This is a genomic window from Rhizobium sp. BK176 (genome assembly GCF_024808055.1).
Map to the genome: position 1 here is coordinate 54,180 of NZ_JANUBV010000007.1, position 111,583 is coordinate 165,762.

Genomic DNA, 111,583 nt, shown 5'->3' on the forward strand with positions numbered 1-111,583 from the left:
TTCCACCATGCTAAGCGCTGTCGCATTCGGCATATGGGTATGAAAGGCAGCGCCCACCCGCGGTGACATCTTGTGCAGTCGCGCATGAATGTAGAAGGCGGTCGCCTCCGGCACACCATCGCCTGCGACCACATTGCCTTGGAAGTCGCAGATCAGCAGTGATGAAGCGGTAGCCTCCTGAAATGCCCAGCCGAGGCGGTTGACGATGAAGAGGTCGGGGTGCCCGGGCACAACAGCCGAGAAATGATTGCAGATTCCCTCTTCAAGGCCCAGGCGAGCAGCCATGCGAAGGCAAGCGGCGAGGTCGATCCTGGCTTGCCAAATCTCCTCACCATCGAGCGGGAGATTGTGACGAGGAGTGTGGCTCGCCTTCTTGATATTCAGCTCATGCGCCATCCGTGTCTCCTCAGGGTTACATCCAGCCCGCCGCGGCAAGGATCGCAGGTACCTTGTCGAGCGTCGGGGCAATTGCATTCGGGTGGTAATCAGAAAGCGGTTTGCGGCCCGTGCCACGGTCGATCCAAACCGTGCGAAATCCAAGCTCGCGCGCCGCAGCGAGATCAAGATGCGGACTGGCGCAAATGTGCACCAGATCGTCCATACCAATGCCGAGGGTTTGCCAGGCGAAACGGAAGGTCTGGCCGGAGGGCTTGTAGGCACCCGCTTGCTCAGCCGTGATGACGCGGTCGATTGAACTGCCAAGCTGGGCAACATTTCCAGCGATGATGGCGTCGTCCGTATTCGAGATGATGGCGAGGCGGAAACCCGCAGCCTTCAGCTTTTCCAGTGTTGCCACGACCTCCGGAAACGGCGGCATCTTGCCAATGGATGACGTCAGGATCTCGGCATCAGCGATGTCAAACGGAAGACCGAATTCGACCATCGCCCTTTCCAGAGCAAGGGCGCTCACTTCGGCAAAGGTTCGGTGAGGACGCTCCTCTTCCAGTGCATGTTCATGACGGTCATAGACTGCGATGAAGGTTTGCTGATCGATATCGCCGTCCTTTGTAGACAGTATCCTGTCCATCGCCGCTATCAGCCCTTCGTCCCACTGGATCAGGGTTCCGTAGCAATCGAAGGTCAACCATGTTGGTCTGGCTCCATGCAGTGTCATGTCTTGTCTCCTTATTCAGCCCGATATTGACAAACACATTAAACATTGGAAAATTAAATATCGTCATACAGCTAATCGAGAAATCAAATGAGCTTCGGCTTCGATCTGGACCTTCTGAAAACATTTGCCGCCGTCATCGACTGCGGCGGCTTCACCAAGGCGGCCGAGCGGGTGCACCTGACGCAATCGACGGTGAGCCAGCAGATCAAGAAGCTTGAGCTCAACATTGGTTCTGTGCTGCTGCGTCGGGACAAATCGTCCGGAACGGTCGAGACGACTGAGGCCGGGGAATTACTGCTGAGCTATGCCCGCAGGATACTCGCGACTGCCGCGGAAGCCGCCGAAGTCATGCGGAAACCTTTGGCACCCCGAACCGTGCGCCTTGGGGTGCCGGAGGATTTTGCCGGGCGGCGCCTGATCGATCTCCTGTCGGGATTTTCTGCGGCATCGCCCCATATCAGACTCGACACTGTCAGCGGCTGGAGCACAGAGCTTCGACGTCAATTGGACGCGGGCGAAATTGACCTCGCACTGATCAAGCGCGAGCCCGGTAATGGGCAATGTCTCGCCAGTTGGAAGGAAAAACTGGTTTGGGTACAATGCGCCACGCGCTCCCTTGATGCCGATCCCGTGCCGCTTGCGGTGTTTCCGCTGGGATGCATCTATCGCGATCGGGCCATCCGGGCTATCGAGCAAAGCGGTCGCCGTTGGAGGATCGCCTATACGAGTCAAGGCTTGATGGGCGTACAGGCAGCGGTCGCTTCGGGCCTTGGGATCAGTCTGTTGCCATCCGATGCGGTGCTTTCCGAACATCGTCAACTGGGCCCCGAGGATGGCTTCGACGATCAGCCGGCGTCTGAGATAGCACTGGTGAAAGGTCGGGTAAGTTTGACTAACGAGGCAAAATCGCTCGGACGTTTTCTGGCGGATAATTTGGGGTAGTCGCTCTCCGAATCGAGCGCACATATCCGATGCACTAATCTATCAAATATCGAGTGAGCTGAAATTCGCCATATCGCCGTTGCATCGTTTGTGCTTGTTCACCAACAAACTGAGTAAGGGCTCGTAGCCGCGGTAGTCGTCGAAGATCCTGGTGATATCCCAGCCAGGTGTCCCTTCCCGGAGGAGGATTCGGCACTTCAACCCGTTTCAAGACGTCCATCGAGTCACCCAACGGCCTGGGAAGAACCGCCATCCCTGCACCACTCGCGCATAGCCTTGCCTGAACGTCCCGATTGTTGCTTCGCATAGATATCTTCGCATCCGGGAACCGGTCCTTGAGCCAGGCGACGTCGGGCATGCCACCAAAAGCCTCGTCCATAATGATCATACTGAATCCTTCTCCAGTGCCAGGCGAAGGGTCGTCCGATCCTTTGGCTACATACAGGCCATAGGGAATGTGAAACAACTTACGTGAGATGACTTCCGGCTCCGTGAAGGGCTTGATGCGGAAGACCAGATCCGCTTCGCGACGCGCAAGGTTCAGAAGCCTGGAATCCGTGAGAATCTCGACGATTACGTTGGTATGCACACGTTTGAAATCTGCAAGGATGGGGGCGAGAATATGAACGCCGAACCAGTCAGAGCACGAGATCCGCAAGGATCCGGACAACGTGTTCTCGGTGCCCGCAAGCTGGCGCTGGAGTGCCAGCGCCTCCTCCTCCATCCGTTCCGCGTGCCCCATCACGACGGTGCCCTCATCTGTCAGGACAAACCCGTCCGGTGTGCGCTGGAACAGTGAGTGGCCGACCGCGGCCTCAAGAGTCTTTAGTCGTCTTCCCATTGTTGGCTGCGTCAGGCCCAACTTCCTCGCGGCCGCACCTGACCTTGCCCCCAAGTTTTATCCAGTTTTGAGTTCGCTCCAGCGGTTTTGGGTTGCTGTATTCGGGGCGGTAGCGGCGGGTTGCGGTGCGGAGCCATTTCGGCTGCGCAGCACCGCATCACGTCGCGGGTTGATTGAATGAGCGAACTCGGCAGGTGTCATCCAGCCGAGTCCAGAGTGCGGTCGATGATCATTGTAATCGCTGCGCCAGTTTGAAAGCGCTAATCGAGCTTGGGTCAGTGACGAGAAGAGAGTTTCATTCAAGAATTCGTCTCGCAGCCGTCCATTGAAGCTTTCAATGAAAGCGTTCTGGATGGGTTTTCCAGGCGCGATGTAGTGCCAATCCACCTTGGTCCGATCCGTCCATTGCAGGATCGCGTTGCTGGTGAATTCGCTGCCATTGTCACTGACGATCATCCTGGGTTTGCCGCGTTCCTCGATGATCCGGTCAAGCTCGCGGGCAACGCGCAGGCCGGAAAGCGAAGTATCGGCGACGAGTGCCAGGCACTCCCTCGTGCAATCATCGACGACCGTCAGAATCCGGAACCTGCGCCCATCGGTGAGTTGATCCGACACGAAGTCCAGCGACCAACGATCATTGGCTGCCATCGGGATCAGCATCGGTGCGCGTGTGCCTATCGCTCGCTTCCGGCCGCCGCGTTTGCGCACCGTCAGCTTCTCCTCCCGATAGAGTCGGAAGAGCCTTTTGTGGTTCACAAGGTGTCCTTCCCGTCTGAGCAGCACATGGATGCGTCGATAGCCGAAGCGGCGGCGCTCATGTGCTAATGCCTTCATTCGCTCGCGAAGGTCATGGTCGTCGATACGGCTGCTTTCGTAACGAACCGTCATCCGGCAAACGCCGATGGCTTTACACGCCCGCCGTTCGCTCATCCGATGTTGGTTCATCAGGTGCGCGACAGCGTTCCGCTGGGCTGCGGGCGTCACCACTTCTTTCCCAAAAGGTCCTTCAAAGCAGCATTGTCGAGCATCGCGTCCGCCAGGAGCCGCTTCAGCTTCGTGTTCTCGTCCTCCAGCGTCTTCAGCCGCTTGGCCTCGGACACGTCCATGCCGCCGAACTTGGCCTTCCATTTATAGATGCTGGCATCGCTGACGCCGTGCTTGCGGCAAAGCTCCGAGACCGGCGTGCCCGCCTCGTGCTCCTTCAGAATGCCGATAATCTGTTCGTCTGTGAAACGGTTGCGCTTCATTCCCTGGTCCTCTCAATGGGCCAGAGCTTACTTCAAAATGGATTATTTCAACGGGGCAAGGTCACACCCAACGTTCCCTCCCTCGCGATCGCAAGAAAAAGACGGATGTCGCTCCATTCCATCATGACGGATAACCCATTCAAAAATGCATGATCAACATACAATCTATATGATTTTCATGCGGAAAATTCCATATCAAAGTGCGGACATCAACTGAAAGGGATTGATCCTATGACCACGATGAAAGCATTAGTTCTCGAAAATCACGGCACCGAATTCCGAGTCGCGCAGATCGCACGACCAACTGCGGCCGAAGGTCGGGTACTCGTCCGCGTGAAGGCGAGCGGCGTGAATCCCCTGGACACGAAAATCCGGGCAGGAGCAGCCGCTCATGCCCGGCACCCTCTCCCCGCTATCCTCGGTATCGACCTGGCTGGGGTCGTCGAGGAAGTCGGCGCAGGCGTGACCGGATTTCGCCGCGGTGACGAGGTCTACGGCATGACAGGCGGAGTGGGTGGCGTACAAGGTTCCCTGGCAGAATTTGCGGCCGTCGATGCACGGTTGCTGGCCATCAAGCCATCTCACCTTTCCATGCGTGAGGCGGCCGCTCTACCCCTCATCTTCATCACTGCGTGGGAAGGCCTTGTGGATCGCGTCGGCATCCGGGCTGGCCAGAAGGTGCTCGTTCTCGGTGGCGGTGGCGGGGTCGGACACGTAGCAGTCCAGATTGCCAAATCGTTTGGCGCGGATGTCTATGCTGTCGATGGCGCGCGCAAGGCTTACTACATCAAGAGCCTCGATGCGACGCCGATCGATTACGCCACGGAGACCGTCGAGGATTATGTCGCCAAATACACGCAGGGACGAGGTTTCGACGTCGTCTACGACACCATTGGCGGCGCTGGCCTGGACACCGCGTTCAAGGCGGTCGCCCGCTTCGGGCACGTCGTGAGCTGCCTCGGCTGGGGCACGCACGCTCTCGCCCCGCTCTCATTCAAGGCCGCGACATACTCCGGAGTATTCACGCTGATACCGCTCCTCACTGGCGAAGGCCGCGAACATCACGGGGATATCATGAGGGAAGCGACGCGCCTTGCGGAAAATGGTCAGTTGATGCCGCGTCTCGATGGCCGGTCCTTCACCCTCGAGAATGTGATGTCGGCTCACGAGTTGATTGAAGGTGGCAAGGTTGACGGAAAGCTCGTCGTCGACATCGCGTAATAGCCAGGGTCCCGCGCGTTCATGCGCGGGACCCGCTTCACTGAAGCCCGTCCTTTCCGCATGGCCAGACGCGAGGATTGCGGCAAGTAGAAACGACGCCACATTTGTCACCCTTGATCAGTCAATCCGAAAATTTCGATCGACTAGCTCGCATCAGATCACGCACTCCTCGGTGAAAAGGAAGATACGATGAAGGACCTTACCCACTGTGTCGTTACACCAACCATTAAAACCGACGGCTTCGTACCGCTGGGGATCGGAGTGCACCGCGCGTCGACGATCGTCTTCCAGACGGCGGAGGACTACGCCGACCGAGGAAGACGGGGACCTGACGGCTACAGCTACGGTCTCTATGGGACGCCGACAACCAGAACACTCGAGACAAAACTGACAGCTCTCGAGAAGGGCGCCAGAACTTTCCTTGTACCCTCTGGCCAGGCGGCCAACACGATTGCGATGCTTCCATTTCTCAAGGCGGGGGACAGGATCCTCATCGCAGATTCCGTGTACCCTCCGGTGCGCGATTTCGCCAACATGGAACTGGTGCGCTTCGGCATTGAGGTTGCCTACTACGATCCTGTCGACCCATCCGATCTCGAGGCCAAAATCAACGCCAGAACCAAGATCGTCTGGTGCGAATCTCCAGGTTCTACGACAATGGAAATCCAGGACCTGCCCGCTATCACGGACATAGCCCATCGGCATGGAGCACTGGTTGGCTGCGACAACACCTGGGCGACACCGCTGAACTACAAGCCTCTGACGCTTGGAGCAGACATCGTCACAGAGGGCCTAACCAAATACATCTCGGGTCATTCCGACGTACTTCTGGGATCGTTGACGGTCCGCGATGAGAAACTAACGGCTCCAATACGATCAACGCTTGGGCGGATGGGTATCTCAGTGTCTCCGGACGACGCCTCGCTGGTACTGAGAGGATTCGAAACACTGGGCGTCCGCATGAATCATGCAAGTCAAGGCGCGCTTCAGTTGATCGAGAGAATACAGGCAGCGGATATCGTGGAACGCGTAATCCATCCAGCGCTGCCGACCGATCCTGGACACTCCGTTTGGAAGAGGGACTTTCATGGGGCATCAGGTGTCTTTGGCGTCGTTTTCAAACAAGGCCTGTCCGATCGGGTCTCGCCTGCTCTCAATGTGCTCAAGACCTTTGCGATAGGAGCATCTTGGGGCGGGACACGCAGTCTCGTCGCACCAATGCCCGTCAAGGCCTACCGGACGGTGCGGAGATGGGATGCAGACGATCTCGTCTTGCGCATAAGCGTCGGCCTTGAGGATCATCAAGACCTTGTCGATGATATCGAAGCGCTTCTGGCAGAGATCTCCAGATAGCTCAGCTCCCCACCTGGCAACGTGAGCGCCCTGCTCGCTCGGGACGTCCGCTTGGGCGCGATCTATCCCGGCGGGTCCGGATAGAGTTCCTCTTGGCGGAGGGCGATGGTGGAGTTCCTGCGTTCGAGAGTCCGATCATCGGGAAGAAGCGGCTCATCGTCGTTGGTTCCGATCGCGCAGGAACGAAACGAAGGCCCGCATGGAGGCACTGAGATGACGGTGTCTTGGGTAATAGAGATGGAGGCCTGGATAAGGCGGCGTCCATTCTCCAAGCAGTTCGACCAAGGCGCCAGCTTCAAGAGCGGCGGAGGCCATCCACTTCGTCAAGTAAGCCAGGCCGTAACCGTGGACTGCCGCCGCCAGAATGAGCCTTGAATTGTCTAGGACGAGGCCGCCAGTCGTCTCGACGACGAGTGCCTCTCCCCGCCTTTCGAACTCCCAGCGGTACAGGCTGCCTCCCGGCATACGAAGCTGGATGCAACGATGGCCCCTCAACTCGGCCGGCGATCGCAAGGGAGGACGGCCTGCAACATACGACGGTGCGGCGACGACGATATGCTGCTGCATCGGCCCGACCGGGATTGCCACCATGTCCTCCGAGATAATCTCGCTGGAGCGGATGCCGCAATCGAACCCGTTTTCGGCGATGTCCACGAGACGGCGCTCGCTGACGATTTCGACGCGCACGTCGGGAAACGCGGCCATGAATTCGAGCACCAATGGTGCCAGCACCTGCTCCGCCGCAGTCGCATCCGCGTTGATCCGCAACGTCCCGGAGGGCTTGGAAGTGAATTCGCCCAGCTCGTCCGCGGCATCGGCGATCTCAACAAGTGCCGGGCGAAGTCTGGCGAAGAACTGCCGACCTGCGTCGGTGAGCGATACGTTGCGGGTAGAGCGATGGAAGAGCTGCACATTGAGGCGGCTCTCCAAGCTCGCGACACTGTGGCTGAGGGCCGAAGGACTGAGGCCGCTGCGTCGAGCGGCCGCGCGGAATCCGCCATACTCGGCAACCGCTGCGAAGGCCGCCAGCTCCGCTGGAGACAGCGCACCGACCGTTCGAATTCTCTCAGCATGCCGTTCTGTGTTGTCCATCTAATCAGCACAATGAAGAACTGCTACTTCAAACACAACCCACTAGGAAAGGAAACTACGATGTCCCAGCAAATCCCCTTCGGCTTTACCTCGACCGCATCGGAGGTTCTCGCCGGTGTCGACCTATCCGGCAAGACCATGATCGTAACCGGCGGGGCCAGCGGCATCGGCATCGAAACGGTAAAGAGTCTGGCCGCCGCAGGTGCGTCCGTAACAATTGCTGCGAGGCGCGTCGACGCCGCGGAAGAGGTCGCAAAGGGCTTGAGGGCGGAGACCGGAAATTCGAAGATTGAAGTCCGCCCACTCGATGTCGCTGACTTGAATTCTGTACAGAAGTTCGCCGACGACTGGGACAAACCGATCCACGCCCTTGTCAACAATGCTGGCATCATGATGGTGCCGGAGCTGGAACGAACCGCAGAAGGCTGCGAGCTGCAGTTCGGCACGAACTTCCTCGGCCACTTCGCGTTGACGATGGGGCTGCGTCGCCAGCTTGCCGCCGCCAATGGAGCACGCGTCGTATCCGTCAGTTCGACCGGCAGCCTCTTCGGCCCGGTCATTTGGGATGATCCCCATTTTCATTTCACCCAGTACAACCCGCTTCTGGGTTATGCCCAGTCGAAGACTGCCTGCATACTGCTGTCGGTTGGCATCAAGGAGCGCTGGGCATCTGACGGCATCGTCTCGAATGCCCTCAACCCCGGGGCCATCGCGACAAACCTCCAGCGACACACGGGCGGGCTCAAGACGCCCGAGCATCTTCGCAAGAACCCTCAGCAAGGGGCCGCGACATCCGTCCTGCTAGCCGCCTCGCCGCTTGTCGAGGGCGTCAACGGTCGATATTTCGACAACTGCCAGGAAGCGCCGCTGATCGCGCGCCGACCGGAGGGAAGGCTCGAAGGTGTTGCGCCTTACGCGCTCGACAGCGCCAATGCGGACCGGCTTTGGGAGATGGCATTGCGGATTGTGGGAGAGCCAAAATGAGCGACCCCCTTCGCGTAGGATTCATCGGCCTCGGCGACCAGGGTGCGCCGATGGCTGCTGCGATCGCTGCCAAGTTCGATTTACACGTCTGGGCAAGACGCGCAGTCTCGTTCGAGGCTCTTGGCAACGCTCGGCACGTAAGAGAGAAAGACCCTGTCGAACTTGCTGCAAACGTCGACCTGCTGTGCCTCTGCCTGCGTGGCGATAGCGATTTGCATGACCTCTTAACTGACCGTTCGTTGCTCCAGGCGTTGGGCAAAGGGGCGACCATCATAAATCATGCAACCGGCGATCCCGCTGAAGCCGAGAACTTTGAACGTATCACCGAGGAGCTCGGCGTGCACTTTCTCGATGCGCCCGTCAGCGGTGGGCGACCTGGTGCGGAAGCGCGGTCTCTAACCTGCTTTGTCGGAGGCCGCGCTGAGGCACTTGACGCAAGCCGACCTGTTATCGAGTGCCATAGCACTCATATCGTCTCAATGGGGCCTGTCGGTTCAGGCCAAATGGCGAAGCTCTGTAACAACGCTCTCACAGTCTCGAACCTGCGTAACATCGTCGAGGTTTTCGCGATGGCCGAGAAGCTGGGCGTCTCCCTCGCGGGGCTCCGAGACGCGTTCGATCACAGCAGCGGCGGAAGCTTCATCCTGCAGGCTCTGGGTACCAAGGTGACGGTGGGCAACGCAGCACATATCGCCGAGCTGAACCGCACGGACGTCGACGAATTCGCGGCAGCGATGCGCCGGAAAGGCGTTGATCCGACGGCGGTCCAGGAATGGGCGATCAAAGGCCCCGACGGACTGGAGGCGCTGGTCCAGCGTCTGCAGCCCGTCGGGGCCGGAAAGCGGCGGACATCCGTCCGTTTCGCTTGAGAGCCCATCGCGGTCCGATGCCGTGGTCTGCCGGACCGGGCCCCCGCAATTCACATCGATGCACATCTTCATCGTGGCCGGAGGCCGCAAGGCGGCCTCCGCCGTTCCTAAGCTTGGACAGTGTCCCTAATCCAACTGCATTTCCTGGCGACCTTCGATGTACCGCCAGCGTTCATGAAGTCTTTGATTTGACAGCATCCATCACCCGCGTGGAATAAACGAGTCCTGCCCCAGCGTTGACACCAATCGCCGTCCCGAGCGCCTCGGCGATCTCTTCACGTGTGGCGCCCGCCTTGAGCGCGGCCTCGGTGTGCACAACGATGCAGCCATCGCAGCGCAACGAGACCGCAGCCGCCAGAGCGATCAGTTCGTTGACCTTGGTACCCAGCAGATTGGTTTTGCGCGCGGCGCCGCCGATAGCCTGATACCCCCTGATCACATCCGGACTCAGTGCGGCTAGTTCGGCTACTCCCGCAAGCACCTGCTGGTGATAAGAATTCCAATCGATCATAGACATCACATATCCTCACGATTTTAGGATCTTAGACTCGGTAGTAAAATGCAGGCCCCGCGTACTCAAGCAACCGAAGGGCATTACCCCAGCTTGAACCCTCTCGGTCGATCGTCAGCAGCCTCTGGTATCGACTTGGTGCAGGGCCGACGTCTTCCGAACGAGGGAATTAAATTTTCAACACAACTCGCCCCAAGGTTTCCCCGGCCTCCAGTGCCCTCTGGGCTTCGCCCACCCCCTCGAACGAGACAACCCGGTCGATATGGGCACGAAGCGTGCCTTGGTCGGCCCTTTCGGATATCTCGTCGAGAACGCGGACTTGTCTCAGTCTCCGCTGATGGTCGCGGGCGATCTGCGGCAGGCCGATATTGACGAACGAGATGTCCAGGTTTCGCCATTCCGCGAATCCGTTTCCGCCGCTCGGCCAATCGGAGACCACGGTGTTCACCAGGCGGCCATATGGCGCAACGTGGCCGAAGCTTCGCGCGAAGTTGTCATGTCCGACAAAGTCGAACACGACATCGGCGCCCTCCTTGCCACTCCAGGACTTCAATGCCGAGCCGACGTCTTCCGTCCGATAAAGGATTGCCAGATCAGCACCCAGCTTCAGCGCGAGGGCTGCTTTTGCCTCACTTGAAACAGTAGTAGCCGTCCGCGCCCCGATGGCCGAAAGGTACTGTATGGCGATGTGGCCAAGGCCGCCCGCTCCACCGTGCACCAGCACGTGATCGCCCGGATTGACCCTCCCCTTGTCGAAGACGGCTTCCCACGCGGTCAGGCCGACCACAGGGAGCGCGGCAGCCTGGACGAAATCGAGGTTCTTCGGCTTTCGCGAAACGTAGCCACCATGGATCACCTTGTACTCCGCGTAGCTGCCCGGGTTGCCGGGATAGCCACCATCGATGTACCAGACTTCGTCCCCGATCGCGAGGTTCTCGACAGCGTCGCCGATATCCTCAACAACGCCAACGCCATCGATGCCTAGGATTGTCGGCGATCCCGCGTCTGCATCGGGATCCGGCCTCTGTCCACTCTTTCGGTTCTGCCAATCGGCCGGATTAATCCCGGCTGCGGCCACCCTGATGAGAACATCCTGTGGTCTCTCGATTCTCGGCTTGGGTATGTCCCGCACCTGCAGGACTTCAGGCCCGCCTGGGGTGTCCAGGACCAACGCACGCATCTTCTCAGACATCGCGCCACCCCCCTTCGCTCTGTTCGACCGCGTCTATCAGACGATGCAGCTTCACCGCGCTGTCGAACGTCGGAGCTTCGCGCGCGCCGGACAGTTTGTCGGAGGCAAAGAGTTCGTAGAGCTTCTTGACGTTGCCGATCAGGACATTCTCATCCGGCCCAAAGTCGCCTGGAATGGGTATTGGATGAAGGCTCTCGCCCGCTTGCGCGCCAGAGAGGCTGAACCCTCCAACGCCCACGTAGCCGACGGGGCTGGTCAGGAGCAGGTCTCCCTTGCTTCCGTTGATCTCCATATGGAAATTCGTCGCGCGCGACAGACCGCCGCGGAAATGGCTTGTCACAAGAGCGCCCGATCCGAGCCTGCCGTTAAAGGCGACCTGGTCTGCGACAGTGAGCGGAACAGCCTCGCCGCTCTCCACCAATCTGATCGTGGGCCGCCGGGTTGCGAGCGTCCCTGAAACGCTGAGGAACTCAGAGCTCAGCGCGAACCCGAGGGCGTCCATTGTGTGCGCGAACGGCACGTGCAGCATGCTCGCCCCGTTGGATGGGTTCAGCGTGTACCGGAAGGCTTCCTCGAGTTCTTCCCCCCATGTGATTCCTGAACCGATAACCGAGGCCGACAGGACCTCGCCAACATACCCCTCGCCGATGAGCTTCCGGATGTGCCTGATGGCCGGGTTGGCTCGGGTCTGGAGGCCGATCATCGTCGAGACGCCCTTGGCCGCGGCAAGGTCTCTCATGGCTTCCGCATCCCGGAGGTTCATGCCGAGAGGCCATTCGGAGAACACCGATTTTCCAGCCTCCAGGGCGGCGGTCACGAGCTGGAGGTGCTCCGGGACTCTGACTGTAACGACGACGAGGTCCACGTCGGGATGGTTCACGAGCTCCTCGGTTGATGAGACAGCGTGGTCGAACCCGAACTTCTGGGCCGCTGTCTGTGCGACATCAATCCGGCTGTGGCTTAGCACCGAAAGCCGGAACTGCGGCAGTTCCTGAAGTGCGGGGACATGGGCGGTAGATGCCCAGCCACGGTCGGGGTGCACCCCGATGATGCCAACTCTGATCGGTTCTTGGGTCATTGGACGCGCTCCTTGGGCTTGATTTCGAGGATGGTGCGATGGAGGGCGAGCTTCGCAATACGCCACTGTCCATCCGCCAGCTCCCACGTTTCGTGGTAGTGTCCGTAGCCGTGCATGCTGGCCGGACGCGTTTCGTCGTCCGCCGGGAAGACTAAGTAATCCTCCATGGACCAGATCGCCGTGACCTGGTGGGCAGACATTCGTTCCAGCTCGGCGTTGTGGACCTGGTGGATCGTACGGGCGCCCTCAAGGTAGCGCGCGGTCACCGCGACGAAATCGGCGACAGAATTGAACGCGCCGACTATGTTTCCTTCAGGATCCATGAAACGCACTTCTGGTTCGGCCGAGAACAGCTTCCCGAACTCGTCCCAGCGCTTGGTATCGATGTATCGGCAGTACCGGGCCTTCTGGAACCCGATCGCTTCGAATGCTTCTATGTCGCTCTGCATTTGAAATCTCCGTTAGGGTGCCTACATAAGTCGCCCGTTCCGGACGTTTGAGATCTGCTAGTCTCGAATTGTTGTCGGATCGTCCAACTCCGGCGAGGCGACATGGACGCGCTTTCAAAAATCTTCACGGCCCCCCGCATTAGAGACGCGAAGTTCACCCGCCTGGAGGCCAGCGCTCCCTGGGGAATAGTCTCTCCCGGCGAGCCAGTGGTGAAGTTCGTGCATGTCGTAAGCGGCTCAGCCGTATTGACCACGCCCGACCAGGCCGCGCCCACACGGTTGGAAGCCGGTGACGTCTTCATCCTGCTGGCCGATGCCGCGTATAGGATTTTCGACGACGAACGTTCCGTGCTCATCGACTGCGTCGACGTCGAGCGCGCTCGCGTGGGCAACGGTATCAAGTTCGGCGGCGGCGGTGCCACGACGACATTCATCAGCGGATCCTTCGAGATGGAACCACTCGGGCGCAACTACGTCTGCGATGTGCTTCCGCCGTTCCTGCATCTTACGAAAGGCGCTGGCCGGACAGAGGGCTTCGCGACCATCCTGAACATGCTTGCACTTGAGACCTCCGTTTCCGGTCTGGGCGCGGACGCAGCGGTGATCCGGCTGTTCGAACTTCTGTTTATCCATGCGCTCAGAGCCTACGTTGGTGACGACAGGCACCAGAAGCGCGGTTGGTTGGCCGCCGCATCGGATAGCCGTCTGAAATCCGCTCTGGAGGCAATCCATGAGGATCCCGGGAAGGACTGGACCATCGGTTCCCTTGCCAGAATGGCGGGCATGTCTCGGTCCGCTTTCGCGGCTCGTTTCAAAGATGTTCTTGGCCAGACTCCGCTGGAATACATGACCTCCTGGCGTGTCTACTGCGCTTCGACGCTTCTTCTTACATCCCAGGCGCCGATATCGGAGATCGCCCACAAGGCGGGATATTCATCCGATGCGGCATTCAACAAGGTGTTCAAGCGAGTGACCGGACAAACGCCAGGCATGTTCAAGCGAGTGAACGAACCCGCGAGCCGCGCTGAATAGCGACCGCAGCGGGGTCGCCGGGGCGGCTGGATTGCCGTCGTTTCCGTTCCCTTTCCGCTTGCGCTGCTGGTCACGATCAGTGTCCTTCCATGGAGATCAACGCCCTTCGGGACCGCTGGGGCCGTCGAGTGACACCTAGATGGCACTCGACGCTCGACACTCTTCTTTAACATCCGGCTCTCCGCAGGACTTGGAGCCGGAGGGTCACTCGGTGATCTTGACGAATCCTTGCTGGACGAGCTGAATCGTACGCGCCATCGCGTCGAGATTGATCTTGATGCGGGGTAGAAGATCCGCGTTGCCCCATCCGTTCACCTTGGCAGTCGCTCCGCAAAGCTCGACCTTGACGCCTATGTCGATGAGGTCCGCGACCAGCTTTTTGTATGGGTTGCCAGTGGCAATGTTCCGCGACGCATTGTAGGCCTCATCGCCGAGCGTGACGTGACCTGCGTTGGTGTGGAACACCACGATCACTTCAGAGGCCGCCTTCCAGTTCGCGATGTCCGTCGTGAGCAACTGAAGATGGAATAGAGCCGCAGGCAAGTCACCCTCGAACACCAACCCTCCGATGCTGTGGACTGACTTCACTTCCCGCAGCTCGACAGGGATATCGATTACGAGCTCGCTTTTTTCACCCGGCATGTTCGTCTCCTTCGAGTTGTTACGAATGGATCCGGGACGCCAAAGCGGCGCCCCGGCGGCGCGCGGGGGAGCGGTGGGAGGAGCGCGCCGAAAGGTTTTGTCAGATCGGTGCGCCTAGACGCCGGCGTAGACGAGCCTCGTGAAGAAGGCCGGATCAATCACGAACTGGCCCCACTTCCCGTCGAACGCGGCGGTGGGCTTTGCTTCAACCGTCTCATCGAGGGAACGGCCCTGACGTTTGAGCTTGGCCACGTTCTCGCGTATGGCGACCAGCATGTCGCGGAACTCACGCAACTCGGCGCGATTGCTGACCGGGTTTCCATGTCCGGGAATGATGATGGTCTTGTCGTTGGACGCGGCGAGGTTCGCTTCAGCGGCAGCGATCATTCCGTCGATGCTTCCGCCTGTCGAGTGATCGATGAACGGATAGATGCCGTTCCAGTATGTGTCGCCCGCATGCAGGACGTCCGCCTCGCCGAACATCACGTAGATGTCTCCATCCGTGTGGGCCGGGCCGTAATATTTCAGATCAAGTGTGTTACCGTTGAGCTTGAGCGTATGCTCCTTCGAGAACACATGCTGGGGGACGCCGCTGCGCGCCAGCGGTAGGAAATTGTAGTCCCAGTCCTCCACCCGTTGGACCTGCGAAAGGTGCTTGCGGGTGTTTTCATGGGCGATGATCTTCGCACCGTCGGAGCCGATCCAGGGGTTTCCATCCGCGTGGTCGAAATGCCAATGGGTGTTGATGAGGTGGGACACGGGATCCGGCGAGATGTCGGATAGCACCTTGGCCATCTGCTTCTGTGAGACACTAATTCCGGCATCCACCATGACGAGGCCGTCCTTACCGCCCAACACCGCGATGTTGCCACCCGAACCTTCAAGGATGGTGATGCCGTTCCTCAGCTTGTGGGTGGTGATGGCCGACTTTGCGGCACTGTCCTTTATGAGGCTGACCAGGCCCCGAGCCTCCGCATAGGCCTCACGGGGGCTCAGCCACCCTCCCGTGGCGGCAAATCCAGCCGCACCGATGCAGCAGAGGCAAAATCCACGGCGCGAGAGCATGTGTTCGTTTTTCATGGCATACCTTTCCGCAGCCGGATCAGATGAGCCGACGGCTTTCGAACTGGAGTTGGAGAGGTCGGGCGGGCCTTGCGGCCCCGCCCTGCGTCAAGCCTTGATGAAGGCCAAGAGATCGGCGTTGATCACGTCGGCGTTCGTCGCGAACATCCCATGCGGGTAGCCATCGTAGACCTTTAGCGTCCCGTTCTTGAGAAGCTTCACCGACAGCTCCGCGGAGTCCGCGATGGGGACCACCTGGTCGTCGCTGCCGTGCATCACGAGCACGGGTACGTCGATGACCTTGAGATCCTCGGTGAAGTCGGTCTCCGAGAAGACCTTGATGCATTCGTAGTGTGCATTCGCGCCGCCCATCATTCCCTGCCGCCACCAGTTGCGGATTGTCCCTTCCGAAATGGTCGCCCCGGGGCGGTTGAAGCCGTAGAACGGCCCGCTTGCGATATCGAGGTAGAGCTGCGCGCGGTTGGCGGCCAACGCCGCCCGGTAGCCGTCGAACACCTCGATCGGCAGCCCGCCCGGGTTCTTGTCGGACTTGACCATGACCGGGGGGATCGCGGCAATCAGAACCGCCTTTGCGACCCTGCCCTTGCCATGTTTGGCCACATACCTGGTGACTTCGCCGCCACCGGTCGAATGGCCGATGTGAATGGCATCTCGAAGGTCGAGCGCCTCCGCGAGGGCCGCGACGTCGGCCGCGTACGTGTCCATGTCGTTGCCACCGGATGTCTGGCTCGAGCGGCCATGACCCCGACGGTCATGCGCGATGACACGAAATCCCTTGCTCAGGAAAAACAGCATCTGGTTGTCCCAGTCGTCGGCACTGAGAGGCCAGCCGTGGTGGAATACGATCGGCTGACCGGAACCCCAGTCCTTGTAGAAAATCTGCGCGCCGTCTTTCGTCGTGATGCTGCTCATGATCTCACTCCCGGTTTCGATGTTTGCATTGGATGGGTTCGAAGCTGCGCTGGCCGCGAGCGCCTTCAGTGGCAGCGCGGCGACTGCCGTGGCGGCGGTCCCTATCAGTACCTCCCGCCTTGTCGCGGCAGGCATCGGAAAACTTTCTCTGGATGTCATAGTCCTGTCCCTTCTTTGGCTGGATGGCTTCGCAGGCGCGGAAGCTTTGCGTCGGCCTCTGGTGTCGCCCCTGTTCAGGTTGCGATAGCGTCAGCCGAGGACGGGCGCGGCCTCGGACCACTCCTTGCGTGTCGTCGGATGGCCGTCGATGGTCTCAACGATGTCCTTCGATTTCGAAAGCGTGGTCATCAAGGACTTCGGCCCCTCGAACGGTCGGCCGCCGATGTGCCAGCCATCCGTGTGCAGTTCCTCAATCAAGACCCAGACGACTTCGCGGAAGGCTTCAGAGCCTTCGAACTTGACCATGACATCGGTCAGCGCCTTGGCCATGGCGTGCTTTTCCTCTGGCGTGAAAACGCCGTCGACCAGCTTCACGTTCACGAATGGCATTGTCTTCTCCTTGGCTCTGGTGACAGGATCCGCTTACTCGGCGACGTCGATGACGATCTTTCCGCTGGCGGTCCGATTTTCGACCTCGGCATAGGCTGCCGAGACAGTCTCGAAGCTGAACCGACGCGGGTCCAGAAGTGGTGTGATTTTTCCGGCTTCGACCAGCCGCTTCGCCTCCCGCAGGATTTCCCCGTGATGAAGTCGGCCTTCGCCGGTCAGCATCGGCAGGAGCGTGAAGACACCCGAGTAGCTTGCAGCGCGGAAGGACAGCGGTCCGAGCGAATGGGTTCCCCATCCGAGACAACTGACGACATGACCGAACCTTCTGACGGCGTTGAACGCCGCGTCTATCCCGGCCCCGCCGACAGTGTCATAGACCACGTCGAAGCCGCGTCCGCCCGTATGATCCTTGACGTATTCCTCGACGGTGGTCTGATGGCGGTCGATCGCCGTCGCGCACAATTCTTCGATCTGCCTGTGCTTCGACGCCTTGTCCACGGCGAAGACCTGAGCTCCGAAGGCGCGTGCGATTTGGATTGCCACATGACCCACACCGCCAGCACCGATTACGAGCACCTTTTGCCGTGCCTGGATTTGAGCGCGATCGACCAGCCCTTCCCAGGCCGTGATGAACACCAGCGGCAGTGCAGCGGCCTCGCGCATGGTGAGGTTGGTCGGCTTGGGCGCCAGCAGATCGGCATCGACAGAAACCAGGGTCGCCAGTGAGCCTTGCAGGCCGCCAACGCCCCCGGTCAACCCGAAGACCTCGTCCTGCGGTCTGAAGGACGTAACGCCCGGGCCGACTGCTTCGACGACTCCGGCCAGATCCATTCCGAGTACTGCGGGCAACGGATGGCGGGCGTGCGGGGCCTGTCCACTCTTGATCTTGAGGTCGAGCGGGTTGACGCTGCTCGCCTTGACGCGGACAAGAACCTCTCCCGCCGCAGGAGCCGGACACGTCATGCGGGAACGGACAAAGTCAGAGTTCGTCTCGGTGAGGACGAGTGCATCCATGTCGGTAGGCGTATTGTTCGTCATCGGTCTGCCCTTCATGCGCTGCCGACTATCCGGCGATGGGCACAAGATGGCAGAGCACCACTGTCACGAGCCAGTGAATCGCGGTGAATTCTTGTGTGACGGTCAAGCGCGGTCGCTGACCGTCAACTCCGGATCAGGAAAGTTCGGCCAGAAACGCCTTCGCTACGCGGAGATCTGCGGTATCGAGACCTTCACTGAAACGTCCATACACGGTGGCGAGCAGCTCGCGTGCTCCAGCTCGGTCGCCGCGCCCCGCGACCGATTGAGAAAGGCTCATCGCCGATCTCAATTCCAAGGAAAGTGCGTCCTGCTGCCGAGCCAGTTCCAGCGAATGGAGATAGCACTGCTCCGCTTCGTCGCCCTGTTCGCATTGAGCAAGGATCTCACCTTTCAAACGATAGAGCTCTGTGATGTACCATAGCTCGCCCTTATCCTCGCTAGCGGCAATGGCTGCCTCCACCAGGGACTTTGCTTCCGCGTGCTTGCGGAGAGACGCGAGACCCTCGGCCAGAAAGCACACAAATCTCACGTTGTAGAGGTTGAAGAGCTTGACCTGCCGCAGTTCCTCCAACCCGTTGCTGAGGAGCGGCACTCCCCTTTCCGGAAGGCCCCGCTGGATCAGCAGGGCCGCTTTCCAACAACGGCCGAATACCTCCCACGGACCGAGGCCGTTCAGTCTGGCCAGATCGAGCAGCTCCGTTACAGCGGAATCGGCCGCTTCAAGGTCCCCGACATGAACCAGGATTGGACATGACCATCGGGCCAACGCTTCGCACAGCGAAATGGCGTGGCCGGAGCTGCGTGCCGCCTCCCGAGCGGCATCGGCTGCGCGCACGGCCTGATCCGGAAAGCCCTGCATCCACAGGAGTTGAGCGGGCTGTATTCGGGCCGATACGGACTGACCAAATTTGAACCGGACAAACCCGCCAGGGGGAAGCTCGGTCGAGACGTCGTGCTCCAGCATGCGATCCGCGTGGCGACGCGCGCCCCGGAGATCTCCCATGCAGAAGAGCGTCATGCTCAGCATTCGGTCGCCGATGAACCTGTCGAGGCTGCTGCGAGCGAGGCTGACAAAGCGGTCTGCATTCTCCCGCGATGCCCGGTATTCGCCCATACCCACCTGCGCGATCCACAATCCCCACAGGGCTTCCGCCTGCGCGTCGGCGTCGCCCAGCTCTTCGGCAATCTCCAGTGCCTTTGCGAACGCCGCGGGAGCCTGTGGTGCGAACCCGACCTTGAAGGCCTGCGAGAGACCGAGCGCTCTATAAAGCTGCATGACCTGACGGGCGCGCCCATCCCGCTTTTCCCCTGGGTCGATCGCGTTCAACGCGCGGTGAACGCACGTCAGGCACTCGTCGACCAGCGACAGTTGATACCAGAGCGGAATGGCTGAAACAGTTACCGCAACCCCCAGCTCGGAGTCGCCGTTGTCGGAGAACGCCCAGTCGAGGACGTAGCGGACGTCGTTGATCTGCGACCCGTACTTGAGCAGCCATTCCTGGCTTGAGAGGGTTTCCACCTCCTCCACCGAATGCCCAAGGGTCTCGCACAAATATCTCGCCAGGCGCTCGACGACGAGGCTAGCCTCCCCTGCTTCGTGCAACTTGCTTGAAGCGAAGGCTCGCGTCGTATCGAGCAATCGGTATCGTGCCGCCTTGCCGCGCGTATCAGCAGTTAAGAGAGACTTCGCCACAAGTTGCGCAAGTTGCCCCGGCACATCGCGCTCGTTTGCTTGTGCATCGAAAGCAACAGCTTCCGCTGCCTCGCGCCCGAATTCACCAGCGAACACGGAAAGGCCCCGCAGTACTGCCTGCTCCTCGCGCGAAAGTGCACCGTAGCTCCAGTCGATCATGGCAGCCAGCGTCTGGTGACGTGGAAGCGCGGTGCGCCTGCCACCCGTAAGAAGTCGTAAACGGTCGTTCAAAAGCTCCGCTATTCCTCGAGTGCCGAACGCCTCCACCCGACCGGCAGCCAGCTCGATTGCCAAGGCGATTCCGTCGAGCTGGCGGCATATGTGGGTGACGATCGGAGCTTCGTCGTCATCGAACGTGAACTCACCTCCGGACGAAGTTGCGCGGTCCACAAAAAGCCGGATGGCGGGAAACCTCAACGCATCGACCGCTGTTAGGCCCGAGCCAAGCGGGGGCATATCGAGGGCGGGAAGCCTGTAGACGCTCTCCCCCTCTACCCGCAATGCCTCTCGGCTGGTAGCTAGAATGCCGACACCCGGAGCCTCCCGGAGCAGAATCTCCGCCAGTGCTGCAGCGGCGTCGAGAACGAGCTCGCAACTGTCGAACACCAGAAGCATCCGCTTGTCGCGCAGGTGCGCGGTCAGCAGGGACACGGTGTCGCCCGTAATCTCCGGGAGCCGAAGTTCTGACGCCAGGACGGACGGAAGCGACGAAGGATCCCTGAGCGGGGCCAGATCCAGAAAGCACACGCCATGCTCATACGACGAATATAGCTCTTCGGCCACACGGATGCCGACCGTTGTCTTTCCGATGCCGCCGGGACCGACAATAGACACGAGACGAGACCTTTGAGCCCGTCCTGCAAGGATTTCGATCGCCTCCTCTCGTCCGATCGGTCGCGTCAGTTGCCTCGGAAGATTATTCGACGCTGCATCCGCGGCAGCCCCGTTCGTGAGTTCCGAGCGGGAAAGTGGCGCGATGAACCGATAGCCCCGCGAAGGAACGGCGGCGATATAGCTTGCAGCGGCTTGATCCTCGCCAAGCGCCTTGCGAAGCACCGCGATCTGCGCCCTGAGGTTTGATTCCTCGACGATCGAATTGGGCCAGGCGCGCGCAATCAGTTCGTCTTTCGTCACGAGCTCGCCAGGCCGCTCGGTCAGCGCGATGAGAATGTCCAGTGCTCGAGACCCGATTGCGATCGTCTCCTGGCCTTTGACAAGGAGGTGTCGGGCCGGATAAAGCCGGAATTCGCCGAAGAATGTCACCACATCCGACGCGGCGGATGCGCTAGGCAATGCGTGTCGTTCCATCCTGACGTAACCTGCCAACGGGAATGCGGCGTATCATAGCCGATCCTGCCGGGTCGGAGAATGACGCTCAATATACGATCCCGGCTCGATAATGTATGGGATCAGTATGTGCCGTGCCGTCGTCGCAAGGCACCGTTAGAGAACACTCTGCGTCAAGCTAATGCAATGTCCAAACCCGTCAAAATCGCGCTCATTTGCCACAAACTTTCGGCCTTCTCTGCGTCGATCGCATAAGGGCGCACTCCATAGGGCCTTTCGGTCTCGACAGAAGCAACATCGCAGTTCTCGCAGTAGATGCCACCTAGCGAATTCAGTGTCGGGGAAGTTGCGCACCAGACCGTTGTAGCCGCCCCCTGCCCGGGTGTTTTCTTGTCCGCGGCCGGGTCTATCACGGGAGTCCCGTCCGGCTCGAGCGCCCCGACAGCGTCGAACTCGGATTGAGATAGATGCCGGATTCCTGGTGTGACGATCAGCCCGGGATGGACAGAAAATGCACGGACTCCATTTGCTCGGCCGCGCCTGTCAAGCGCCACCGCGAAAAGAGCGTTGGCAGTCTTCGATTGAGCGTAGGCGATCCACTTGTCATAGGGACGTCGAACGAAATCAAAATCCTCGAAATCAACGTCGGATATCTGATGTGCCCGGGATGACAGGACGGCCACTCGCGATGTCCGGGCTGCCAGCAATGCTGGCCACAGCAGCGCAGTGAGCTGATAGTGTCCCAGGAAGTTGATCGAGAAATGGCCCTCATGGCCACGCATATCACGGAAAAGCGGCTGAGCCATTATGCCAGCGTTGAGAACGAGAATGTCGATCCGACCATGACGGTCGAGGAAAGTGTTCGCGAAAGCTTTAACTGATGTCTCGTCCGCAAGATCAATGGGCCACACATCGACCTTGTCGATTCCTCTCAGAGCCGCGCGGGCAGCGACAGGGTCGAGAGCGGCAACATGTACGCTTGCCCCGGATAATGCGAGCGCGCGGACCGTCTCAAGCCCGAGACCCGACGAACCGCCAGTCACTACCGCAACACGCCCCGTCAGGTCCGCGTCGCGCGCTACCTCCATAGCCGACATAGCAGGACCGAACCCGGTCAGCAGTGGTTTCTGAAATACGCTCAATATGCCTCCAAGAGTAGGAACGCCGGCCAATTTCCTTACTCAAGGTTCATACATTCTTTCCTGTCTGCTGTCGCTGCAGCTCCCGCCTGCGAAGATCGGTGGGTGATGCTCCGGGAGACAGTCTTCGTATCGCTCTCGACCATTGAGGCGAATGCGGCCTGATAGATGAACGAGCACGAGCTGCTGTTCATGATGTGCATCCGGGCAATAAAAAAGGCCGGGGCGAAATCGCACCGACCTTCCTGATCATCGTCCTATCACCAGTGCCAGTACATCCGTGGTCAAAAGCTATGAACGATGCGGCATCGCGAGCGGCGAAATCATCTCAGCGCTCGTCAGCGATGCCGATGAAGAGGTTTTATCTGACGAATGTGTTCGCAACATGGTCGGTGCGGCTATGCACCAGGCCAGTCGTTCGCAGGCTCTTCGATCGCTCCTGGATCTTCGGCCGGATCAGGATCCTGCTCATAGGCCAACTTCATGTTCCCAAGCTCACGCAGCATGATCTCGATGACCTCGGGAGCCTTGCCGCCGCTGACTACGAAGCGGTCAACGAACTGCTCGAGCTGCAGCCTGATTTCGCCGGAGCGTTCCTCTCCCATGGCCGCCTCAGTGCTTCGAGTGATGGTCGCCGCGGTCGCCTTCGCCCGGCTTCGCGTCATGCTTCGCCTTGTGGCGCTTGTCTGCCGACAACGAGCGGCCGACGTCGACACTCTCTTTGAACTGGCCTTTTTCATCTCGGCGTACGTAACGCTTGTCTGTTCCAGTATCGATGAGCTCTCGCTTGGACATGCATGCCTCCTTCGGTTGGTACTGGACGGAAGAACGCATGAGATTCCAAAAAGATGCCTGCCTGCGGAAAACGTCACGCGGAGCGAGGTGGTCCGCGCTGACCGCGTGTCCGGAATCGATTTCCGAAGAAGATTCTCTAAGTCATTGAAAAATGATTCGTTTCGAGTCGGAACGAATCACCCGCGCAGGCCTTGAGTCGCCATCTAGTGATTCGGAGTAGGCGTCATGGCGAGTGGGCATCGAGCGCAGTGGAAAGGCTTTCTGAAGTTCGGCGAGGTGAGCTGCGGCGTCGCGCTCTACACGGCCGCGAGCACATCGGAACGCCTCACGTTCAATACGATCAACAAGACGACTGGCAACCGCGTCAACCGCGTCTTCATCGACGGCGAAACCGAGGATCCCGTCCCTAAGGAGATGCAGACCAAGGGTTTCGAGATCGAAAATGGCCAGTACATCATCATCGATCCGGAGGAGATCGCCGCTGCAGTTCCGGAAAGCAACAAGACGCTGGAGATAGAGGCCTTCATCCCCTGCTCCGAAGTCGACGACGTCTATTTCGACAAGCCCTACTACCTGACCCCCGACAAGATGGGCGGCGATGCGTTCATCGCCCTTCGCGACGGCATGAAGAAGTCCAAGGTCGCGGCCATCGCTCGAACGGTGCTTTTCCGCCGGATGCGGACTGTTCTCATCCGTCCGCATGGGAAGGGACTGATCGCGACGACCCTGAACTTCGACTACGAGGTGCGATCCTCGAACAAGGCCTTCGAGGAGATGCCAAAGCTGAAGATCGAGGGAGAGATGCTCGATCTTGCAAAGCACATCATCAGCACGAAGAAGGGCGAGTTCGATCCGGCAACCTTCGATGACCGCTACGAAGCCGCTCTCGCCGAGTTGGTGAAGGCAAAGATCGAAGGCAAGTCACTGCCGAAGCCGAAGAAGGTCGAGGTCTCGAAGCCGAACGATCTGCTTGCTGCGCTGAGGGAGAGCGCCGGACTGCTCAAGGCAGGAGCCGCGGAGGATACCAAACCCAAACGCACCGCCGCCAATGCCAACAAAGGCAGTGGTCGGCAGCGCGCCGCACGCGGAGTGGCCTCGAAGGCCGCCTCCTCCGGAGCCGCTCCGCGTCGTAAGGCTGGTTGAGGAGGATAGTCCATGGCACCGCGCTACTACTGGAAAGGCTACCTGAAGCTGTCCCTGGTCACGTGCCCCGTGGCCATGACCCCAGCGACATCGGAATCGGAGAAGGTCCGCTTCCATACGCTGAACAAGGAGACCGGGAACCGTGTCGTCTCCCAGTACATCGACAGCGTCACCGGAAAGCCCGTGAAGGACGAGAACGAGGCCAAAGGCTATGCCCGCGGCGAGAATGACTACGTGATCCTCACAGACGATGATCTCGACCGAGTGGCGCTCGACACGGTGAAGACCATCGACATCGAAAAGTTCGTGACGGCCGACAGCATCGAGTGGGTGTACCTGGAGAAGCCGCACTATCTGATGCCGGACGACCCCGTCGGTAACGAAGCCTTCGCCGTGATCAGAGACGCGATGAAGTCGGACGGTGTCGTCGGCGTGTCGAAGCTCGTCATGGGTCGCCGCGAGCGCGCGGTGGTCCTTGAACCCCGTGACGACGGAATCGTCTTGTGGTCGCTTCGCTTCGGCGACGAGGTCCGGCCGGAGGAGAGCTACTTCGAGGACATCGAGGACGAAGCCGATCCCGACATAATTCCGCTGGTTCAGAAGCTCATCAAACAGAAGTCCGCGCACTGGTCGCCGGACATGGTCAGCGATCCGATCCAGACGAGCCTGCTCAAACTCATCGAGGAGAAAAAGAAGGCGTTGAAGCCAAGGAAGGCGGCAAAGGGTGGGAAGGCGGAGCCTCCACCGAGGAACAATGTCGTCAATATCATGGATGCTCTTAGGAAGAGCGTTGAAGCCGATCTCAAAGGTCGGAAGGCAGGATGATGCGATGCATTTGACGGAAACCAAGGTAGCTCAAGAGGAGCAAGGCTGGCGCGTCGACTTCGTCGGTGACGACGGCGATGCAGTGACTGTACGCGTCGCCGACGGCGCCTATGTCGACAAAGCGACCGCAGTGCAACGGGCGAGAGCGATCATGGTCCAGCTCACCGCCTTCCGTACGCGCGGTGGCGGCCGGAGCATCAATTCCTATGACGCGGCCAGCAACGGCAATTTCGATGGTTCTGAAACGGAGTTAGATACCAGACACTGACAGCCACGCACGATTCGCCCTAGATCATAGCGTGTTTGTGCTTCTGAAGCGCCGAGCTGACTTTCGACACCCTGATAGTCGATTTCGCTGGAAGCTGACGTCCTCCTGCCCTATCTTTGATCGCGATGGCGTGTGCTGCGTGCGCCACGGGATTGCCCGAAATCGACGGAGACTACGATCAACCCTCCACAAGGGAGCGCTGACCCATGTCGCCGCCTATCTCCGCTGGCCGTATCCGGTCCACCCTCCGCCACTTCCTCGACAACGAGGCTTCCGGCGGTCTCGTACTCATGGCCGTCGCGCTCGCAGCCATCGTGGTGGCCAATTCTCCCCTCGCCGAAGGGTATTTCCACGCTCTTCATGTGTACGTCGGCCCGCTGAGCCTTCAGCATTGGATAAACGACGCGCTGATGGCGCTCTTCTTCTTGTTGGTGGGCCTTGAGATCAAGCGCGAGATGCTGGATGGGCAGCTATCGTCCTGGAGCCGCAGGATCCTGCCTGGCGCCGCGGCGCTGGGAGGCATGGTATTTCCGGCCTTGTTCTACGTTGGGTTCAACTGGGAGAACCCGGCTGCCCTTCGCGGGTGGGCGATCCCTACCGCGACCGATATCGCTTTCGCTCTCGGAGTGATCTCGCTCTTCGGCTCTCGCGTGCCAGCTTCGCTGAAGATCTTCCTTGCCGCACTCGCCATTATCGATGACCTCGGTGCCGTTGTGGTGATCGCGCTCTTCTACACCAGTGACCTCAATCTCATCGCGCTGGCCGGGGCGGCCATTGTCCTCGCCACCCTTTACGGCATGAACAGATCGAAGGTCATGGCGCTGTGGCCCTACCTCGTTCTCGGTGCCGCCCTATGGCTTCTGGTCTTCCTTTCGGGCATCCACGCGACCCTGGCTGGCGTCCTTCTCGCGCTGACAATCCCGCTCAAGCTGACGCCTGGAACACCGGAAGCCACGCACCAGGAATCTCCGCTTCATCATCTTGAGCACCTGCTGCACAAGCCAGTCGCCTTCGTCGTCGTCCCGATCTTCGGCTTTTCGAACGCAGGCGTTTCCTTCGCCGGAGCGTCTATCTCCATCTTTTGGGAGCCTCTGACGATGGGAGTGGCGTCAGGCCTTCTACTCGGCAAGCTCGTCGGAGTGCTCGGCACGGTCGCCCTTCTGGTTAAGCTCGGCTTTGCCGACATTCCTGCGAAAGCCAGTTGGGGTCAGATGACGGGGGTCGCGGCGCTTTGCGGGATCGGCTTTACGATGAGCCTCTTCATTGGGCTTCTCGCGTTCGACGACCCAACGGTTCAGGACCATGTGAAGATGGGAATCCTGCTTGGTTCTGTGGCCTCCGGCATCATCGGTGCAATCATCCTTGGAACCTTCAGGAGGCGTGCCTGACGAACCGGGACCATGATGCCTGGGGATGCGGTCCGCGTTCCCCACAAAAGAGGCGACACGAATAAAGCTTTTTTGCCATCTTCGTCGGAGTCGCGACCCCGCGTGAACTTGAGAGAAAGGCAGCCCATTGTCTCATAAAGAACTGCGCTTAGAAGATCCGGAAGTTTCCTCGACATAGCGCTCGTAGCGTGACTGTTTCGGCTGCGCTGCTGCTGCCGCTCCTTCAGCCATATTCACCCCCGCGTCATATCTCGTAAATTGTGTTGAGATGACACTGCACGCCGACGTTTCGCAACTGCTGGCCTCGAATCTTTCAGCAATCCAAGCTGCACTCGTGACATCGACCAGGAGACATTAGCTGATCAAGGGGCAAGCTTGGCTCGAACCAAACTCGACCAGTTCTTTTCTGCCGATGGAGGCCGAGATCGACGGCCTGGAGGCTGACATCGGTTTGGTGAAGACGGACGTCGCCGAGATCAAAAGCCAGCGCAGGCGTTGCAGTTGCTCGCCGATCAGCACGTCCGGGAGCGGGAAAGGATTCACGATGCACTTTCGAAGCTGCCTGATGATCGCGTGCGGCACGAGCTGTCACGCTGGGTTGGCCACGACGGCTGACTGGTGCGCGTCACACAGGCCAATCTGTCCAACGACGGCGGACATCGAAACGATGTCGTCGGGGACTGAGCGGCAGCTCCTCGAGCATAATCGTACTGGGCAGCAGGCATGCGGTTGGAAGCCGTAAGAGGCCGGGATCACTCCCCGTCCTCTTCCCTCTTCATTTTTTCTTCGATCCTTCGCAGGCGCTTCCTAAAGCGGTCGCCCGGATATTTGTACTCCGGCTCCTCGAATTCCGGCTCGTCCTGGAGAAGGCCTTGCTCTCGGAGCCGAGCCTGGGCGAGCTTGGGGACAAAATGGCTCTTTCGCGGTCTCTCAGTCACGAGAACATCTCCCGCTGTCCCGCGTTCTCACGTGCCTCGATCTCGCTGATGGAGCCTTCGCGATGCCAACCTGGACCCGCCTGTCGCTCTATGGCGACCTCAGTGACGAGACAATCCCGCTCGCGATCCCAGCTATGCTTAACCCAGCGAAGGCCGTTGAGGATGTCAAGCGCAGCCCCGTTTGCCTCCGCGTCCTCCTTGGCTTCGATGTCCCTGACTCTCTCCATCTCGGCGTCATCGACCGATTGGATCGAATAGATGATCGCGTGACGGTCCACGTCATGCACCGGACGAGTTGAGCCTACGGACCATGCCTTGACGACCGCCGACCAGTGATTGTAGCTGTCTTCGACCCACGAGATTCCACAGGCTTGGAACAGCTTATTGGCCGTCGCCGCGACGGTTGCGTCTCTCATCACGCGCGCCATCAGAAATCCTCCAGATTTGCCATAGCCTTCGCAACTGCGCTTTCCCAAGGCTGAATCTCGTCACCGCGCTCGATATAGTCGACAGCGGCCTCTAGGCGCTCGACCTGTGACGTCGTGACTTGCGTCAGCCAGGGCCGATACTCCGTCGATAGCGTCCATAGCGAATAGCGGCAGCAGTCGGCGAGCTCGCAGAGCACGGCATCGGCGTCGTCGCGGCCAAGCAATTTGAACTGACCTCGAAGCTGCCAAACTCCGACCCGCCATCTGCTCCGCAGGGCTGCGGCCGCATCGAGAGGCGGCACTGATACAGACGGATGGATCGCCCAAGTCACCTGCACATGACCGCCGATCTTGTCAGCGACCTCGCGCATGTAGAGCGGATGAGGATGCCGTCCGCACACAAGTCCGATGTCGTCGTGTGCCGTGTAAACTGGCATCAGATGCGCTCGCTCCTCGCCGCCGATTTCGCACCGATACGGCCACGCGGCGGCTGTCCAGTAAGAATCGATCGCGAGATCGCGGATGCGGTCGAGTGTTGCCGCTGGAATCGTGCGGTGCGCGGCTGTGCCATATCCGCGGCCGTATGCTGTCAGTGTCGTCGGTGAGAGGCCGATAGCGACTGCCGCCTGTTCGTGGCTAATCCCGTGCGATTCAATGACGGCCATGACATCCCGGTAGTGCGTCGTGATCTCGCCGATCGTGAGGTGATAGGTCGGTTGCGGGGCAGTCGGCAGCTCGACGTCGATTTGTAGGTCCATAGGATTCTCCCTTTTGATTTTTGTGTTCCCTGTGGTGGTGTTTAGATTTTTGGCTACCGCGACCCCCGGATGGAGGTTTCGGCTCCGACCAAGGAGCCAAGGGAGCTACGGCTCCCGTTCGTCAGGCGGCGGCGGTGGATCGCTTGTAGATCTCAAGCAGATCGCGGGGATCGTAGGGGATGTCCCGGAACTCTCCATGCGTCCGCGTGATGTAGACCGTGCCGTTGAGGATGTTCTCCTCTTCGTACTCTCCGGCGATGCTTAGGAAAGGCACGATGAAGCCGATCATCGTGTAGGCCGTGGCCGACTTCAGCGACACGAAGGACCTGTCCTCGATGATCCCGGTCTTGTTCTCGTTGATCCAGTAGACTTGGTACCTGTCGATCAGCGGCGCGTAGTCCCCCTCGAAGAAGCGGAGCATCATCGTCTTCGCCGCGAAAGAGCCGGCGATCACACTGCCTTGGTCTGCGAAGTCAACGTCGATCCTTGTTGTGTATCCGTTGCCGCGGAGCCATTCCTTCATGTCCTCCCTGACGGCGACAGCGTCGTCCTCGTCGAGATCATGGCGAAGGTTGGTGTCGCTGAAGCCGACGAGACCCACGGAGACCTCGATTACTCCATCGGATGGGATGCTCGTCGTCGTGACCTCGATCCATTCCACGTTGCCGTGGCGGTCGATCAGGACGATATCGTCGTTCAGCGTGTCGAAGTGGTAGTTCATTGTCTTGCTCCTCGCCATCGGCGGCTCAATTGCCGTGTGCCGATGTACAAATGCTGTATCCGTCGGCTGATACATGCAAGACCAATAATCGAAAAAATTCATTGTCAACAATTGCTTAGACTAACGATTGTCGGATTCTTGTGCCATCGTCCACGGATTTATCCATGATATTTTCGGCCACTTGTCGATTTCAGCCGCCGGCGGAATCCTGGGTCATCTGACAAAGGAGGGCGAAATGGAAAAGAGAAAAAAATCGATGTGGAGCGTTCTGAATCCTCTGGAATGGATCAACGCCGCCTTCCAGCTCCTCGCAGCCATCTTTGGGCCGCTACTTCGCTGGCTCGGCATGCTCGCGCCGCCGTCGACGGAAGGATTCGAAAATCTCACAACAGCCGATGTCGATGATGCCGCTGAGCTGGCGCGGAAACAGGAAGCCGCCGTCGATGCGATCACCCGGGAGATGTCGCCTGCCGAGGTGGTCCGCGCGTACGCCAAGGCCGACGCCGCCGGCCGCGCGGAGATGAATCTTTCCGTGCTCGATGCTGCCGGACAGGATTGGCTCCTGCGGCTATCGGAAGAAGACCTCGAGAAGCTTGGGATGTCGACCACATCGGCGTGCGCGCGGAGCCTGGAAGCGAGGAAAGTGCTGCCGACCTACGCAAAGGCGAAGCCGGAAACAGAAGCGCCCGAGATCCTGTCGACCCCGAGCGCGGAAGAGATTGAAGAAATGAAACGGGAATTTGTAGCGGCGAGGTACCGCGAGCTATTCCATGCGCCCGGAGTTCCCAACCCGGATCCGCGTTTCATTCCCGCGACCGTTTATTGACATCTTGAGGCCGCTCTTTGCAGGGCGGCTTTCGATTTCGAAGCGGCGCAACGCCTCGTACAGTTCAGGAAGCTCATGGATGAGGTCGCCGAACTGCGACACCAGGCCTTCGTCTGACATGTCGTGGACAATGCTCATGCTGTACCTCGGTGACGGTCGATGAATGCTTGCCGCTGCTGGAGAGCGACACGGAGACGACGCACCTCGGCTTCCAACGATGCGACATGGCGCACCGCACGCATCGCAACGCGGCCGAGATCGTCAGCTCGGCCTCGGGCCTCGGCAAGTTCACATGCATACTGATAGGCAGCCCGACGCTCCATGCGCTCTTCGGCAGCCTGGCGACCTGCCGCGTGCGCGTCGGCGAGCGATCCTACGATGCCTGCAGTGAGGAGACCAAGTTCGAGGCCGGCACGGCCTGCAGGATCCCTAGAGTCGAAAATCGTCATGCCCATACGCGATACCTCCTGATGAACTACGACGATATCGGTACAGGGACCCGGAGCCGCTGTGAGCCCCAAATCTGCCGGCAGAGTAAATGGATTACGATCGGCATCATGGACTGATCCATGATGTTATCTCGGCAGCTTTCGCAACGACGTCGAGTTGCTCTTCCGCTCTTTACATACTGTACACCGGAGACACCGTTCTACGCAGGCCAGGACAGCCGTGATACCCAGAACGCGACGAATGTCACGGGGCTCGACCTGTCCATATCGACGGCAGCGCGGACACCAGCCAACGATGACATACCATTCCGGCAGGCAGTCGAGCATCTCGCACATCGACAGCGGCTCGCTTCGGCGGCTACCTTCGCCCACCGTGTAGCCGACCTTGTCCGCCCCAGCGGGTCGATGCTGCGACGGTGCTTCATCCGAGCCGCTCGTACAGAGGCCTCCATCCGCGGCCGATCCCCTTCGACATCAGATTGCTAGCGATCCAGATCTGGTGCCTGAGAAAATCGGCGTCGGCGAGCAGACTCCGGATTGCGACGAGCGGATCCCCACCTGCCGCGTTGAGTACCGAGACGGCGAGATCGATCTCATTCATCGACCGGGTGTCAGTTTTCTGCGCCGGGGATATCGAGGGCGAGCTGCTGTGACATGGGAAGCCTGCTAGAATGTTATTCGCGTCAACGAATTTGCTCCTATCTTGTTCTCATTCTACTGGATTCAAGCGAAGTGTTGCGCACGGTCATGGGGTGATGCAGGATCCCGGCAACGGTAGGGGTATGTCACACATGCAAAGTTCTGACGGAAAGATCCGAAGGTTTACGAATCTCGCTGCTGCGATCCACATTCTCCAAAAGCGAGAGATCACGCTACTTCCTCCGGACTCCTGGGATGATCGGAATGATCGCCATTTTATGGACGTCTACAAGAAAAAGAAAAAGCTCAAGACGCTCACCGCGATCTGCCTCTCAAAGGCACCAGAGACCTATCACCACTGGCGCGTGTTCTCGCCCAACGCCGACGGTGTCTGTCTCCTTTTGGATCCAGTGAAGTTACTGAAGGCATTCGATGGACAGCAGGGTGTTCGCCATCGCGCCGTCAACTATGAGGAGATCGAGCAGTTGCCACATCTTAAGCCGCCGATCGACGACCTCCCGTTCATCAAGCGATACCCATATGAGCCGGAAAGCGAGTACCGGATCCTCTATGAGGATGCCGACCGGAAAGCCGAGTTCCGAAGCTTTCCTCTGCTTCCAGGCACGATCGAAGCGGTGATCCTAAGCCCGTGGATGCCGAGCGCGCTCGTCGGCTCCGTCAGGGGACTTTTAAAGAAGATTGATGGCGCAGCCCGGATCCCGATGTACGCCAGCACGCTTATCTCGAACCAAGCCTGGCAGAAGGTGGCAGATAGGGCGCAGTAGAAGTCTCGAATATTGCAGGGCAACAAGGCAGGCTGACAGAGACGGCAGCATGCTCTAATCAGGCCAGAGACGTCGCTGTTGTGTCGGTCGACGGTTGGTCCGAATCAGCCCCGCGTTCATAAGTTCCTCCGTTTTGTACTGAGGCGCGGCGAGCTACATCTATACGTTGTCTGCCGAGATTCAAGTTATCCACAAGTCTGTTGACTTGGAACGAAAATAGAACGGAAAACAGATACTTACCTCGCGTGATCTAATCGTGACCTAGCGGGGCGTCCGTGTTCTACATGATGATAGAATAATTCAGCGTAACCTATTGATCCCATTAGAGAAAAATGGTGGGTGATGTAGGGCTCGAACCTACGACCCGCTGATTAAGAGTCAGCTGCTCTACCAACTGAGCTAATCACCCGTAACCGCCGTGTTGCGCGGTGTGAGGGGGCGTATAAACATGATCGTTTGGCTTGTCTAGCGCCTGCCTGAAATTTCTTTGGTTAAATGCGAAGATTTTTGCGCATGGCTGAAATGCAATGAAATCAAAGGTCCAGTGTTCCGCTCGCCATCCGCACTGCCTGCCCGCCAATCCGGGCATTCGAGATTGCCCCGCCTTCGACATCCATGTGCAGGTGAATAAAGGACGGCCGACCCATTTCTACACCCTGCTCAATCGTCAGATCGTGGTGGCCATCCGTCTGGCGGTCAAAATGGTGGATAGCGCCGGAAAGCGCCGCGGCCGCCGACCCCGTGGCCGGATCTTCGACAATCCCCATGCCGCTCGCAAACATCCGCGCGTGGAACTTCGCGATATGGTTCACACCGCCGCGACAATAAACATAGGCCGAGGCGAGCGCCCCATCGACAAAAGGAACGGTCGCTTCCCAAAGCTGTGGGTCGAAATCCATGCGTTGCGCAGCACCAAGGTCGTGCACGGGTACCATCAGGAACGGTACACCGGCGCTCCACAACGACGGAACGTGATTTTCAAAGCCGATTTCCGTGGTGTTCAGCGACAGAGCATTGGCAATTCCGAGCTTGTCGAGGGGCATGGTGATCTGCTGCGATTTCCGCGGCAGATCGAATTCGGCAAAACTCGCCTCGCCTTCTCGCAGTCGAACCGCGCACCGTACGGGCCCGACATTTTCCTCCAGCACCGAAACGAGATCGATAGTTGCGTTGCGATGCGCTTGCTCGGCGAGAGCGATGGCCGTTCCGACGGTCGGGTGTCCGGCAAAAGGCAGCTCGCGACCGGGGGTAAAGATACGGATTCGCGCCGTGTAGGCGGGGTTACCCGAAGCCTGCACAAAGACTGTCTCTGAAAGGTTCATTTCCTTCGCTATCGCCTGCATGGCGTCGTCGCTCAGGTCATCCCCATCAAAGATGACGGCGAGCGGGTTTCCGGCGAGTTTGCGGTCGGTAAACACGTCGTAGACACTGTAGCTTCGCGCCACATGGGCCTCCCTGGTCTCGGTCCTCGTTTCGCCAACCTGCCCGACCGGACGACCGAGCGCAAGGCGTTAAGAGCGGGGCTTCTCTCCAAAGTACCAATCGATGACGGGAAGCATCGCGATATTGTAGGGGTGCGCTTTCGGGTCAGCGGAAAGGATCGCAACCGCGCCGGCAATTTCCTTGTCGTCGGCAACCAACATGTGTGCGTGGATCTTCGCAATCATTTGATCGGCAGTCAGGTCGAAGCGGAAGAGACGCAGCACCGTCACCGTACGCCTGACATGGCTCGCATAGTAGTGATCGCCAGCGTCGGCATCGGAAAGATCAAGCCCGGTCTCTTCGAACACCTCGCGACGCATGTTGCCATCCACGTCGCAGCGGTTTCCGGAGATGTCTTCAGGTTCCAGCGAACCGGCGGCAAAATATACCTGACCCGGATTGGCCGTATGGTTTCCCATGCGGATTGCCACCAAGGCGCCGTCGGAGGTCTCAAGAACCGGATAGGCGAACAGATGGATGCCGCCCTGCCGATCCGGCTGTCGGCGCCACCACATGAATGTCGAGAATGGGATGACGTGGCCCTCGGCCGCCAGGCCACTTTCGGTGAGCGCCAGCCGTTTTTGGAAGACCATGCGGCCATCGAAGAGCGCCGGGTTGGCCGCAGTTTCTCGTTCCCAGTTCTCGCGGATCGCCTCGCGCTCAGCGACATAGAAGGGATGGTCTCCGGCGAGGACGCGAAGGTCCAGCCCAGCAATCGGAAATACCGTCTGCTCCGGCGGCCAGCCGGCAAAATCCTCAGAAAAATGCAGGTTCATATCAAATCCAATGTCATGACAACGGGGCAATGGTCAGAGGCCTTCGGCCGGTCCCAGCCGGTGCGGGGATAACGCTCGATCTCCTGGCCAGGTGGGAAGACGGTGCGATAGGGCTGCCCGTGCCGAACGATTTCCGGCAAGCGACCAGCATTCGTTCTGGCGAGGGCCGCCGAGATCCAGATGTAGTCGAGCTGACACAGCCACTGCTCTTGAGGTCCGCGGGCATGGTAGAGCGTCCAGCGATCGAGCGGATCACGGCGACGGACGACGTTCTCGGCAAAACCATCGTGACTGAAGACGTCGAGTGCACTGATGTTCTCGTCCTGATGCTCGAAGCGGTATCCCGTGCGGCGACGCCCGATGACGTCGACGCGCTCCTGATAATCGTTCATGTCACCACATATAACGAAGCGCTTGTCATCGGTATGAGCGTTGAAACGGTCCTCGATGATACGGCGCACGGCGAGTGCTTCGGCCCGGCGCACCGGCATGGTACCGAGCCTGCTATCGACGCCGTTCGTGCGGGGGCCGTCCATCGACTTGAAGTGAACCACGTAGAGTGACAGCGGAACACCGCCGATCTCGAGGTCGAGTTCCAGGCAGTCGCGCTTGAAGATCTTGTCGTCGATGCGGTTGGTCAGCGCCAGCTGGTCGTTGAAAAGTTCAAGATCGCGATAGGTGAGCATCGCGTGGCTCTTGATCTGCTTGAGTTCGATCTTCTGCCCTTCGCGCGTCTCTTCCCGCATGAGCACCGCGACGTCGATCCCGCGGCTGTCATTGCCCTCGACGAGATATTTTTGCCGATAGCCGTTGCCGACCATCCTGAAGAGATAGCCGTATTCGAAAGCTTGCAGCGCCTCCATGTTGTCGACTTCCTGCAGGCAGAGAATGTCGGCGTCGGCGTCTGCAATCGCCAGCGCCGTCATCTGTCGGGTATCGTCTGTGGAAGCGATTACCCGCGCCTGCTCGAGCTGCTGATAGACGCCCTCGCTGCGCACTTCGAAAAGTTTGATGACCCGGTCCTGGCGCAGTTGGTTGCGAAAGCCGGTAAAGTCGAAACGCGTCATGAGGTTTTCAACGTTGAAGGTAGCAATGCGAAGCGACATCGAACATTTCCAATTGGCTCTATGCCATTAGTAGTGGCTAAGCCCCGCTTCGGAAAGACGTTTCGAGATCAGAGACGCCAGGCGGCGCGCGCAATGACGCGCACACTTTCGCCGACCTGCAAGCGCTCCCGGTTGAACGCGCGAAGCACCTGTCCGTCGTCAAGCAGCAACTTCAGAGCATAGCGTTCACCTTCGTAGAGGATGGACTCGACGCGTGCCGGAACACCCTCACCCGCGATCAAGACATCCTCCTGGCGCACCAGAACGTCCACCTTTGGCCCATTTTCCTCGCCCGAAAACATGGGCGCGAGGGCGCTCCAATCGAAAATCCGGGTGTCACTAGCCGGAGACGACAGCGACAGGATCGCACCGCGACCGATCAGCCCGCCAACCAGCCGGCCCTCGGGCCGCGCATAGATTTCCGCGGGCGACGCAGCCTGCAGGAGGCGGCCCTCGGACATGACCGCAACGTCGGTAGCAAGGGCCATCGCCTCGCTCTGATCGTGCGTGACATAGACCATCGTCGCTCCAGAGCGCTGGTGGAACTCACGAAACGTTTCCTCCATCTCCTGTTTCAGGTGCCGGTCGAGATTGGCAAGCGGCTCATCGAGCAGCACGACGTCGGGTGACGAAACCAGGCAGCGCGCCAAGGCCACGCGCTGTCGCTGGCCGCCGGAGAGATCGGCGGGGCGCCGCTCGGCATGGTCGGCGAGCCTCACCGTTGCCAGTGCTTCACGAACCCTCCGCCTGTACGTCTCACCGGAGACGCTGCGCACCTTCAGGGGATAGCCGACATTGTCTGCGACGCTCATATGCGGCCACAATGCGTAGGATTGAAACACCATCGCCATGTTGCGCCGTTCCGGTGGCAACGACCGCGACGCGTCTGCGAGCAGCCGCTCGCCAAGATGGATAGAGCCGTCGGTTGGCGCCTCGAAGCCGGCGATCATGCGCAGCACCGTTGTCTTGCCGCAGCCCGAGGGCCCGAGCAGTGCCAGGAAGCCGCCGTGGCGGACCTTCAGGGAAAAATCGGCGACCGCCGCGCGCCCGGTACCGAAGTCCTTGGCAAGATGGTTGAGGATCAGCTCCGCCACGGTACGACTCCTCTCGGCAGGCGTTTTGCCATCAATTCCAGGAGAAGCATCATGAAGACGACCATAAGGACGACGAGCACGGCGAGTGCCGAAGCGAGATCGGAGCTGCCGCTGTCATCGAGATTGTAGATGGCAACGCCAAGCGTCTGCGTCCCGGCAGACCACAAAAGCGCGGAAATGGTAAGCTCATTGCAGGCGATCAGGAACACCAGGATCACCGATGCGCCGGTTGCCGGAGCGATCAAAGGCACAATGATATCGGCGAGCCGTCGAAAGAAGCCAGCCCCCGAGAGCCTTGCGGCCTCCTCCAGGGCCGGATCGAGCTGATGAAACGCACTGACGACGGGCTTCAGGCTAACGGCAAAGAAACTGGAGAGATAGGCGATCAGAATGATCCAGATTGTTCCGTACAGCGTCATGTGCAGGATCGGAAGCGGTGCGGCAAACACCAGGATGAAGCACACGGCAATGACGATGCCGGGCAGCGAATATGGAATCTCGATCAGGCTGGAAACGATCCGGCCAAGTAGGTCTTTCCGTCGCGTCAACGCGTAAGCGGTCAGCACGGTCACCAGAAGGAGACATAGTGCCGTTCCGGCCGCGAGGGAGAGCGAGTTTACGAACGCCGTGCGCGTGACCGCTTGCCGGAAGAGAATTTCGTAGAAAGCGCTTGCCGACATCGTCTTGAAGGTCAGCGGCACACCATAGGCCGGCACGAGTGCGCCGGCGAGGAGCGCGAAGAATGGCGCTACCAGCATGACGAAGATGCAGAGCCAGAGCAGTGGCTGCAAAAGGAACTTCCAGGGCCCCAACTCAAAGGCAGCGGTCGCGCCTGAAAGGCCGAGGACGCGGTAATCGCGTCCGCGCAAAGCGCGATCCTGAATGGCAAGCCCGGCAACGGAAATGATTGCGATGATTGCCGAAAGCACCGCGACATCGCCGAATGTCCGGCTGGTGAAGGCGGAAAACTTGGTGAAGATCAGTGTCGGAAGCGTGTAGATCGAAGCCGGTATGCCGAGAATAGCCGGTATGCCGAAGTTGCCGGTGCAGGAAACAAAGGAGATCGCAGCTCCGGCAATGATGCCGGGCAGCGAAAGCGGCAGGATGATGTCGCGGAAAACCCGAAGACTCCCGGCTCCAGCGAGACGCGCCGCCTCGACACCATCGCGCGGCAACGCCATCAGGCCGGCCCGGAGAGCGAGATAGACGAGCGGCGCGTGCTGCACTCCGTAGAGCAGCGAAATACCACCGACCGAATAGAGCGGCTGCGGCGATCCAAGCGGAGGCGCAATGTGCAGAGCCTTCAACAGTGGGCTTGAGGGCCCGGACATCTGCACCCAGGCAAGCGCCGTCACCTGCGGCGGGATCATCATCGGCAGGACGAACAGGAAGCTCAACGCTCCCTTGCCGCTGATATCCGTCAGCGTCAGCAGGAACGCGAAGGCGCAGCCTATGGCCAGTGAAATCAGTGTGCCAAGAATGGCCGTGACGAGCGTGTAGTAGGTCGCCGACCAAAGCGCGGGATCGCTGAGCACCGCGCCGACGCCGCCATTTGCAAGTGACGCAATACCTGTTACCGCGAGCCGCGCCAGCGGCAGCACGCTCAGGACCAGGACAACGATAACGACAAGAGGAAACAGCCAAGCGGGCTGGCTGTTTCCGGGACGAACATATTCGCGCATCTGCGTTCTGGCGACGATCAGTTCGAGCCGTAGATGCCGGAGAAGGTCTTGAGGTCCCGATCGGTGTCTTTCAGCGCCTCGGCGGCATTGATCGGCAGCAGCATGATGCTCTCACGAGCCGGAAAACCCTCCGGCAGCTTCATACCGTTGCGAGCCGGGATGTAGCCGAGCTTGAGGAACCCTTCCTGCCCCTTTTCGGAAAGAACGTAGTCAACGAATTTCTTCGCCGCATCGGCATTCTTCGAGCTTGCGAGAATACCCACCGGCTCCGTTACCGCGGAGACGCCTTCCGTCGGGAAGACGAACTCGACCGGCGCGCCCTTGGCCTTTTCGCGGATCGGCATGTAGTCGACGATCATACCGAAGGCCTTTTCGCCCGCGGCGACCGACTTGAGCACCGCACCGTTGCCACCGGCCGCCGTCGCGCCATTGGCGGCGAGATCCTTGTAGAAGTCCCAGCCGAGGCCGTCGACACCGGCCAGCGTCTGTGCGTGAATCAGGGCCGCGCCCGACGTCAGCGGGCTCGGCATAGTCACGAGGCCCTTGGCTTCGGCCTTCGTCAGATCCTTCCAGCTCGTCGGCTTGAACGCGGCAGAAGTGTTGTAGACGATGCCGGTGGTGATCAGCTTGGTCGAATAGTAGTAGCCGTCAGCGTCATAGAGTGCGGCGTCGTAGCTGGCAGCTTCCGGCGACTTATAGGCCAGTAGCTTGCCGGCTTCCTTCAGGCGCTCGAGCGTGACCGTGTCTGCGATCAGCAACACGTCAGCAACCGGATTGCCGGCCTCGATTTCAGCCTGCAGCTTTGCCATGATCTTCGGCGTGCCGTCACGCACCCAGTCTACCTTGACGTCGGGATTGGCCGCCATGAAGCCGTCGACAGTCGCTTGCGCATCTTCATTCGGCTGGCTGGTGTAGAGAACGAGATTTGCGGCTGATGCCGGAATTGCAAGCAAGGTCGCTGCGAGCAGCGCGGCGGCGGAAACGATCGTCTTCATGGTGGATCCTCGGTGATGGGAGAGCCGATCCTTAGCCATCTCGGATAACATGATTGTGACAGTCTGCTTCGCGACGCTGACGTGCAATCTGGCCCTTGACCCGCCTGCCCCGCACCTATCTTCTAACGCACGTTTTGGCTCAAGCCTTTGGGAGGGGGACGCATATGGAATACCGGCTTCTCGGCCGCTCCGGCCTCAAGATTTCGACCGTGACAATGGGCACGATGACGTTCGGCGGCCAAGGTTGGGCGAAGATGGTTGGTGATCTCGGAGTCGCCGAAGCGCGCAGGCTTGTCGACCTATGTCTCGACGCCGGCGTCAACCTCATCGATACGGCCGACGTCTACTCGCAGGGCGTTTGCGAGGAAATTCTCGGCGAGATCATCGGAGGGCCGCGCAAGAACGGCGTGCTGATCGCGACCAAGGCACGCTTTCGCATGGGAGACGGGCCGAACGATACGGGCTCGTCGCGCTATCATCTCATCAGCGCCTGCGAAGCGAGCCTCCGGCGCATGAAGACCGACGTGATTGACCTGTACCAGCTTCACGAATGGGACGGACAGACGCCTCTCGAAGAAACCATGGAAGCGCTCGACACGCTCGTCCGCCAAGGCAAGGTCCGCTATGTCGGCTGCTCGAATTTCTCAGGCTGGCACATCATGAAAGCGCTTGGTGTCAGCGAAAGGGAAAAGCGGGAGCGGTTCGTCAGCCAGCAGATCCACTACACCCTCGAAGCACGCGACGCGGAATACGAACTGCTTCCAATCAGCGTCGACCAGGGGCTCGGCGTGCTCGTCTGGAGCCCGCTCGCTGCCGGGTTGCTCTCCGGCAAGCATCGCCGCAACCAGACCGCCCCTGAAGGGTCGCGTCAATTCGCCGGGTGGACCGAGCCGCCGATTCGCGACGAAAACCGCCTCTGGAATATCGTCGAAACGCTGGTGGCGATCGCCGAAGAACGTGGCGCCTCGGCAGCCCAAGTGGCGCTTGCCTGGCTGATCGGTCGCAAGGCGGTGACCTCGGTGATCATCGGTGGTCGCACCGAAGCCCAGTTCAAGGACAATCTGGCCGCCGCTGAACTGAAGCTGACTGAAGACGAGCGCAAGCGCCTCGATGCCGTCAGCCTGCCGCCTGTGCTCTATCCATATTGGCACCAGCTCAATACGGCAAGCGACAGGCTGAGTGAGGCCGATCTGGAATTGTTTGGCCCGCACCTAAATCGGTAGTTGGTTCCGAAAGTCGGCGGCCAATCAGCCGCCGATCTCCGCGGTGACGAGCGCCCCGAGGCGGCTGATTCCCTCCTCGATCATCTGATCGTTGGCGCAGGAGAAGCTGACGCGGAAGGTGTTTGCTCCCGAGCCGTCGGCGAAGAATGCCTTGCCGGGGACGAACGCGACCTTGGCTGTTTCCAGCGACTTGGCGAGCAGCTTCGCGCCATCCATGCCATCAGGTAGCGTTACCCAGATGAACATGCCGCCTTCCGGCTTGGTCCAGCTCGTGCCGGCCGGCATGTATTTCTCCAGCGCCGCCAGCATGACATTGCGGCGGTGGCTATAAACGGACCTGATCTTCGCGACCTGCGCATCGAAACCGCGTTCCGCGACGTGGGCGATCGCCATCTGATTGATCGTCGAGGAGTGCAGGTCAGCCGCCTGCTTCATCAGCACCAGCTTGCGGATGACGGAAGCGTTGGCAACGATGAAGCCGACGCGAAGACCGGGAGCCAGCGTCTTCGAGAAGCTGCCGCAATAGATCGTGCGGGTATTGTTGATGTGTCCCCTCTTCGCGATCTCGGTCGCCAGGATCGGCGCGACCGGCGTGCCGTCGTAACGGAGCGACTGGTAGGCCGCGTCTTCGATAACGGCGATATCGAGTTCTTCAGCCAGCGCGAGAACCTTCTCTCGTCCAGCCTGATCGACGGTTTCACCCGTCGGGTTGGCAAAATCGGCGGAGAGATAGGCGAACTTCACCTTGCCGCCCGCCGCAGCGGCCTGCGCCTTATAGGAATCGGGCGTCCGGTTGCCGTTCGGCGTCAGCTGGTCGTAGGTCGGTTCGTAGGCACTGAAGGCCTGGAGTGCGCCGAGATAGGTCGGCCAAGTAACCAGTGCCGTGTCATCAGGCGAGAGGAAAAGCTTGCCGAGATAATCCAGGCCCTGCTGCGAGCCGGACACGATGAAGACGTTCTCAAGCTCGCATGGAATGTTAAGCGCGGCCATCTGCTTGACCAGCCACTCGCGAAGCGGCTTGTAACCTTCGCTGACCGAATACTGCAGCGCCGAGTTCACGGCCGAGCTGCTGAAGATATCGGCGTAGGCCGCCTTGAACTCCTGATCGGGAAAGAGCGCCGGATCCGGGATACCACCGGCAAAGGAAATGATCTCAGGGCGGTCAAGGAGCTTCAGGAGCTCGCGAATCTCCGATGCGCGCATCCGTGAAGAACGCGTCGCGAACATGCCTTCCCAATTCAACATCGGTATTTCCTCGCAATTTTTTGTCTTTAGGCCAGAGAACCACGCAATAAAAAATAAGTCAACATTACTGACCTATTTCTTTGCCACCATGACAATTTCGGGAAGCGGAGGTCACTTCTGTAAACAGAAGCCAGAACCGACCAGAATCGATCTTTTCAAGACCCACCCCGTGGCGGTAGTGTCGCCGCCACTATCCAACATGCTATGAAGGTGCCAGCAATGTCCGCGTCGTCGAATACTCCTGAAATCAAGATCGAATTCCACGCGTCGCCGGTCTCGGAAGCCGATCGAACTCAGGCTCTGGAGACACCCGGCTTTGGAAAGGTCTTCACGGATCATATGGTTCTGGCCCGGTGGACTCCCGACAAAGGCTGGCACGATGCGAAGGTCACGCCGCGGCGGCCTTTGGAGCTCGATCCCGCCAGCGCAGTACTGCACTACGCCCAGGAAATCTTCGAAGGTATGAAAGCCTACAAGGCGGACGATGGTCGCATACTGCTCTTCCGGCCGGAAGAGAACGCCCGTCGTTTCGCGCAGTCGGCGGCCAGGATGGCGATGCCTGCCGTGCCGGAAGAACTTTTCCTGAAGGCGGTCGAGGAGCTTGTCCGCGTCGACAAGGCATGGATTCCATCAGGCGACGGCAGCCTCTATCTGCGCCCGTTCATGTTCGCCAACGAGGCGTTCCTCGGCGTCCGCCCCGCTCAGGAATATATCTTCTGCATAATCGCCTCCCCGGTGGGTGCATACTTCAAAGGCGGAGCAAAGGCGGTTTCGCTCTGGGTCGAGACTGAGTACACCCGAGCAGCAGCCGGCGGCACCGGTGCTGCCAAATGCGGCGGAAACTACGCGGCCAGCCTCGTCGCACAGGCCGAGGCGGCGAAGAAGGAGTGCGATCAGGTCGTTTTCCTTGATGCAGCGGAACATCGCTGGGTCGAGGAACTCGGCGGGATGAACGTATTCTTCGTGATGAACGACGGATCTGTAGTAACCCCACCTCTCGGCGGCACGATCTTGCCGGGCATCACGCGCGCCTCGGTAATAGTTCTCGCAGAAGAAAAGGGCTTGCGCGTCGAGCAGCGCCCCTACTCATTCGCGGAATGGCAGGCGGATGCGGCCAGCGGCAAGCTCGTGGAAGCATTCGCTTGCGGCACTGCAGCAGTCCTCGCGGGCATCGGCCTCGTGCGACACGCCGGCGGCGAGTTCCGTATCGGAGACGGACAGACCGGCAAGCTGACCAGCGAGTTGCGTCAGGAGCTCGTCGGCCTGCAGAAGGGCGTCACAAACGATGAACGTGGCTGGACACGCCGTATCCTCGCCTGAGGTCATCAGCGGCGCGCGAGCAGTCGGCCGCCAGTAGTTCAGAGACTTCGGAAACCGGGCGACGCCCGGTTTTTTGTGGTTTGCGCCGAGAGGCGTGAAGCTTCAGCCGCTGGCAAAATCAAGGAGTTTCGGGCGGCATAGGAAAAGCCTTCGTTCCCCGCTTCCGTTTGGGGAAGCGGGGGAGTCTTTGCGACTGCAGCTCGACCGTCCCGCGCTCAGGAATGGAACAGGGCGGCGATCTGCTCTTGTGTCGGCAATTGGCCTCGCGGCGTCAGCTTGTCGACCACTCCAGGCAGAACGGTCGACAATTGGTTCAGCAGCTCCTGCTCGCTGATTCCCGCCTGACGTGCGAGATCGCTGATCGTCTGGGACCCGAGCGCACTATTGAGACTGCCCGGTGCGATCGGTTTATTCTGCCCGGGTTGGACCCAGGAATCCACCGTATCGCCCTGCCCGGCTTCCGTCAGCTTGCCGAGAAGACCGCCAAGGCCACCGAGACCCCCAAGCCCGCCGAGAAGGCCGCCGTCACCGGCCTGCGGGCTGGCTTGCGGATTGGCCTGCTGGCCAGCCGGATCCGTCTGGCTGCCGCCGCCACCGAGGAGTTTGCCCACCAGCAACGCGCCGAGAGCAATCATGATCGGCTTTGATATATTTCCGCCTGGAACGGCGTCGTCAAAGATACCCATGCCATCCTCCTTTTTGGTTTCTTCATTTCACTGAACAACAACTGTAGAATGAAAGCATAAGGCTCTCACGAACCTTGAATTCCCCGGCGAGCTATTTAGCTAAACGGGAAGATGGTCTGAATATTCAACCAATCAAGGAGGGACACGGCGGATGTCAGTAATCAGTTGGATTATCCTTGGACTGATCGCGGGATTCATCGGCAGCAAGATCGTCAACAAGTCGGGCGCGGGGATGTTGATGGACATCGTCCTCGGCATCGTTGGAGCGATCGTCGGCGGCGTCATCTTCAGCTTCTTCGGCGCATCGGGCGTAACGGGCATCAATATCTACAGCCTCGTCGTCGCGGTCATCGGTGCTGTCGTTGTTCTCTGGCTGTACCACGCCGTCAGCGGGCGCCGGTCCGTTTAGCTCGCCATTTCTATGTCGACGGGATGAGCGCTGCCTCAAAGGCGGCGACTTTGTGCGTGTAACTCCGGCCTTGGCGCATCGGGCAAACGATCATGGCAGACGAGAGTACATCTTCATTCTACGACGACAACGCGGCAACCTATGCCTCGCGGCAACGCAAGCTGCCGGTACGGCGGCTCGATGCCTTTCTGTCGTTGCTCCCGCCCGGTGCGGCGATCCTCGATCTGGGTTGCGGTGGAGGACAGGACAGCGAGTATATGCTGTCGAAGGGCTTCGCCGTAATGCCGACAGACGGATCACCGGAAATAGCCAGGCAGGCCGAAAGCCTCCTCGGTCACTCCGTCGCGGTCCTGCGCTTCGAGGATCTGGACGAGGAAGAAGCATTCGATGGCGTTTGGGCAGAGGCAAGCTTGGTGCACGTCCCGCGAGCCACCCTTCCCGAGGTGCTGGAACGGATCCGCACTGCGTTGCGGCCCGGCGGCACCTTCCACGCCACTTTCAAGGCGGGCGAGGCCGAAGGGCACGATGCGTTCGGTCGCTACTACAACTATCCGTCGGCGGAGCTACTCTCGGAAATGCTGAGCAATGGAGGCTGGCATAACATAGTCATCAGTGAAGGCGACGGCACCGGCTATGATGGAAAGCCTACCCGCTGGCTTGCTGTACGGACGCAAAAATAAAGGCCGGAACTTTCGTCCCGGCCTTCGTGATCCAGCACTTTGAAGCCGCTTAGTTGACGGACTTGTCGACCAGCTTGTTCTTGCCGATCCAAGGCATCATGCCGCGGAGCTTCGCGCCGACTTCTTCGATCTGGTGGCTGTCGTTCATGCGGCGGATGCCCTTGAAGCGCGAGCCGCCAGCCTTGTATTCCTGCATCCAGTCGGACGTGAACTTGCCGGTCTGGATGTCGTGCAGGACGCGCTTCATTTCAGCCTTGGTTTCAGCCGTGATGATGCGCGGGCCGGTGACGTATTCGCCCCACTCCGCCGTGTTCGAGATCGAGTAGTTCATGTTGGCGATACCGCCTTCATAGATCAGGTCGACGATCAGCTTCACTTCGTGCAGGCACTCGAAGTATGCCATTTCAGGCGCGTAGCCTGCTTCAACCAGCGTTTCGAAGCCGGCGCGGATCAGCTCGACGAGACCGCCGCAGAGAACGACCTGTTCGCCGAAGAGGTCGGTTTCGCATTCTTCGCGGAAGTTGGTTTCGATGATGCCCGAACGACCGCCGCCGACGCCGCAAGCGTAGGAGAGAGCGAGTTCAAGAGCGTTGCCCGAAGCGTTCTGGTGAACAGCAACGAGGCAGGGAACGCCGCCGCCCTTCTGGTATTCGCCGCGAACCGTGTGGCCCGGGCCCTTCGGCGCGATCATGACGACGTCGAGCGAAGCCTTCGGCTCGATCAGGCCGAAGTGAACGTTAAGGCCGTGTGCGAAGGCGATAGCCGCGCCGTCACGAATGTTGCCGGCGATGTCGGCCTTGTAGATGTCGGCCTGCAGTTCGTCAGGCGTTGCCATCATGATCAGGTCGCCCCACTTGGCGGCATCGGCAACGGTCATGACCTTGAAGCCGTCAGCTTCTGCCTTCTTGATGGTTGCCGAACCGGCCTTGAGAGCGATCGCCACGTTGGCATGGCCGCTGTCCTTCAGGTTCAGGGCGTGTGCGCGACCCTGGGAACCGTAGCCGACGATGACGACGTTCTTCGACTTGATGAGGTTGAGGTCTGCATCACGATCGTAATAGACGCGCATTTGAATGTCCTTCCCTTTGCTTGTCCTGTGACTGTTGTAAGTGGGATCAGCCGACCAGCGGCATCTCCGCCAAAACCTTTTCCGTGCCGTAGAGGCGCAGAAAGGCGGAAACCGCCCTCTCCGCCTGACGCGCGGTATCCTTGAGACCCGGCTCGCCGAGCAGCATGCGAACATGCAGATCGGAAACGATCAGGCCGTAGAGCGTGTGATATGCCTCATCGGCATCATGGAAGCGCAAAAGCCCGGCGCGCTTGCCCGCGTCGATCAGGCCCATGGCGCGGCGATCAATCTGGCGGCGGCCCCGCTCAAGGAGCAGCTTGCCGAGCTTGGAGCCGTCGCGATGCGACTGGCCGATGGCCAGACGGTTGAGCGCCAGCGAAACATCACCGGCGAGAACCTCAAGCAGGTCCTTTGCGAAGATGACAAGGTGATCGTGCAGGCTGGCTGATGTCAGCCGCTCGCCATTGCGCTCGAAGGTGCGCACCTTGCTGGCCTGATAGGCGATCATGGCGGACAGCAGTCCGTCGCGATCGCCGAACCACTTATAGAGGCTTTCCTTGGAGCAGTTTGCGGCACGGGCAACGCCCGACGTCGTCAACGCCTTTTCGCCGCCATCGACGAGCAGCCGCAATGCCTGCTCTAGAACTGCGTTTTGGCGCGGCGAAAACTCGCTGGGCTCCAAATTATCGACGGCCACGGCCTCACTCCCAATAAGTACCGTACGGTACGGTTCGCGGGCTTTATGCTGCAATCCACCATGCGCGTCAAGCGGCCTGTGGGGAAAATCTCATACTGCAACACACTCAAAAATCTCGGCCGTTCACGTCCCGCTCGAGATCAACCACGCACGCTCAAGTGCGCTCGACCGGTTCGCGCGCAGCCTCCATGTCTCGCGCGGGTGACAAACCGTAGATCCGGCTGTATTCGCGACTGAACTGCGACGGGCTCTGGTAGCCGACCCGATGCCCCGCCGTTCCGGCATCCAGGCGTTCGACTAGCATTAGACGGCGAGCCTCATGCAGCCTCAACTGCTTCTGATATTGCACCGGCGTCATCGCCGTGATCGACTTGAAATGATGATGGAAAGACGAGACGCTCATATTGACCTGCTCGGCGAGATCCTCGATCCGCAGCGAGCTTGCGAAATGCTGCCGCAGCCAGGCAATGGCTCGCGCGATGCGGTTGCCGTGACTATCGGCGACTGCGATGTTGATCAGCCGACCGCCATCAGGCCCAGTGAGCACACGGTAGAGGATCTCCTGCTCGATCAACGGCGCCATCGCTGCGATATCCTTTGGACGATCGAGCAAACGCAGCAGCCGAACGGCCGCATCCAGAAACTCCGGCGTCGCAACATTCACCGCAATGCCGCGGCCCGGCCCCTGCGCTATCGGCCGTGGAATATCGGCTCGACTCAGCAATTCGAGAACCTTTTCGCTATTGATGCCGAGCGTCAGACAAAAATGAGGAATCTCGGCGCTCGCCTCGACCACGCGCCAGATGACAGGCAGATCGAGCGACGTCAGAAGATAATCGCCTGCCCCATAGTTGATGACGTCGGTTCCGAGACGGAGGCTCTTGGCCCCTTGGATAACAATGGCAATGCAGGGCCGGTAGCTGCCGTGACAGGGTGCGCTCGGCGTATGCCGGCGGCTGATCCCAAGGCTCTCGATGGCGGTGCGGAACTCACCCTCGGCGCCGGCATGTCGAGCGGCAATCGAAGCAATTTCCTGGTAGGGATTGAACGGCAATGTCATGCGAGGAAACCTTCATCTGCGGCGCCGGGATGCGCAGTATCTAGGATAGGTTCGCGCGCCCGAGAATAGCCCGTCCCTTCAATTTTGCAGGATCGTGCAAAAACCGCGGAGGATTGCTCTACCGCATGGAACTCGATCCGTTGCATCTTCGGCCATCCTCCCAGCAACCCGAAAGGAAGTCTCGGATGCCTATCGCAAAAGGCTATGCTGCCACTGACGCGTCGAAACCACTTACCCCCTTTACGTTCGAACGACGCGACCCCAATCCGGATGACGTTGTGATCGACATCAAGTTTGCCGGCATCTGCCATTCGGATATCCATACCGTCCGCAACGAATGGAAGAACGCCGTTTACCCGATCGTGCCGGGCCATGAGATTGCCGGCATCGTCTCCGCCGTCGGCTCGGCGGTGACCAAGTTCAAGGTCGGCGACCGCGTCGGCGTTGGCTGCTTCGTCGACAGCTGCGTCGGCTGTGCGACCCGCGACGTCGACCGCGAGCAGTACATGCCGGGTCTCGTCGGCACCTACAACGAATTCGAAGCCGACGGCAAGACGCGCACTCAGGGCGGTTACTCCGACTCGATCGTCGTCAAGGAAGGCTACGTGATGAACATCCCGGACAACCTTCCGCTCGATGCTTCCGCCCCGTTGCTCTGCGCCGGCATCACGCTCTATTCGCCGCTGCGTCACTGGAATGCCGGTCCCGGCAAGAAGATCGCAATCGTCGGCATGGGTGGCCTCGGGCACATGGGCGTCAAGCTCGGCGCGGCCATGGGGGCTGAGATTACCGTTCTGTCGCAAACCCTCTCCAAGAAGGAAGACGGTCTCAAGCTCGGCGCCAAGGAATATTACGCTACCAACGACCCGGCGACATTCCAAAAGCTCGCCGGTGCCTTCGATCTGGTGATCTGCACGGTCAGCGCTGAAATTGACTGGAATGCCTATCTCGGTCTGGTCAAGGTCGACGGCGCCTTCGTCGTGGTCGGCGCACCGGAAAACCCGATCCCGGTCCACGCTTTCTCGCTGATCCCAGGCCGCAAGAGCATTTCCGGCTCGATGATCGGCTCGATCAAGGAAACCCAGGAAATGCTGGATTTCTGTGGCGAGCACAACATCGTCTCCGAGATCGAGACGATCAACATTCAGCAGGTCAACGAAGCTTACGAACGCGTTCTGAAGAGCGACGTTCGCTACCGCTTCGTCATCGATATCGCCTCGCTGGCTGCCTGACAAAGACGCAAAGGGCGGCCTTGAGCCGCCCTTTTTCTATTTCCGATCGTCGTCGCGCATCGTTTCTTTCTGCGTAATCAGCCGCGCGCTATGCTGGCCACTCAGATAGATCCACAGCCAACTCCAGGCCACCGCGAAACGCGAACGCGTCCCGATCAGGAAGTAGATATGGGCAATCCCCCATATCCACCAGGCAATCCAGCCTTTCAGTTTGATGCGGCCGAAATCGATGATGGCGGCACTTTGACCGATCGTCGCAAGGCTGCCCTGATGGCGGTAGCGGAACGGCGGAGGCGCCGGCTTCGCCGCGAGGCGCGCCCGGATCACCTTGGCGACATAAGCGCCCTGCTGCTTCGCAGCCGGTGCGATTCCAGGCACGGGAGCACCGCCTTCCTGGATAACCGACGCCGTGTCCCCGACGACAAAGACATCCGGAAGTCCTGGTGCCGTCAAATCCTTCCCAACGATGACGCGCCCCGCCCGATCTGCCGGAACATCGAGCCACTTGGCCGCGGGCGATGCCTGCACGCCTGCAGCCCAGACAATCGTGCGGCTGGCGATGAACCCCTCACTTGTCGAGACACCTTCTGCTGTGCATTCCATAACCCGTTCGCCGATATGCAACTCGACGCCCAGTTCAGTGAGAGCCTTGCTGGCATAGGTAGAAAGCTCCTCGGCGAAGGTCGGAAGCACTCTTGGCCCAGCCTCGACAAGGACGACCCGCGTCTTTCGCGTATCGATACTGCGAAACTCGCGCGGCAGGGTCTTGCGTGCGAGTTCGGCGATGATTCCGGCAAGTTCGACACCGGTCGGCCCAGCGCCGACGATCGTAAAAGTCAGAAGCGCATCGCGAACGGCAGGATCGGCTTCAGTCTCGGCCCGTTCGAAGGCCAGCAGCACGCGCCGACGAATTGTCGTCGCATCCTCCAATGTCTTGAGCCCAGGCGCCACCGGCTCCCAATCGTCGCGCCCAAAGTAAGCGTGGGTCGCGCCTGTGGCGAGAACGAGGGTGTCATAACGCAGCGTCATGCCGCTACGTAAGGAAACTTCCTTTACGGCGGTATCGACGCCAACGACTTCACCAAGCAACGTCGTCACATCCTGCCGGTCGCTATAGAGATGCCGGATGGGCCACGCGATTTCGGATGTGGAAAGGATCGTTGTCGCCACCTGGTACAGCAGAGGCTGGAAGAGATGATGATTGCGTCGGTCGACGAGCGTGATCCGAAGCCCTGCGCCCTTGAGATCGTTGACCAGTTGCAATCCACCGAAGCCACCGCCGATAACGACAACATGTTGCTCGCTCATGACCTGCCTTCCGTGTCATTTCGCCAAAGCCAATGTCGTTGATCCAACGCAGCTTTCAAGCTTCCTTTCCGCATAGCTCGCCTGCTCACGGCGATGGTCGAGAAGTATCGACGGCGGTCAGTCCGCGTAGGCCACGGGGATCGATGTTCCGCTTTTCAGCAACTCCATCGATATGGACGCGGAGACGTCGAAGAGTTCGATCTTGCGAACGATTTGCTTGTAGATCACGTCGTAGTGCTCGACGCGCGGGAGTACGATTTTCAGAATGTAATCGTAGTTCCCGGTAAGGCGGTGCGCCTCGACGATCTCGGGAACGGCGCTGATTGCCCGGCGAAATGTCTCGATCCATTCGTCCGTGTGGTGTGCCGTCTTGATCAACGCAAACACCGTTGTCGGGACGCCCATCTTCGCGCGGTCGAGCACCACGATCCGCCGTGCAATGTGACCGCTCTCCTCCAGCCGCTGGATGCGCCGTGAACAGGCCGAGACCGACAAAGCGACCTTCTCCGCAAGATCCGTCACCGAAATGCCGGCATCAGCCTGCAATAATTCAAGGATTCGGCGGTCGCGATCATCCAGCATTGAGCCCTCCAGGAGTGGCGAGTTAATTTTGCACAATATTGCCATCTTGTGCAAAACTACAGCGCAAATGGGGAGTTCGGATCAAAGAAAGCAAACCATTTGCGCGATGATTGATGCATGATTTCGCCAATAGGAAATTCCAGACGGGGAGCATAACCAGAATGCAAACAATCGGACTGATCGGCGGAATGAGCTTCGAAAGCTCGGCGGTTTATTATCGCATGATCAATGAGATGGTGCGCGAGCGCCTCGGTGGACTGTCTTCGGCGGAGTTGTTGATGCACTCCGTCAATTTCGACGAGATTGTTTCGATGCAGAAAGCCGGTGACTGGGACGCCGCCGCAAACCGGCTCGGCGACGTTGCCCTGCATCTGCAAATTGCCGGCGCGCGTTGCGTGCTGATCTGCACGAACACCATGCACCTGATCGCCGATCAGGTTGCCTCACGCATCTCCGTGCCGCTGATTCACATCATCGACGAGACCGCTGAATCACTGAAGGCAGCCGGATGCAAGCGCCCGCTGCTGCTTGCGACCCGATACACAATGGAGCATGGCTTCTATGCCGATCGCATGAAGAGGCTCGGCGTCGACATCGTGGTTCCCGAAGCCGCCGACCGGACATCCGTTCACGACATCATCTTCAACGAGCTTTGCGCCGGCAAGGTGCTAGACAGCTCGCGTGAGAAACTGATGCAGATCATCGAACGGGAGCGTACCAAGGGTGCAGATGGAATCATTCTCGGTTGCACGGAAATCTGCCTCATCCTCGACCCGAACCGGCTGCCGCTACCCGGCTTCGACACGACTGAGATCCATGCAAGGGCGGCTGTCGAGTTCGCGCTCGCTGACGAAGCAGTTGACGAGACGGTCGCCGCCTAATGTGAATTTAATTGACTCAGTCAAATAAAAGCAGGACAAAATCTCCTAATCGGAGGTTTTGTCCATGGCTGATTCAGGTTTGATCGACGCTGCCCGCGACTTCAATCGCTTCTACACAAACTTCTTGGGGGTCTTGAACAAGGCCTATCTCGATACCGAGTTCACGCTGACTGACGCGCGTGTGCTCTTCGAGATCGGCTCCAGCAAGGGCGTCAGCGCCGTCGCGTTGGCGCGCGATCTGCATCTCGACCCCGCCTATCTCAGCCGCATCCTCAAGCGCTTTCGTGCCGCCGGACTGATTGATACGGCGCCTGATCCCAGTGACCTTCGCAGCCAGATCATCACAGTCACCACCAAGGGACACGATCAGTTCGAGGAACTTGGCCGACGCTCCAACGCTCAGATCGCAGAGCGTTTTGCAACGCTGGTCGATGGCGAACCCCAAAGCATCGTGACTGCAATGACGGCCATCCGTTCACTGCTGGATTCCGACGCGTCGCCACCTCCGTTAATCGTCCGAGCGCATCAGCCTGGGGATATCGGCTGGATCGTTCAGAGCCAGGGAAAAGCCTATACCGAGGAGTACGGCTGGGACATGCGCTTCGAGGGTCTTGTCGCCGAGGTCGCCGGCAAGTTCCTGGCAAATTTCGATCCTTCAATGGAGTATTGTTGGATCGCAGAACGTGCAGGCATCAACGTCGGCTCTATCCTCGTCACCAACGGCGGCGACGGCATCGCCAAGCTTCGCTTGCTCTACGTGGACAAGGCGGCGCGCGGTCTCGGACTCGGCAAGATGCTGGTGGACGAGTGCATTCGGTTCGCGAGGGCGAAGAAATACCGTCAGGTATCGCTCTGGACGAACGACGTTCTGCACGCGGCGCGCGGCATCTATGTGAAGGCGGGCTTTCGCCTTGTCTCCGAAGAGCGACACCGAATGTTTGGTCCGGAGGAGAATGGCCAAACCTGGGTTCTTGACCTCTGATTTGCTGCGTCCCAAAAGTTTCGCTTGATTTGGAAACGATCATTTCCTAATTATTCCGCCATGACCATGGCGACCTTCACTGAGACGACCCGGACACGCGGTAGACCACGCGAATTCGATCGCGACGCAGCGCTCGACAAAGCGCTGCAGGTCTTTTCCGAGCGCGGCTATCAGGCCGCGTCGATCAGTGAGCTTACCGAAGCCATGGGCCTTGCTTCAGGCAGCATCTACAAGGCTTTCAAGGACAAGCGCGGCGTGTTCCTCGCTGCTTTCGACCGATATCGGACCATTCGTCGCGCGTTGCTGGACGAACGCATGGCGAAAGCCGAAACCGGCCGCGACAAGATCCGCGAGGTCCTGACACACTACGCGCTCTCCTCGCACGGCGCCGCCGGTCTGCGTGGCTGCCTGGTCGTCGGCAGTGCGAACGATCTCGCCCTCTTCGACGAGAAGGCCGCCGAACATGTCGCTGCTGCCTTTGCCAGCAACGAGGCCCTGATCGCCGATCTCCTCCGACTCGGCCAAAGCGATGGCTCAATCTCAGGCGACATCGACATTGCCGCCACCGCCCGCTCGCTCCTTTGCTTGACCATGGGAATGCGCGTAGTGGGCAAAACGGGACCCAGCGAAGACGAGATGGCCGCGGTCGCTGCAACTGCAATGAAACTTCTGGCGTGAAACGGGTTGAATAAGACCCGCTTCAGCGCGCAACCTTTTTTGACATCCGATAGCCCCACCGGAGCCTACTATGAGCCTTTCGACCAACACGCGAAAACCCGTCGCGCCACAGACGATCTCGCCGTTGATGACATTTCTTTTCGCCGCCGCGTGCGGACTTGTCGCGGCGAATCTCTATTATGGTCAGCCGCTCGCCGGCCCGATCAGCGCGTCTCTCGGCTTCACGCCAGCGGCAACAGGCCTGATCGTTACGCTGACCCAGATCGGTTACGGTCTGGGCCTCCTATTGATCGTTCCGCTCGGCGATCTTCTGGAAAACCGCAGGCTCGTGCTGACGCTTATTGCGGTCTCCGCCGTTGCCTTGGTGGGTGCAGGTCTGTCATCGACTCCCGCAATGTTTCTTTTGGCCTCATTGAGCATCGGTCTCGCCTCGGTTGCCGTCCAGGTACTCGTCCCCTTTGCTGCTCATATGGCGCCGGACGCAATCCGGGGGCGCGTCGTCGGTAACGTCATGAGCGGGCTACTCTGCGGCATCATGCTGGCACGCCCGTTCGCCAGCTTCGTTGCGGAGGCGACGTCCTGGCACATGGTTTACTTCCTGACTGCCGCCGCCATGGTCGTGCTCGTCGTCATTCTAAGAGCCAAGCTTCCGGTCCGTGTCCCCCACACGCGACTGAGCTACGGCAAGCTGCTTGCTTCGATGGCAGACCTCGCCCTCCACTCCCGCGTTCTCCAGCGTCGCGCGCTTTATCAGGCGGGCATGTTCGGTGCCTTCAGTCTCTTCTGGACTACCACGCCGCTACTCCTTGCTGGCCCTCAATTTGGGCTGACGCAGAACGGTATCGCACTATTCGCGCTCGCTGGCGCGGCTGGCGCTGTGGCCTCGCCGATCGCCGGACGGCTCGCCGACCGCGGGCTCACGAGAGCGGCTTCCACACTGGCGATGCTGCTTGGAATGTCGGCGTTTCTCATCAGTCAATTCGCGACGGACAGCTCCCTAACGGCCCTGCTTTTGCTGACTGCGGCGGCTATCCTGCTCGATTTCGGAGTGACCACCAACCTTGTCTGTGGCCAGCGCGCCGTCTACGCGATCAGCGCCGAGCATCGCAGTCGCCTGAACGGCCTCTACATGGCGACGTTCTTTACCGGTGGCGCGATCGGATCGGCGGTGGGCGGCTGGGCTTACGCGACTGGCGGCTGGACGATGACTGCATGGATCGGTTTTTGCTTTCCAGCCCTCGCCTTCCTTCTCTTCCTTACGGAAGGCTTCGGCAGGCAGACAGTTTCAGACGTCGGCTGAATCGAATCTGAGCCGGGCGGCGCGAACCAAATCATGGTTTTCTTCCGCCCAGTTCAGCAGTAGCGCCAGAGTGCCGTAGAGCGAGCGGCCAAGATCGGTCATGCGATACTCGACGCTCGGCGGCTTGGTCGGAAAAACCTCCCGCTCGATGTAACCGTCACGCTGCAGGTCTCTCAATGTCTGCGTCAGCATACGCTGCGAGATGTCTGGGATCATCCGCCGTAGCTCTCCAAATCGATACGGACGCTTGGAGAGCGCCTCGAGCATCAGCGTCGACCACTTGCCGCCGATTTGCTGCATCATGTCCCGAACCGGGCAATTGTCGAAGTCGAGGTTGCTGAGGTCGACGTCGCGACGAACGCCGGAAGCCTTGTTCTTCAGGTTGAGGACGGCGCCGCTCATGCATGGTTCCCTTTTGGTAACGTAGAGCGAAAAAACTGCCCTCTTTACAGCTCGCAGTCAATTCCTAATCTAGAGCTAGTCTCTTTTTGAGACCTTTATCGAACCTAGAGGAAAGACATGAGCGAGACCATTCTCATCACCGGTGCTGCCGGCCAGCTCGGCCAGCGGATCATTCACCATCTGCTCGAGACCGAAACGGTTCCTGCTGCAAACATCATCGCCGCAACGCGCGACACCGCCAAGCTCGGAGACCTTGCCGCCAAGGGTGTCGCCACCCGCAGGGCCGACTTCGACGACGCCGCCTCGCTCGAAGCTGCCTTCAAAGGCGTCGATCGGCTGCTGATCATCAGCACTGACGCGCTCGCCGTCCCCGGTCAACGCCTCAAGCAGCACAAGGCAGCGGTTGATGCAGCCGCCAAGGCAGGCGTAAAGCACATCGCCTACACGTCAATGCCATCGCCGGACAAATCGCTGGTAACCTTCGCGCCTGACCATCTCGGCACGGAGAACGCGATCAAGGCGACGGGCATCCCCTACACGATCATTCGCAATGCCTGGTACATGGAGAACTATCTCCATGGGATGCCGCACAATCTCCACTCCGGCACTTGGTACACGGCCACCGGCGAAGGCAAGATTTCAAACATTTCTCGCGAAGACTGCGCGCGTGCGATCGCCGCATCTCTTGCCTCCAACACCAGCCAAAGCGCGACCTATACGCTGACTGGAACAGAATCCCTGGACGCTGACAAGATTGCCGCCGTCTTGGCCGATGCAGTCGGAAAACCATTGAAGGTCGTCAGCGTCACGGACGAGCAACTCGGCCAAGGCATGCGCGGCGCCGGACTGCCTGATTTCGTCGCCGACATGCTCGTCTCCGCCGATGCGAACATCCGCGCCGGCAACTTTGATCTCGTAACGGCTGACTATGAGAAGCTGACCGGCGGGAAGCCCGAAATGCTCAAGGACTTCTTCGTCGCACACAAGACCGCGCTCATCGCTTGAGCCAGTCGACAAGGCCCGCTTTTGCACCGCGGAGCGGGCTTTCGCCCAATTCCCAGTCTAGATCTTCTGGCCGCACGCCCGGCAGAACCGCCGCACCGTTTCCGCCATGCCGAACTCAAGCGCATCTGCCGTCAATCCGTGGCCAATGGATACCTCGGCCAGCTTCGGAATTCGCTTTACCAGCGGCGGCAGATTCGCCACCGTCAAATCGTGCCCGGCATTGACGCCCAAGCCGATCGCCAATGCGGCGTCCGCAGTCTTGCCCAGTGCCTCGAGGATTGGTCCGGCCCGCTCCGGTGCGTCGAAACACCCGCCATAGGGACCCGTATAAAGCTCGATTCGGTCGGCGCCTACGACCTTGGCAACCCCAACAGCCTCGGCATCACCGTCGCCGTCGGCAAACAGCGATACACGCGTTCCCATCTTCTTGAGCCGCCCGATCACGTCAGCCAAGAAGTCCCGATGCTTGCGGAAATCCCAGCCATGATCCGACGTCGCTTGCGTCGGATCATCAGGAACCAGCGTCACCTGCTCCGGCGCAACGCTGGCGCAGAGCTCCAGAAATTCGTCAGTCGGGTAACCTTCGATATTGAACTCGGCATCCGGAAACTCATCGTCGATCAAGTTGCGGATAACCGGCAGGTCGGAGAAGCGGATGTGCCGCTGGTCGGGGCGCGGATGCACGGTCAAACCGCTTGCGCCGGATTGCAGCGCGATCCGCCCGAGTCCTTCTATGCTTGGCCACGGTAGATCGCGGCGGTTTCGGAGCATCGCGACGGCATTGAGATTGACGGAAAGCGTAGTCGGCATAGCGGGTTCCACTGAAACGAAGGACAAGTGTTTCTAAGCCAATGAGTCGTCAGGGACCAACGAGATTCGTACATGAATGCATGCAAATCCGTGATGGCGCGAGCGTTTCGTCCGTTAGCGGAACGGCTGCAAGTAGATTTGGTTCGGCCTTCGCGCATTAAACGGCCAAATGTTTCGCCAGGGCCCCTTTCGCCGCGAATCAACGTCGCTTCGTGAAGCTTTCAAGGCGGATTGCCCTGTAAATTAAAAGTCACTAATTTTGATACTAACAAAATACGTCAATCACGGGTAACGTAAGCTTGCGATATCGAAGAAGACACCGCCAAGTCCTTCGATAACTGGACAGGAACGCTAAGAGGAAACCCCACTCAACCGCACCCTTTGCAATGCAGTCGCATAATGAACACAACGGGAGGGACCATGGCAGAAGGTTACAATCAAGGGTTCACCTCAGACCACGTGACGCAAACTCGCCCGAGGCACCGTTTCCTCCCTTCAGCGGCATTGCCCGCCGACCTGCCCCGCGGAAGAGTGCCTATAGCCGATATGGCCAATGCCTTCGGCGTTACCCATCGCACCCTGCACTTCTACGAGGAGAAAGGCCTGATCTCCGCCGGCCGAATCGGCCTGATGCGCGTCTACGAGCCGGGCGACGTCAGGCGCATGGCGGTCATCAACGCTTGCCGCGAGGCCGGAATGGCCGTTGCGGTGATACAAGACCTGATGAATGACCTGATTGAGGCTGAGACGCAGGAAGCTGCGGAAACCTTGTTTCGCGACGCGCTTAACACCCGCAAGCGCGAACTCAGCGCTGAAATGTCCACGCTACACCGGCAGATGCAGCAGGTGAGTAACCTGCTCGAGCGCGAGACAAGCGATGATCAGCCGCTGAACGACAACCAGGGTGGATCGGCACTCACGGATCAGGAGTCGCGATGCCTGGCTCTGATGGCGGCAGGTCTTTCAACGCAGCGCATTGCACGCACCCTCGACCTTCGGAACGAGGAAGCACACTCTCTGGAAACCGGCATCATTCAAAAGTTCCGCGCCAACAACCGTTTCCAGGCGATAGCCAAGGCCGTCATGTTGGGTGTAGTCCAGATCTGACCGGGAGAAGCACCTAGCGCACGATCGTCAACGTTTCGGCCGCGCGCGTGATGGCGGTGTAGAGCCAGCGTTCGCGGGTATCACGGAAGGCCCAGCTTTCATCGAACAGCACGACATTGTTCCACTGCGAGCCCTGTGCCTTGTGGACCGTTAGCGCATAGCCGTAGTCGAACTCGTCGTAGCGCTTGCGCGTGTTCCAGGGAATCTCGCCCTCGCCATCCTCGAACGCCTGCTTCAGCAGCTTGATCTTGGCCGCGCCGCGATCCATGTCATCGTCCTCTGGGCGGATCAGCAGGTTGATCCCCGGCTTCGTCGTCTCCTTGGACGACGTCATCACCTGCCAGAGCGAGCCGTTGAGCAGCCCTTTTGCCGGATCGTTGCGCAGGCAAACGAGCTTGTCGCCCGTTTGCGGATACTCGGTCGTGAAGCCCTTCAGCTCGCGAAGACGCTGATTGTATCTGCGCCGCGTCCGATTGGTTCCGACGAGAACCTGATCAGCATCCAACACCAGAGACTGGTTCACCTCGCCTTTCGAGATAACCTGCGCTGTCCCGTAGTCGCCATAGCCGACTTCGTTGCCTTCTCGCACCTGCATCGCGAGCTGGATAATCGGATTGTCGCGAGCCTGGCGGTGAATATCCGTCAGCAGATAGTCCGGCTCCTGATTGGTGAAGAAGCCGCCGCCAGAAACCGGAGGAAGCTGACCTGGATCGCCGAGCACCAGGATCGGGGTTCCGAAGCTCATCAAGTCCCGGCCGAGGGCCTCATCCACCATCGAACACTCGTCGACCACAATAAGGGCGGCTTTGGCAACCGGGCTCTGCCGGTTGATGGAAAACATCGGGGCGATGGAGGTCTTGCCTGTCTCTTCGTCCTCGACAGCCTCTTCGCCCCGCGGGCGATAGATCAGCGAGTGGATCGTCTTTGCGTTGCTGGCGCCGCGCGACCGCAAGACCTGGGCCGCCTTACCGGTAAAGGCGGCAAACAGCACGTCACCGTCCACATGCTCCGCGAAATGGCGCGCAAGCGTCGTCTTACCCGTGCCGGCATAACCGAACAGGCGGAAAAGCGGAGACCGCCCCTCCTTCAGCCATGTGGAAACGGCCTTGAGGGCTTCGTCTTGTTGCGGAGCAAATTGCATCGTGGATCGACTTGGCAGGATTCGCCCGACATAGGCAACCCTGAAAATCCGGGCGCACGACTCTATGGGAGTTCGGTGTCTCGGCACGCTTCCCAGTCTTCCGACGCCGCCGCAAAAATAAGGGCGCCACGGACAGGCGATAGGGGAATAAAACCGGGACCGATGGTGTCTCATGTCAGGCAAGGCAATCAAGCCTGCCCAAGATGTGAGGAGAGAGCCCATGAAATCCGCAAAGATGCTAGTTGCATTTGCCGTCGCTTCCGCTGCCGCAACGGCTGCCTTTGCCGCCCCGCCCGTCGAGACCGTCGACACCGCCAAGGGCAAGGTCCTGGCCGGCGAAAAAGGCATGACCCTTTACACCTTCAAGAAAGACCATAAAGGCATGTCGAATTGCTATGAGGATTGCGCCAAGAACTGGCCGCCACTCATGGCCGCTAGCGGTGCGAAGCCGGAAGGTGCATATTCGATCGTCGAACGGAAGGACGGCACCAAGCAGTGGGCGAAAGACGGCATGCCGCTGTATTATTGGGTCAAAGACAAGAAGATGGGCGATATCACCGGTGACGGCGTCGGCGGCAACTGGGATCTCGTCAAGCCGTGAGCGAACGGACTTGAAGACACCGGGTCATGATACGTTCGAGGGCCAAATCCTGGCCCTCCTTCCCTCGCTGAGGCGCTACTCCCGTAGCCTCACTCGCTCCGATGCGGATGGCGAGGATTTGCTGCAGGATTGCGTCGAGAAGGTGCTCACCCGTCGCGGACAATGGCGCGGGTTGAACCTGCGCGGCTGGGTCCTGACGATCATGACGAACCTCTATCGCAACAGTCGGCGCCAGACCGGCCGCGCCCCGTTCGTGGAACTCGATAGCGCCGAAGAGATCGTGTCGGTGGATCCGGCTCCCGATCCGCTCGAACGTTCGCGGCTGGAGGACGCGCTGAACAGTCTTTCGGAAGAAAACCGCTCGGTGCTGATGCTGGTCGTCATCGAAGGCTATACCTACCAAGAGGTTGCGATCGCGCTCGACATCCCCATCGGTACCGTCATGTCGCGCCTGTCGCGCGCACGCCAGCGCATAGGAGAGCGGATGAAGGCCGACAATGTCATTACGCTTCGGAGACCGAAATGAAAGATATCAACCAGACCGTGACCGAAGCGGATCTTCATGCCTACGCCGACGGGCAGCTTCCAGACGAGGGACGCGCGCGCATCGAGGCATGGCTCGATGACAATCCGGATGATGCCGCCAGAGTGGCGGAATGGACTGTGCAAAATGCCCAGATCCGATCACTCTTTGCTGGCTATGAGAAGTCCACGGACGCGGACGTACAGCTTGTCACAGGTCGGAGCCGGCCTGCCAATTGGCCGAAGCGACTGGCGATGACAGCCGCGATCGCCGTGGTTTTTGGTCTTGGAGCGCTGAGCGGCCATTACGGACCGGCACTGATCGAGAAGCCGGATCTGCAGTTGACGGAACTCGAAACTCTTCCCAACGAAGCGCGCAACGCTTTCCTGGTCTACGCCGGAGAAGTGCGCCATCCCGTGGAGGTCTTTGCAAACGAGGAAGCGCATCTTGCGACCTGGCTGGGCAAGCGGCTTGCTGTGCAGAACCTCAAGGTTCCCAACCTGCAGGAACTCGGCTTCAAGTTGGTCGGCGGCCGCTTGTTGCCCGTCGATGGCAGCCCTGGCGCGATGTTCATGTACGAGGATCAGGCAGGCGAACGCCTGACAGTGCTCGTTGGGCGCAACGCGGATAACAAATCGACCAGTTTCCGCTTCGCCTCATCAGGCGATGTCGAAACCTTCTATTGGATCGATGGGGAACTCGGCTATGCCGTTACCGGCGAAGTCTCGCGCGATCTGCTGAGGAAGGTCGCGGAGGAATGTTACAGGCAGTTTCCGTCCTGAGCCTCAGCGCAGCGGATCGTTGGCAAGTTCGATCGGCTTGCCGTGCGGTGTCGCCTCGGCCGCCCGCTGCCAACTCCGCTGTAGATCGATGATGGTGTCGGCGTCGGCCACGCCGAGTTTGACGAGTAGCGCCGAAAGCGCTGCCACCCAGCAATCGAAGTAGTCGCTACCGTCTTCGGCCCGGCCGGGCTCATGTAACTCCCGGGATAGGGCGTCCGCCCATTCGCTCCAGGTAAACAGTCCCCGCTCATGCAAATGGACTGTCATCGCAAACGCCTCAGCGGCCCAGGGCTCCGGAAAAACCGGCTCGCCGTCAGCCGATCTTGGCAATTGCGGCGATCGCGCCAGCAGCGAGCGTGTATCACACTGGCTCAAGGTAGCTCTCCCAGGCATCGATCGAAACGCGGAGTGTCGGATCGGCACCCTCGCCCCAGATCTCGCCGCCATCGAACACAACGGTATACACCCATTGCGGGTTTTCACCCCTTCCGTGGGCATTGTCGTCCGGAAAGACGAACGAGCCCTGAACCGCTTCCACCACGCCCGATTTCGCGCGCGCATAACGTGGTAACCGCGTATGGGTGGTCGGATTGAAATTTCTGGTTCGAACCTTGTCACCGGCAGCGAACCGGGGCGCCGTTGTCACAGACCGGTCACAGGGGCCGCCTTTGGCGAGCACACCCGCCACCATATCGGCTTTAAGTACCCGCTTCGGCATCGCGCCATCCGATTGCTTGCGGCCGGCATCGATCTCCGCAGCCGTGACGAAGCCATGTCGCTGCAACAGCACCTCCAGTGCCCGCGTCCAGATCTCGTAGTAGCTCGCGCCAAGGTAATCGGCTGGCGGGATGCTTTCGCGTGTATGGCGGCTCTCATCGATGTTCCAGGCGCCAAGCGCGCCGCTGGACAGCGTAAGTCCAAGTGCCCGCTTCTCCCACTCGGCATGGAAATACGGCTCGTTCTTTTCCGGCGCGACTGGGCCAAAGCCCATCTGGCCACCAAGGTCATGCGGGCCGTTCATCGTGCATTCTCCGGAACAGCTGCCAGACCTGTTCCAATCATCGCGTCACGGCTGACGAGATCGGCAAGTCGTTCCTCGCTCCAACCGTCCGTGCCGTTCGGCCGCTCCGGAACAACGAGATACCGCAACTCGGCCGTAGAATCCCAGACGCGGATCTTCTTGCTCTCCGGCAATGTAACGCCGAACTCTGCCAGTACGCCGCGCGGGTCGATGACTGCCCGCGAGCGATAGGCCGGTGCCTTGTACCACACCGGCGGCAAGCCAAGCACAGACCAGGGGTAACAGGAGCAGAGCGTGCAGACGACGAGGTTGTGGGTGTCGTCGGTGTTGAACACCGCACGCATATGCTCGCCCTGGCGCCCCGCATATCCGAGACTCGCGATCGCAGCTGTCGCATCTTGTCGCAACCAGTCCGCAAATTCGAGATCGCTCCAGGCCTTCGCGACGACACGCGCTCCGTTGCGGGGACCGACCTTTGTTTCGTAGGTCTCAACAATCACGTCTATCGCTGCCGGATCAATCAGCCCCTTCTCTGTCAGGACAGTCTCCAGCGCCCTCACCCGCGCCTGCATGTCCGTGTAGCGGTTGTCGTGATGGTGATGATGGTCGTGATCGTCGTCGTGCAAGGGACATCCTCCGCCAATGCGTGACGCATCTTAGGCGGTTGAAATCCAGCCGCCAAGCTCACCGCCTGCCGGTATCTACTTTAACAACGGCCACAGGCTTAGCACCAACAGTACGGCCATGGTGATGTTGAACCATTTGAGCCGTGTCGGCTCTGACAGCCAATCGCGCAGCGCCGAACCAAAGCCCGCCCAAGTCGACACGCTTGGCACGTTGACCACTGCAAACGCGCCGCCGACGATCAGAACGCTCGCCAGATAGATGTCGGGGATCGTATAGGTCGCCATTGCTGTGACGGCCATGACCCAGGCCTTCGGATTGACCCACTGGAAGGCGGCCGCAGACAGAAAGGACATCGGCCTCGCGCCGCTCTTGCCTTCGCCGATAGAACGCGACGTCGCAATCTTCCACGCGATCCAGGCAAGATAGGCGCCACCGGCAAACTTCAGCGTCATGTAGAGCGCCGGCACCGTATGCAGGAGTGCCCCGAGCCCGAATCCGACGCCGATCAGCAGTGAAAAGAACCCTGCCCCGATACCCAGCATATGCGGAACGGTACGGCGGAAACCGAAATTCACGCCGGATGCGAACAGCATCATATTGTTCGGCCCCGGCGTTATGGATGTTGCAAATGCAAAGAGCACCAGGGCAAGAAATGTGTCCAGCGGCATGGAACCTCCCGAAGCCCGCGTCCGGTACGGCGAGGCCTTTGAATTTAGGTCAGTGTACGTGACCTAAATTCGTCTTTCCACACGGCCATTGTCATGGTGACAGGATTGGTTGAAAGATCATCGATCTGTCCAATCTTCTCCTAAACCGGGAACGACATCATGCAAGGCGACGCCATCCCAACGATCCGCTTTCCGAACGGTGCGGAGGTCCCCGCCCTTGGCCAGGGCACCTGGAACATGGGCGAGAGATCCTCGGAGGCAAAGCGGGAAATCGAGAGCCTGCGGGCAGGCCTGGATCTCGGCATGACGCTGATCGATACGGCGGAAATGTACGCCGATGGCGGTGCTGAGAAGATCGTCGGCGAGGCAATCCGTGGGCGCCGAGAAGAGGTCTTTGTCGTCAGCAAGGTGTATCCCTGGAACGCCAGCCGGCAGGGCACGATCGACGCCTGTGAAGGCAGCCTGTCGCGTCTCGGGACGGATCGGATCGACCTCTATCTGTTGCATTGGCGCGGCGACCACCCTTTGTCGGAAACCGTCGAAGCGTTCGAGGGGCTCAAGGCATCGGGCAAGATCGGAGCTTGGGGTGTTTCCAACTTCGACAAGAGCGATATGGAGGAACTGTTTGATGTACCTCATGGCCGCAACGTCGCCGCCAATCAGGTCCTCTACAATCTGTCGCGCCGCGGCGTCGAATATGATCTGCTTCCATTTTGTCAGGAGCGGCAGATCCCTGTCATGGCCTATTCGCCGATCGAACAGGGTCGCATCCTGCATCATCCGGAACTGATCCGCATTGCCAAGGCATACCAGGCGACGCCTGCGCAGGTGGCGCTTGCCTTCCTGCTGGAGCGCGATGGTGTAATCGTTATCCCGAAGACATCGAGCGCTGCCCGCGCCACCGAAAACCGCGACGCCGTTTCGCTCGATATTACCGACGAGGACTGGGCGGCACTCGACACTGCCTTCCCGCCTCCAGCAAGAAAAAAGCCGCTGGAGATGCTGTGACATCCAGCGGCTTTCTATGACGTCGCGTCGCGATTTCCTGGAAATCGCTGGTCGGCGCCGCGACTAGGCAGCCTTTGCCTCAGTGCCACCCGCGTATACCGGGTAGTCAGTGTATCCCTCGGCGCCGCCGCCGTAGTAGGTGTCACGGTTGGGCGTCGCCAAAGGCAGATCCCCCTGCAGACGTTCTACCAGATCCGGATTTGCGATGAACGGCTGACCAAAGGCGGCAAGATCAATCAAGCCGTCCCGCAGAAACTCTTCGGCGCGACCCTTGTCGAGGGAACCAGCAAGAATCAGCGTACCGGAGTAGCTCTGGCGGAACTTGCGCAGGAAATCTCTCGAAAGAGCCGGAGCACTGGCCGGACCCTGGTCCTTCAAGTGCACATAGGCAAGGTTGCGTTCAGCGAGCGCAGCAGCAAGGTGCAGGTAGGTTTCCTCGATCAACAGATGATGCGGCATGTCGAACAGCTTGCCGAATGGTGAAAGCCTGATGCCGACCTTCTCCGCGCCAATCCGCGCTACCACCGCATCGACGATCTCGAGCACGAAGCGCGTCCTGTCCTCGACGTTGCCCGCTCCATACCGATCGGCGCGGTCGTTGATTTCAGGATTGAGAAACTGCTCAAGCAGATAGCCGTTTGCGCCGTGGATTTCGACGCCGTCAAATCCGGCCGCAATGGCATTTGTCGCGGCATTCGCAAAGTCGTCTACAACCCTCGCAACCTCGTCGGTCCCGAGCGGCCGCGGTACGCTCGCTTCGACGAAGCCGGCAACGCCGTCCTCATTGAACGCATACGCCGTGCTCTTATCGTCGCGCGCAGGCTTGGCGCTGGAGCTGACAGGCTGTCCGCCGGCCGGCTGAAGAGAGGTGTGCGACATGCGACCGACGTGCCAGATCTGCGCAAAAATCTTCCCGCCCTCCTCGTGCACGGCCTTCGTCACGCCCTGCCAGCCACGGACCTGATCGTCCGACCATATGCCAGGGATGAAGGCAAAGCCTGTTCCCTCTTGCGAGATCGGCGTTCCTTCCGAGACGATCAGACCGGCGCCGGCGCGCTGGCGGTAATACTGGGCGGTCTGCTGGTCGGCGATACCGTCCTTCGCCCGGGCGCGGGTCATCGGAGCCATGACGACGCGGTTGCGAAGCTTCTGGCCGCGAAGATCGTAGACTTCAAAGAGAGACTTCATGAGCGTTATTCCTTAATTGGGTTGATTATCATCGACCAAACAGATATCTCTGGCACAGTCATAAATCCAACAGATGGAAATCATGATGTCGATCGATCACGCTCATATCTTGAAGTTCGACCTGAATCTGCTGGTTGCGTTTGACGCCCTGATGAGCGAGCGCAACGTCACGCGGGCGGCACAGCGCATCGGCACGTCCCAATCCGCCTTGAGCCACAACCTTGGGCGCCTGCGAGCGCTTCTGTCCGACGAGCTGTTTGTTCGCTCGGCGCGCGGAATCGAACCGACGCCACGGGCGCAGGAACTCGCCGAAACCGTGAGCGGCATCCTGTGCACGATCCAATCCCGCCTGATCGAGCCGGAGCAATTCGACCCGGCAACGGATGAGCGAACCTTCACGCTCGGAATGACTGACTATCTGGAAAGCCTGTTGATGCCGCCGCTGCTCGCTTCCGTTCACGAGCAGGCGCCACATGTCAATTTCGTGATACGGTCGATCGACCAGGATTATCCCGCGGATCTCCTGGACAGCGGCGAGATAGACCTCGCGATCGGCAAGGTGGAGACAGGCAACGAACTTCATAAACGTCGCAAGCTCTGGTCCGAGCGCTATGTCATCCTCAGCAACCCCGAGACAACCGGTGGTTCCGGCGCCATCGACCTCGAGACGTTTCTTGCGACCCCGCAGGCCGTGATCGTCAGCAAGGACGGCCGCTGCCGGCTCGTGGACGAAGTGCTGGCTGAGCGCGGATTGAAACGACGCGCAGCGGTGACCACGCCACACCTCTTCACGCTGCCGATCTTGGTTCGTGATACGCACGTGATCGCTGCCGTGCCGGCAAGCTTCGCGCGAGCCTGGGCGCCGGTGTTCGGCCTCGCCATCAGCCCCGGACCGGTGGACATCCCGCCCTACGACATCTCGCTTGGATGGCATACCTCGTCCGACCGCAACGCCGGCCACGTATGGCTGCGCCAACAGGTCCTTGCGGCGCTAGAGCCTGTGCGTGCCAAGGTTTTGGAGGCGAATGCAGGATCCGATATCGTCTTGATCGCTGCCGAATAGCTTGACGCCCAGATCCATGGGCGCGCGGCATAAGGAAGAAGGAAGTGCCGGACGCCACGTTGTCCGGCACGTCTGTTTTCTTACATGCCCTGCTGGCCGCGATTCATGGCGGCAATGCCGGTGCGGCAGACTTCGATCAGGCCAAGGGGCTTCATGATCGAAACGAACTGGTCGATCTTCGAAGACTTTCCAGTGATCTCGAGAATGAAGTGATCGACGGTCGCGTCCACCACCTTCGCATGGAAGGCGTCAGCGAGCCGGAGCGTTTCGGCGCGCGTCTCGCCCGTGCCGACCACCTTGACGAGCGCCACTTCACGCTCGATCGGACGCTCCTGGCCGAGCTCGCGGGCGCGGACCGTGAGATCGACAACCCGATGAACGGGGACGATGCGTTCAAGCTGCGCCTTGATCTGTTCGAGCACGTGCGGTGTACCGCGCGTCACGATGGTAATGCGCGACAGGTGTGCCTGGTGCTCGGTCTCGGAGACGGTCAGGCTCTCGATGTTGTAGCCCCGGCCGGAAAACAGGCCGATGACGCGGGCAAGGACGCCGGGCTCGTTGTCGACGAGGACCGAAAGCGTGTGGCTTTCGGCCGCCGCCGTCTCCGGCGAAATGAAGTAGGCAGAGCCCGTCGGCTGAAGATGTGCGTTCATGATCGTGGGTTTCCTCTACCTTGATATCAAACGAGCTGACGGCCCTTGGCGTCGATCGCGTTGGCGACCGCCTCGTCCGTGGCTTCGTCCGGCAACAGCATTTCGTTATGGGCCTTGCCCGACGGGATCATCGGGAAGCAGTTGGCGAGATTGGCGACACGGCAATCGAAAATGACCGGCTTCTTCACGTCGATCATTTCCTGGATGGCGCCGTCCAGATCATCGGGCTTGTCGCAACGCAGACCAACGGCACCATAGGCTTCGGCGAGCTTGACGAAGTCAGGCATCGCTTCCGTGTAGGAGTTGGACAGACGGTTGCCGTGCAGCAGCTGCTGCCACTGGCGGACCATGCCCATGTACTGGTTGTTCATGATGAAGATCTTGATCGGCGCCTCGTACTGGATCGCCGTCGACATCTCCTGAATGCACATCTGGATCGAGGCGTCGCCGGCGATATCGATGACGAGGCTTTCCGGATGGGCAATCTGCACGCCGAGCGCTGCCGGCAGGCCGTACCCCATGGTGCCGAGGCCGCCCGAGGTCATCCAGCGGTTCGGCTTCTCGAAGCCATAGAACTGTGCTGCCCACATCTGGTGCTGACCAACTTCGGTCGTGATGTAGGTGTCGCGATCCTTGGTCAGCGCATAGAGGCGCTCCAGCGCGTATTGCGGCATGATCACGTCGTTATTCTTGGTGTAGGCGAAGGAATTACGCGCGCGCCAACGAGCGATATCAGCCCACCAATCGGCGATCTGGCTCTTTTCCGGCTTCTTCGGCAATGCGCGCCACAGGCGAACCATATCTTCCAGAACGCTTCCGACATCGCCGCGGATCCCAAGATCGACGCGAACGTTCTTGTTGATCGAGGACGGGTCGATGTCGATGTGGATCTTCTTCGAGTTCGGCGAGAAGGCATTGATGCGGCCGGTGATACGGTCGTCGAAGCGGGCGCCGATGCAGACCATCACGTCGCAATCATGCATCGCCATGTTCGCCTCGTAGGAGCCGTGCATGCCGAGCATCTTCAGCCAGTTCTTGCCCGATGCGGGATAGGCGCCGAGGCCCATCAGCGTCGAGGTGATCGGGAAATCCGTCAGTTCGACCAACTCGCGCATCAGTTTGGTCGCTTCGGGGCCGGAATTGACAACGCCGCCACCGCTATAGATGACCGGACGCTTTGCGCTTGCCATCAGTTCAATGGCAGCCTGGATCTGGCTGAGATCACCCTGAACCTTCGGCTGGTAGCTCTTCTGGATCGCATGGGCTGACGGCGGCGTGTAGGTGCCAGTCGCAAACTGAACGTCCTTCGGGATATCGACGACAACAGGACCCGGACGGCCGGACTGGGCGATGCGGAAGGCTTCGTGGATGATCGCGGCCAGATCGTTGACGTCCTTGACCAGCCAGTTGTGCTTGGTGCAGGGGCGCGTGATGCCAACAGTATCGCATTCCTGGAAGGCATCCGAACCGATCAGCGAGGTCGGAACCTGACCGGTCAGGCAAACGAGCGGGATCGAGTCCATCAAGGCGTCCTGCAGCGGCGTGACGGCATTTGTCGCACCCGGACCCGAGGTCACGAGCATGACACCGACCTTGCCTGTGGAGCGGGCATAGCCTTCGGCGGCGTGGCCGGCGCCCTGCTCATGGCGGACGAGAATGTGCTTGATATCGTCCTGCTGGAAGATCTCGTCGTAGATCGGCAGCACTGCGCCACCCGGATAGCCGAAGATGTGCTCGACGCCATTGTCCCTCAGCGCCTGGAGGACGATCTCCGCTCCCGTCATCCGATTGCCTGCTGCCTGATTGTCCGTGCCCGTCATGTTTCTTTTCCGTTTTGACTGCTGGGATTTGAGTTTTGTGGTCCGGAAGCCCGATTTTCGGACATAAAAAAAGGCCCCTGTGGGAGCCTTCGTCTAGCGCATGGGTGGCTATCGCCGGATGGTTATACCATCCTGCCCATGCGCCTTCCCACCACGATAAGAGCTACTGCGATTTTCATGGGGCGAATTGATAGACAGAAAATTTCGCATCGTCAACGCATGCCGCAATAAAAAATCGAATGCAATCGTCCCGGTCAGACGTGCGCGGGACTGGCGCGCCTGTCGCAAAAAGACTTTCTTAAACGTTCGCTCATATCCTCCTTTGCTACCGCAGGGAGTAGCCCTTTGCTGAACAAGGACTTGCACACGGCAGGCAAGGCAGGCGAGCATGACCGCCGCGACGACCAGACCCCGGGTAACCGGTTTCTTGGCCGCGTTGTTGCGTGTAGCGGGTCTCGCGCCACGATCGCTGCCGTCGCAGAAGCTGGCGGCACAGAGCTGGCCGAACTGTGGTCGGTCGGAAGGCTCATTTCGATCAGCGTCGGTCGAAACCGGGTGGTCGCCCTCGTCTACTCCATGAACACCGGCGGTCACAGCTGGGGCGAAGGAGAAGACAACTACTTTCAAATCGAAACCGAATTGCTTGGCGAAGTTCGCGTTGACGAGGATGGCCGCGAGCAATTCTCGACCGGCATTTCACGCTATCCCTATCTCGGCGCCATCGCTCACCGCATCCGCTCGACGGACTTGATGCGCATCTATGACGCCGGCAGCGGAACAACAGCCGTGATTGGCAAGCTCACGCAAGACGAGAGCATCGATGCCGCCATCCATATTCCCTCGATGCTGTCCAAGCATTTCGCAATCGTTGGCTCGACCGGCGTCGGCAAGTCGACAGCCGTGTCTCTGCTCTTGCACAAGGCGATCGAGGCTGACCCGAAGCTGCGCGTACTGATCCTCGACCCGCACAACGAGTTTGCTGCCGCCTTCCCGAAGCACTCGGTTGTCATCGATACGGACACGCTCGACCTGCCGTTCTGGCTGATGAAACTGGAAGAGTTCGCGGAAGTGGTCTTCAGAGGCCGAACACCGATTCCGGAAGAAGTCGACATCCTGCGGGATTTGCTGCCGGAGGCAAAGCGCGCCTTCCGCGGCAGCGACAATTCGCTCGTCAGGCGCACAACGGAAAAGAGCTCGATTACGGCGGATACGCCGGTTCCCTATCGCATGGCCGATCTGCTGGCGCTGATCGACGAACGCATCGGCAGGCTCGAGGGACGCAGCGAAAAGCCTCTGCTCCGGTCGCTGAAGATGCGCGTTCTCGCTGCCATCAACGATCCGCGCTACCACTTCATGTTCTCCAGCAACACCATCAGCGACACAATCATGGAGACGGTGGCGGAAATCTTCCGCATCCCTGGCGACAATAGGCCGATCTGCACCTTCCAGCTATCCGGCATCCCCTCCGAGGTCGTGAACTCAGTCGCTTCGGTTCTTTGCCGCATGGCTTTTGAAATCGCATTGTGGAGCGACGGTGCCATCCACATGCTCGTCGTCTGCGAAGAAGCGCACCGCTACATTCCGTCGGATCCGAATCTCGGCTTCTTCCCGACACGGCAGGCAATCGCCCGCATCGCCAAGGAAGGCCGCAAATACGGCGTGTCGCTGGGGATCATCACCCAGCGTCCAGGCGAACTCGATCAGACGATCTTGTCGCAGTGCTCGACGCTGTTTGCCATGCGCCTTGCCAATGATCGCGACCAGGAAATCATTCGTTCGGCGATTCCCAACTCGTCGATCTCGACGACCAGCTTCATTTCCTCGATCGGCAACGGCGAGGCGATTGCCTTCGGTGAAGCGATCAGCGTTCCAATGCGAATGCGCTTCTCGCGCGTCGAGGAACGCTACTTGCCGAAGGCCAACGGTGCCAACGTGAAGGTCAGCGACGAGGATCCTGACAACGTCGATCTGCGCAAGATCGTAACCCGCATGCGCGCCACCAGCGGCCCGGATATTTCGGCGTTCCAGCAAAGCTACTCCGCTGCAATGCCACCAAGCGGTCCTTATGAGGACGAAGAGGACTATGACAACGACTACGACGGCCCGGTAGCACCTTCCTCTTATCCGTCAGCGCCATTGCCGGGTCATTCTCTGGCGGCTCCACCACTCGCGCCGATCGAACCATATCGTCGCGACATGTTGCCGGGATCAGGCACCCCGCGAGAGCCATTTGCCGCTCCTCAGCGCGCGCCTCTTGCAGCGCCGGAAACGTCTATCGATGGCCGCCTGGAAGCCCTACGACGTGAAATGCGCGGAGAACCGCCACCCAGGACCGGCGACGGCCCAGCTGTCGCAGGAAGCATTCGCCGTGAACCCGGTATGTCCCTCCGTGACAGCATCCTGAAAAAGCCGCTCAGCAGCCTAAATAACAAGGACTAGCCGGTACCACGCTACCGCAAGCGCTCCCAGCTTTCGTCCATCTGGTTGCGAAACCAGGTCATCTGTCGCTTGGCATATTGCCGCGTCGCCGCAGCGCCCCGCTCCAGAACCTCGTCGCGCGTAAGCTCGCCATTCAACATCGCCGCAATCTGCGAAACGCCAATGGCTTTCATCACAGGCATGTCAGGCGACAATGAAAGCGAGAGCAGCGCTTTCACTTCACCCTCAGCCCCCTGCTCCAGCATCTTTTCAAATCGCCCGTTGATCCGCTGGTGAAGGACGGCACGCTCCGGTTCGACCACGATCTTGCGAGCCGCCGAGGGGTCGATCATCACCGGTCCCGCTTGCGCCTGAAAATCGATGATCGAGCGGCCGGTTGCTTCGATGACCTCGAGCGCCCTCACGATCCGCTGTCCATCCTGCGGACGAAGACTGCCGGCGACCGCAGGGTCGCGCTCTTGCAGTTGCCGATAGAGTTCGTCGGGTCCCTCATCCTGTAGGCGTGAGCGAAGGCTGTTGCGCACGTCCTCCGGTATCGCAGGCATATCGGAAAGGCCGCCGGTCAACGCTTTGAAATAGAGGCCCGTTCCGCCTACAAAAATCGGTTTGCGTCCATCGGCACGAAGACGCTGCAGCAGATCCGTAACGTCCCGCAGCCACGCCCCTGTAGAATAGGCACGACTCGCGGGGACGTGACCGTAGAGGTAATGGGGAATACCCTGTATATCGTCTTCAGATGGCCGCGCGGTCAACACGCGCAGCGTGTCGTAGACCTGCATGCTGTCGGCATTGACGACTGCCCCACTGTGCTCTTTTGCCAATTCGACGGCGAGCGCGGACTTGCCGCTGGCGGTCGGCCCGGTTATCAGGATCGCGTTCATTGCGCTCAGAAGGTTTTCCATCATGGCCCTCGTTGCCACGCTTGTTGCCAATCCGTCAAATCCTGTTCTCACGCAGTCGATTGCCGAGCAGGCGACCGATGCAGTGAAAGCTTCCGGCCTCTACTGGCTGGCTGACGGAATTGCCTGCGATATCGCACTGAGGGATGGAGCCGACGTCGAAGCCGCTCGAGCCGGCATTCTCGCCGCCATCGGCAGCGCTGCCATCGACCTCGTCATCCAGGATGCCGAGACACGCCGCAAGAGACTTCTGATCGCCGATATGGACTCAACCATGATTGGCCAGGAATGCATCGACGAACTCGCTGCCGAAGTGGGGCTAAAGGAGAAGGTCGCCGCGATCACGGCTCGCGCCATGAACGGCGAGATCGCTTTCGAACCAGCCCTCCGTGAGCGCGTTGCGCTCTTGAAAGGGCTACCGATCTCGGTCGTCGACGACGTTATTTCCAGACGCATCACGCTCACTCCAGGTGGCCCAGAATTGATCGCCACCATGAAGTCGAAGGGACATTATACAGCGCTGGTCTCCGGCGGCTTTACCGTCTTCACCGGCCCCATCGCAAAGACGCTCGGCTTCGATGAGAACCGCGCGAATGTTCTGCTGGAAGAGGCTGGTGTTCTTTCCGGCTTCGTCTCTGAACCTATCCTCGGCAAGCAAGCCAAGGTCGATGCGCTGAACGACATTTCCGAAAGGCTCGGCATTTCTCCCGACGACGCCATTGCCGTTGGCGACGGCGCCAACGACCTCGGCATGCTTCAATTGGCTGGATCCGGCGTCGCTTTGCACGCTAAACCAACCGTCGCAGCCCAGGCGAAGATACAGATCAATCACGGCGATCTCAGCGCCCTGCTCTATATCCAGGGCTACCGCAAGACCGATTTCGTAGTGCCATGACGGTAATCCTAGAGACCGATCGCCTGCTTTTGCGCAACTGGACCGACGGTGATCGGCCGCTGTTCCACGAGATCAACTCCGATCCTGAGGTGATGGAATTCTTCGCCTTCCGTCGCGACCGCGCTGAAGCGGATTCGATGCTCGACACGATCCGCGACAGTATCGCCGAGACCGGCCTCGGCTTCTATGCGATAGCCCTGAAGGAAACCAATGAGCCGATCGGTTTCTGCGGTCTCTGGAGACCCAAGCTCGAACCGTTTCTGCCAGCGGGCACGATCGAAGTCGGCTGGCGTCTCGCGAAAAGGCACTGGGGCAGCGGATATGCGACAGAAGCGGGAATGGCCGCACTGCGCCATGGCTTCACCGAGTTCGACCCCAGCGAAATCGTTTCGTTTGCTGTAACCGACAACCATCGTTCGACCGCTGTCATGCAGCGGCTTGGCTTGCATCATGAACCTGATCGCGATTTCGACCACCCCAGCATTCCGGACACGCATCCGCATCTGAAACGCCACGTTCTTTACACGATCAGCCGTCAGCAATGGGAATGCGGGATCCGCTAACGCCAATTGCCGGCGCACGGCACCATAAGAAGTTGGTGCCGCTTGCCTTCGTCGCCGCACGGACTTCCGACGACGAAGCCATTTGACGCTTATTGAGGGATGAGCGAGCCCTCGTCTCGCTACTCCATCGGCACAGCTACGAAGCGCAAGTCGCCGTTTGCCGACGCGATCATCATCTGCGCGTTCCGCCGGCCTTCCTGCTTTAGCGACTGCACCTTCGCGGCGACGGCCTCGGGCGAGCGCATAAACTCCTGCGCCACCTCAACGATCACGTCACCAGGCTTCAAGCCCTTTTCCGCCGCCAAAGAGCCGGCTGCGACCTCAGCGACAAGCACGCCATCGACACTTTCAGCGATACCGAAGGTTTTCCGGGTCTCCGCGCTTAGCTCAGACAGCGACAGGCCGAGTACATTCTTCGGATTCGTTGCATCGGGTGCAGCCTGATCCGTCTTGCCCTTGCCATCCGGCATGGGTTGGGTCTGCTGGTCATCGGGCTCATCCATATCCTGGTTTTCATCAGGATCCGGATTGATGACACCGCCCTTGTTGTTGGCGTCGGCATCGTTCGAGGCGGCCTGATCGCTATCCTCCAGGCGGCCGAGCTTCACCTTCACGGTCTGCTCCTTGCCGTCACGAAGCACGACAACGTCGACTTCCTTGCCGACGGGGCTTTCCGCCACCACGCGCGGCAAATCACGCATTTCGTTGACCGGCTTGCCGTCGAACTTGAGGATGACGTCGCCAGCCTTGATCGAACCGTCATCAACGGGACCACCCTTGATGACGCCCGCCACCAGCGCACCCTTGGCGCTCGATAGGCCGAGGCTGTCAGCAACATCGTCGGTAACCGGCTGAATGCGGACACCGAGCCACCCGCGGCGCGTCTCGCCGAACTCGCGCAACTGTTCGACGACGCCTGCAGCCAACTCCGACGGCACCGAGAAACCGATACCGATCGATCCGCCGCTCGGCGAAATGATCGCCGTGTTGATGCCTATAACCTCACCCTTCATGTTGAAGAGCGGGCCGCCGGAATTGCCCTTGTTGATGGCCGCATCCGTCTGGATGAAGTTGTCGTAGGGTCCGGCGTTGATGTTGCGACCGCGTCCCGAAATGATGCCGACAGTCACCGACCCGCCGAAGCCGAACGGATTGCCGATCGCCATGACCCAGTCACCGATGCGCATTCCGCTGGAATCGCCGAATTTCACGGCCGTCAGCGGCGCCTTTGGCTCAACCTTCAGCACCGAAAGATCGGTCTTGGTATCGGTGCCGATCAGCTTCGCCTTCAGCTTAGTGCCATCCGCGAAATTGACCTCGATATCGTCGGCGCCTTCAATCACGTGGTTGTTCGTGACGATGTAGCCCTGAGGGTCGATCACAAAGCCCGATCCCAGCGAATTGACGTTGTGGTTGCCGCCCTTGTTACCCTTCTGCTTGTTGAAAAAGTCGTTGAAGAATTCCTGGAAGGGAGAACCGTCGGGCGCGCGCGGGGCCGGGCCAACACCCTCGTCATCCTTGACATTCTGCGAAGTCGAAATGTTTACAACGGCATTGAGGAGGCCTTCTGCGAGATCGGCAACGGATGCCGGGCCGTTCATCGGCGGCGTGCCCTGCGCTTGCACCGAGCCGGTGAAACCAACATTTGCCAGAAGTGCGGCGCCGGCCAGGAGAGCGAGCGATCGTCTGAAGGTCGGGCGGGTCGTCGGGGCCATCAAGCATCCTCATTTCAAATAAAACGCACTCTGAGCACCAGCATAAGGCGGAATGATGGAGGGTGAAATCACCTTTTCGCGAAATCCCGTGCAATCCTGTTCACCGCGCTCGCAGCCCTCGTGCCGCCACGCAAAAAGGCCGGCAGATTAGCCGGCCTTCGCATTTTTTTGTCAGGCGTCGCAACGCGGCGATCAGTTGGTCGGTGCTGTCGGCATCGCCGGCGCTGCGTTTCGAGGCGCGCCGCTTGCATCGTTGAAGAAACGGAAGAACTGCGAGTTCGGCGAGATCACCAACGTCGTGTCTTGCGAGGTCAGAGCCGTCGAATAAGCGGCCATCGAACGGTAGAACTCGAAGAACGCAGGATCCTTGCTGAATGCATCCGCAAACAAGCGGTTGCGCTCGGCGTCGCCCTGACCGCGCAGGACTTCAGAATCGCGTTGCGCTTCGGCGGTGATTTCGACCACCTGCCTGTCTGCGATAGCCCGGCGACGCTGACCCTCTTCCGTACCCTGCGCACGCAGGAGTTCAGCTTCGGCAAGACGCTCGGCGCGCATCCGGTCATAGGTCTTCGGCGCGACTTCGCGCGTCAGATCCGTACGACGGATGCGGACGTCCTGAATGTTGAGACCAAGATCTTCAGCATCGCGATGCAAGTCGTCGCGAACCTCAAGCATCATTGCCACACGCTCTTCAGACAGTGCAGCATCGAAGTCGCGCAGACCGTAGACACGTCGAAGCGAAGAATCGAGTTGCGTGCGAAGGCGTGCCTCCGCGGCCTCGCGATCGCCCGAGACGGTTTCGCGGAACTTGCGGACATCCCTGATGTCGTAGACCACGAAGGCATCAACATCGAAGGTCGCGCCGCCACGAACCTGAACACGAATGTTGTCGAGGTCGAAGCGCAGTGCCTGCCGTTCCACGATCTGGACGCGGTCGGCATCCATGAAGGCAAACGGCAACTTGAAGTAGATACCCGGCTCGGTCTTCACCGACTGGATCTGACCGAAGCGGACAACAATCGCCTGCTCACGCGCATTCACGACGAAGACCGACGAGTAGAGCGCAATCAAGACGACGGCGAGAAGGCCGAGAATGAGGGGAAGCCTGTTCGATGTCATGGCTCAACCTCCCTGCTGCGCCGGTTTGCCGATCTCATTAAGCGGCAAGTAAGGCACAACCCCTTGCTTCTCGTCGATCACGACCTTCTTGGAATTCTTCAGAACCTGCTCCATCGTTTCAAGGAAGAGACGTGTACGAGTGACCTCGGGCGCCTTCGCATATTGTTCGTTGATGAACGAGAAGCGCTGAGCCTCACCTTCGGCTTCCTTGACCACGCGGTTCTTGTAGGCCGCTGCCGCTTCGCGGATCTGGGCGGCGTCACCGCGCGCCTGACCGAGCTTCTGGTTGGCGTACTGATTGGCCTCTTCGACCAGTCGCTGCTTGTCCTGGTCGGCTCGCTGCACTTCTTCGAAGGCATCGGCGACTTCACGTGGCGGAGCCACGTCCTGAATCGTCACGGCGCCGATGGAAATACCAGCCCTGTAGCGATCCATGGTTCCTTGGACGATGTTGGCGACTTCCGTTTCAATCGGCTGACGATTGTCGCGGAAGGCATCCTGGGCCGGACGGCGACCGACAACTTCGCGCATGGCGCTTTCGGCGACCTGCTGCAGCGTCTCAGCCGGGTTCTCCACGTTGAAAAGATAGGCCTTGGGATCGCTGACCGTGAAGAAGACTGAAAACTGAACGTTCAGGATGTTCTGGTCACCGGAAAGCATCAGCCCGCTCGACGAGGATGTCGACGTCGATGCCGCACCGATATTCTGCTGCTGCATCGTCACCTTGACGATCTCGACGGTTTCCATCGGCCACAGGTGGAAATGCAGGCCCGGGGTCGAAACCTCTTCCTTGGGATTGCCGAAACGCAGTTCGACGCCGCGCTCGTCCGGCTGGACGATATAGATGCACTGGAAGAGCCAGAACACCACCAAAATCGCCGCAACGATGACAAGCACGCCGCCGTTGAACCCGCCAGGCACAATGTTGCGCAGCTGGTCCTGACCGCGCCGGATAATATCCTCAAGATCAGGCGGCCCACCCTTGCCGCCACCGCGCGGGCGATTGGGCCCTTGCCCCCATGGTCCCTGATTGTTACCGCCGCCGCCGCCCCAAGGGCCGCCGCCGCCATTCTGATTGCTCCAGGGCATCAAAACCTCTTATTCGTTGAACTCCGATCGCCTAACCCACGGGGGCGGCGGATAGCTGCGATCGTGACCGTTATAGGTATCGCCGCATCTGCTTTCAACGCAGCATGAGGAACTTGACGATATTTATTGGAAAATAGTTGGTTTTCAGCGGTTAGCGCCGGTCATAGACCACGAATTTCGTGGGATAGCTATCCTTGTCGCCTGCAGGCACGTCGATCGTCTCCGTCGCCCTCCAGAGCGCTGGGTCAATCGCCGGAAATGACGTATCGCCTTCGACCGCGGTTTCGACATGCGTCACGCACAGCCGATCGGCGAGATCGATGGCCTGCTCATAGATCTGCCCACCACCGATGATGCAGATTTCGCTCCCACCATTTTGCTTGGCAAGGTCCTCTGCAAGGCTGATGGCCTCGGTCAGCGAACGAGCCATATGCACGTCCGGATTCGCTACCGCGGCAGACTGCCGGGAAATCGCAATGTTTGGTCGCCCGGGCAGCGGCTTACCAAGGGAGTCATAGGTCTTCCGCCCCATGACAACAGGCTTGCCCAGTGTCAGCGCCTTGAAGCGCTTGAGATCGGTGGAGAGCCGCCATGGCATGTCACCATCCCGCCCGATGATGCCGTTCTCGGAAACGGCGACCACGATCGTCTTGCGAATGTCAGACATCGACCTCTCCAATCAGACCGCGATCGGGGCCTTGATGCTGGCGTCGGCTTCGTAGCCGACCAACTCGAAATCCTCGAACTTGAAGCCGAAGATATCCTTCACATCGGGGTTGATCCGCATGAACGGCAACGGCTTCGGCGTGCGGGTCAGTTGCAGCTTCGCCTGCTCGAAATGGTTGTGATAGAGATGCGCATCCCCAAGCGTATGCACAAAATCACCGAGTTTCAGACCGGCAACCTGCGCCACCATCATCGTCAGCAAAGCGTACGAGGCAATGTTGAATGGCACCCCGAGAAAGATATCAGCGGAGCGCTGATAAAGCTGGCAGGAAAGCTTGCCGTCGGCGACGTAGAACTGGAACAGGCAATGGCATGGCGGAAGCGCCATGTCATCGACCTCGGCAGGATTCCACGCAGAAACGATATGGCGGCGCGAGTTCGAATTCTTGACGATGCCGGCAACAAGTTTGGCGATCTGATCTATATGGCCGCCATCCGGCGAAGGCCACGAGCGCCACTGCGCGCCATAGACCGGCCCCAGATCGCCATTCTCGTCCGCCCATTCATCCCAAATCGAAACGCCATTGTCCTTGAGGTAGCGGATATTGGTGTCGCCACGTAGGAACCAGAGCAGCTCGTGGATGATGGACCGCAGATGCAGCTTCTTTGTCGTAAGAACCGGAAAGCCTTCCTGCAGGTCGAACCGCATCTGATAGCCGAACACAGAGCGCGTGCCCGTGCCGGTACGATCGCCGCGATCGGTTCCGTGTTCCATCACATGCTTCAGAAGATCGAGATACTGCTTCATCGTTCGCCGCCGATTCCGTTCTGAGCTTATTTAAGCGCTTCGCTCATCGAAACCAATCGTCGCGCGGGCTTTATCCCGACAAATCTCCGTCACGATCAGCGCCCACGTATCCATTCGCTGACTAGGATCAGCCTATTGGCGATTTGACGTTCAATGCGAAGGTTGCCGAAGCCTTTGATGCCCGCCGCTTCCCTGCATCTCTCTCCTTGGCTTGTTTGTAGCGATAGTCGGAGCAGCGACCGGGATCGTCAGTATGTTGAAAGCGTGGCGCCTTCACGATCGGAAGGTGATCTCTCTCTCTCTCTCTCTCTCTTAGGCTGCCGAGCGTCCTCTCGCTTTCTGAGCGGACCACACGGTTTTGTGACAACACCTCTTCCCATCCCTGACGGAAAACACTATATCACCCATGCCGGTCTTCGGGCCGGCTATGGCGATAAATGAGCGGTGTAATAAACCTATTGGACCCGGGGGCGGTACCCGGCGCCTCCACCAAAAACCGGCGGCCCAGCAATGAGATGGCCGGCTTTTGATGGGGGCGAAACAGGATCGACAAGGGTGTAAAGATCGTCTTTTTGCTCGGCATTGTACCGCCGTTATCGGGCTAAAATTGTAGTTGCAAACGACAACTATGCGGAAGCTCGTCTCGCTGCTTAATCGCGGTGTGACACTTCAAATAAAGCCCTAGTGGTTCGCACCTCTAGGCGGGGTCCGAAGGCACCTGGCAACAGAAGCCTTCACCTTCTCCCTTGCGCGCAAATCATGTATGGTTTGGTCAAGCATGACTCGGCTCAGGCCTTTTCCAGGGCGTCTTGGCATGCCATACAGCCTTGGGAAACGAGTCCGAACCTAACGAAAGACAGGAAAGCATGGGGCAGGATCACATCCGTTACGACATTCTGGCACAGGACGCACTGCGTGGCGTCATCCGCAAGGTATTGTCCGAAGTTGCCGCGACGGGCCGCCTGCCAGGCGAGCATCATTTCTTCATCACCTTCCTTACCGGCGCGCCCGGTGTTCGCATCTCGCAACACCTGAAGGCGAAATATCCGGAACAGATGACCATCGTCATCCAGCACCAGTTCTGGGAACTGAAGATCACGGAGACGACGTTCGAGATCGGCCTTTCCTTCTCTGATGTTCCGGAAAAGCTCTTCATTCCATTCAATGCGATTCGCGGCTTCTACGATCCCTCGGTGAACTTCGAGCTCGAATTCGACGTGCCTCTCGCCGACAGCGACGAGCTTCCCGCCGCAGAGATTACCGCTTATCCGGTGGCATCCGAGAAGTCGGAGGAAACACCCGCCGCCAAAGCCGACGGCGAGGAAAAGAAGCCCGGTTCGGTCGTCTCGCTCGACGCCTTCCGAAAGAAGCAGTAAAACCGAGGGAAGCAACTGCTTCCCTTTTTCAATTCCGATCGAGGCCAGCCGTGACCGCCGAAGTCGTCAATCTCCGTCAGTTCAAAAAGAAGCAGGCCCGCGCCAACAAGGAAAAGCAGGCCGAGCAAAACCGTATTTCCTTCGGCCGTACCAAGGTTGAGAAGCAGCTCACCAAGGCGCTCAACGAGAAGGCCGAACGCTCGCATCAGCAGGGCCACATCGAGAAATCCGACGACGACAAATGAGTATCCAGGAAAGTAAAAAAGATTCCTGGATCAATCGCTTGAACGGCCGTCCGGATTCAGGACATCACCCGCTTGAATCGAATTACGAAGCCTTGCGATGATCCGCAAGCACTCGGCCACGCTACACGGACATCGCACCAGCTTCTCGTTGGAAGACGAATTCTGGGCCGAACTGAACATGATCGCCAAGGCGCGTGCCATTCCGCTCGCAGCCTTGATCTCTGACATTGACGATCAGCGTCAGCCCGAGAGCAACCTATCATCTGCGCTACGTGTCTATGTGCTGCACTGGCTGAAAGCTGAGGGTGCCGTTAGATAGCACGTGGCAACACCTGCGGTGATCTTCCTCGATGTGGCCGCCGCTACTACTGCGGCATCTGCACACCGGGCAGCCCCGGTACGGTTCCGAAATTGAGCGAGTTCTCTGGGGGAACGGAAAGCTGCTCCTGTGCACGTCGCGCAGCATCTGCGGCAGCCTTTTCCTCCGCCGCCTTCGCGCGCGCCGCTGCGTCCGCTTTCGCCTTTGCCTCGGCCTCCGCCTTTGCTTTCGCTTCGGCAGCTTGCCTCTCACGCTCTGCCTGGGCGGCGGCTAGGTCTCTCAAACGCTGCTCCTCGGCCTGCCGCTGCGCCTCGAAGGCCGCGGCCTTCTGGCGTTCCAGATCATTGAACTTGTAGAGAGCAACTTCGCGGCGCAGTCGCTGCTTTTCCAGCACGTTCGACTGCAAGCGCTCGACACGCCGGCGTTCACGCTCGAAGGCACGCAAGGACAGGAAGCCGGTGATATCGGTGACGTCCATGGTTCGGCCAGGCGACGCGAGCAGCCCCGAAAAGTCCAGGCGGATCGCAGGTTCGGCACCTGGAAGCACCTCACTGCCTGGATTGAGCGCAATATTGAGTGATGCGTTGATACGCTCTTGCGGCAGGTCGATCTGGCCGTTGCCAACCACCTTCGCCTGATCGGTCGTCACGCTGACGTTCTGAAAGCGCAGCACACCATCTGTAACGTTGAACGGGATGGCAGTCGGCGGCAGCTTCGCTTCGCCGTTGTTGAGCAAGGTCTCGACGATCGGATGAACCTTGCCGGCATTCAGCTGATCCTGCATCGGATCGGTGGCTGCCAGCAATGGCGCCAGCATCCCAAGATTGAGCCCGCGAACGCTCGTTTCACCGAGCCGAAGCTCCCCGGAGCCGTTCAGCGAACCGGCGATATCCTTCATGGATTTGCCGGACGCTTCCATGGAGAGCCCCAGTCCGAACTTGCCGCTGGCCACGGGCGCGCCGTCGCGCGGCCACACCACAGCGGCAAGGTCCGCATTCGCCAGCGCCAGCTTCGTCTGGAAGAAGCCCGTCCCATTGGCATTGGTAAAGAGGAGACTGCCGTCGAGGCTGCCGCCGTCCCAGCCTCCCTTGATGTTGTTCAATTGTAGTTCGTCGCCCCTGTACGCCACATCGGATGTGAAATCCGAAATCGCGCCCGACCAGCCTGGCCAGAATTGCTTGGCGGAGAGCTTGAGGCTGACGTCCATGTCCTTGAAGACGGGCAAGCCGAGCCCCCCCGCTGACAGGTTGCCGGTCGCCGCATCCGTCATTGGCCCGTAGATGGCTTCTCCGAGCCAGGCGGCATCAGCCTTTGAAAGCGCCAATTCGCCAGTTGCCGTCGTCGTCTCGGCCTTGCGGTCTAGGGTCAGCGCGCCGCTGAACTCATTGTCGGCGGCATGGCCGGCAACGTCAGCAAGGGCAATCTTGTCGCCGTCGATCGTCGCGTTTGTCGTCAACTTGAACGGCAGGCCCGTACCCATTTGCGGGACAGCGATGCCGTTCATGACAAGGTACGGATCAAGGTCCGCGCTCTCCAGCGAAACCGCAAGCTGCCCGTTCATGAAGGTTTGCGGCCGGACGTCGACCTTGCCGCCGGCGGTAAACGAGGTGCGGTCGGTGGCAAACGTCAGCTGCGCGTCTGCAGGCTCTGTTCCCTCGGCTTGCACCTTGAGGGTCATACGCCCGTTGGCGTCGGCTTCAACCGGCAGCGGATCAAGGCCGGCCTGCCCGAACAGGATGGAGGTGACGCTGTTCTCGAGCGTCGCCTCAAGGCTCGTGGTGCCCTTGCCTGTCAGAGCCAGAAGGTCCGACATTCGGTAGTCGAGATTGACGCGGCTCCCGTTGCTCACGCCGGCCAATGTCAGGGTCAGGCCATCGCCCTCGTCCCCGCCAAGCGTCAGGGCACCACGCAAAGCAGTATTCGTGTACCAGGCGGCATTGCGCACGAGCCTATCCATGACGGGATGCTGCGGCAGGTGTTGCTTGAGCATGGTGAAGAAGGAGCCCGGATCGGCTGATTTGAAGGTGATTTCCCCCGAGCCTTTGTAATCGAGCAGCGATCCCTCGGCGCGACCGGTCGCAGTCACCTCGGCGCCCGCCAGATTCTTGACCGAAAGCTTCTCGACCGCCAAGGCGCCATCGGCAATTGTAAAGCTTGTCTCGACATCGGCCGCTTCGACGCCGAAGGCCGTGAATTTGTCGGCCTTCAGCTGCGCAGCGATCTTGTGATCAAGCACATTGTCGCCCGCGTCCTGACCGGTAAGCAATCCTGTCAGCGCACGCAGCGCATCCAGATCGAGCGCGTCGCCGGCAAGCGCGACATCCAGCGTCGGCGTCTGATTGGCCGCAGCCTGGCGATCCAGCCTGCCCTTGAGCGTCGCCTGCCCGACGGCAATCTCCAGGTTGTCGAATGTCTGGCGGTCGTGGGTGAGGCTGACATCGGCGGAAAAACCCGCTTGCCTCAGCTGTCGGATCGCCGGATCCACGGAACCGGCGAGCCAGGCCGCAAGACCGGTGGGCTGATTGGACGCCACTGTCATCTGCCCCACGAAGGACGCCTGCCCCTGCAGATTGAGCTTGCCTTGGCCTTCGACCTGTGTGCGACCGGGAAGCGTGCCGACCGCATTGTCGATCGTCCAGCCGCTGCCAGCGGGTTGGACATCGAGCTGAATGTCGCGGATCGTCGTGTCGCCCGCAACGATGGCCGGCAAGCGAACGCTCGCCTTCCCTGGCACCTGCGGTACCGGCACCTGTGAAACTATCTGGATCAGCGCGTTCAATCGCTGTCGAGCCGAGAGGCCGGCATCGCGGGTCGTCTTGCCGTTCGCGCCCTGATTACCGATGCGATTGACATCGATCTGCTGGCCGTTTGCGATCAGCAGGAATTGCGGCTTGCTTCCCGTATCGAGCGTCGCCTCGCCGGTGACGACATAGGGATCGTCTGCCGCCCCAACCTCCAGCCGATATTCCGGTATCCGAACGCTCTCGTTGGTAAGCTCGAACTTCCCTTTCAGGCGTGGAGGCAGATCGCCCTTGGCGGTCTTCTTGCCATCCCGGTTCTCAATCGAAGCCGACACCGTTCCCTGATAGTTCGGCCGGCGATCGACGAGCTTCAGTTCTCCGTCGAGATCGACCGTCACCGGCTGCTTGTCGGGCTGCAACTGCGTACGCATCCGCAGGATTCCGTTCTCGTCCGGCTGATTGCTGGCGATCGTGAAGTTGCCGTGCGCGCCATCAAGCGCCGCATCACCTTCGATCCGCCATGGACCGGCAAGCGACTTGGCCGACATTTCGGCATTCAGGCCGGTAACGTGCCGCGAGCGCCCCGACTGGTCGTCGATGAATTGAACATCGCCGCCGCTGACATGGACGTTCTCAAGAACAACCGTCCTGGCCGGAATTTCAGGCTGGCTGCCGCGTGTCCAGTCGAGCGTGCCGTCCTTCAACAGCCTCAGCTTTACCTTCGGGTTGACCACGCGCATGTCGAAGATCAACGCCTCGCCGGAGAGGAACGGCGCGAGTTCGGCATCCATCGAAAACTGCTCGACCTGCACGAGGGGCGACCCGTCGAGTTCCTGCCCGACGCGCACGTCATGCAGTGTCACCGATGGAAACGGCAGAAGGCGCGCATCCACCGCACCGTGCACGACGACTTTCTTGCCTATGATCCGGCTTGCTTGATCCTCGAAATTCTTTCGGAAGTCCGTCCAGTCGATAAACAACGGCGCCAGCAGCGCCACGAACAGCGCTACGACAATCACTCCGCCCAAAAAGACGAGGAACCGGCCTACCAACTCAACAATTCTCCATTTGGGAATCCATCGCGGACACTAGAGCATCATACCGAAAGCTGTGAAGCCGCTTTCCGGCAACATCGTGCTCTATTTACTTGATTCCGAGATGAATTCTCCTCATGCCCGGTTATTTCCCTCTCGGTCGGTCTCGCCTGGTAGACAAGCGCAACAGAGTGTTCGTTTTCAGGCAATATGGAATATCTTTCCGGGATTGAAGATATCGTCCGGATCGAGCGCTTTCTTGACCTGCCGCATGAGATCGACCGTGCCGCCAAGCTCCTCTTCGAGGAACGCCATCTTGCCTTGGCCGATGCCGTGTTCGCCGGTGCACGTGCCGTCCATCGCCAAAGCGCGGGCATTGAGCCTGCCGACAAAGGTCTCAGCGACAGCAATACCTTCGTCGGTCTTGTCGTCGAACAACAGGAGCACATGGAAATTCCCATCGCCGGCATGTCCGACGATCATCGCCAACAGGCCATGTTGCTCTATATCGGCCTGCGTCTCGCCGATGCAATCGGCAAGACGGGAAATCGGCACGCAGACATCCGTCGAGAGCGCAGCCATTTCCGGCGCCAGCGCACGCGATGCCCAATACGCATCGTGCCTTGCCTTCCAGAGCATGCTGCGTTCCTCGGCGTTAACGGTCCACGAAAACGCGCCACCCCCGCATTCGGAGGCGATCTCGGCAAACTGTTCCGATTGCAGAGCAACGGTCTCATCCGTACCATGAAACTCGAGGAAGAGCGTCGGCTTCTCCTCGTAGTTCAGCTTCGAATAGGCATTGCAGGCGCGAATTTGCAGCGCATCCAAAAGTTCGATGCGGGCGACGGGAATACCCATCTGGATGGTCATGATCACGGCGTCGCAGGCGGCTCGAATGGTCGGAAAGGCACAAACGCCACCGCCGATCTTCTGCGGGATGCCCTGCAGCCTCAGCGTCACGGACGTCAACATGCCAAGCGTGCCTTCAGCTCCGACGAACAGCCGGGTCATGTCGTAGCCGGCGGACGACTTGCGTGCGCGTCGCGCAGTGCGGATTTCCTCGCCATTTGCTGTCACCGCCGTGACCGCGAGCACATTGTCCTTCATCGTGCCGTAACGCACGGCATTCGTTCCGGAGGCCCGCGTGGAGGTCATGCCACCGATCGAAGCATTTGCTCCGGGATCGATCGGAAAGAACAGACCGGTATCACGGAGATAAGTGTTCAATTCCTCACGCGTCACACCGGGCTCGACGGTGCAGTCAAGATCCTCAGCATTGACTTCAAGAATCCGATTCATTCGGCTGAAATCGATCGATATACCGCCATTCGGCGCATTGACCTGCCCTTCCAGCGACGAGCCGGTGCCGAAGCCAATGACCGGTACCTTATGCTCGGCGCAAATCTTGACTGCAGCCTTCACATCGTCGGCACTCTCTGCAAAAAGCACGCCGTCTGGCAGCTGAGCCGGGATGTAGGTAGTGGTATGCGCGTGCTGTGCACGGAACGCCTCGCCGGTCTGGAAGCGCTCACCAAAGCTCTGTTTCAGAATACCAAGAGCGGCGGCGATGCCTGCCTCGTTGCGTGTTCCGGATTTTGCATCCTTGAGCGCCATCTCTTTGATCTCCTTCACCTTCACACCCGGAGGCAGGTTGGTATGAGACAAGAGATGGCGCCTGTCTAGTGCATGATCGGGTAGAACCGTCCCCTATCGTGCGCCCTTAGACCAACGGCGGGTTGAGCCGCGCAAAAGCTTCCTGCCTGCGGTATGGAAAGTGGGGATAAGGCGCGGTAACTTCACTCGCGTTATCGAGCTTTTCAACCTGCTCCTTCGACAATGACCACCCGACAGCTCCGAGATTCTGCCGCAGCTGCTCCTCGTTGCGCGCGCCGATGATGACACTGGAAACGGTTGGGCGGCCGATAAGCCAATTGAGGGCGATCTGCGGGACAGTCTTGCCCGTCTCTTCGGAAACCTCGAACAATGCATCGACGATATCGTAGAGCTTCTCGTCATCGACCGGCGGCCCGTATTCTGCCGTCTGGTGCAGCCGACTGCCCTCCGGCAACGGCTGACCGCGCCTGATCTTGCCGGTGAGACGGCCCCAGGCAAGCGGGCTCCAGACCAATGCGCCGACGCCCTGATCGGCGGCGAGCGGCATCAGTTCCCATTCGTAGTCACGACCCGCCAGCGAATAATAGACCTGATGTGCAACATAGCGCGGATAGCCATGCTGCTCGGCAATCCCGAGCGACTTCATCAACTGCCATCCCGCGAAATTCGAGACGCCGACATAGCGGATTTTCCCTGCAGCAATCAGCCCGTCCAGCGTTGCGAGTACCTCTTCGATGGGTGTCGAAGCATCGAATGCATGGAGTTGCAGCAGGTCGATGTAGTCCGTGCCGAGGCGCTTCAACGCCTCGTCCGTGGAACGTATGAGTCGCGAGCGCGACGTTCCCCAATCCGCCGGTCCATCGCCCATCGGCAATGCGATCTTGGTTGAGATCAGTACAGCGTCGCGCCGACCAGCGATCGCCTGGCCAAGGACCTCTTCGGAGGCACCGGCCGAATAGACGTCGGCCGTATCGAAAAGGTTGACGCCCGCTTCCAACAAAATGTCGACCAAGCGTCGGGCTTCGGCTGCGTCGGTATTTCCCCATGCGCCGAAGAGCGGGCCTGAGCCTCCGAATGTTCCCGCGCCGAAGCTCAAAACCGGCACCCTGAGGCCTGATGCACCGAGATTTCTGTATTCCATGATCGGTCTCCGGTGTGGACTTCAGAAGAGATAGACACTGAATCTACCGTGATATAGATTGCCGGAAGGAAAATTATCCGTGAATTGAAGTCATCATGAGCAGGCAAGACATCAATCGCTCCGGCGAAATGGAAGTCTTCGTGCGCGCCGTCGAACTCGGCGGCTTCACGGCCGCGGCGCGTGCCTGCCGAATGACTCCGTCTGCAGTAAGCAAGCTCATAGCACGCCTTGAGGCACGCCTTGGTGCTCGCCTCGTCAACCGTTCGACCCGCAAGTTGCATCTGACGCCTGAAGGATCCGCCTTTTACGATCGCAGCGTTTCCATCCTTGCTGATATCGCAGAGGCGGAACGCTACGCATCATCAGGTGAACAGGCCACGGGGCCTATACGCATCAACACCAGCGCCTCCTTCGGCCATCATATCCTTGCGCCGCTGGTTTCCGAATTTCTGGCGCTTAATCCCGCCGTCACACTCGACGTCTCGCACACAGACGCCATCGTCGATCTCGTCGAGGATCGCGCCGATGTCGCGATCCGCGCCGGACCGTTGAAGAGCTCCAGCCTCATTGCGCGCAAGCTCGGCTTCACCCGCAACGTCATCGTGGCATCGCCGGACTACCTGAAGCGCGAAGGCGAGCCGAAGACCATTACCGACCTGACGCACCATCGCCGCGTTGGCTTCTCCTACGCGCGCAGCGTTCGGGGCTGGCCGTTACTCGATGGCGGCGAGACCATTGCGCTGCCGATTACGCCAGGCGTCCAGGTAGGCGACGGCGAAGCGATGCGATATATGGCGCTGTCAGGTGCTGGCCTTGTTCGCCTCGCCACCTTCACCGTTCGCGCCGATATCGAGGCCGGCCGGCTGGTCGCGGTTCTCGAGGACATCAATCCCGGCGACATAGAAGAATTCTACGCCGTCTATGTTGGCCAGGGCGGCCCACTGCCGGCGCGCGTCCGAGCGCTTCTCGACTTCCTCGCGGAGCGCGTCAGCCTCTGACATCGCGTCTGCAGAATTTCGCAATTGACCCCTTCACCGGCCGGCGCCTATATCGGCACATATCCTTCGGCCTCCTCGGCCGGCCTCTTTTGCCAGCCAGTGCTGCTCCCCTGTTTCGCTCGATCGCGGTTCCAGCATTGGCAAGACATGCATGGGAATCATGCCGTTGCACGACGCCAGCCGCTTCTTTCAATACGCCAGCCTGCCGCGGTGGATCCTCCTGCTCAGCGTCTCCACCGTGCTTGTAGTCGGGCTCGAATTGCTCGGGCTGCCGGCCTCGCTCCTGATCGGCCCCATGGTGGCGGCGATTGTCCTTGCCTTATCCATCGGTCAGGGATCGCTCAAGGTCCCGCGCTGGCCCCTCCTCTTCGGGCAGGCGCTCGTCGGCTTTCTGATGGCGCGCGCCATCACCGTTGACATCCTCAAGACCATGGCCACTGACGCGCCACTCTTTCTCGCGATGATCCTCTCCGTCATCGCTGCCGCAGCCGGTCTTGGCTGGTTGCTGACGCGCTGGCAGGTTCTACCCGGAACGACGGCGGTCTGGGGCTCTTCGCCGGGCGCAGCCTCCGCGATGGTGATCATGTCCGAAGCCTATGGTGCCGACGCCCGTCTCGTCGCGTTCATGCAATATCTCCGGGTGGTCTTCGTCGCTGTGGCGGCCTCGGTCGTCTCGCGCCTCTGGGTCGCCGCCGATGGTGGCGAACCGCCGCCGTTCATCCTCTTCCCACCGGTCGACTGGCAGGCGCTGGCTGCGACCATCGCACTCACCTGCCTGTCCGCCTACCTTGCGGTGCGTTTTCGCATTCAGGGCGGCACGATCACGGTGCCTCTGGTCCTTGGCGCCCTGCTTCAAGGCCTCGGTCTACTCAAGATCGAACTTCCGCTCTGGCTGCTGGCGATCAGTTATGCCCTGATAGGCTGGAACATCGGGCTTCGTTTCACCCGCGGGATCGTCATGCACGCCGCTCGCGCACTGCCGCGCGTCGCTGCCTCTATCCTGCTGTTGATGTCGATCTGTGGCTGCATGGCGTTTGCCTTGCACAAATTCGCAGGTGTCGATCCGCTCACAGCCTATCTGGCGACAAGCCCCGGCGGCGCCGATTCTGTGGCAATCATCGCAGCTTCGAGCGATGTCGACGTGCCCTTCGTCATGGCGATGCAAACCGCTCGGTTCCTGGTGATCCTGTTCACCGGCCCGATGCTGGCACGCTTCATCGCACGCCGCTCCGGCCTTGCGGAAAAGTCCGTCTAAGGCTCGCCCATTGGCCGGGTGTCATTCCATAGGCATTTTTGAAATGGCGGGTGAGATGGCTCTGGTCGGCAAAGCCGGTCGCCGCCGCAACATCAGACAGCCCGTCGCCTGCGCCGATCATCGCACGCGCCTGCTGCAGCCGCCGCATGAGCAGATAACGATGCGGGCTTGTTGCAAAAGCCGCCCTAAAGTGCCGGGAGAGAGAAAAGCGGTCGAGACCGGTGACAGTCTCAAGCTCGCCGGATCGCACGGCTTCCGTGGCATGCGCTTCGAGATAGTCGCGCGCCAATCTTGCGCGCTGCCACGCCACGCTGCCGAGCGGCCGTTGTGGAGCCTTCGCATGTTTTGCAAGTCCGCCCGCAACACGCGAAACGAAATCGTCGACGAACAACTCGTCGAGCTCGCGATCGAGCTCTGTAAGGGCTCCGAGCAGCGTACCTGCAAGAATCGGATCCCGGATGACAGGATCGTCAACGAAGGGAAGCCCGATCTTCTGCGCTCCAAGGCATTCGAGCAGTAGCGCCGGCTCAAGATAAAGCATGCGATACTGCAGCCCGTCGTCAGTACCAGCCCCACCGTCGTGCTCCTCATCTGGGTGGAGTACGAGCACCTGTCCCGGCATACTGAAGCGCCGCTGGCCACGATACGAAAACGTCTGCACGCCCTTCATCGTCACACCGAGAGCGTAGGTATCGTGGCGATGAGGCTCGAACGCCTTGCCGGAAAACTGCGCTTCCATCCGCTCGATTCCGGGAAAGGCCGGCGCAATCACGATCCCGTCTGCGCCGGGCTCGGTGCACAAACGTTCAAGACCCTCGAAGGCGTGACTGTTTACATCCTGGTCCAACGCGACTTTCGAACCCGTATGAAAGAGACTGGAATGTTTGATACCAAAATTGCGATCGTCCTGCGAAACAATCTTGCATCCTGGCAGAAGCTGAACGTCACTGCCTTTCTAATGAGCGGCATCGCCGGACAGCACCCCGAGATGATCGGCGAAGCCTACAAGGACCGCGCCGGCAATCTCTACAATCCACTTTCCATCCAGCCGATCATCGTCCTATCGGCCGAGGACGAGACGATGTCGGCGATCCATCGCCGCTCCCTGGAGCGCGGCGTAACCTCATCGCTGTTCATCGAAGAGATGTTTGCAACCGGCCACGACGTTGCCAACAGGGCCGTCTTTGCAGAATACGCACCTGACGATGCCAAGGTTGTCGGCATCGCCATCCGGGCGGAGAAGAAGATCGTCGACAAGATCACCAAGGGCGCGACGATGCATCAATAACGAAAACGGCCGGGCGTTGGCCCGGCCGTTTCTGTTGACTGCAGGCTGGATCAGCTCTGGGTGACAGGCGCGATCTGTATTTCGACGCGGCGGTTCTGAGCACGACCGGCTTCCGTCGCGTTGGAAGCGACCGGTTGCGACGGACCGAAGCCGACGGCCGAAACGCGGCGCGGATCGATGCCCTGCGTGCCGAGATAATCGGCAACCGACATCGCGCGGCGCTGCGACAGGTCCTGATTGTGCTGCAGGCTGCCGGTGGAATCGGTGTGGCCGTTCACATCGATCAGCGTGCGGTTGAACTTGCGCAGGACGATCGCCACAGAATTCAGCGTCGGATAGAAGCCAGACTTTACGGCATCCTGGTCGACATCGAACGTGATGTTGGACGGCATGTTGAGGATGATGTTGTCGCCGCGGCGGGTCACCGAGATTCCGGTTCCCTGAAGCTGGGCGCGCAGTTCCGATTCCTGCTGGTCCATATAGTTGCCGATCGCGCCACCTGCGAGCGCGCCTACGCCGGCGCCGATCAGCGCGGCATTGCGACGTCCTACCGGCGAGCCGCCGACTGCCAGGCCGGCAAGCGCGCCAACGCCGGCACCGAGCAGCGCGCCGCCCGACGTGTTCGACATCTTCTGTTCGCCCGTATAGGGGTCGGTCGTGGTGCAGGCGCTAAGGTAAGTTGCAGCAACAGCCAAAAGTATGAATTTCTTGATCATGGACAGGCGGATCTCCAGTTCGGTGTTGATGCGACCAGTATTAAGGATTGCGGCAACAAGATGAAACCGACGCTTTCAGACACTGGAAATTGGGCAAATTGCACAACTACTGCGGATCGCAAGCAACAGCGATGAGCCAAGTGCCCACGTCGCCCGTCGGAATCCGGGCGACGGTTGTATCGCAAGGCGACCCGTCAGAAGTTCTGGAAGAGCTGGCGAACCGTGTCATAGCTGGCGTTGGCGATGTTCAGCGACTGTAGGCCAAGCTGCTCTTGCGTTTGTAATGCACGCAGCCGGCTCGACTGCTCCTCCATGTCGGCATCGATCAGGCGACTGATACCGCGGGCGTATGAATCGTCCAACGACTGCGCGAAGTCGCTCTGGATGCTGATGCGCTTCTCGAGCGCGCCGAAGGCCGAACCCACTGTCGTCATCTGGTTCAGCATCATGTCGACGACGGTGATCATCTCTTTCACCTGCGCCTGCGTCGTGCTGCTCGAAACACCAATTTCGACCTGCCCGGCCGTATTCCCCGCGCCCTTCAACATCACGTAGTTTTGTGAGGCTCCCGCCTCGGTCGCGAAATACTGGGAGGTAAGAGCGCCATATTCACCGGAGCCCGTTGTCCGATCGTCGATCAGGTAGCGGGCATCCTTCGATGTCGTCGCCCCAACTGGGGCAAGATCGACCTCGTAGCTCAGCATGTCGACCTTCACCGTCCCGTCGGAATAGCGGATGAAGGAAGATGGGATCTCCCTTGGTTTGGAGGGATCAGCCGAATCGTCGATCGCAACCCAGTTATCACCGTTAAACTCGGCAGACTGCGCAACCGACCGCAGCTGATCCTTCAGGTGTGCGATGTCCGTGTTGATCTTGTCCTTGTCGACGCCGGACTCGGTCGCCGCCACCAACTTTGCCTTGATCTCGCTCACGAGATCGATCGCGTTGTCGACGGCGTTGTAGGCTGTGCCCATGGTGGCAGCCGCAAGACCGAGAGCGTCGCGAATGGCTGACTGGGCTTTCTGATCGGTTTTCAGCGTTGAACTGATCGCCCAATAGGCACCGTTGTCGGACGCCTTTTCCACTCTGAGGCCGGTGGACACCTGCCTCTGGGTCTTTGTCATATCACGACCAATGTCGCGCAATACATACAGCGCGGCATCCACCGAAGTGCGCCGATAAATGCTCAAGGTACTGTACTCCGAACACAACAATACACTGATACAAACAAACCGTACCGCGAACGATCATGTCCGGGAGCGCCTGAACGAGGCGCCAGGGTGATCCTCTCAAAACGCTGGAGGACCTATCGGCTTCTGTGGGAATGATTACCGCTCATGCTTAAAAAATATCTAAAATTGAGAGGAAATTCATCCAATTCTACAACTTTTTATAAGCTATAACTCGCAGGATTTTACCCGCTCAAGGCGCGCTTCGCTTACTCGGCCGCCTGAAGCCGTCCAGCCTTGGCGGCAGGGCGCGGACGAGAGGCGTGCGCCATTTCTTCGTGTAGCCGCTCCTCTTCGTGAGCATGCGGCTTCGCAAAGCGCGCGATGAGCAAGTAAGCCACCGGGGTAATGTACAGCGTCACCAGCGTCGCAAAACCGAGGCCGCCGACAATCACCCAGCCGAGGGCAATGCGCGCTTCCGCGCCGGCGCCATGCGCGAAGACCAGTGGTACACCGCCAAGGATCGTTGCGATCATGGTCATCATCACAGGTCGCAGCCGCAACGCACATGCCTTTTCGATCGCCGCACGCACCTCCTCGCCGCGATCCCGCAGCTGGTTCGCGAACTCAACGATGAGAATGCCGTTCTTCGCCATTACGCCGACGAGCAACACAAGGCCAATCTGGCTGTAGATGTTGAGGCTGGAGCCGGTGATAACAAGCGCGAACACGGCGCAGGCAAGCCCGAGCGGCACGGTTGACATGATGATGACGGACGACAACACGCTCTCGAACTGCGCGGCCAGAACCAGGAAAATAATGACGATGGCAAAGCCGAAGGTCAGCGCCATGCCACTCGAGTTTTCCTCAAGCGTTGCGGCCTCCGCGAGGGGCACAAGGCGAGCGCCGGCGGGCAGGATCGACTTGGAGATTTCAGTTGCCTCCTTGACCGCGTCTCCGAGGGAGAGGCCACCCCTCAGGCCCGCAGTGATCGCAACCGAAGCAAGTTGCTGTTCGCGATTCAGCTGCGGTGCGACCGAGCTTTCCGTCAGCGATGCAATCACCGACATCGGGACAATCTTGCCATCACCGGTCTTGAGGAACACATTCTCGAGATCCGTCGGGTCGTCGAGCGGCCGTGTGTTCGAGGTGAGCAGTACCGGGTAGGCTTCGCCCTTGACGAAGACGTCGACGACCGAGCGCCCCTCAAGCAGCGACTGCATGGCCGTCGAAAGGCCGGTGATGTCGATCCCAAGATCCGAGGCGCGCTCGCGGTCGATCGTCACAGACACCTGAGCCTGGGTCGGTTCGTTGGTCAATCTCGGCGTATCGTAATGCCCGGTCGCGTCCAGTGCATGGACCAATTGGGCGGCCGCGGCCGTCAGCGCCTCGTGATCGTTGCCAACAAGAGCCATCTGCAGGCCGTTGCCGGCGCCGCGAATGCGCAGGCTGTTCGACTGGATGGCGTTGCCACGGAGCGCCGGGACCCTCGCAGCCGTGCGATTGATGTCTGTCACGATCTCTGCCTGCGTACGTTGACGCTCGCCCCAAGGCGCCAATGTCAGCACCATGAAGCCGCTATTGACCTGTCCGCCCTGCCCGGAGATGGAAAAGATGTTGCTGATATCACCGCTGTCGACGAGCGGCTTAAGATACTCTTCGACCAGCTGCATCTTGTCGCGCGTGTATTCTAGACTGGAACCCTGGGGGGTCGTCAGGCGCATCATCACCAGCGCTCGGTCTTCATTCGGCGTCAGCTCACTGCGGACCGTCTGGAACGCGAGGACCGCCGCACCCGCGAAAATCAGGCAAGCGACGATGACGATCAGCGGGGCATTCAGGCAGGCATGCAGCGACCAACGGTAGGCATCGGCGAACCATGTGCCGAAACGTCCGAGAAGGCCGTGATCTTCGAGCATCTCCTTGGTCAATATCCGCGAGGCCAGCATTGGGCACAACGTCAAGGCGACGATCGACGAAAGGCCGACGGAGAAAGCGAGCACGAAACCGAATTCTCGGAACAGCCCACCCACCTGCCCCGGCAGGAAGGACAAGGGAATGAAGACCGCGGCAAGCGTTGCCGTCGTCGCGATGACGGCGAAGAATACCTCGCGCGTGCCAAGCACGGCAGCCGCCCTTGGCCCCATGCCTTCCGAGCGTCGACGCACGATGTTTTCGAGAACGACAATGGCGTCGTCGACGACGAGACCGGTTGCCAGCACGATCGCAAGCAGCGTCAGGATGTTGATCGAGAAGCCAACGAGATAGACAGCCGCCAGCGTTCCGATCAAAGCCACCGGCATACTGACCGCCGGAATGATCGTTGCTCGCCAATCTCTGAGGAAGAGATAGATAACAATGGTGACGATGACGGCAGCGAGAATGAGCGCCAGCACGACCTCATGAATCGCGCCCTGGATGAACACGGCATCATCGCTGGTGATGGCGATCCGCGTGCCCTCAGGCAGCGTCTTGGAGAGCTCGGCGACAGCATCCTTGATGCCGTTCGAGATGTTCAGAGTGTTTGATTGCGCCTGGCGAATGATGCCGAGACCGATGCCAGGGACGCCGTTCGAGCGCAGCGCCGTCTGCCCGTCGCGCGGCCCAAGTGTCACGTTCGCCACATCGCCGAGGCGAACGTGGTTCTGCAGGATGACGTTGGAGAAGTCTTCCGGCGTCTGCAGGCTTGCCATCGCACGCACGACGATCGTCTGCGTCGGGCTCTTGAGCGATCCTGCGGGCACGTCAAGAGCCGCGCTCGACAGCGCCTTCGTGAGATCCCCGACGGTCAGCCCTCGACTCGCGAGCTCGCTCTGGTTGACGTCGACGCGGAAAACCTTCTCCTGGTCGCCATAGGTTTCGACATCGGCCACGCCGTCGACCGAGGCAAGGCGATCGATGACCTGGTTTTCGACGAGAAGGGTCAGATCGTCCATGTTGAGTTTGGACGAGGTGACTGCGAGGCGCATGATCGGCTGGGAATCCGAATCCGCCTTGACGATCTGTGGCGCATCCGCCTCTTCGGGCAGGCGATCGGCGATGCGACCGATGGCATCGCGCACATCGTTTGCGGCAACCGCGAGATCGACGGAATCGGAGAATTCCAGCGTCACCCGGCTCTGGCCGAACTGCGAGCTGGAGGAAATCGACTTGAGGCCGCTGACGCGCGCGGCCGCCCCCTCGATCACCTTCGTCAGTTCCTGATCGATCGTCTGCGGCGAGGCACCGTCGAACGTGGTGCGAACGGTGACGACGGGCCGATCGACATCAGGCAGTTCGCGCACTTCGATCCCGGCATAGGCTGCAAGGCCGGCGACAATCATCAGGGCATTGAAAACCAGCGCAAGGATCGGGCGCCGGACGAACAGCGCCGTAAATGTCTGTTTGCCGGAAGCCGGCTTGTCCTGCATTTCAATCACGTTCATTGCGTGACGGGCTCCGAATTCGACGCGACTTCGCCGGCAACCCGCACCGCGCCGCCCTCACGGACGCGCTGCAGGCCCTCGGTAACGATGGCGTCGCCATCCTTCAGATCAGCCTTGACGAGAATGTAGTCTGGATTGCGCTGCACGATACTGACCCGCACTTTGCCGGACTTGCCATCGACGACCTGCCAAACAAATGCCCCTTGCGAGTCCCATTGGACTGAAAGCGGATCGACCGCCGGATATCGGTCGCCGCCGAATTTCATTCCGACATTGAAGGACATGCCCGCGCGCAACTCGTCGGAGGCGTTGTCGATCCGGGCCCGCACGCGCATCGTCCGACTTGCGGCGTCTATACGGTTGTCGATTGCTTCGACCACACCTGAAAAAACGCGTCCCGGTCGGGCGACCGACGTCGCCTCGACCGGCTGGCCGACTGTTATCGTGTTGGCGAAGCGTTCAGGCACCCAGTAGTCGACGAGGATTTCGGTCCGATCGTCGAGCGTCGCGACCGGTGTCGTCGTCGAAACGTTGTCGCCGATGTTGACCGGGATGATGCCGACAATGCCGTCGATCGGCGCAACGATGCTGCGGCGCTCAAGATTGAGTTCGGCTGCCTGCAACTGCAAGCGTGCACCCTGCTCCGCGATCTCGGCATCGAAGACATCCATGCGCGACACGCTGGATTTGATGTTGTGGTAGAGGCTGGATTTCTCGACAGCGCTCTTCAACGCGACATCAGCCTGGCCGCGAGCGATGACTTGCTCTTCGCTGTCCAGCTTTGCCAGAACCTGCCCTTTGGTGATCCTATCGCCCGACTTGATCAGAATCTCGCGGATCGTGCCGCTCGCCTGCGGCATGACCACCACAGAACGAATGGCATCTCCCGTCCCGATGGCGCTCAAGCGATCATTGACGACACCACGGACGACAGCTTGAGTGGCGACGAGAACCGGAGCATTGGCGCCGCCACCGCCACGCCGCCGTTGTCCCTCTCCGCCGGCGGCCGGTTGCGAACTAGCCTCGCTGGGCGCCAATTTTGAAACCTCTGAAAAACCGGCCTTACGCAGCGTCTCGCCGGCCCCAGGCACAAAGTAAACCCATCCGGCAAAGCCGGCCGCAATTACGACAACGCAAACTACAAACTGCTTCCAAAATGGCATTCACGTCTCCAGAGGGACTCGAGGCTAGTCCAGGGTCTATCGAAAGAGGCGTTCGCAGGACAAATTGCCGCGCGTCTGCGACAATATTGTCCCTTTGCTGACCACCGGCAAGCGAATTGGTCCCGCATTACTGAATTGTAATATCAAGACTGAGTTACTGTTGTGGCAACTCTCAACCCTCTGGACCGTGTTGTAGAATTTCGTTCTCAACGTCAAATGACGGTTTTGTTTCCTAACGTTTATTGACGATGCTTACGCGCAACCGCAGCTGTCTCTTGCAGCATATGCGGGCAGTTCCCGGAGCCGGCTTTCTCGAATGCCCGGCGTAAGCTGAGGAAAGCTGGCATCGAGGGGAATGAAAGCAGAACATCTTTTCTGGCCTTTCCATCCCGAATCACTACATTACGCGCCATGAGCAATAGTTTCGACGATATCCCCTTCTTCGATGAAGAGCCGGATGAGGCGCCGCGCAAGCAGCCGGCTCCTGCCGCTCCGGCCGCTGGAGGGCTCGCCGCCCGCGCCATGGCTGCGCGCGGTGGCGGCAAGCGTCCCGATTATCTTTCTGGCTTGAACCCTGAGCAAACCGAAGCCGTCGAAACGCTGGAAGGCCCCGTTCTCGTGCTTGCGGGCGCGGGTACCGGCAAGACGCGCGTTCTGACGACGCGCATCGCCCATATCCTCAACACCGGCCGCGCATTTCCCTCGCAGATTCTTGCCGTCACCTTCACCAACAAGGCTGCACGCGAGATGAAGGAGCGCATTGCCGTTCTCGTCGGCGGCGCGGTCGAGGGCATGCCTTGGCTCGGCACGTTCCATTCGATCGGCGTCAAGCTCCTGCGCCGCCATGCCGAACTCGTCGGACTTCGCTCCGATTTTACCATTCTCGACACCGACGATGTCGTGCGCCTGATCAAGCAGCTGATCCAGGCAGAAGGCCTGGATGACAAGCGCTGGCCTGCCAAGCAGTTCGCCGGCATGATCGATACTTGGAAGAACAAGGGCCTAGGACCGGGGGACATTCCGGAAGGCGACGCCCGCGCCTTCGCCAATGGCAAGGGCCGCGAACTCTACTTTGCCTACCAGCAGCGGCTGTCGACGCTGAACGCCTGCGACTTCGGCGACCTCCTGATGCATCCGATTGCGATCTTCCGGAAGAACCCGGATCTTCTCAAGGAATATCACGGCCGCTTCCGCTACATCCTGGTCGACGAGTATCAGGATACCAACACCGCCCAGTACATGTGGCTGCGGCTGCTTGCGCAACGTCCGAAGGGCGAACTTCAGAATGTCTGCTGTGTCGGTGATGATGACCAGTCGATCTACGGCTGGCGCGGCGCCGAAGTGGATAACATCCTGCGCTTCGAGAAGGATTTTCCGGGCGCCAAGGTCATCAAGCTCGAGCGCAACTATCGCTCGACGGCGCATATTCTCGGTGCCGCCGGTCACCTGATCGCCCACAACGAAGGCCGCCTCGGCAAGACGCTTTTTACCGACCGTAGAGATCCAGAGGACATCAAGGTGCAGGTGCACGCCTCGTGGGATTCCGAGGAAGAGGCCCGCGCCATCGGCGAGGAGATCGAGCAGCTTCAGCGTGGCGCCGCTACCGGCAAGCGGCATCTGCTGAACGACATGGCAATCCTGGTTCGCGCCTCGTTCCAGATGCGCGAATTCGAAGACCGCTTCGTCACGCTTGGCCTCAACTACCGCGTCATCGGCGGCCCTCGGTTCTACGAGCGCCTGGAAATCCGCGATGCGATGGCCTATTTCCGCCTCGTCGCCCAACCTGCCGACGACCTTGCCTTCGAACGCATCATCAACACCCCGAAGCGCGGCCTCGGCGATACGACCGTGCGCGCGCTTCACGATTATGCCCGGGCCCGCGACATTCCGATGCTGGCAGCCGCAGCCGACATGATCGAGACTGACGAACTGAAGCCGAAAGCGCGCAAAGCCCTCTTCGACGTCGTTCAATCATTCCGCCGTTGGCAGGAGATGCTCGAGAGCACGCCGCATACCGAGCTTGCCGAGCAGATCCTCGAAGAGTCGGGCTACACCGACATGTGGAAGAACGACAAGTCGGCCGATGCGCCGACCCGTCTCGAAAACCTCAAGGAACTCATCCGCTCGATGGAAAGCTTCGAGTCGATGCGCGGCTTCCTCGAGCACGTCGCGCTGGTGATGGACGCAGAGCAGAACGAAAACCTCGACGCCGTCTCGATCATGACGCTGCACTCCGCCAAAGGTTTGGAATTCGACACCGTCTTCCTGCCAGGTTGGGAGGAAGGCTTGTTCCCGCACCAGCGTTCGCTCGACGAAAGCGGCCGCGCCGGTCTCGAGGAGGAGCGCCGCCTTGCCTATGTCGGCATCACCCGCGCCAAGCACCGTTGCCACATCTGGTTTGTCTCCAACAGGCGCATCCACGGCCTCTGGCAATCGACCATACCGTCGCGATTCCTCGATGAATTGCCGGAAACGCATGTCGAGGTTGCGGAAACCGAACAGAGCTATGGTGGCTACGGTCGCGGCGGCGGCGGTTACGGCCAGTCGCGCTTCGACAAAGCTGATCCCTTCGCTAGTTCCTCTTATTCGACGCCCGGGTGGAAGCGTGCCCAGCAGAACAAGACGGACGCCACCCGCGACAACTGGGGCACACGCTCGGGCCACGCCGTCGAACGCATCGGTTACGGCGAAAGCGGCCCGCGAGGTCGCACCATCGATGGCGAACTGGTGGCGAAATCGACCGCCACGGAACCGTCGAAATTCAAGACCGGCGACCGCGTCTTCCACTTGAAATTCGGCAACGGCAACATCGTCGAGATCGAGGGCAACAAGCTGACGATCGAGTTCGACCGTGCCGGGCAGAAGCGGGTCTTGGATGGGTTTGTCGAACGGGTTTCGTAAAGCGAGGATTGTGCGTTTCGTAAAGCCTTGCTCTCTCCGGAATCCGGGCCTCACCCATTCGTGACTTCGTTTGCGGCGGCGCGTCCCGCATACTGCGCTCCCGCGCGCACTGATCGCGGGAGAGTAAGAGGACGCAGATGAAACGTTATTCGCTATCTCTGATCGCAGCCTCGCTCATGATTGCCGTCTTGAGCAGTCCAACCATCGCCTTTGCCTGCAACCACATCATTCTCGGGACCTGACATCGAGGGTGCATGAACGCGGCACTTGCCGCGGCAGCGAGGAAGTCCGAATTCGCAGAGCGGGCATGACGCCCGCTCACCCCAGGATCGGCATCGAACCCAGCCCCAATATGTCGTTGAGCAATGCCAGCCCGATCCCGGCGGCGACGACCGCGATCCCGATCAGAAACAACCGTCTGGCCCGGTCATACTTGGCAGCAATCAGCGAATCCCGGGCGAGCAGATCGGCGAAAACCTTGACCTGCAACGCAATACCCACTGTCAGCAGCAGCATCGGCAGAATGTCGATCCGGCTCCAATCGTTTGGATTCGAGACCCAGCGGCTGACGAAGCTCAGGGAAAAGCCGAGGATGATGCCGGCTGCCGTCAGCGAGCCGTTGCGGAACGTCGCGTCGATCTTCTCTTCTGGACCGGGCTCGGTCATGGCTTGGGCTCCGGGTTATCCTTCGGCAAAGAAAGGCAGAGATTCCCGGAATCGGCAAGACCACGGCTCGCCGCAGATCATATGGACACTAGGCGCAGGCTTCAGCCGCAAACCTTGCGCCCCGCTCTTCAAGCAGGCGTCGCAAGACGCTTCGATGGCATCTGCTTTCGCTCTCACAGTAGCAGCCGATCGAAAAATTACTGGCATGGGAAAGCGTCGCCAGCAGGTCGAGCACATGGCTCGCCTCCGGCACTTTCATTTCCTTGGTGAAGCTGCGCACGAAGGCCGTCCACTCGGCGTCGGTGGTTGCCGCCTTCGCTTCGGTGACAAGCACCTGGCTCGGCGAAAGGATTGGCAGCCACACGTCATAATAGTTGCGGCTGGCAAACTCTTCTTTCGGCACGGCCCGCGGCGGCCGGCGAACAGTGCCGATCCGCACGCCTTCACCTTCTCCCCTCGGTGACCCCAATTGCACGACACTAATAGCCACTGCAGCCTCTCCATCGACCCGCCGCGATATCTACAGCAAACGCCGCGCTCTCACCAGAGACCCGGGAAAAGGCGCCACCTGACCTGTTTGCGGTAGGCGCCATAACCCGGCAGATCCCGCACGAGGTGTTTTTCCTCGTCGAGCAGCCGCGCGATAAGGCCGCCCAGGATCGGCAGCACCACGAGCACGCCCCAGTAAGAGCCGAGCGCCAAGGGTACGCCGAGAAACATCGGCAAGGCTGACGCATACATCGGATGACGCACAAGGCTATAGAGACCCGTCGAGATCACTCGCTGCTCAGCGGTCACGCCGACGGTCGCCGCCGCAAACGAGTTCTGCCGGAACACAAAGAAGAACCCGATGTAGCCGGCAGCGATCAGCAGGTTGCCGAGAACGACGACAGCGACGGGAACGGAGCCCGACCAACCATACCGGTAGTCGAGCGTCGAGACGACGAAGAGCGCGATAATTGCAACGCTGTTGAAGGATTGTATGCGCTTCTGCGATGGCTCACGTTCCGCCGTCGGCCCGACGTGGAGACGCTGCTCAACCAGTTTCGGATCGTGATTGACGAAATATACCGTAAGGGCCGCGGACCATCCGCAGAAATTCGCAAGAAACAGCCATCCTTGCCAATAAGACAGGGAACCCGCGATAAGGAAGGTTATCACCAGCATGACGAGGCAAAACTTCACAGTCGCCACCGTCGCTTGCCGCCCGATACTCTGAACGCCACTCACCATTGTCACACTCTCGCGTGTTTGTAGCCGCGAGATCCCATTACCCTAGATTGGCCTGACGACGCGCGCGTCAATGGCGCGGAAGAGAAACCACGGCGTCAAAACAGCGCAACCTGTTATCGCCGCGTCAAGCGAAGGTTTACGAATCATCCTTAAAGATCCGTGAGGTAACGCCGCGCACTCAACAACCGAAAGCCCTGTCATGAGCGATTCCGATATCTTTGACCTCTCACCTATCGCGATGTGGATCGAGGATTTCAGCGGTGTTAAGACACAATTCGATCGCTGGCGCGCCGAAGGCGTCGAAGATATCAGAGCCTATCTCAGGGAGGACACGGGTCGCGTCGCCTCCTGCTCGCAACTGATCCGCGTACTACGCGTCAACCGCAAGACACTTGAACTCTTCGAAGCCAACGACCTCGACCACTTGGTAGCAAATCTCGGTTCGGTCTTTCGCGATGAGATGCTCGAAAGCCACGTCAACGAACTGGCCGAACTCTGGGACGGCAAGACGGAGTTCACGAGCAGCGCCGTCAACTACACACTGTCCGGACGCCGGCTTGATATCCAACTGCGCGGCTCGGTGCTGCCAGGGCACGAGCAATCGCTTGCACAGGTGATGCTCACGACCGAAGATGTCACTGCTCGTGAGGAAGCACGCCGCAAGGAACGCGAGAATCGGCGCTACGCCGAAGGCATCTTCGAGCATTCGCCGGTTTCGCTTTGGGTCGAGGATTTCAGCCGGATCAAGCTGCTGCTGCAGAGTGTTCGCGATCGCGGCATCGACGATTTCAGGGTGTTCACCGACGTCCACCCGGAATTTGTGCGCCAGTGCATGAGCGAGATTCGTGTCATCGACGTCAACCAGGCCACACTCGACCTGTTCTGCGCGCCGGACCGTCGCACGTTGATGCACCGTATCGGCGATGTCTTTCGCGATGACATGGAAAAGCATTTCCGCGAACAGCTGATCGAGTTGTGGCATGGCCGTCTATTCCATCAGCGTGAAGTCGTGAACTACGCGCTTGACGGCTCCGAGCGCTATGTCCTCCTTCAGTTCTCCGTTTTGCCCGGCCACGAGGCGGACTGGGCACTGGTGCAGGTGGCGCTCACCGACATCACCGCGCGCAAGAAGGCCGAGGCTTATCTCGAATATCTCGGCAAGCACGACGTGCTGACCAAGCTCCACAATCGTGCCTTCTACGTCGACGAACTGAACAGGCTGGAGCGCAAGTCGCTGCGTCCAGTGTCGGCCGTCATCATCGATCTCAATGGCCTGAAGGAAGCAAATGACCAGCTCGGGCATGACGCAGGCGACGCGCTGCTGCGTCGACTGGGCGAAGTTCTGGGCGGCGCTGTCGCACAACCCAACCATGCGGCCCGAATCGGCGGCGACGAGTTTGCAGTTCTCATGCCTGGCGCCGACAAGCAGGCCGTCGCCACGATGGTCGAGACGATCGGCGAACTTCTGAAGATCAACAACCAGTTCTATTCCAATGCACCGCTCAGCATTTCTCTGGGTGTCGCGACAAGCGAGCCCGGGGAAACGATGGAGTCGATGGTGCGGCGTGCCGACATTGCCATGTACGCACAGAAGCGCGCCTATCACGCCAGTCGCACGGCAGAAGAACAGGCAGGCGCGAAGTCCGCCTGCGCGGCCTAAGGCCCGTCCAATTCGCGGTCGAGAACCTCCCACCAACCGCACAATAAAATAGTTTGAATACTACCAATTCGACTCCAAATGAATATATGAAGCCTTGTGGCTTGCTGCACGCCTCCTCCCAAGCGCTCTGCCGAGCCACCGCCGGCCCATCGCCTTGATAGCTCCGAGGGAAGTTTCCGGCGCAACAAGAACAAGAGGTACAAGACAGTGGCTGGTATCATCACCAACAACGCCGCGACGACACGCCCGGCTACGACTTCCCCGGCAGCGAACTATCGATTTGCGCTCGTGGCGCTGACGTCGCTGTTTTTCATGTGGGGCTTCATCACCTGCCTGAACGACATTCTCATTCCGCATCTGAAGAACGTCTTCCATCTGAATTACACGCAGTCCATGCTGATTCAGTTCTGCTTTTTCGGCGCGTACTTCATCATCTCCTTGCCCGCCGGCGCGCTCGTCAAGCGCATCAGCTACAAGTGGGGTATCGTAACCGGCCTCCTCATCGCTGCGGTCGGTTGCGCGCTGTTCATTCCTGCAGCGAGCTACCGCGTCTACGCGCTCTTCCTCGGAGCCTTTTTCGTACTGGCAACCGGGATCACTCTGCTTCAAGTCGCGGCCAATCCCTATGTCACCGTGCTCGGTCCACCCGACACGGCCGCAAGCCGCCTGACCCTGACGCAGGCATTCAACTCTCTTGGCACCACGCTTGCACCCATGTTCGGTGCGTTCCTGATCCTGTCCGCTACGACCGCCGCCGTTGTCGGCGCCACACCCGAACAACTCGATGCCATGAGGCTCGCCGAAGCGGGCGCCGTGAAGTTTCCCTACATGCTCCTGGCCATCGCCTTCCTGGTATTGGCAGCACTTTTTGCAGCCCTGAAACTGCCGCATGTTGACAGCGCCGAAGAGATCGAGCCGATCACCGGCGGCGGCTCTGCCTGGCAGTACCGCCATCTGATCCTCGGCGCCGTCGGCATCTTCGTCTACGTCGGTGCCGAAGTCAGCATCGGCAGCTTCCTCGTCAACTTCCTGGGTCAGCCTGATATCGCCGGCTTTTCGGAAGCCGAGGCCGCGCATCACGTGTCCTATTTCTGGGGCGGGGCGATGATTGGTCGTTTCGTTGGCGCTGTCGTCATGCGTTACGTTGACGACGGCAAGGCATTGGCCTTCAATGCAGTCGTAGTAATCGCGCTCCTATTGCTGACCGTCTTCTCGGGTGGTCATGTCGCCATGTGGTCCGTGCTGGCGATCGGTCTCTTCAACTCGATCATGTTCCCAACGATCTTCAGCCTGGCACTGTACGGTCTCGGAAAACATACGAGCCAAGGCTCGGGAATCCTCTGCCTTGCAATCGTCGGCGGCGCGTTGCTTCCGCTTGTTCAAGGCGCGCTGGCGGACACGATCGGCATTCACCTCGCCTTCCTCATGCCGGTTCTGTGCTATGCTTACATCGCCTTTTACGGGCTGAAAGGGCACCGGCCGAGCTGACCCTTTCAAGGCGCACTTCGCTGATCTGCGGCGAAGTGTCTTGGCGCTTGCGCCATCCCTCCACCCTTGGCATGGTGCAGCGCACAACTCGAGGGAATCGCACCGATGAAAGCCTTGTTGCTGGTCGATATTCAAAATGGCTTCTGCCCAGGCGGCAACCTTCCAGTGCTGGATGGCCACGAGGTGGTCCCCATCGCGAATCGTCTGATCGACAGCGGCAAATACGACCTGATCGTTGCCTCGCAGGACTGGCATCCGTCCGGTCATGGCAGCTTCGCTTCCTCTCACCCGGGAAAGCAACCGTTCGAACTTGGCACATTGTCAGGCAAGCCGCAGATGATGTGGCCGGACCACTGCGTTCAGGGCACGACGGACGCAGAACTGCATCCGGACCTCAAGATGGGCAAGATCGATCTCATCCTGCAAAAGGGCGAGAATCACAGTGTCGACAGCTACTCCGCCTTTCGCGACAACGATCAGGACGCGCTGACGGGTCTTGCCCATTTCCTTGAGGGCCAGGAGGTGACCGATCTGGACGTCTGCGGTCTCGCAACCGACTACTGCGTGAAGTTCTCGGCATTGGATGCGACCGAGATGATGCCCGGCGTCCGCGTTCGCTTCATCGAAGACGCCAGCCGCGGCATCTCGCCTGAGGGCGTTGCGGCGGCGATCGAGGAGATGCGCGAGCATGGCATCGATATCATCACCAGCCGGCAGGTTCTCGACGGCTAGCGGCAGGACCTAGCTACGCCGTCGCATTCCGTTGCAATTGGTAGACGTCCTCGGAAAAGTCGTCCATCCGTCTGGCGAGCGCGATTTGCGCATCTTCCAGCCCCTTCTTGTAGTAGGCGGCGCCGACTTCCTTCGCAAAGAACTCGAGCACGAACTCCGCTTTCAGGAGACCGATCGGCTGGTCCAGCTCGCTGCTGAAATAGTGCTGAATCCGCGCAAGAAGTTCGGCCTTCTCTTCCTTCGAAAATTCGATCTGGTTCATCTTTTCTCCCCGAACGGCAATCAGTCGCGACCGCATCGTTCAGCGAAATCGATCGTTCAATCAAGGAAATTTGCTTGCGGCAGGTACTACCCCTCCTTACACGGAAGGCAAAATTCCAGAAGGATTGTCGCCGATGAGTCGCGCTGATTTTTTCGACGGTTTGCGCGGTGGCTCGGCCATCGCGCTGGCCTCGGCCCCGTTCGGGGCCTTGTTTGGAGCGCTCGCGGTTGATAACGGCATGTCACTTGCGGAAGTGACCTTCATGAGTGCCACCGTTTACGCCGGCGCGAGCCAGATGGTCGGCATCGAGCTCTTCGGCCACAATGTGCAGGCGTGGCTGATCGTTGCCTCGATCCTTGCAGTCAATTTCCGCCACGTCCTCTATTCCGCGGCGATCGCGCCTTACATCAAGCATTTTTCGCCGCTCCAGAAGTTCTTCACCTTTTTCCTTCTGGTCGATCCGCAGTTTGCGGAAACGGTCAAACGTGGCGAAAGCGGCAAGCCGGTCACGTTCATCTGGTACCTCGGCTTTGGGATCATCATCTACGTGCCCTGGGTTTTGGTCAGTCTGCTGGGCGGCACGCTCGGAAGTTACATCGGCGACCCGAAATCGATCGGACTGGACATCCTGTTGCCAGCCTATTTCCTCGGCATCGTCCTCGATTTCCGCCATCGCGACAACTTTCTACCGGTCGCTGCCGTTAGCGCGGTCGCCTCTGTTGTCGCCTACCATTATGTCGGCTCGCCTTGGCACGTAAGCCTTGGCGCCGCTGCCGGCATCGTGCTTGCCGCCCTGTTCCCGCCGCCGCCGCATGAACAGGAACTCGAATCCGATCTGCACGAGGTATGATGATGGCCTTCGATCTTCACATGGCGCTCGTGATCCTGGCGGCAGCGGCTGCGACCTACGCGACGCGCATCGGTGGCTATATCCTCATCACGACTATGAAGCGCATCCCGCCGCGCATGGAGGCAGCACTTGCCGCAGTTCCGGCCGCTGTGTTGACGACGCTTGTCGCGCCGGCCTTCTTCACCGGTGGCTGGGAGTCGAAGCTCGCCCTACTCGCCGCGCTCGTCGTCGGCCTGAGGGCCTCGCACACCTGGATGCTGATTGTCGCATGGCTCGTCGTGATGGCCTGGCGTCACACCATCGGCATGTGACGCCGCCGGCGCTAGTCAATATTCGAGCGGCAGGGTGGCATTCTCCAGCCACGCCTTGACGTCGTGGTCGTGGATCAGCGGCATCAGCGCCTCACGCGTGCGTTCGTGATAGCCATTGAACCAATGCAGTTCGTCGTGCGTCAGAAGTTCCGGAATGACCAGGCTCCGGTCAATCGGGCAGAAGGTCAGCGTCTCGAAGCCAAGCATCGGCAAGTCACCGCCGTCGATCGCCTCCGCCTCTCGGACATAGATCAAATTCTCGATGCGAATCCCGAAAGCGCCTGGCCTGTAGTAGCCAGGCTCGTTCGAGAGAATCATCCCTGGCAGCAGCTCCTGCGTTGAAAGCCTGGCGATGCGCTGCGGCCCTTCATGCACTGAAAGATAGGACCCGACCCCGTGGCCGGTGCCATGGGCGAAATCAGCCCCTGCTCGCCAAAGCGCGATGCGGGCCAGCGGATCGAGGTCACAGCCGCGGGTGCCCTTGGGAAAGCGCGCGGTGCTGATCTGGATCATCCCCTTCAGCACCAGCGTGAAGAAGCGCTTATGTTCCTCGGTGACCGAGCCGATACCGACGGTGCGGGTAATGTCGGTCGTACCGTTGATGTACTGGGCACCGGAATCGATCAGGAAGAGTTCCCCGGCTTGAAGCTTGCGGTTCGTTTCCGTCGTCACGCGGTAGTGCATGATCGCCGCATGCTCACCGGCACCGGAGATCGTGTCGAAGGAGATGTCCTTCAACGGGTTCTGCATGCTCTGGCCGACGCGAGCGCGTGCCGCTTCCAGCTTCTCCGCCACCTCGATTTCGGTCACCGTTCCCGGCTTGGTCTGCGACAGCCAGTAGAGAAACTCGACCATGGCCGCGCCGTCCTGGAGATGCGCGGCAGCAGAACCATCGATCTCCACGCCGTTCTTGACGGCCCGTGGCAGCTTCGCGGGATCATTGCCTTCCACGACCTCGCCACCCGCCTTGCGAATGATCTCCGCCAGGGCATACGAGGTGAGATCCGGATCGACCAGGACGCGGCCACCATCCCTTGCAACGGTCGACAGTTTCTTTTCGAGTTCCGACGGTGGAAGCTGAACGCACATCTGTGCAAGATAGGCTTCCGCCTCGATGCCGGTTTTGCGCTTGTCGAGGAAGAGATCGGCCTTGCCGTCGGCATGGATGATCGCGCGCGCCAGCGGGTGCGGCGTATGCGGCACATCGGCACCGCGGATATTGAAGGTCCAGGCCACCGAAGACGGATCCGCGATCAGGGCCGCCTTCAAGTTCTTCTTTGCGAGATCGGCTGCAATCGTCGCGATCTTCTCGGTCGCGAGTATGCCCGCCTGCACGACGTTCTGGATTGCCACCTGCCCCAGCGGTTCCTGCGGGCGGTCGCTCCAGAGCTCATCAAGGGGATTGTGGGGAAGGACGACAAGCGAACCACCAATTTCGGCGAGCGCCTTCTCTAATCGCCGCACCTCCGCGCCGGAATGCAGCCACGGATCGATACCGAGACGCAGGCCCTTCGAACCATTCTTCGCAAGCCAAGCGTGGGGCGGTTCGTTCACAAGGTCTCCGCCGGTGAAGACGGAATTATCCACTTGCTCGGCAAGCTGCGTCACGTAGCGCCCATCCACGAAGACAATCGCCGCCGCACGCGTCACCAGCGCGATGCCCGCCGATCCGGTGAAGCCCGTCAACCAGGACAAACGCTCCGAACAAGCCGGGACATATTCGCCGTTGAACTCGTCGGCGCGCGGCACCAGAAAGGCGTCGATGCCAAGCGCATCAAAACTTGCCCGCAAAGCGGAGACGCGATCGCGGCCGAATTGTGGCGTCGAAGTGACTTCAAAAGACTGGAACATGCTCAATAACCCGGTTTTGTGCGAATCCCTCAGCGACGGGATTCGGCTATGTTATCGGAATTTCAGGCGAATACGAGAAATCTGCAAAGTGATGCCTGAGCAAAAGCCGCCCAATAATTCGGCGGAAATGAGGCATCGATTCACAAACTGGCACGCTTTATGCATTCAGCGCATGGCTCCCATGAACGAAACCCTCTCCCTCCGCTTTTCTAAATCGCTATATAGGCGCCATCAAACAGGTTCGAGACGAACCTGAAACGAAACAAAAGGAATTCAGATATGACTGCCCCTCTGTCGCGCTTCGCTTACAGCAGCCCGGTACAGGCTGGCGAGCGCCAGACTGTGCGTCACATCATCGGCTCGCGCCGTCCGCTGCATGAGGACACCCTCAAGATGCTCGGCGCCGGCCAAAGGGTTACGCGCCATCAGGTCGCAACCAGCTACGCGTTCTGAGCAACTCGCCGCTCCCTTCTCCTCCTCCCTCACGGGATCGGCGATCAGAACCAGTAGAAGCCCGCTCGAGCGCTCCTCCTCCTTCGAGCTCGCGGGCATGACCGGGAAACTGGTCCGAAGGCGGTGCCATTGGCACCGCCTTTTCTTTTTGCCTTCATTTCAGGGGCGGTCGAGATGGATCGTCACCCAGCCGTTGCGCCAGATGGTGCGGACATGCCGCAGATGCGCGCCATTGTAGGCGGCCAGCACCTTCCAGCGTTGCGCGGCAAGAATTCCGGAGAGGATGACCGAACCACCGGGCGCCAGATGATTAACGAGTTGCGGCGCCATCTTGATCAGTGGCCGCGCCAGGATATTGGCAATGATCAGATCGAAGGGGCCGTGGGCGGAAAATGCGGTCGAGTGAAAGCCCGGGGCCGTTGCCGTCGAAATGCCTGACGCAATGCCGTTGCTTCTGACATTCTCGGCCGCAACCTTCGTTGCGATCGGATCGATATCGGTCGCGAGAACAGGAATGTTCCGGAGCTTCCGCACGGCAATCGCCAGAACGCCGCTGCCGGTTCCGAGGTCAAGCGCATTGCGCACTGGGCGGGAACGAAGAACGCGATCGATCGTCTCCAGGCAGCCGGCCGTTGTGCCATGATGACCGGTACCAAACGCCTGGCCCGCATCGATCTCAATAGCGATGTCGCCCGGACGCACCTTATCGCGGTCGTGCGAGCCGTGGACGAGAAACCGCCCCGCCCGCACCGGCTTCAGCCCCTCGAGTGATTTCGCAACCCAATCGACATCGGGGATAACCTCACGCTCTACCTTTGCGTCGGGAAAACTCGTCTTCAGCGCTTCCTCGACACGCGCTCTGACCTCCGCCTCGTCCTCACGCATCATGTAGACAGACGCTTCCCAAATGTCCTTTTTCTCGTCGATCTCAGTCGTCGCGATTGCGAAGTCTTCTTCGCCAAAGACATCGGACAACAGATCCAGGATCTCGCCGGCCAGTACTTCGGTTGTCGTCACATAAAGGCGTATTTCCACAATCGGTCTTTCTTCTATAGCGCGCCAGCGATCCAGGGAGGCGACTGCGTATCATATCCCGACACGCCGCGAAGCAATTTTTGTCGGAAGGCAGGTATTCGCAAAAGGAAGGGGACGGCAAGGTTTCGGACCGCGATCGCCATCGGATTCTCCATGGTGATCAGCGACGTCAATTGGTGGGTCTGTTTCAGCACCGTCGTCACCGCCGGCATCCTCAGAGCCGCATATTCGCGTTCCCGCCCCTCAGAAATGAGCCAGGCGAGCCAGCACGCGTCTTCTATGCCAAGGTTCATCCCGCGCGCACCGGCCGGCGAGTGAATATGCGCC

At 59.9% G+C, this 111,583-nt stretch carries 113 protein-coding genes, 1 tRNA gene and 1 other RNA gene (2 of these 115 only partly in view); 45 read left to right on the plus strand and 70 right to left on the minus strand.

Features of this window, described 5'->3' with window-relative positions; genetic code table 11:
• Positions 1-396: the 5' portion of an aldolase gene (locus FHT76_RS21165; protein WP_259185832.1), read on the minus strand. Its footprint begins 396 nt before the window's first position; 396 of the gene's 792 nt are visible here — the first part of the coding sequence; the start codon lies at positions 394-396; its stop codon lies off the left edge, out of view.
• 16 nt (positions 397-412) lie between these two features.
• Positions 413-1,114, minus strand: a complete 702-nt coding sequence (locus FHT76_RS21170; RefSeq protein WP_259185834.1) for a haloacid dehalogenase type II — start codon at positions 1,112-1,114, stop codon at positions 413-415.
• 87 nt (positions 1,115-1,201) lie between these two features.
• Here FHT76_RS21170 and FHT76_RS21175 point away from each other — a divergent pair, with 87 nt between their 5' ends.
• Positions 1,202-2,056, plus strand: coding sequence for a LysR substrate-binding domain-containing protein (locus tag FHT76_RS21175; RefSeq protein ID WP_259185835.1), 855 nt, complete (start codon positions 1,202-1,204; stop codon positions 2,054-2,056).
• Positions 2,057-2,090: 34 nt separating this feature from the next.
• On the opposite strand, the gene FHT76_RS21180 is transcribed toward FHT76_RS21175, so the two are convergent.
• Both FHT76_RS21180 and FHT76_RS21185 read right to left on the minus strand, forming a co-directional pair.
• Complete coding sequence (locus FHT76_RS21180) at positions 2,091-2,951, minus strand: LysR family transcriptional regulator (RefSeq protein WP_259185836.1); 861 nt, start codon at positions 2,949-2,951, stop codon at positions 2,091-2,093.
• A gap of 3 nt (positions 2,952-2,954) precedes the next feature.
• A protein-coding gene (locus FHT76_RS21185; protein WP_259185837.1) for an IS3 family transposase occupies positions 2,955-4,144 on the minus strand; the annotation gives its coding sequence in 2 pieces (ribosomal slippage) (positions 2,955-3,895 and positions 3,895-4,144; 1,191 coding nt in all).
• A gap of 231 nt (positions 4,145-4,375) precedes the next feature.
• On the opposite strand from FHT76_RS21185, the gene FHT76_RS21190 reads away from it, so the two are divergent.
• Positions 4,376-5,365 carry a zinc-dependent alcohol dehydrogenase family protein gene (locus tag FHT76_RS21190; protein ID WP_259185838.1) on the plus strand — a complete coding sequence of 330 codons (990 nt, stop codon included), beginning with the start codon at positions 4,376-4,378 and terminating at the stop codon, positions 5,363-5,365.
• 189 nt (positions 5,366-5,554) lie between these two features.
• Positions 5,555-6,718: a PLP-dependent aspartate aminotransferase family protein gene (locus FHT76_RS21195; RefSeq protein WP_259185839.1), complete on the plus strand. Its 1,164-nt coding sequence runs from the start codon at positions 5,555-5,557 to the stop codon at positions 6,716-6,718.
• Between the two features lie 153 nt (positions 6,719-6,871).
• Here FHT76_RS21195 and FHT76_RS21200 read toward each other — a convergent pair whose 3' ends face one another.
• The gene (locus tag FHT76_RS21200; RefSeq protein WP_259185840.1) at positions 6,872-7,810 is read right to left on the minus strand and encodes a LysR family transcriptional regulator; all 939 of its coding nucleotides are present in this window, start codon (positions 7,808-7,810) and stop codon (positions 6,872-6,874) included.
• 60 nt (positions 7,811-7,870) lie between these two features.
• On the opposite strand from FHT76_RS21200, the gene FHT76_RS21205 reads away from it, so the two are divergent.
• Both FHT76_RS21205 and FHT76_RS21210 read left to right on the plus strand, forming a co-directional pair.
• Complete coding sequence (locus FHT76_RS21205) at positions 7,871-8,794, plus strand: SDR family NAD(P)-dependent oxidoreductase (protein ID WP_259185841.1); 924 nt, start codon at positions 7,871-7,873, stop codon at positions 8,792-8,794.
• Positions 8,791-9,663 carry an NAD(P)-dependent oxidoreductase gene (locus tag FHT76_RS21210; protein WP_259185843.1) on the plus strand — a complete coding sequence of 291 codons (873 nt, stop codon included), beginning with the start codon at positions 8,791-8,793 and terminating at the stop codon, positions 9,661-9,663. Before FHT76_RS21205 ends, FHT76_RS21210 begins: the two co-directional genes overlap by 4 nt.
• Positions 9,664-9,835: 172 nt before the next feature.
• Here the strand turns inward: FHT76_RS21210 and FHT76_RS21215 are convergent, their stop codons facing one another.
• From FHT76_RS21215 to FHT76_RS21230, 4 genes are all read right to left on the minus strand, one after another.
• Positions 9,836-10,180, minus strand: a complete 345-nt coding sequence (locus FHT76_RS21215; protein ID WP_148187829.1) for a carboxymuconolactone decarboxylase family protein — start codon at positions 10,178-10,180, stop codon at positions 9,836-9,838.
• Between the two features lie 163 nt (positions 10,181-10,343).
• Positions 10,344-11,366 (minus strand): zinc-binding dehydrogenase, encoded by a 1,023-nt coding sequence (locus FHT76_RS21220; RefSeq protein ID WP_259185844.1) that lies wholly within the window; start codon positions 11,364-11,366, stop codon positions 10,344-10,346.
• Positions 11,359-12,444, minus strand: a complete 1,086-nt coding sequence (locus FHT76_RS21225) for a Gfo/Idh/MocA family protein (protein ID WP_259185845.1) — start codon at positions 12,442-12,444, stop codon at positions 11,359-11,361. The genes FHT76_RS21220 and FHT76_RS21225 overlap by 8 nt, the downstream gene beginning before the upstream one ends.
• Positions 12,441-12,893, minus strand: coding sequence for a nuclear transport factor 2 family protein (locus tag FHT76_RS21230; RefSeq protein WP_148187826.1), 453 nt, complete (start codon positions 12,891-12,893; stop codon positions 12,441-12,443). The genes FHT76_RS21225 and FHT76_RS21230 overlap by 4 nt, the downstream gene beginning before the upstream one ends.
• A 102-nt stretch (positions 12,894-12,995) precedes the next feature.
• Here FHT76_RS21230 and FHT76_RS21235 point away from each other — a divergent pair, with 102 nt between their 5' ends.
• Positions 12,996-13,925, plus strand: a complete 930-nt coding sequence (locus FHT76_RS21235) for an AraC family transcriptional regulator (protein WP_259185846.1) — start codon at positions 12,996-12,998, stop codon at positions 13,923-13,925.
• Between the two features lie 204 nt (positions 13,926-14,129).
• Here FHT76_RS21235 and FHT76_RS21240 read toward each other — a convergent pair whose 3' ends face one another.
• From FHT76_RS21240 to FHT76_RS21280, 9 genes are all read right to left on the minus strand, one after another.
• The gene (locus FHT76_RS21240; RefSeq protein ID WP_259185847.1) at positions 14,130-14,567 is read right to left on the minus strand and encodes a DsrE family protein; all 438 of its coding nucleotides are present in this window, start codon (positions 14,565-14,567) and stop codon (positions 14,130-14,132) included.
• Between the two features lie 114 nt (positions 14,568-14,681).
• Positions 14,682-15,647 (minus strand): MBL fold metallo-hydrolase, encoded by a 966-nt coding sequence (locus tag FHT76_RS21245; RefSeq protein WP_259185849.1) that lies wholly within the window; start codon positions 15,645-15,647, stop codon positions 14,682-14,684.
• A gap of 90 nt (positions 15,648-15,737) precedes the next feature.
• Positions 15,738-16,562, minus strand: a complete 825-nt coding sequence (locus tag FHT76_RS21250; protein ID WP_148187848.1) for an alpha/beta fold hydrolase — start codon at positions 16,560-16,562, stop codon at positions 15,738-15,740.
• Between the two features lie 249 nt (positions 16,563-16,811).
• Positions 16,812-17,111: a tautomerase family protein gene (locus tag FHT76_RS21255; protein ID WP_112977044.1), complete on the minus strand. Its 300-nt coding sequence runs from the start codon at positions 17,109-17,111 to the stop codon at positions 16,812-16,814.
• A gap of 33 nt (positions 17,112-17,144) precedes the next feature.
• Positions 17,145-18,149, minus strand: coding sequence for a zinc-dependent alcohol dehydrogenase family protein (locus FHT76_RS21260; protein ID WP_148187823.1), 1,005 nt, complete (start codon positions 18,147-18,149; stop codon positions 17,145-17,147).
• A gap of 133 nt (positions 18,150-18,282) precedes the next feature.
• Positions 18,283-21,135, minus strand: a complete 2,853-nt coding sequence (locus FHT76_RS21265) for a helix-turn-helix transcriptional regulator (protein ID WP_259185850.1) — start codon at positions 21,133-21,135, stop codon at positions 18,283-18,285.
• A 167-nt stretch (positions 21,136-21,302) separates the two neighbouring features.
• Positions 21,303-22,226 carry an SDR family NAD(P)-dependent oxidoreductase gene (locus FHT76_RS21270; protein WP_405049510.1) on the minus strand — a complete coding sequence of 308 codons (924 nt, stop codon included), beginning with the start codon at positions 22,224-22,226 and terminating at the stop codon, positions 21,303-21,305.
• Between the two features lie 440 nt (positions 22,227-22,666).
• Positions 22,667-22,873 (minus strand): hypothetical protein, encoded by a 207-nt coding sequence (locus FHT76_RS21275; protein ID WP_148187820.1) that lies wholly within the window; start codon positions 22,871-22,873, stop codon positions 22,667-22,669.
• Between the two features lie 7 nt (positions 22,874-22,880).
• Positions 22,881-23,063, minus strand: coding sequence for a hypothetical protein (locus FHT76_RS21280; protein ID WP_259185854.1), 183 nt, complete (start codon positions 23,061-23,063; stop codon positions 22,881-22,883).
• Positions 23,064-23,288: 225 nt separating this feature from the next.
• Here FHT76_RS21280 and FHT76_RS21285 point away from each other — a divergent pair, with 225 nt between their 5' ends.
• From FHT76_RS21285 to nhaA, 4 genes are all read left to right on the plus strand, one after another.
• Positions 23,289-24,206, plus strand: a complete 918-nt coding sequence (locus tag FHT76_RS21285) for a Ku protein (protein ID WP_259185855.1) — start codon at positions 23,289-23,291, stop codon at positions 24,204-24,206.
• A gap of 12 nt (positions 24,207-24,218) precedes the next feature.
• A complete protein-coding gene (locus FHT76_RS21290; RefSeq protein ID WP_259185857.1) occupies positions 24,219-25,031 on the plus strand; it encodes a Ku protein in 813 nt (270 codons plus the stop codon).
• A 4-nt stretch (positions 25,032-25,035) separates the two neighbouring features.
• Positions 25,036-25,299 carry a hypothetical protein gene (locus tag FHT76_RS21295; RefSeq protein WP_259185858.1) on the plus strand — a complete coding sequence of 88 codons (264 nt, stop codon included), beginning with the start codon at positions 25,036-25,038 and terminating at the stop codon, positions 25,297-25,299.
• Positions 25,300-25,505: 206 nt separating this feature from the next.
• Complete coding sequence (gene nhaA / locus FHT76_RS21300; protein WP_259185861.1) at positions 25,506-26,687, plus strand: Na+/H+ antiporter NhaA; 1,182 nt, start codon at positions 25,506-25,508, stop codon at positions 26,685-26,687.
• A 354-nt stretch (positions 26,688-27,041) separates the two neighbouring features.
• Here nhaA and FHT76_RS21305 read toward each other — a convergent pair whose 3' ends face one another.
• The 5 genes from FHT76_RS21305 to FHT76_RS21325 form a co-directional block, all read right to left on the minus strand.
• Positions 27,042-27,269, minus strand: a complete 228-nt coding sequence (locus FHT76_RS21305) for a hypothetical protein (RefSeq protein WP_259185862.1) — start codon at positions 27,267-27,269, stop codon at positions 27,042-27,044.
• Between the two features lie 170 nt (positions 27,270-27,439).
• Positions 27,440-27,625, minus strand: coding sequence for a hypothetical protein (locus FHT76_RS21310; RefSeq protein WP_259185863.1), 186 nt, complete (start codon positions 27,623-27,625; stop codon positions 27,440-27,442).
• Positions 27,622-28,041: a hypothetical protein gene (locus FHT76_RS21315; RefSeq protein ID WP_259185864.1), complete on the minus strand. Its 420-nt coding sequence runs from the start codon at positions 28,039-28,041 to the stop codon at positions 27,622-27,624. Before FHT76_RS21315 ends, FHT76_RS21310 begins: the two co-directional genes overlap by 4 nt.
• Positions 28,042-28,052: 11 nt before the next feature.
• Positions 28,053-28,811: a helix-turn-helix transcriptional regulator gene (locus FHT76_RS21320; protein ID WP_259185865.1), complete on the minus strand. Its 759-nt coding sequence runs from the start codon at positions 28,809-28,811 to the stop codon at positions 28,053-28,055.
• A 121-nt stretch (positions 28,812-28,932) separates the two neighbouring features.
• On the minus strand, positions 28,933-29,532 hold the full coding sequence (locus FHT76_RS21325; RefSeq protein ID WP_259185866.1) for a hypothetical protein: 600 nt from the start codon (positions 29,530-29,532) through the stop codon (positions 28,933-28,935).
• A gap of 235 nt (positions 29,533-29,767) precedes the next feature.
• Between FHT76_RS21325 and FHT76_RS21330 the strand changes: the two genes are divergently transcribed.
• Positions 29,768-30,358 carry a hypothetical protein gene (locus FHT76_RS21330; RefSeq protein ID WP_259185867.1) on the plus strand — a complete coding sequence of 197 codons (591 nt, stop codon included), beginning with the start codon at positions 29,768-29,770 and terminating at the stop codon, positions 30,356-30,358.
• Between the two features lie 134 nt (positions 30,359-30,492).
• Here the strand turns inward: FHT76_RS21330 and FHT76_RS21335 are convergent, their stop codons facing one another.
• Positions 30,493-30,807: a hypothetical protein gene (locus FHT76_RS21335; protein ID WP_259185868.1), complete on the minus strand. Its 315-nt coding sequence runs from the start codon at positions 30,805-30,807 to the stop codon at positions 30,493-30,495.
• A 421-nt stretch (positions 30,808-31,228) separates the two neighbouring features.
• Positions 31,229-31,408, minus strand: coding sequence for a hypothetical protein (locus tag FHT76_RS21340; protein WP_259185870.1), 180 nt, complete (start codon positions 31,406-31,408; stop codon positions 31,229-31,231).
• Between the two features lie 316 nt (positions 31,409-31,724).
• On the opposite strand from FHT76_RS21340, the gene FHT76_RS21345 reads away from it, so the two are divergent.
• The gene (locus FHT76_RS21345) at positions 31,725-32,231 is read left to right on the plus strand and encodes a hypothetical protein (RefSeq protein ID WP_259185872.1); all 507 of its coding nucleotides are present in this window, start codon (positions 31,725-31,727) and stop codon (positions 32,229-32,231) included.
• Between the two features lie 333 nt (positions 32,232-32,564).
• Here FHT76_RS21345 and FHT76_RS21350 read toward each other — a convergent pair.
• The 7 genes from FHT76_RS21350 to FHT76_RS21380 form a co-directional block, all read right to left on the minus strand.
• A tRNA-Lys gene (locus FHT76_RS21350) sits at positions 32,565-32,640 on the minus strand.
• Between the two features lie 124 nt (positions 32,641-32,764).
• Complete coding sequence (locus tag FHT76_RS21355) at positions 32,765-33,676, minus strand: PhzF family phenazine biosynthesis protein (RefSeq protein ID WP_183860794.1); 912 nt, start codon at positions 33,674-33,676, stop codon at positions 32,765-32,767.
• A 66-nt stretch (positions 33,677-33,742) separates the two neighbouring features.
• Positions 33,743-34,489, minus strand: a complete 747-nt coding sequence (locus tag FHT76_RS21360) for an NUDIX hydrolase (RefSeq protein ID WP_183860796.1) — start codon at positions 34,487-34,489, stop codon at positions 33,743-33,745.
• Positions 34,486-35,595 (minus strand): endonuclease/exonuclease/phosphatase family protein, encoded by a 1,110-nt coding sequence (locus tag FHT76_RS21365; protein WP_259130383.1) that lies wholly within the window; start codon positions 35,593-35,595, stop codon positions 34,486-34,488. Before FHT76_RS21365 ends, FHT76_RS21360 begins: the two co-directional genes overlap by 4 nt.
• 68 nt (positions 35,596-35,663) lie before the next feature.
• Positions 35,664-36,689, minus strand: a complete 1,026-nt coding sequence (locus tag FHT76_RS21370; RefSeq protein ID WP_259130381.1) for an ABC transporter ATP-binding protein — start codon at positions 36,687-36,689, stop codon at positions 35,664-35,666.
• Positions 36,677-38,371, minus strand: coding sequence for an iron ABC transporter permease (locus FHT76_RS21375; protein WP_259130379.1), 1,695 nt, complete (start codon positions 38,369-38,371; stop codon positions 36,677-36,679). The genes FHT76_RS21370 and FHT76_RS21375 overlap by 13 nt, the downstream gene beginning before the upstream one ends.
• A 17-nt stretch (positions 38,372-38,388) precedes the next feature.
• Positions 38,389-39,366 carry an ABC transporter substrate-binding protein gene (locus FHT76_RS21380; protein ID WP_259130377.1) on the minus strand — a complete coding sequence of 326 codons (978 nt, stop codon included), beginning with the start codon at positions 39,364-39,366 and terminating at the stop codon, positions 38,389-38,391.
• Positions 39,367-39,530: 164 nt separating this feature from the next.
• On the opposite strand from FHT76_RS21380, the gene FHT76_RS21385 reads away from it, so the two are divergent.
• Positions 39,531-40,589: an aldo/keto reductase gene (locus tag FHT76_RS21385; RefSeq protein WP_259130374.1), complete on the plus strand. Its 1,059-nt coding sequence runs from the start codon at positions 39,531-39,533 to the stop codon at positions 40,587-40,589.
• A 24-nt stretch (positions 40,590-40,613) separates the two neighbouring features.
• Here the strand turns inward: FHT76_RS21385 and FHT76_RS21390 are convergent, their stop codons facing one another.
• Positions 40,614-41,834, minus strand: coding sequence for a PLP-dependent aminotransferase family protein (locus FHT76_RS21390; RefSeq protein WP_259130373.1), 1,221 nt, complete (start codon positions 41,832-41,834; stop codon positions 40,614-40,616).
• Positions 41,835-42,053: 219 nt separating this feature from the next.
• On the opposite strand from FHT76_RS21390, the gene FHT76_RS21395 reads away from it, so the two are divergent.
• Positions 42,054-43,154 carry a branched-chain amino acid aminotransferase gene (locus tag FHT76_RS21395; protein WP_183754712.1) on the plus strand — a complete coding sequence of 367 codons (1,101 nt, stop codon included), beginning with the start codon at positions 42,054-42,056 and terminating at the stop codon, positions 43,152-43,154.
• 215 nt (positions 43,155-43,369) lie between these two features.
• Here FHT76_RS21395 and FHT76_RS21400 read toward each other — a convergent pair whose 3' ends face one another.
• On the minus strand, positions 43,370-43,840 hold the full coding sequence (locus tag FHT76_RS21400; RefSeq protein WP_183754710.1) for a YidB family protein: 471 nt from the start codon (positions 43,838-43,840) through the stop codon (positions 43,370-43,372).
• 151 nt (positions 43,841-43,991) lie between these two features.
• Between FHT76_RS21400 and FHT76_RS21405 the strand changes: the two genes are divergently transcribed.
• Together FHT76_RS21405 and FHT76_RS21410 are read left to right on the plus strand one after the other, a co-directional pair.
• Positions 43,992-44,249, plus strand: a complete 258-nt coding sequence (locus tag FHT76_RS21405) for a GlsB/YeaQ/YmgE family stress response membrane protein (protein WP_183754708.1) — start codon at positions 43,992-43,994, stop codon at positions 44,247-44,249.
• A gap of 92 nt (positions 44,250-44,341) precedes the next feature.
• A complete protein-coding gene (locus tag FHT76_RS21410; RefSeq protein WP_183754706.1) occupies positions 44,342-44,929 on the plus strand; it encodes a bifunctional 2-polyprenyl-6-hydroxyphenol methylase/3-demethylubiquinol 3-O-methyltransferase UbiG in 588 nt (195 codons plus the stop codon).
• A gap of 49 nt (positions 44,930-44,978) precedes the next feature.
• On the opposite strand, the gene ilvC is transcribed toward FHT76_RS21410, so the two are convergent.
• The 3 genes from ilvC to FHT76_RS21425 all read right to left on the minus strand — a co-directional run bounded on the left by ilvC (position 44,979) and on the right by FHT76_RS21425 (position 47,755).
• Positions 44,979-45,998: a ketol-acid reductoisomerase gene (gene ilvC, locus FHT76_RS21415; RefSeq protein ID WP_088692034.1), complete on the minus strand. Its 1,020-nt coding sequence runs from the start codon at positions 45,996-45,998 to the stop codon at positions 44,979-44,981.
• Between the two features lie 46 nt (positions 45,999-46,044).
• Entirely contained in the window at positions 46,045-46,695 is a 651-nt protein-coding gene (locus FHT76_RS21420; RefSeq protein ID WP_405049309.1) for a TetR/AcrR family transcriptional regulator C-terminal domain-containing protein, read from the minus strand.
• 154 nt (positions 46,696-46,849) lie between these two features.
• On the minus strand, positions 46,850-47,755 hold the full coding sequence (locus tag FHT76_RS21425) for an AraC family transcriptional regulator (protein ID WP_183860813.1): 906 nt from the start codon (positions 47,753-47,755) through the stop codon (positions 46,850-46,852).
• A gap of 185 nt (positions 47,756-47,940) precedes the next feature.
• On the opposite strand from FHT76_RS21425, the gene FHT76_RS21430 reads away from it, so the two are divergent.
• Positions 47,941-48,987 (plus strand): NAD(P)-dependent alcohol dehydrogenase, encoded by a 1,047-nt coding sequence (locus tag FHT76_RS21430; protein WP_114713100.1) that lies wholly within the window; start codon positions 47,941-47,943, stop codon positions 48,985-48,987.
• Positions 48,988-49,023: 36 nt separating this feature from the next.
• Here FHT76_RS21430 and FHT76_RS21435 read toward each other — a convergent pair whose 3' ends face one another.
• Both FHT76_RS21435 and FHT76_RS21440 read right to left on the minus strand, forming a co-directional pair.
• Positions 49,024-50,295 (minus strand): NAD(P)/FAD-dependent oxidoreductase, encoded by a 1,272-nt coding sequence (locus FHT76_RS21435; RefSeq protein WP_183860815.1) that lies wholly within the window; start codon positions 50,293-50,295, stop codon positions 49,024-49,026.
• Positions 50,296-50,412: 117 nt separating this feature from the next.
• The gene (locus FHT76_RS21440; RefSeq protein WP_183860817.1) at positions 50,413-50,877 is read right to left on the minus strand and encodes an Lrp/AsnC family transcriptional regulator; all 465 of its coding nucleotides are present in this window, start codon (positions 50,875-50,877) and stop codon (positions 50,413-50,415) included.
• A 161-nt stretch (positions 50,878-51,038) separates the two neighbouring features.
• Here FHT76_RS21440 and FHT76_RS21445 point away from each other — a divergent pair, with 161 nt between their 5' ends.
• The 4 genes from FHT76_RS21445 (at position 51,039) to FHT76_RS21460 (ending at position 54,718) form a co-directional block, all read left to right on the plus strand.
• Entirely contained in the window at positions 51,039-51,758 is a 720-nt protein-coding gene (locus FHT76_RS21445) for an aspartate/glutamate racemase family protein (protein ID WP_259185873.1), read from the plus strand.
• Positions 51,759-51,822: 64 nt separating this feature from the next.
• Positions 51,823-52,740: a bifunctional helix-turn-helix transcriptional regulator/GNAT family N-acetyltransferase gene (locus tag FHT76_RS21450; RefSeq protein WP_183860821.1), complete on the plus strand. Its 918-nt coding sequence runs from the start codon at positions 51,823-51,825 to the stop codon at positions 52,738-52,740.
• 60 nt (positions 52,741-52,800) lie between these two features.
• Positions 52,801-53,418, plus strand: coding sequence for a TetR/AcrR family transcriptional regulator (locus FHT76_RS21455; protein WP_183860823.1), 618 nt, complete (start codon positions 52,801-52,803; stop codon positions 53,416-53,418).
• A 70-nt stretch (positions 53,419-53,488) separates the two neighbouring features.
• Positions 53,489-54,718, plus strand: a complete 1,230-nt coding sequence (locus FHT76_RS21460; RefSeq protein ID WP_183860825.1) for an MFS transporter — start codon at positions 53,489-53,491, stop codon at positions 54,716-54,718.
• On the opposite strand, the gene FHT76_RS21465 is transcribed toward FHT76_RS21460, so the two are convergent.
• Positions 54,704-55,120 (minus strand): helix-turn-helix domain-containing protein, encoded by a 417-nt coding sequence (locus FHT76_RS21465; RefSeq protein WP_183754687.1) that lies wholly within the window; start codon positions 55,118-55,120, stop codon positions 54,704-54,706. The genes FHT76_RS21460 and FHT76_RS21465 overlap by 15 nt on opposite strands.
• 117 nt (positions 55,121-55,237) lie before the next feature.
• On the opposite strand from FHT76_RS21465, the gene FHT76_RS21470 reads away from it, so the two are divergent.
• A complete protein-coding gene (locus tag FHT76_RS21470; protein ID WP_183860827.1) occupies positions 55,238-56,125 on the plus strand; it encodes an SDR family oxidoreductase in 888 nt (295 codons plus the stop codon).
• A gap of 57 nt (positions 56,126-56,182) precedes the next feature.
• Here the strand turns inward: FHT76_RS21470 and FHT76_RS21475 are convergent, their stop codons facing one another.
• Positions 56,183-56,935: a pyridoxine 5'-phosphate synthase gene (locus FHT76_RS21475; protein WP_183860829.1), complete on the minus strand. Its 753-nt coding sequence runs from the start codon at positions 56,933-56,935 to the stop codon at positions 56,183-56,185.
• A 420-nt stretch (positions 56,936-57,355) separates the two neighbouring features.
• Here FHT76_RS21475 and FHT76_RS21480 point away from each other — a divergent pair, with 420 nt between their 5' ends.
• Positions 57,356-58,042 carry a MerR family transcriptional regulator gene (locus tag FHT76_RS21480; RefSeq protein WP_183860831.1) on the plus strand — a complete coding sequence of 229 codons (687 nt, stop codon included), beginning with the start codon at positions 57,356-57,358 and terminating at the stop codon, positions 58,040-58,042.
• Positions 58,043-58,055: 13 nt separating this feature from the next.
• On the opposite strand, the gene FHT76_RS21485 is transcribed toward FHT76_RS21480, so the two are convergent.
• Entirely contained in the window at positions 58,056-59,183 is a 1,128-nt protein-coding gene (locus FHT76_RS21485) for an ATP-dependent RecD-like DNA helicase (RefSeq protein WP_183754679.1), read from the minus strand.
• Positions 59,184-59,403: 220 nt separating this feature from the next.
• On the opposite strand from FHT76_RS21485, the gene FHT76_RS21490 reads away from it, so the two are divergent.
• The 3 genes from FHT76_RS21490 to FHT76_RS21500 are packed head-to-tail and all read left to right on the plus strand — an operon-like array spanning position 59,404 to position 61,089.
• Positions 59,404-59,784 (plus strand): lipoprotein, encoded by a 381-nt coding sequence (locus tag FHT76_RS21490; RefSeq protein ID WP_016554447.1) that lies wholly within the window; start codon positions 59,404-59,406, stop codon positions 59,782-59,784.
• Between the two features lie 10 nt (positions 59,785-59,794).
• Entirely contained in the window at positions 59,795-60,310 is a 516-nt protein-coding gene (locus FHT76_RS21495; protein WP_183754677.1) for an RNA polymerase sigma factor, read from the plus strand.
• Positions 60,307-61,089: an anti-sigma factor gene (locus FHT76_RS21500; protein WP_259130355.1), complete on the plus strand. Its 783-nt coding sequence runs from the start codon at positions 60,307-60,309 to the stop codon at positions 61,087-61,089. Before FHT76_RS21495 ends, FHT76_RS21500 begins: the two co-directional genes overlap by 4 nt.
• Before the next feature lie 3 nt (positions 61,090-61,092).
• Here the strand turns inward: FHT76_RS21500 and FHT76_RS21505 are convergent, their stop codons facing one another.
• The 4 genes from FHT76_RS21505 to FHT76_RS21520 all read right to left on the minus strand — a co-directional run bounded on the left by FHT76_RS21505 (position 61,093) and on the right by FHT76_RS21520 (position 63,405).
• The gene (locus FHT76_RS21505; protein WP_183860835.1) at positions 61,093-61,464 is read right to left on the minus strand and encodes a nitrile hydratase accessory protein; all 372 of its coding nucleotides are present in this window, start codon (positions 61,462-61,464) and stop codon (positions 61,093-61,095) included.
• The gene (gene nthB / locus FHT76_RS21510) at positions 61,451-62,110 is read right to left on the minus strand and encodes a nitrile hydratase subunit beta (RefSeq protein ID WP_183860837.1); all 660 of its coding nucleotides are present in this window, start codon (positions 62,108-62,110) and stop codon (positions 61,451-61,453) included. Before nthB ends, FHT76_RS21505 begins: the two co-directional genes overlap by 14 nt.
• Positions 62,107-62,736: a nitrile hydratase subunit alpha gene (nthA, locus tag FHT76_RS21515; RefSeq protein ID WP_183860839.1), complete on the minus strand. Its 630-nt coding sequence runs from the start codon at positions 62,734-62,736 to the stop codon at positions 62,107-62,109. The genes nthB and nthA overlap by 4 nt, the downstream gene beginning before the upstream one ends.
• Before the next feature lie 75 nt (positions 62,737-62,811).
• Positions 62,812-63,405, minus strand: coding sequence for a LysE family translocator (locus FHT76_RS21520; RefSeq protein WP_183860841.1), 594 nt, complete (start codon positions 63,403-63,405; stop codon positions 62,812-62,814).
• A 159-nt stretch (positions 63,406-63,564) separates the two neighbouring features.
• Here FHT76_RS21520 and FHT76_RS21525 point away from each other — a divergent pair, with 159 nt between their 5' ends.
• The gene (locus FHT76_RS21525) at positions 63,565-64,413 is read left to right on the plus strand and encodes an aldo/keto reductase (RefSeq protein ID WP_183860843.1); all 849 of its coding nucleotides are present in this window, start codon (positions 63,565-63,567) and stop codon (positions 64,411-64,413) included.
• A 63-nt stretch (positions 64,414-64,476) separates the two neighbouring features.
• Here FHT76_RS21525 and FHT76_RS21530 read toward each other — a convergent pair whose 3' ends face one another.
• Positions 64,477-65,601 (minus strand): alkene reductase, encoded by a 1,125-nt coding sequence (locus FHT76_RS21530; RefSeq protein WP_183860845.1) that lies wholly within the window; start codon positions 65,599-65,601, stop codon positions 64,477-64,479.
• A gap of 82 nt (positions 65,602-65,683) precedes the next feature.
• Between FHT76_RS21530 and FHT76_RS21535 the strand changes: the two genes are divergently transcribed.
• A complete protein-coding gene (locus FHT76_RS21535) occupies positions 65,684-66,664 on the plus strand; it encodes a LysR family transcriptional regulator (RefSeq protein WP_246712576.1) in 981 nt (326 codons plus the stop codon).
• 80 nt (positions 66,665-66,744) lie between these two features.
• Here the strand turns inward: FHT76_RS21535 and ilvN are convergent, their stop codons facing one another.
• On the minus strand, positions 66,745-67,317 hold the full coding sequence (ilvN, locus tag FHT76_RS21540; RefSeq protein ID WP_016554457.1) for an acetolactate synthase small subunit: 573 nt from the start codon (positions 67,315-67,317) through the stop codon (positions 66,745-66,747).
• A 26-nt stretch (positions 67,318-67,343) separates the two neighbouring features.
• Complete coding sequence (locus tag FHT76_RS21545; RefSeq protein WP_259130343.1) at positions 67,344-69,137, minus strand: acetolactate synthase 3 large subunit; 1,794 nt, start codon at positions 69,135-69,137, stop codon at positions 67,344-67,346.
• 345 nt (positions 69,138-69,482) lie between these two features.
• Here FHT76_RS21545 and FHT76_RS21550 point away from each other — a divergent pair, with 345 nt between their 5' ends.
• Positions 69,483-71,576: a helicase HerA domain-containing protein gene (locus tag FHT76_RS21550; protein WP_183860847.1), complete on the plus strand. Its 2,094-nt coding sequence runs from the start codon at positions 69,483-69,485 to the stop codon at positions 71,574-71,576.
• 11 nt (positions 71,577-71,587) lie between these two features.
• Here FHT76_RS21550 and miaA read toward each other — a convergent pair whose 3' ends face one another.
• Positions 71,588-72,478: a tRNA (adenosine(37)-N6)-dimethylallyltransferase MiaA gene (miaA, locus tag FHT76_RS21555; protein WP_183861399.1), complete on the minus strand. Its 891-nt coding sequence runs from the start codon at positions 72,476-72,478 to the stop codon at positions 71,588-71,590.
• Between the two features lies 1 nt (position 72,479).
• Here miaA and serB point away from each other — a divergent pair, with 1 nt between their 5' ends.
• Both serB and FHT76_RS21565 read left to right on the plus strand, forming a co-directional pair.
• Positions 72,480-73,370, plus strand: a complete 891-nt coding sequence (gene serB / locus FHT76_RS21560; protein WP_183860850.1) for a phosphoserine phosphatase SerB — start codon at positions 72,480-72,482, stop codon at positions 73,368-73,370.
• On the plus strand, positions 73,367-73,933 hold the full coding sequence (locus FHT76_RS21565; RefSeq protein ID WP_183754656.1) for a GNAT family N-acetyltransferase: 567 nt from the start codon (positions 73,367-73,369) through the stop codon (positions 73,931-73,933). Before serB ends, FHT76_RS21565 begins: the two co-directional genes overlap by 4 nt.
• 119 nt (positions 73,934-74,052) lie before the next feature.
• Here FHT76_RS21565 and FHT76_RS21570 read toward each other — a convergent pair whose 3' ends face one another.
• From FHT76_RS21570 to FHT76_RS21590, 5 genes are all read right to left on the minus strand, one after another.
• Positions 74,053-75,648: a DegQ family serine endoprotease gene (locus tag FHT76_RS21570; RefSeq protein WP_183860851.1), complete on the minus strand. Its 1,596-nt coding sequence runs from the start codon at positions 75,646-75,648 to the stop codon at positions 74,053-74,055.
• 192 nt (positions 75,649-75,840) lie between these two features.
• Entirely contained in the window at positions 75,841-76,767 is a 927-nt protein-coding gene (hflC, locus tag FHT76_RS21575; RefSeq protein WP_114713142.1) for a protease modulator HflC, read from the minus strand.
• 3 nt (positions 76,768-76,770) lie between these two features.
• A complete protein-coding gene (hflK, locus tag FHT76_RS21580) occupies positions 76,771-77,856 on the minus strand; it encodes an FtsH protease activity modulator HflK (protein WP_016554465.1) in 1,086 nt (361 codons plus the stop codon).
• Positions 77,857-78,007: 151 nt separating this feature from the next.
• Entirely contained in the window at positions 78,008-78,523 is a 516-nt protein-coding gene (locus FHT76_RS21585) for a dihydrofolate reductase (protein WP_183860853.1), read from the minus strand.
• Positions 78,524-78,535: 12 nt separating this feature from the next.
• Positions 78,536-79,330 carry a thymidylate synthase gene (locus FHT76_RS21590; RefSeq protein ID WP_259130334.1) on the minus strand — a complete coding sequence of 265 codons (795 nt, stop codon included), beginning with the start codon at positions 79,328-79,330 and terminating at the stop codon, positions 78,536-78,538.
• A 369-nt stretch (positions 79,331-79,699) separates the two neighbouring features.
• Here FHT76_RS21590 and ssrA point away from each other — a divergent pair.
• The 4 genes from ssrA to FHT76_RS21610 all read left to right on the plus strand — a co-directional run bounded on the left by ssrA (position 79,700) and on the right by FHT76_RS21610 (position 81,270).
• Positions 79,700-80,069, plus strand: a transfer-messenger RNA (tmRNA) gene (gene ssrA / locus FHT76_RS21595).
• A gap of 127 nt (positions 80,070-80,196) precedes the next feature.
• A complete protein-coding gene (locus FHT76_RS21600) occupies positions 80,197-80,706 on the plus strand; it encodes an SspB family protein (protein ID WP_016554469.1) in 510 nt (169 codons plus the stop codon).
• Between the two features lie 50 nt (positions 80,707-80,756).
• Entirely contained in the window at positions 80,757-80,951 is a 195-nt protein-coding gene (locus FHT76_RS21605; RefSeq protein ID WP_183754649.1) for a DUF4169 family protein, read from the plus strand.
• A 97-nt stretch (positions 80,952-81,048) separates the two neighbouring features.
• A complete protein-coding gene (locus tag FHT76_RS21610; RefSeq protein WP_183860855.1) occupies positions 81,049-81,270 on the plus strand; it encodes a ribbon-helix-helix domain-containing protein in 222 nt (73 codons plus the stop codon).
• 46 nt (positions 81,271-81,316) lie between these two features.
• On the opposite strand, the gene FHT76_RS21615 is transcribed toward FHT76_RS21610, so the two are convergent.
• From FHT76_RS21615 to FHT76_RS21625, 3 genes are all read right to left on the minus strand, one after another.
• Positions 81,317-85,063: an AsmA-like C-terminal region-containing protein gene (locus FHT76_RS21615; RefSeq protein WP_259185875.1), complete on the minus strand. Its 3,747-nt coding sequence runs from the start codon at positions 85,061-85,063 to the stop codon at positions 81,317-81,319.
• Positions 85,064-85,246: 183 nt separating this feature from the next.
• Positions 85,247-86,659 (minus strand): FAD-binding oxidoreductase, encoded by a 1,413-nt coding sequence (locus FHT76_RS21620; RefSeq protein WP_259185883.1) that lies wholly within the window; start codon positions 86,657-86,659, stop codon positions 85,247-85,249.
• A gap of 106 nt (positions 86,660-86,765) precedes the next feature.
• On the minus strand, positions 86,766-87,800 hold the full coding sequence (locus FHT76_RS21625; protein WP_183860859.1) for an aldo/keto reductase: 1,035 nt from the start codon (positions 87,798-87,800) through the stop codon (positions 86,766-86,768).
• A 95-nt stretch (positions 87,801-87,895) separates the two neighbouring features.
• Between FHT76_RS21625 and FHT76_RS21630 the strand changes: the two genes are divergently transcribed.
• Both FHT76_RS21630 and FHT76_RS21635 read left to right on the plus strand, forming a co-directional pair.
• Entirely contained in the window at positions 87,896-88,798 is a 903-nt protein-coding gene (locus FHT76_RS21630; protein WP_183860861.1) for a LysR family transcriptional regulator, read from the plus strand.
• Positions 88,799-88,958: 160 nt separating this feature from the next.
• Positions 88,959-90,053, plus strand: a complete 1,095-nt coding sequence (locus FHT76_RS21635; protein ID WP_183861403.1) for an AbrB family transcriptional regulator — start codon at positions 88,959-88,961, stop codon at positions 90,051-90,053.
• Here FHT76_RS21635 and FHT76_RS21640 read toward each other — a convergent pair.
• On the minus strand, positions 90,013-90,900 hold the full coding sequence (locus FHT76_RS21640) for an AraC family transcriptional regulator (protein WP_183860863.1): 888 nt from the start codon (positions 90,898-90,900) through the stop codon (positions 90,013-90,015). The genes FHT76_RS21635 and FHT76_RS21640 overlap by 41 nt on opposite strands.
• A gap of 33 nt (positions 90,901-90,933) precedes the next feature.
• Between FHT76_RS21640 and FHT76_RS21645 the strand changes: the two genes are divergently transcribed.
• Entirely contained in the window at positions 90,934-91,341 is a 408-nt protein-coding gene (locus FHT76_RS21645; protein ID WP_016554479.1) for a DUF2000 family protein, read from the plus strand.
• Between the two features lie 50 nt (positions 91,342-91,391).
• On the opposite strand, the gene FHT76_RS21650 is transcribed toward FHT76_RS21645, so the two are convergent.
• The 4 genes from FHT76_RS21650 to FHT76_RS21665 all read right to left on the minus strand — a co-directional run bounded on the left by FHT76_RS21650 (position 91,392) and on the right by FHT76_RS21665 (position 97,814).
• The gene (locus FHT76_RS21650; RefSeq protein ID WP_183754638.1) at positions 91,392-92,057 is read right to left on the minus strand and encodes an OmpA family protein; all 666 of its coding nucleotides are present in this window, start codon (positions 92,055-92,057) and stop codon (positions 91,392-91,394) included.
• 194 nt (positions 92,058-92,251) lie between these two features.
• Positions 92,252-93,247 carry a flagellin gene (locus FHT76_RS21655; protein ID WP_016554481.1) on the minus strand — a complete coding sequence of 332 codons (996 nt, stop codon included), beginning with the start codon at positions 93,245-93,247 and terminating at the stop codon, positions 92,252-92,254.
• A 248-nt stretch (positions 93,248-93,495) separates the two neighbouring features.
• A complete protein-coding gene (locus FHT76_RS21660) occupies positions 93,496-96,651 on the minus strand; it encodes an efflux RND transporter permease subunit (RefSeq protein WP_183860864.1) in 3,156 nt (1,051 codons plus the stop codon).
• The gene (locus FHT76_RS21665; RefSeq protein WP_183860866.1) at positions 96,648-97,814 is read right to left on the minus strand and encodes an efflux RND transporter periplasmic adaptor subunit; all 1,167 of its coding nucleotides are present in this window, start codon (positions 97,812-97,814) and stop codon (positions 96,648-96,650) included. The genes FHT76_RS21660 and FHT76_RS21665 overlap by 4 nt, the downstream gene beginning before the upstream one ends.
• A gap of 411 nt (positions 97,815-98,225) precedes the next feature.
• On the opposite strand from FHT76_RS21665, the gene FHT76_RS21670 reads away from it, so the two are divergent.
• Positions 98,226-100,715 (plus strand): ATP-dependent helicase, encoded by a 2,490-nt coding sequence (locus tag FHT76_RS21670; RefSeq protein ID WP_183860868.1) that lies wholly within the window; start codon positions 98,226-98,228, stop codon positions 100,713-100,715.
• Between the two features lie 318 nt (positions 100,716-101,033).
• Here FHT76_RS21670 and FHT76_RS21675 read toward each other — a convergent pair whose 3' ends face one another.
• The 3 genes from FHT76_RS21675 to FHT76_RS21685 form a co-directional block, all read right to left on the minus strand.
• A complete protein-coding gene (locus FHT76_RS21675) occupies positions 101,034-101,381 on the minus strand; it encodes a hypothetical protein (protein WP_183754630.1) in 348 nt (115 codons plus the stop codon).
• A gap of 88 nt (positions 101,382-101,469) precedes the next feature.
• Positions 101,470-101,871, minus strand: coding sequence for a DUF488 domain-containing protein (locus tag FHT76_RS21680; RefSeq protein WP_183860870.1), 402 nt, complete (start codon positions 101,869-101,871; stop codon positions 101,470-101,472).
• A 50-nt stretch (positions 101,872-101,921) separates the two neighbouring features.
• The gene (locus tag FHT76_RS21685) at positions 101,922-102,614 is read right to left on the minus strand and encodes an isoprenylcysteine carboxylmethyltransferase family protein (RefSeq protein WP_183860872.1); all 693 of its coding nucleotides are present in this window, start codon (positions 102,612-102,614) and stop codon (positions 101,922-101,924) included.
• 199 nt (positions 102,615-102,813) lie between these two features.
• On the opposite strand from FHT76_RS21685, the gene FHT76_RS21690 reads away from it, so the two are divergent.
• The 3 genes from FHT76_RS21690 (at position 102,814) to pncA (ending at position 106,494) form a co-directional block, all read left to right on the plus strand.
• Positions 102,814-104,274 carry a sensor domain-containing diguanylate cyclase gene (locus FHT76_RS21690; protein ID WP_183860874.1) on the plus strand — a complete coding sequence of 487 codons (1,461 nt, stop codon included), beginning with the start codon at positions 102,814-102,816 and terminating at the stop codon, positions 104,272-104,274.
• A 207-nt stretch (positions 104,275-104,481) separates the two neighbouring features.
• On the plus strand, positions 104,482-105,762 hold the full coding sequence (locus tag FHT76_RS21695) for a sugar MFS transporter (protein WP_405049308.1): 1,281 nt from the start codon (positions 104,482-104,484) through the stop codon (positions 105,760-105,762).
• Between the two features lie 105 nt (positions 105,763-105,867).
• The gene (gene pncA / locus FHT76_RS21700) at positions 105,868-106,494 is read left to right on the plus strand and encodes a bifunctional nicotinamidase/pyrazinamidase (RefSeq protein ID WP_183860876.1); all 627 of its coding nucleotides are present in this window, start codon (positions 105,868-105,870) and stop codon (positions 106,492-106,494) included.
• 13 nt (positions 106,495-106,507) lie between these two features.
• Here the strand turns inward: pncA and FHT76_RS21705 are convergent, their stop codons facing one another.
• Complete coding sequence (locus FHT76_RS21705; protein WP_183860878.1) at positions 106,508-106,756, minus strand: DUF2164 domain-containing protein; 249 nt, start codon at positions 106,754-106,756, stop codon at positions 106,508-106,510.
• A 133-nt stretch (positions 106,757-106,889) separates the two neighbouring features.
• On the opposite strand from FHT76_RS21705, the gene FHT76_RS21710 reads away from it, so the two are divergent.
• Both FHT76_RS21710 and FHT76_RS21715 read left to right on the plus strand, forming a co-directional pair.
• A complete protein-coding gene (locus FHT76_RS21710; protein WP_183754618.1) occupies positions 106,890-107,606 on the plus strand; it encodes an AzlC family ABC transporter permease in 717 nt (238 codons plus the stop codon).
• 2 nt (positions 107,607-107,608) lie between these two features.
• A complete protein-coding gene (locus tag FHT76_RS21715) occupies positions 107,609-107,917 on the plus strand; it encodes an AzlD domain-containing protein (RefSeq protein WP_016554492.1) in 309 nt (102 codons plus the stop codon).
• Between the two features lie 15 nt (positions 107,918-107,932).
• On the opposite strand, the gene FHT76_RS21720 is transcribed toward FHT76_RS21715, so the two are convergent.
• On the minus strand, positions 107,933-109,768 hold the full coding sequence (locus tag FHT76_RS21720; RefSeq protein WP_183860880.1) for an aminopeptidase P family protein: 1,836 nt from the start codon (positions 109,766-109,768) through the stop codon (positions 107,933-107,935).
• 279 nt (positions 109,769-110,047) lie between these two features.
• Between FHT76_RS21720 and FHT76_RS21725 the strand changes: the two genes are divergently transcribed.
• Positions 110,048-110,221, plus strand: a complete 174-nt coding sequence (locus FHT76_RS21725) for a hypothetical protein (RefSeq protein WP_183860882.1) — start codon at positions 110,048-110,050, stop codon at positions 110,219-110,221.
• 159 nt (positions 110,222-110,380) lie between these two features.
• On the opposite strand, the gene FHT76_RS21730 is transcribed toward FHT76_RS21725, so the two are convergent.
• Positions 110,381-111,259: a 50S ribosomal protein L11 methyltransferase gene (locus FHT76_RS21730; protein WP_183861407.1), complete on the minus strand. Its 879-nt coding sequence runs from the start codon at positions 111,257-111,259 to the stop codon at positions 110,381-110,383.
• 11 nt (positions 111,260-111,270) lie between these two features.
• Positions 111,271-111,583: the end of an NAD(P)/FAD-dependent oxidoreductase gene (locus FHT76_RS21735; protein ID WP_183860884.1), read on the minus strand. The gene runs 815 nt beyond the window's last position; 313 of the gene's 1,128 nt are visible here — the last part of the coding sequence; the start codon falls outside the window, past its right edge; the stop codon is at positions 111,271-111,273.

Bases quoted from the DNA above. Each gene is read 5' to 3' on its own strand.
- FHT76_RS21170 (WP_259185834.1), bottom strand. From the start codon at position 1,114: ATGACACTGCATGGAGCCAGACCAACATGGTTGACCTTCGATTGCTAC.
- FHT76_RS21175 (WP_259185835.1), top strand. From the start codon at position 1,202: ATGAGCTTCGGCTTCGATCTGGACCTTCTGAAAACATTTGCCGCCGTC.
- FHT76_RS21190 (WP_259185838.1), top strand. From the start codon at position 4,376: ATGACCACGATGAAAGCATTAGTTCTCGAAAATCACGGCACCGAATTC.
- FHT76_RS21195 (WP_259185839.1), top strand. From the start codon at position 5,555: ATGAAGGACCTTACCCACTGTGTCGTTACACCAACCATTAAAACCGAC.
- FHT76_RS21200 (WP_259185840.1), bottom strand. From the start codon at position 7,810: ATGGACAACACAGAACGGCATGCTGAGAGAATTCGAACGGTCGGTGCG.
- FHT76_RS21205 (WP_259185841.1), top strand. From the start codon at position 7,871: ATGTCCCAGCAAATCCCCTTCGGCTTTACCTCGACCGCATCGGAGGTT.
- FHT76_RS21210 (WP_259185843.1), top strand. From the start codon at position 8,791: ATGAGCGACCCCCTTCGCGTAGGATTCATCGGCCTCGGCGACCAGGGT.
- FHT76_RS21215 (WP_148187829.1), bottom strand. From the start codon at position 10,180: ATGTCTATGATCGATTGGAATTCTTATCACCAGCAGGTGCTTGCGGGA.
- FHT76_RS21220 (WP_259185844.1), bottom strand. From the start codon at position 11,366: ATGTCTGAGAAGATGCGTGCGTTGGTCCTGGACACCCCAGGCGGGCCT.
- FHT76_RS21225 (WP_259185845.1), bottom strand. From the start codon at position 12,444: ATGACCCAAGAACCGATCAGAGTTGGCATCATCGGGGTGCACCCCGAC.
- FHT76_RS21230 (WP_148187826.1), bottom strand. From the start codon at position 12,893: ATGCAGAGCGACATAGAAGCATTCGAAGCGATCGGGTTCCAGAAGGCC.
- FHT76_RS21235 (WP_259185846.1), top strand. From the start codon at position 12,996: ATGGACGCGCTTTCAAAAATCTTCACGGCCCCCCGCATTAGAGACGCG.
- FHT76_RS21240 (WP_259185847.1), bottom strand. From the start codon at position 14,567: ATGCCGGGTGAAAAAAGCGAGCTCGTAATCGATATCCCTGTCGAGCTG.
- FHT76_RS21245 (WP_259185849.1), bottom strand. From the start codon at position 15,647: ATGAAAAACGAACACATGCTCTCGCGCCGTGGATTTTGCCTCTGCTGC.
- FHT76_RS21250 (WP_148187848.1), bottom strand. From the start codon at position 16,562: ATGAGCAGCATCACGACGAAAGACGGCGCGCAGATTTTCTACAAGGAC.
- FHT76_RS21255 (WP_112977044.1), bottom strand. From the start codon at position 17,111: ATGCCATTCGTGAACGTGAAGCTGGTCGACGGCGTTTTCACGCCAGAG.
- FHT76_RS21260 (WP_148187823.1), bottom strand. From the start codon at position 18,149: ATGACGAACAATACGCCTACCGACATGGATGCACTCGTCCTCACCGAG.
- FHT76_RS21270 (WP_405049510.1), bottom strand. From the start codon at position 22,226: ATGTCGGCTATGGAGGTAGCGCGCGACGCGGACCTGACGGGGCGTGTT.
- FHT76_RS21275 (WP_148187820.1), bottom strand. From the start codon at position 22,873: ATGGGAGAGGAACGCTCCGGCGAAATCAGGCTGCAGCTCGAGCAGTTC.
- FHT76_RS21280 (WP_259185854.1), bottom strand. From the start codon at position 23,063: ATGTCCAAGCGAGAGCTCATCGATACTGGAACAGACAAGCGTTACGTA.
- FHT76_RS21285 (WP_259185855.1), top strand. From the start codon at position 23,289: ATGGCGAGTGGGCATCGAGCGCAGTGGAAAGGCTTTCTGAAGTTCGGC.
- FHT76_RS21290 (WP_259185857.1), top strand. From the start codon at position 24,219: ATGGCACCGCGCTACTACTGGAAAGGCTACCTGAAGCTGTCCCTGGTC.
- FHT76_RS21295 (WP_259185858.1), top strand. From the start codon at position 25,036: ATGCATTTGACGGAAACCAAGGTAGCTCAAGAGGAGCAAGGCTGGCGC.
- nhaA (WP_259185861.1), top strand. From the start codon at position 25,506: ATGTCGCCGCCTATCTCCGCTGGCCGTATCCGGTCCACCCTCCGCCAC.
- FHT76_RS21315 (WP_259185864.1), bottom strand. From the start codon at position 28,041: ATGAGAGACGCAACCGTCGCGGCGACGGCCAATAAGCTGTTCCAAGCC.
- FHT76_RS21320 (WP_259185865.1), bottom strand. From the start codon at position 28,811: ATGGACCTACAAATCGACGTCGAGCTGCCGACTGCCCCGCAACCGACC.
- FHT76_RS21325 (WP_259185866.1), bottom strand. From the start codon at position 29,532: ATGAACTACCACTTCGACACGCTGAACGACGATATCGTCCTGATCGAC.
- FHT76_RS21330 (WP_259185867.1), top strand. From the start codon at position 29,768: ATGGAAAAGAGAAAAAAATCGATGTGGAGCGTTCTGAATCCTCTGGAA.
- FHT76_RS21335 (WP_259185868.1), bottom strand. From the start codon at position 30,807: ATGACGATTTTCGACTCTAGGGATCCTGCAGGCCGTGCCGGCCTCGAA.
- FHT76_RS21340 (WP_259185870.1), bottom strand. From the start codon at position 31,408: ATGAATGAGATCGATCTCGCCGTCTCGGTACTCAACGCGGCAGGTGGG.
- FHT76_RS21345 (WP_259185872.1), top strand. From the start codon at position 31,725: ATGGACGTCTACAAGAAAAAGAAAAAGCTCAAGACGCTCACCGCGATC.
- FHT76_RS21360 (WP_183860796.1), bottom strand. From the start codon at position 34,489: ATGAACCTGCATTTTTCTGAGGATTTTGCCGGCTGGCCGCCGGAGCAG.
- FHT76_RS21365 (WP_259130383.1), bottom strand. From the start codon at position 35,595: ATGTCGCTTCGCATTGCTACCTTCAACGTTGAAAACCTCATGACGCGT.
- FHT76_RS21375 (WP_259130379.1), bottom strand. From the start codon at position 38,371: ATGCGCGAATATGTTCGTCCCGGAAACAGCCAGCCCGCTTGGCTGTTT.
- FHT76_RS21380 (WP_259130377.1), bottom strand. From the start codon at position 39,366: ATGAAGACGATCGTTTCCGCCGCCGCGCTGCTCGCAGCGACCTTGCTT.
- FHT76_RS21385 (WP_259130374.1), top strand. From the start codon at position 39,531: ATGGAATACCGGCTTCTCGGCCGCTCCGGCCTCAAGATTTCGACCGTG.
- FHT76_RS21390 (WP_259130373.1), bottom strand. From the start codon at position 41,834: ATGTTGAATTGGGAAGGCATGTTCGCGACGCGTTCTTCACGGATGCGC.
- FHT76_RS21395 (WP_183754712.1), top strand. From the start codon at position 42,054: ATGTCCGCGTCGTCGAATACTCCTGAAATCAAGATCGAATTCCACGCG.
- FHT76_RS21400 (WP_183754710.1), bottom strand. From the start codon at position 43,840: ATGGGTATCTTTGACGACGCCGTTCCAGGCGGAAATATATCAAAGCCG.
- FHT76_RS21405 (WP_183754708.1), top strand. From the start codon at position 43,992: ATGTCAGTAATCAGTTGGATTATCCTTGGACTGATCGCGGGATTCATC.
- FHT76_RS21410 (WP_183754706.1), top strand. From the start codon at position 44,342: ATGGCAGACGAGAGTACATCTTCATTCTACGACGACAACGCGGCAACC.
- ilvC (WP_088692034.1), bottom strand. From the start codon at position 45,998: ATGCGCGTCTATTACGATCGTGATGCAGACCTCAACCTCATCAAGTCG.
- FHT76_RS21425 (WP_183860813.1), bottom strand. From the start codon at position 47,755: ATGACATTGCCGTTCAATCCCTACCAGGAAATTGCTTCGATTGCCGCT.
- FHT76_RS21430 (WP_114713100.1), top strand. From the start codon at position 47,941: ATGCCTATCGCAAAAGGCTATGCTGCCACTGACGCGTCGAAACCACTT.
- FHT76_RS21435 (WP_183860815.1), bottom strand. From the start codon at position 50,295: ATGAGCGAGCAACATGTTGTCGTTATCGGCGGTGGCTTCGGTGGATTG.
- FHT76_RS21440 (WP_183860817.1), bottom strand. From the start codon at position 50,877: ATGCTGGATGATCGCGACCGCCGAATCCTTGAATTATTGCAGGCTGAT.
- FHT76_RS21445 (WP_259185873.1), top strand. From the start codon at position 51,039: ATGCAAACAATCGGACTGATCGGCGGAATGAGCTTCGAAAGCTCGGCG.
- FHT76_RS21450 (WP_183860821.1), top strand. From the start codon at position 51,823: ATGGCTGATTCAGGTTTGATCGACGCTGCCCGCGACTTCAATCGCTTC.
- FHT76_RS21455 (WP_183860823.1), top strand. From the start codon at position 52,801: ATGACCATGGCGACCTTCACTGAGACGACCCGGACACGCGGTAGACCA.
- FHT76_RS21460 (WP_183860825.1), top strand. From the start codon at position 53,489: ATGAGCCTTTCGACCAACACGCGAAAACCCGTCGCGCCACAGACGATC.
- FHT76_RS21465 (WP_183754687.1), bottom strand. From the start codon at position 55,120: ATGAGCGGCGCCGTCCTCAACCTGAAGAACAAGGCTTCCGGCGTTCGT.
- FHT76_RS21470 (WP_183860827.1), top strand. From the start codon at position 55,238: ATGAGCGAGACCATTCTCATCACCGGTGCTGCCGGCCAGCTCGGCCAG.
- FHT76_RS21475 (WP_183860829.1), bottom strand. From the start codon at position 56,935: ATGCCGACTACGCTTTCCGTCAATCTCAATGCCGTCGCGATGCTCCGA.
- FHT76_RS21480 (WP_183860831.1), top strand. From the start codon at position 57,356: ATGGCAGAAGGTTACAATCAAGGGTTCACCTCAGACCACGTGACGCAA.
- FHT76_RS21485 (WP_183754679.1), bottom strand. From the start codon at position 59,183: ATGCAATTTGCTCCGCAACAAGACGAAGCCCTCAAGGCCGTTTCCACA.
- FHT76_RS21490 (WP_016554447.1), top strand. From the start codon at position 59,404: ATGAAATCCGCAAAGATGCTAGTTGCATTTGCCGTCGCTTCCGCTGCC.
- FHT76_RS21500 (WP_259130355.1), top strand. From the start codon at position 60,307: ATGAAAGATATCAACCAGACCGTGACCGAAGCGGATCTTCATGCCTAC.
- nthB (WP_183860837.1), bottom strand. From the start codon at position 62,110: ATGAACGGCCCGCATGACCTTGGTGGCCAGATGGGCTTTGGCCCAGTC.
- FHT76_RS21520 (WP_183860841.1), bottom strand. From the start codon at position 63,405: ATGCCGCTGGACACATTTCTTGCCCTGGTGCTCTTTGCATTTGCAACA.
- FHT76_RS21525 (WP_183860843.1), top strand. From the start codon at position 63,565: ATGCAAGGCGACGCCATCCCAACGATCCGCTTTCCGAACGGTGCGGAG.
- FHT76_RS21530 (WP_183860845.1), bottom strand. From the start codon at position 65,601: ATGAAGTCTCTCTTTGAAGTCTACGATCTTCGCGGCCAGAAGCTTCGC.
- FHT76_RS21535 (WP_246712576.1), top strand. From the start codon at position 65,684: ATGATGTCGATCGATCACGCTCATATCTTGAAGTTCGACCTGAATCTG.
- ilvN (WP_016554457.1), bottom strand. From the start codon at position 67,317: ATGAACGCACATCTTCAGCCGACGGGCTCTGCCTACTTCATTTCGCCG.
- FHT76_RS21545 (WP_259130343.1), bottom strand. From the start codon at position 69,137: ATGACGGGCACGGACAATCAGGCAGCAGGCAATCGGATGACGGGAGCG.
- miaA (WP_183861399.1), bottom strand. From the start codon at position 72,478: ATGGAAAACCTTCTGAGCGCAATGAACGCGATCCTGATAACCGGGCCG.
- serB (WP_183860850.1), top strand. From the start codon at position 72,480: ATGGCCCTCGTTGCCACGCTTGTTGCCAATCCGTCAAATCCTGTTCTC.
- FHT76_RS21565 (WP_183754656.1), top strand. From the start codon at position 73,367: ATGACGGTAATCCTAGAGACCGATCGCCTGCTTTTGCGCAACTGGACC.
- FHT76_RS21570 (WP_183860851.1), bottom strand. From the start codon at position 75,648: ATGGCCCCGACGACCCGCCCGACCTTCAGACGATCGCTCGCTCTCCTG.
- hflC (WP_114713142.1), bottom strand. From the start codon at position 76,767: ATGACATCGAACAGGCTTCCCCTCATTCTCGGCCTTCTCGCCGTCGTC.
- hflK (WP_016554465.1), bottom strand. From the start codon at position 77,856: ATGCCCTGGAGCAATCAGAATGGCGGCGGCGGCCCTTGGGGCGGCGGC.
- FHT76_RS21585 (WP_183860853.1), bottom strand. From the start codon at position 78,523: ATGTCTGACATTCGCAAGACGATCGTGGTCGCCGTTTCCGAGAACGGC.
- FHT76_RS21590 (WP_259130334.1), bottom strand. From the start codon at position 79,330: ATGAAGCAGTATCTCGATCTTCTGAAGCATGTGATGGAACACGGAACC.
- FHT76_RS21600 (WP_016554469.1), top strand. From the start codon at position 80,197: ATGGGGCAGGATCACATCCGTTACGACATTCTGGCACAGGACGCACTG.
- FHT76_RS21610 (WP_183860855.1), top strand. From the start codon at position 81,049: ATGATCCGCAAGCACTCGGCCACGCTACACGGACATCGCACCAGCTTC.
- FHT76_RS21620 (WP_259185883.1), bottom strand. From the start codon at position 86,659: ATGGCGCTCAAGGATGCAAAATCCGGAACACGCAACGAGGCAGGCATC.
- FHT76_RS21625 (WP_183860859.1), bottom strand. From the start codon at position 87,800: ATGGAATACAGAAATCTCGGTGCATCAGGCCTCAGGGTGCCGGTTTTG.
- FHT76_RS21630 (WP_183860861.1), top strand. From the start codon at position 87,896: ATGAGCAGGCAAGACATCAATCGCTCCGGCGAAATGGAAGTCTTCGTG.
- FHT76_RS21635 (WP_183861403.1), top strand. From the start codon at position 88,959: ATGCCGTTGCACGACGCCAGCCGCTTCTTTCAATACGCCAGCCTGCCG.
- FHT76_RS21645 (WP_016554479.1), top strand. From the start codon at position 90,934: ATGTTTGATACCAAAATTGCGATCGTCCTGCGAAACAATCTTGCATCC.
- FHT76_RS21650 (WP_183754638.1), bottom strand. From the start codon at position 92,057: ATGATCAAGAAATTCATACTTTTGGCTGTTGCTGCAACTTACCTTAGC.
- FHT76_RS21660 (WP_183860864.1), bottom strand. From the start codon at position 96,651: ATGAACGTGATTGAAATGCAGGACAAGCCGGCTTCCGGCAAACAGACA.
- FHT76_RS21665 (WP_183860866.1), bottom strand. From the start codon at position 97,814: ATGCCATTTTGGAAGCAGTTTGTAGTTTGCGTTGTCGTAATTGCGGCC.
- FHT76_RS21670 (WP_183860868.1), top strand. From the start codon at position 98,226: ATGAGCAATAGTTTCGACGATATCCCCTTCTTCGATGAAGAGCCGGAT.
- FHT76_RS21675 (WP_183754630.1), bottom strand. From the start codon at position 101,381: ATGACCGAGCCCGGTCCAGAAGAGAAGATCGACGCGACGTTCCGCAAC.
- FHT76_RS21685 (WP_183860872.1), bottom strand. From the start codon at position 102,614: ATGGTGAGTGGCGTTCAGAGTATCGGGCGGCAAGCGACGGTGGCGACT.
- FHT76_RS21690 (WP_183860874.1), top strand. From the start codon at position 102,814: ATGAGCGATTCCGATATCTTTGACCTCTCACCTATCGCGATGTGGATC.
- pncA (WP_183860876.1), top strand. From the start codon at position 105,868: ATGAAAGCCTTGTTGCTGGTCGATATTCAAAATGGCTTCTGCCCAGGC.
- FHT76_RS21705 (WP_183860878.1), bottom strand. From the start codon at position 106,756: ATGAACCAGATCGAATTTTCGAAGGAAGAGAAGGCCGAACTTCTTGCG.
- FHT76_RS21710 (WP_183754618.1), top strand. From the start codon at position 106,890: ATGAGTCGCGCTGATTTTTTCGACGGTTTGCGCGGTGGCTCGGCCATC.
- FHT76_RS21715 (WP_016554492.1), top strand. From the start codon at position 107,609: ATGGCCTTCGATCTTCACATGGCGCTCGTGATCCTGGCGGCAGCGGCT.
- FHT76_RS21720 (WP_183860880.1), bottom strand. From the start codon at position 109,768: ATGTTCCAGTCTTTTGAAGTCACTTCGACGCCACAATTCGGCCGCGAT.
- FHT76_RS21725 (WP_183860882.1), top strand. From the start codon at position 110,048: ATGACTGCCCCTCTGTCGCGCTTCGCTTACAGCAGCCCGGTACAGGCT.